General features: G+C 37.7%; 102 protein-coding genes, 9 tRNA genes, 1 other RNA gene and 1 riboswitch. Of the genes, 56 read left to right on the top strand and 56 right to left on the bottom strand.

The annotated features are described in order from the left end of the window. The coding region (locus D7V20_RS06150; protein WP_120383428.1) for a KAP family P-loop NTPase fold protein at positions 1–1,196 on the bottom strand (1,196 nt) is incomplete at its 3' end. Between the two features lie 60 nt (positions 1,197–1,256). Next, a complete protein-coding gene (locus tag D7V20_RS06145) occupies positions 1,257–2,021 on the bottom strand; it encodes a hypothetical protein (protein WP_120383427.1) in 765 nt (254 codons plus the stop codon). A 464-nt stretch (positions 2,022–2,485) separates the two neighbouring features. Between D7V20_RS06145 and D7V20_RS06140 the strand changes: the two genes are divergently transcribed. Continuing rightward, positions 2,486–2,923, top strand: coding sequence for a universal stress protein (locus D7V20_RS06140; protein WP_120383426.1), 438 nt, complete (start codon positions 2,486–2,488; stop codon positions 2,921–2,923). Positions 2,924–3,037: 114 nt separating this feature from the next. On the opposite strand, the gene D7V20_RS06135 is transcribed toward D7V20_RS06140, so the two are convergent. After that, on the bottom strand, positions 3,038–3,352 hold the full coding sequence (locus D7V20_RS06135; RefSeq protein WP_120383435.1) for an MGMT family protein: 315 nt from the start codon (positions 3,350–3,352) through the stop codon (positions 3,038–3,040). Positions 3,353–3,465: 113 nt separating this feature from the next. Between D7V20_RS06135 and D7V20_RS06130 the strand changes: the two genes are divergently transcribed. Beyond that, entirely contained in the window at positions 3,466–4,431 is a 966-nt protein-coding gene (locus tag D7V20_RS06130; protein WP_120383425.1) for an alpha/beta fold hydrolase, read from the top strand. 75 nt (positions 4,432–4,506) lie between these two features. Here D7V20_RS06130 and D7V20_RS06125 read toward each other — a convergent pair whose 3' ends face one another. The 3 genes from D7V20_RS06125 to D7V20_RS06115 form a co-directional block, all read right to left on the bottom strand. Then, entirely contained in the window at positions 4,507–6,006 is a 1,500-nt protein-coding gene (locus D7V20_RS06125; RefSeq protein WP_120383424.1) for a cation:proton antiporter, read from the bottom strand. Between the two features lie 263 nt (positions 6,007–6,269). Then, positions 6,270–7,160 (bottom strand): KPN_02809 family neutral zinc metallopeptidase, encoded by an 891-nt coding sequence (ypfJ, locus tag D7V20_RS06120; RefSeq protein WP_120383423.1) that lies wholly within the window; start codon positions 7,158–7,160, stop codon positions 6,270–6,272. Between the two features lie 41 nt (positions 7,161–7,201). Beyond that, positions 7,202–8,128, bottom strand: coding sequence for a DUF808 domain-containing protein (locus D7V20_RS06115; RefSeq protein WP_120383422.1), 927 nt, complete (start codon positions 8,126–8,128; stop codon positions 7,202–7,204). A gap of 197 nt (positions 8,129–8,325) precedes the next feature. On the opposite strand from D7V20_RS06115, the gene trpS reads away from it, so the two are divergent. The 3 genes from trpS (at position 8,326) to D7V20_RS06100 (ending at position 12,268) form a co-directional block, all read left to right on the top strand. Beyond that, positions 8,326–9,339, top strand: a complete 1,014-nt coding sequence (gene trpS, locus D7V20_RS06110; protein WP_120383421.1) for a tryptophan--tRNA ligase — start codon at positions 8,326–8,328, stop codon at positions 9,337–9,339. A gap of 538 nt (positions 9,340–9,877) precedes the next feature. Then, positions 9,878–10,522: a YqiJ family protein gene (locus tag D7V20_RS06105; RefSeq protein WP_120383420.1), complete on the top strand. Its 645-nt coding sequence runs from the start codon at positions 9,878–9,880 to the stop codon at positions 10,520–10,522. Positions 10,523–10,552: 30 nt separating this feature from the next. Beyond that, positions 10,553–12,268, top strand: a complete 1,716-nt coding sequence (locus tag D7V20_RS06100) for a flotillin family protein (protein ID WP_120383419.1) — start codon at positions 10,553–10,555, stop codon at positions 12,266–12,268. Positions 12,269–12,348: 80 nt separating this feature from the next. Here D7V20_RS06100 and glpD read toward each other — a convergent pair whose 3' ends face one another. Continuing rightward, positions 12,349–13,878: a glycerol-3-phosphate dehydrogenase gene (gene glpD / locus D7V20_RS06095; RefSeq protein ID WP_120383418.1), complete on the bottom strand. Its 1,530-nt coding sequence runs from the start codon at positions 13,876–13,878 to the stop codon at positions 12,349–12,351. A 247-nt stretch (positions 13,879–14,125) separates the two neighbouring features. Further along, entirely contained in the window at positions 14,126–14,887 is a 762-nt protein-coding gene (locus tag D7V20_RS06090) for a DeoR/GlpR family DNA-binding transcription regulator (protein WP_120383417.1), read from the bottom strand. A 443-nt stretch (positions 14,888–15,330) separates the two neighbouring features. On the opposite strand from D7V20_RS06090, the gene D7V20_RS06085 reads away from it, so the two are divergent. Then, positions 15,331–15,759 (top strand): hypothetical protein, encoded by a 429-nt coding sequence (locus D7V20_RS06085; RefSeq protein WP_120383416.1) that lies wholly within the window; start codon positions 15,331–15,333, stop codon positions 15,757–15,759. A 36-nt stretch (positions 15,760–15,795) separates the two neighbouring features. Here the strand turns inward: D7V20_RS06085 and D7V20_RS06080 are convergent, their stop codons facing one another. Both D7V20_RS06080 and folD read right to left on the bottom strand, forming a co-directional pair. Continuing rightward, positions 15,796–16,464 (bottom strand): class I SAM-dependent methyltransferase, encoded by a 669-nt coding sequence (locus D7V20_RS06080; protein WP_120383434.1) that lies wholly within the window; start codon positions 16,462–16,464, stop codon positions 15,796–15,798. 189 nt (positions 16,465–16,653) lie between these two features. Next, entirely contained in the window at positions 16,654–17,502 is an 849-nt protein-coding gene (gene folD, locus D7V20_RS06075) for a bifunctional methylenetetrahydrofolate dehydrogenase/methenyltetrahydrofolate cyclohydrolase FolD (protein ID WP_089604368.1), read from the bottom strand. Between the two features lie 152 nt (positions 17,503–17,654). On the opposite strand from folD, the gene D7V20_RS06070 reads away from it, so the two are divergent. The 3 genes from D7V20_RS06070 (at position 17,655) to D7V20_RS06060 (ending at position 18,874) form a co-directional block, all read left to right on the top strand. Next, a tRNA-Cys gene (locus D7V20_RS06070) sits at positions 17,655–17,728 on the top strand. A 10-nt stretch (positions 17,729–17,738) separates the two neighbouring features. Beyond that, positions 17,739–17,824, top strand: a tRNA-Leu gene (locus D7V20_RS06065). A 318-nt stretch (positions 17,825–18,142) separates the two neighbouring features. Beyond that, the gene (locus D7V20_RS06060) at positions 18,143–18,874 is read left to right on the top strand and encodes a hypothetical protein (protein ID WP_120383415.1); all 732 of its coding nucleotides are present in this window, start codon (positions 18,143–18,145) and stop codon (positions 18,872–18,874) included. Between the two features lie 77 nt (positions 18,875–18,951). Here D7V20_RS06060 and D7V20_RS06055 read toward each other — a convergent pair whose 3' ends face one another. Beyond that, positions 18,952–20,718, bottom strand: coding sequence for an alkaline phosphatase D family protein (locus D7V20_RS06055; protein WP_120383414.1), 1,767 nt, complete (start codon positions 20,716–20,718; stop codon positions 18,952–18,954). 208 nt (positions 20,719–20,926) lie between these two features. On the opposite strand from D7V20_RS06055, the gene D7V20_RS06050 reads away from it, so the two are divergent. Then, positions 20,927–21,012: transfer RNA gene (locus D7V20_RS06050), tRNA-Leu, on the top strand. Positions 21,013–21,501: 489 nt separating this feature from the next. On the opposite strand, the gene D7V20_RS06045 is transcribed toward D7V20_RS06050, so the two are convergent. The 4 genes from D7V20_RS06045 to coaD all read right to left on the bottom strand — a co-directional run bounded on the left by D7V20_RS06045 (position 21,502) and on the right by coaD (position 22,813). After that, positions 21,502–21,578 (bottom strand) — tRNA-Met (locus D7V20_RS06045). Between the two features lie 74 nt (positions 21,579–21,652). Next, positions 21,653–22,030, bottom strand: an RNA gene (gene rnpB, locus D7V20_RS06040) — RNase P RNA component class A. A gap of 20 nt (positions 22,031–22,050) precedes the next feature. Continuing rightward, positions 22,051–22,320, bottom strand: a complete 270-nt coding sequence (locus D7V20_RS06035) for a YfhL family 4Fe-4S dicluster ferredoxin (protein ID WP_120383413.1) — start codon at positions 22,318–22,320, stop codon at positions 22,051–22,053. Between the two features lies 1 nt (position 22,321). After that, positions 22,322–22,813, bottom strand: a complete 492-nt coding sequence (gene coaD / locus D7V20_RS06030) for a pantetheine-phosphate adenylyltransferase (RefSeq protein ID WP_120383433.1) — start codon at positions 22,811–22,813, stop codon at positions 22,322–22,324. Between the two features lie 161 nt (positions 22,814–22,974). On the opposite strand from coaD, the gene smpB reads away from it, so the two are divergent. Continuing rightward, positions 22,975–23,451 carry an SsrA-binding protein SmpB gene (smpB, locus tag D7V20_RS06025; protein ID WP_120383412.1) on the top strand — a complete coding sequence of 159 codons (477 nt, stop codon included), beginning with the start codon at positions 22,975–22,977 and terminating at the stop codon, positions 23,449–23,451. Between the two features lie 63 nt (positions 23,452–23,514). On the opposite strand, the gene D7V20_RS06020 is transcribed toward smpB, so the two are convergent. Genes D7V20_RS06020 through rluD form a run of 3 tightly spaced genes read right to left on the bottom strand, consistent with a single transcriptional unit; the run spans position 23,515 to position 25,937 of the window. Then, positions 23,515–24,066 carry a flavodoxin family protein gene (locus D7V20_RS06020; RefSeq protein ID WP_120383411.1) on the bottom strand — a complete coding sequence of 184 codons (552 nt, stop codon included), beginning with the start codon at positions 24,064–24,066 and terminating at the stop codon, positions 23,515–23,517. A 40-nt stretch (positions 24,067–24,106) separates the two neighbouring features. Further along, on the bottom strand, positions 24,107–24,847 hold the full coding sequence (gene pgeF, locus D7V20_RS06015; protein WP_120383410.1) for a peptidoglycan editing factor PgeF: 741 nt from the start codon (positions 24,845–24,847) through the stop codon (positions 24,107–24,109). A 37-nt stretch (positions 24,848–24,884) separates the two neighbouring features. Then, positions 24,885–25,937, bottom strand: a complete 1,053-nt coding sequence (gene rluD / locus D7V20_RS06010) for a 23S rRNA pseudouridine(1911/1915/1917) synthase RluD (protein WP_120383409.1) — start codon at positions 25,935–25,937, stop codon at positions 24,885–24,887. Between the two features lie 71 nt (positions 25,938–26,008). On the opposite strand from rluD, the gene D7V20_RS06005 reads away from it, so the two are divergent. Together D7V20_RS06005 and D7V20_RS06000 are read left to right on the top strand one after the other, a co-directional pair. After that, on the top strand, positions 26,009–27,025 hold the full coding sequence (locus D7V20_RS06005; protein ID WP_120383408.1) for an outer membrane protein assembly factor BamD: 1,017 nt from the start codon (positions 26,009–26,011) through the stop codon (positions 27,023–27,025). A gap of 124 nt (positions 27,026–27,149) precedes the next feature. Continuing rightward, positions 27,150–29,048 (top strand): DNA primase, encoded by a 1,899-nt coding sequence (locus D7V20_RS06000; protein ID WP_120383407.1) that lies wholly within the window; start codon positions 27,150–27,152, stop codon positions 29,046–29,048. 113 nt (positions 29,049–29,161) lie between these two features. On the opposite strand, the gene hemA is transcribed toward D7V20_RS06000, so the two are convergent. Beyond that, on the bottom strand, positions 29,162–30,451 hold the full coding sequence (hemA, locus tag D7V20_RS05995; RefSeq protein WP_120383406.1) for a glutamyl-tRNA reductase: 1,290 nt from the start codon (positions 30,449–30,451) through the stop codon (positions 29,162–29,164). 80 nt (positions 30,452–30,531) lie between these two features. On the opposite strand from hemA, the gene D7V20_RS05990 reads away from it, so the two are divergent. The 11 genes from D7V20_RS05990 to panD all read left to right on the top strand — a co-directional run bounded on the left by D7V20_RS05990 (position 30,532) and on the right by panD (position 36,691). Then, positions 30,532–32,244, top strand: coding sequence for a tetratricopeptide repeat protein (locus D7V20_RS05990; RefSeq protein WP_120383405.1), 1,713 nt, complete (start codon positions 30,532–30,534; stop codon positions 32,242–32,244). 9 nt (positions 32,245–32,253) lie between these two features. Further along, positions 32,254–32,868 (top strand): lipoprotein insertase outer membrane protein LolB, encoded by a 615-nt coding sequence (lolB, locus tag D7V20_RS05985; RefSeq protein WP_120383404.1) that lies wholly within the window; start codon positions 32,254–32,256, stop codon positions 32,866–32,868. 21 nt (positions 32,869–32,889) lie between these two features. Then, a complete protein-coding gene (gene ispE / locus D7V20_RS05980) occupies positions 32,890–33,717 on the top strand; it encodes a 4-(cytidine 5'-diphospho)-2-C-methyl-D-erythritol kinase (RefSeq protein ID WP_120383403.1) in 828 nt (275 codons plus the stop codon). Positions 33,718–33,721: 4 nt separating this feature from the next. Continuing rightward, positions 33,722–33,796, top strand: a tRNA-Gln gene (locus D7V20_RS05975). Positions 33,797–33,825: 29 nt separating this feature from the next. Further along, positions 33,826–33,900 (top strand) — tRNA-Gln (locus D7V20_RS05970). A 20-nt stretch (positions 33,901–33,920) separates the two neighbouring features. After that, positions 33,921–33,995, top strand: a tRNA-Gln gene (locus tag D7V20_RS05965). 103 nt (positions 33,996–34,098) lie between these two features. After that, positions 34,099–34,173, top strand: a tRNA-Gln gene (locus D7V20_RS05960). Positions 34,174–34,209: 36 nt separating this feature from the next. Then, on the top strand, positions 34,210–35,163 hold the full coding sequence (locus D7V20_RS05955; protein WP_004722497.1) for a ribose-phosphate pyrophosphokinase: 954 nt from the start codon (positions 34,210–34,212) through the stop codon (positions 35,161–35,163). A gap of 97 nt (positions 35,164–35,260) precedes the next feature. Further along, a complete protein-coding gene (gene rplY / locus D7V20_RS05950; protein ID WP_120383402.1) occupies positions 35,261–35,557 on the top strand; it encodes a 50S ribosomal protein L25 in 297 nt (98 codons plus the stop codon). Positions 35,558–35,577: 20 nt separating this feature from the next. Continuing rightward, positions 35,578–36,156 (top strand): aminoacyl-tRNA hydrolase, encoded by a 579-nt coding sequence (pth, locus tag D7V20_RS05945; RefSeq protein ID WP_120383401.1) that lies wholly within the window; start codon positions 35,578–35,580, stop codon positions 36,154–36,156. Positions 36,157–36,310: 154 nt separating this feature from the next. Further along, positions 36,311–36,691, top strand: coding sequence for an aspartate 1-decarboxylase (gene panD / locus D7V20_RS05940; protein ID WP_089603796.1), 381 nt, complete (start codon positions 36,311–36,313; stop codon positions 36,689–36,691). Between the two features lie 74 nt (positions 36,692–36,765). On the opposite strand, the gene D7V20_RS05935 is transcribed toward panD, so the two are convergent. Then, on the bottom strand, positions 36,766–37,374 hold the full coding sequence (locus tag D7V20_RS05935) for a GDYXXLXY domain-containing protein (protein WP_120383400.1): 609 nt from the start codon (positions 37,372–37,374) through the stop codon (positions 36,766–36,768). Continuing rightward, positions 37,371–39,173 carry a DUF2157 domain-containing protein gene (locus D7V20_RS05930; RefSeq protein WP_120383399.1) on the bottom strand — a complete coding sequence of 601 codons (1,803 nt, stop codon included), beginning with the start codon at positions 39,171–39,173 and terminating at the stop codon, positions 37,371–37,373. The genes D7V20_RS05935 and D7V20_RS05930 overlap by 4 nt, the downstream gene beginning before the upstream one ends. A gap of 242 nt (positions 39,174–39,415) precedes the next feature. After that, positions 39,416–39,588, top strand: a riboswitch (FMN riboswitch). A 108-nt stretch (positions 39,589–39,696) separates the two neighbouring features. Here D7V20_RS05930 and ribB point away from each other — a divergent pair. Then, complete coding sequence (gene ribB / locus D7V20_RS05925; protein ID WP_120383398.1) at positions 39,697–40,356, top strand: 3,4-dihydroxy-2-butanone-4-phosphate synthase; 660 nt, start codon at positions 39,697–39,699, stop codon at positions 40,354–40,356. Positions 40,357–40,411: 55 nt separating this feature from the next. Here the strand turns inward: ribB and D7V20_RS05920 are convergent, their stop codons facing one another. Further along, positions 40,412–40,942 carry an HPP family protein gene (locus D7V20_RS05920; RefSeq protein WP_120383397.1) on the bottom strand — a complete coding sequence of 177 codons (531 nt, stop codon included), beginning with the start codon at positions 40,940–40,942 and terminating at the stop codon, positions 40,412–40,414. Between the two features lie 98 nt (positions 40,943–41,040). Here D7V20_RS05920 and D7V20_RS05915 point away from each other — a divergent pair, with 98 nt between their 5' ends. After that, entirely contained in the window at positions 41,041–41,625 is a 585-nt protein-coding gene (locus D7V20_RS05915) for a TetR/AcrR family transcriptional regulator (protein WP_120383396.1), read from the top strand. 204 nt (positions 41,626–41,829) lie between these two features. Here the strand turns inward: D7V20_RS05915 and D7V20_RS05910 are convergent, their stop codons facing one another. Beyond that, positions 41,830–42,210, bottom strand: a complete 381-nt coding sequence (locus tag D7V20_RS05910; protein ID WP_171407770.1) for a DUF2750 domain-containing protein — start codon at positions 42,208–42,210, stop codon at positions 41,830–41,832. Between the two features lie 251 nt (positions 42,211–42,461). After that, complete coding sequence (locus D7V20_RS05905; protein ID WP_120383432.1) at positions 42,462–42,947, bottom strand: DUF1289 domain-containing protein; 486 nt, start codon at positions 42,945–42,947, stop codon at positions 42,462–42,464. Positions 42,948–43,184: 237 nt separating this feature from the next. On the opposite strand from D7V20_RS05905, the gene trhO reads away from it, so the two are divergent. The 4 genes from trhO (at position 43,185) to tmpT (ending at position 46,086) form a co-directional block, all read left to right on the top strand. After that, positions 43,185–44,117, top strand: a complete 933-nt coding sequence (gene trhO, locus D7V20_RS05900) for an oxygen-dependent tRNA uridine(34) hydroxylase TrhO (RefSeq protein WP_120383394.1) — start codon at positions 43,185–43,187, stop codon at positions 44,115–44,117. A gap of 270 nt (positions 44,118–44,387) precedes the next feature. After that, positions 44,388–44,693 (top strand): hypothetical protein, encoded by a 306-nt coding sequence (locus D7V20_RS05895; RefSeq protein WP_120383393.1) that lies wholly within the window; start codon positions 44,388–44,390, stop codon positions 44,691–44,693. Between the two features lie 109 nt (positions 44,694–44,802). Next, entirely contained in the window at positions 44,803–45,381 is a 579-nt protein-coding gene (locus tag D7V20_RS05890; RefSeq protein ID WP_120383431.1) for a DedA family protein, read from the top strand. A gap of 69 nt (positions 45,382–45,450) precedes the next feature. Continuing rightward, a complete protein-coding gene (gene tmpT / locus D7V20_RS05885) occupies positions 45,451–46,086 on the top strand; it encodes a thiopurine S-methyltransferase (RefSeq protein ID WP_120383392.1) in 636 nt (211 codons plus the stop codon). A 558-nt stretch (positions 46,087–46,644) separates the two neighbouring features. On the opposite strand, the gene D7V20_RS05880 is transcribed toward tmpT, so the two are convergent. After that, positions 46,645–47,529 carry a LysR family transcriptional regulator gene (locus tag D7V20_RS05880; RefSeq protein ID WP_120383391.1) on the bottom strand — a complete coding sequence of 295 codons (885 nt, stop codon included), beginning with the start codon at positions 47,527–47,529 and terminating at the stop codon, positions 46,645–46,647. A 103-nt stretch (positions 47,530–47,632) separates the two neighbouring features. Between D7V20_RS05880 and D7V20_RS05875 the strand changes: the two genes are divergently transcribed. Then, a complete protein-coding gene (locus D7V20_RS05875) occupies positions 47,633–48,235 on the top strand; it encodes a LysE family translocator (RefSeq protein ID WP_120383390.1) in 603 nt (200 codons plus the stop codon). Between the two features lie 138 nt (positions 48,236–48,373). Here the strand turns inward: D7V20_RS05875 and D7V20_RS05870 are convergent, their stop codons facing one another. Next, positions 48,374–48,901, bottom strand: coding sequence for a YecA/YgfB family protein (locus D7V20_RS05870; RefSeq protein ID WP_120383389.1), 528 nt, complete (start codon positions 48,899–48,901; stop codon positions 48,374–48,376). A gap of 67 nt (positions 48,902–48,968) precedes the next feature. After that, positions 48,969–49,178, bottom strand: coding sequence for a PA3496 family putative envelope integrity protein (locus tag D7V20_RS05865; RefSeq protein ID WP_010113136.1), 210 nt, complete (start codon positions 49,176–49,178; stop codon positions 48,969–48,971). Between the two features lie 388 nt (positions 49,179–49,566). On the opposite strand from D7V20_RS05865, the gene rpoD reads away from it, so the two are divergent. Together rpoD and D7V20_RS05855 are read left to right on the top strand one after the other, a co-directional pair. Beyond that, positions 49,567–51,456, top strand: coding sequence for an RNA polymerase sigma factor RpoD (gene rpoD / locus D7V20_RS05860; RefSeq protein ID WP_120383388.1), 1,890 nt, complete (start codon positions 49,567–49,569; stop codon positions 51,454–51,456). A 111-nt stretch (positions 51,457–51,567) separates the two neighbouring features. Further along, entirely contained in the window at positions 51,568–51,855 is a 288-nt protein-coding gene (locus tag D7V20_RS05855; RefSeq protein ID WP_120383387.1) for a YbeD family protein, read from the top strand. Between the two features lie 194 nt (positions 51,856–52,049). Here the strand turns inward: D7V20_RS05855 and D7V20_RS05850 are convergent, their stop codons facing one another. Beyond that, entirely contained in the window at positions 52,050–52,781 is a 732-nt protein-coding gene (locus D7V20_RS05850; RefSeq protein WP_235831601.1) for a CDGSH iron-sulfur domain-containing protein, read from the bottom strand. Positions 52,782–53,012: 231 nt separating this feature from the next. Between D7V20_RS05850 and lipB the strand changes: the two genes are divergently transcribed. From lipB to D7V20_RS05825, 4 genes are all read left to right on the top strand, one after another. Then, complete coding sequence (gene lipB / locus D7V20_RS05845; protein ID WP_120383430.1) at positions 53,013–53,672, top strand: lipoyl(octanoyl) transferase LipB; 660 nt, start codon at positions 53,013–53,015, stop codon at positions 53,670–53,672. A 76-nt stretch (positions 53,673–53,748) separates the two neighbouring features. Next, positions 53,749–54,282, top strand: a complete 534-nt coding sequence (locus D7V20_RS05840; protein ID WP_120383385.1) for a hypothetical protein — start codon at positions 53,749–53,751, stop codon at positions 54,280–54,282. A 3-nt stretch (positions 54,283–54,285) separates the two neighbouring features. Further along, positions 54,286–55,470: an iron-containing alcohol dehydrogenase gene (locus D7V20_RS05835; protein WP_120383384.1), complete on the top strand. Its 1,185-nt coding sequence runs from the start codon at positions 54,286–54,288 to the stop codon at positions 55,468–55,470. Positions 55,471–55,730: 260 nt separating this feature from the next. Further along, the gene (locus tag D7V20_RS05825; RefSeq protein ID WP_120383383.1) at positions 55,731–57,116 is read left to right on the top strand and encodes an APC family permease; all 1,386 of its coding nucleotides are present in this window, start codon (positions 55,731–55,733) and stop codon (positions 57,114–57,116) included. 76 nt (positions 57,117–57,192) lie between these two features. Here the strand turns inward: D7V20_RS05825 and D7V20_RS05820 are convergent, their stop codons facing one another. Both D7V20_RS05820 and D7V20_RS05815 read right to left on the bottom strand, forming a co-directional pair. Next, complete coding sequence (locus D7V20_RS05820) at positions 57,193–57,747, bottom strand: flavodoxin family protein (protein ID WP_120383382.1); 555 nt, start codon at positions 57,745–57,747, stop codon at positions 57,193–57,195. 46 nt (positions 57,748–57,793) lie between these two features. After that, on the bottom strand, positions 57,794–58,495 hold the full coding sequence (locus D7V20_RS05815) for an SDR family oxidoreductase (RefSeq protein ID WP_120383381.1): 702 nt from the start codon (positions 58,493–58,495) through the stop codon (positions 57,794–57,796). Positions 58,496–58,673: 178 nt separating this feature from the next. Between D7V20_RS05815 and D7V20_RS05810 the strand changes: the two genes are divergently transcribed. Continuing rightward, complete coding sequence (locus D7V20_RS05810; RefSeq protein ID WP_120383380.1) at positions 58,674–59,063, top strand: winged helix-turn-helix transcriptional regulator; 390 nt, start codon at positions 58,674–58,676, stop codon at positions 59,061–59,063. Positions 59,064–59,263: 200 nt separating this feature from the next. Here the strand turns inward: D7V20_RS05810 and D7V20_RS05805 are convergent, their stop codons facing one another. The 8 genes from D7V20_RS05805 to rplU form a co-directional block, all read right to left on the bottom strand. Then, a complete protein-coding gene (locus D7V20_RS05805; RefSeq protein WP_120383379.1) occupies positions 59,264–59,743 on the bottom strand; it encodes a tRNA (cytidine(34)-2'-O)-methyltransferase in 480 nt (159 codons plus the stop codon). A 65-nt stretch (positions 59,744–59,808) separates the two neighbouring features. Beyond that, entirely contained in the window at positions 59,809–61,200 is a 1,392-nt protein-coding gene (cysG, locus tag D7V20_RS05800; RefSeq protein WP_120383378.1) for a siroheme synthase CysG, read from the bottom strand. Positions 61,201–61,281: 81 nt separating this feature from the next. Continuing rightward, the gene (serS, locus tag D7V20_RS05795) at positions 61,282–62,553 is read right to left on the bottom strand and encodes a serine--tRNA ligase (RefSeq protein ID WP_120383377.1); all 1,272 of its coding nucleotides are present in this window, start codon (positions 62,551–62,553) and stop codon (positions 61,282–61,284) included. A gap of 106 nt (positions 62,554–62,659) precedes the next feature. Further along, positions 62,660–63,469 (bottom strand): RsiV family protein, encoded by an 810-nt coding sequence (locus D7V20_RS05790; protein WP_120383376.1) that lies wholly within the window; start codon positions 63,467–63,469, stop codon positions 62,660–62,662. 162 nt (positions 63,470–63,631) lie between these two features. Continuing rightward, positions 63,632–65,122 carry a carotenoid oxygenase family protein gene (locus tag D7V20_RS05785; RefSeq protein WP_120383375.1) on the bottom strand — a complete coding sequence of 497 codons (1,491 nt, stop codon included), beginning with the start codon at positions 65,120–65,122 and terminating at the stop codon, positions 63,632–63,634. Between the two features lie 185 nt (positions 65,123–65,307). Continuing rightward, positions 65,308–66,003 (bottom strand): outer membrane lipoprotein chaperone LolA, encoded by a 696-nt coding sequence (lolA, locus tag D7V20_RS05780; RefSeq protein ID WP_120383374.1) that lies wholly within the window; start codon positions 66,001–66,003, stop codon positions 65,308–65,310. Positions 66,004–66,213: 210 nt separating this feature from the next. Beyond that, positions 66,214–66,471, bottom strand: a complete 258-nt coding sequence (gene rpmA, locus D7V20_RS05775) for a 50S ribosomal protein L27 (RefSeq protein ID WP_120383373.1) — start codon at positions 66,469–66,471, stop codon at positions 66,214–66,216. Between the two features lie 19 nt (positions 66,472–66,490). Then, entirely contained in the window at positions 66,491–66,802 is a 312-nt protein-coding gene (rplU, locus tag D7V20_RS05770; RefSeq protein ID WP_010113102.1) for a 50S ribosomal protein L21, read from the bottom strand. A gap of 427 nt (positions 66,803–67,229) precedes the next feature. On the opposite strand from rplU, the gene sdsA reads away from it, so the two are divergent. The 9 genes from sdsA (at position 67,230) to D7V20_RS05725 (ending at position 79,120) form a co-directional block, all read left to right on the top strand. Beyond that, complete coding sequence (gene sdsA, locus D7V20_RS05765) at positions 67,230–68,213, top strand: All-trans-nonaprenyl-diphosphate synthase (RefSeq protein ID WP_120383372.1); 984 nt, start codon at positions 67,230–67,232, stop codon at positions 68,211–68,213. A gap of 15 nt (positions 68,214–68,228) precedes the next feature. Further along, positions 68,229–70,283: a site-specific recombinase gene (locus D7V20_RS05760; protein WP_171407769.1), complete on the top strand. Its 2,055-nt coding sequence runs from the start codon at positions 68,229–68,231 to the stop codon at positions 70,281–70,283. A 165-nt stretch (positions 70,284–70,448) separates the two neighbouring features. Continuing rightward, positions 70,449–71,087, top strand: coding sequence for a phosphatase PAP2 family protein (locus D7V20_RS05755; RefSeq protein ID WP_120383370.1), 639 nt, complete (start codon positions 70,449–70,451; stop codon positions 71,085–71,087). Next, positions 71,087–72,337: an efflux RND transporter periplasmic adaptor subunit gene (locus tag D7V20_RS05750; protein ID WP_120383369.1), complete on the top strand. Its 1,251-nt coding sequence runs from the start codon at positions 71,087–71,089 to the stop codon at positions 72,335–72,337. Before D7V20_RS05755 ends, D7V20_RS05750 begins: the two co-directional genes overlap by 1 nt. A 13-nt stretch (positions 72,338–72,350) precedes the next feature. Then, positions 72,351–75,527, top strand: a complete 3,177-nt coding sequence (locus D7V20_RS05745) for an efflux RND transporter permease subunit (protein ID WP_120383368.1) — start codon at positions 72,351–72,353, stop codon at positions 75,525–75,527. Continuing rightward, positions 75,527–76,987 (top strand): multidrug efflux RND transporter AdeIJK outer membrane channel subunit AdeK, encoded by a 1,461-nt coding sequence (gene adeK / locus D7V20_RS05740; RefSeq protein WP_120383367.1) that lies wholly within the window; start codon positions 75,527–75,529, stop codon positions 76,985–76,987. Before D7V20_RS05745 ends, adeK begins: the two co-directional genes overlap by 1 nt. Positions 76,988–77,149: 162 nt before the next feature. Further along, complete coding sequence (locus D7V20_RS05735) at positions 77,150–77,515, top strand: YbjQ family protein (RefSeq protein WP_120383366.1); 366 nt, start codon at positions 77,150–77,152, stop codon at positions 77,513–77,515. A 9-nt stretch (positions 77,516–77,524) separates the two neighbouring features. Then, positions 77,525–77,968 (top strand): YbjQ family protein, encoded by a 444-nt coding sequence (locus tag D7V20_RS05730; protein ID WP_120383365.1) that lies wholly within the window; start codon positions 77,525–77,527, stop codon positions 77,966–77,968. Positions 77,969–78,085: 117 nt separating this feature from the next. Beyond that, positions 78,086–79,120 carry an agmatine deiminase family protein gene (locus tag D7V20_RS05725; protein WP_120383429.1) on the top strand — a complete coding sequence of 345 codons (1,035 nt, stop codon included), beginning with the start codon at positions 78,086–78,088 and terminating at the stop codon, positions 79,118–79,120. A 130-nt stretch (positions 79,121–79,250) separates the two neighbouring features. Here the strand turns inward: D7V20_RS05725 and D7V20_RS05720 are convergent, their stop codons facing one another. Together D7V20_RS05720 and D7V20_RS05715 are read right to left on the bottom strand one after the other, a co-directional pair. Then, positions 79,251–80,048, bottom strand: a complete 798-nt coding sequence (locus D7V20_RS05720) for an SDR family NAD(P)-dependent oxidoreductase (protein WP_407923927.1) — start codon at positions 80,046–80,048, stop codon at positions 79,251–79,253. A 73-nt stretch (positions 80,049–80,121) separates the two neighbouring features. Then, a complete protein-coding gene (locus tag D7V20_RS05715) occupies positions 80,122–80,817 on the bottom strand; it encodes a hypothetical protein (RefSeq protein WP_120383363.1) in 696 nt (231 codons plus the stop codon). Between the two features lie 366 nt (positions 80,818–81,183). On the opposite strand from D7V20_RS05715, the gene D7V20_RS05710 reads away from it, so the two are divergent. Continuing rightward, positions 81,184–84,075, top strand: a complete 2,892-nt coding sequence (locus D7V20_RS05710; RefSeq protein ID WP_120383362.1) for a valine--tRNA ligase — start codon at positions 81,184–81,186, stop codon at positions 84,073–84,075. Between the two features lie 257 nt (positions 84,076–84,332). Here D7V20_RS05710 and D7V20_RS05705 read toward each other — a convergent pair whose 3' ends face one another. Then, positions 84,333–84,695: an endonuclease domain-containing protein gene (locus tag D7V20_RS05705; RefSeq protein ID WP_120383361.1), complete on the bottom strand. Its 363-nt coding sequence runs from the start codon at positions 84,693–84,695 to the stop codon at positions 84,333–84,335. Between the two features lie 291 nt (positions 84,696–84,986). Further along, positions 84,987–86,021 (bottom strand): molecular chaperone DnaJ, encoded by a 1,035-nt coding sequence (locus D7V20_RS05700; RefSeq protein ID WP_120383360.1) that lies wholly within the window; start codon positions 86,019–86,021, stop codon positions 84,987–84,989. Positions 86,022–86,619: 598 nt separating this feature from the next. Here D7V20_RS05700 and D7V20_RS05695 point away from each other — a divergent pair. After that, entirely contained in the window at positions 86,620–87,807 is a 1,188-nt protein-coding gene (locus D7V20_RS05695; protein ID WP_120383359.1) for an ammonium transporter, read from the top strand. 182 nt (positions 87,808–87,989) lie between these two features. Then, on the top strand, positions 87,990–88,664 hold the full coding sequence (locus D7V20_RS05690) for a phosphatase PAP2 family protein (protein ID WP_120383358.1): 675 nt from the start codon (positions 87,990–87,992) through the stop codon (positions 88,662–88,664). 46 nt (positions 88,665–88,710) lie between these two features. Here the strand turns inward: D7V20_RS05690 and D7V20_RS05685 are convergent, their stop codons facing one another. From D7V20_RS05685 to D7V20_RS05670, 4 genes are all read right to left on the bottom strand, one after another. After that, positions 88,711–90,048 carry an ATP-binding protein gene (locus D7V20_RS05685; RefSeq protein WP_120383357.1) on the bottom strand — a complete coding sequence of 446 codons (1,338 nt, stop codon included), beginning with the start codon at positions 90,046–90,048 and terminating at the stop codon, positions 88,711–88,713. A 1-nt stretch (position 90,049) separates the two neighbouring features. Further along, on the bottom strand, positions 90,050–90,742 hold the full coding sequence (locus tag D7V20_RS05680; RefSeq protein ID WP_120383356.1) for a response regulator transcription factor: 693 nt from the start codon (positions 90,740–90,742) through the stop codon (positions 90,050–90,052). A gap of 17 nt (positions 90,743–90,759) precedes the next feature. Beyond that, positions 90,760–92,421, bottom strand: a complete 1,662-nt coding sequence (locus tag D7V20_RS05675; RefSeq protein ID WP_120383355.1) for a phosphoethanolamine transferase — start codon at positions 92,419–92,421, stop codon at positions 90,760–90,762. Positions 92,422–92,721: 300 nt separating this feature from the next. Then, positions 92,722–93,975: an MFS transporter gene (locus tag D7V20_RS05670; protein ID WP_120383354.1), complete on the bottom strand. Its 1,254-nt coding sequence runs from the start codon at positions 93,973–93,975 to the stop codon at positions 92,722–92,724. A gap of 162 nt (positions 93,976–94,137) precedes the next feature. On the opposite strand from D7V20_RS05670, the gene D7V20_RS05665 reads away from it, so the two are divergent. The 4 genes from D7V20_RS05665 (at position 94,138) to D7V20_RS05650 (ending at position 97,195) form a co-directional block, all read left to right on the top strand. After that, entirely contained in the window at positions 94,138–94,764 is a 627-nt protein-coding gene (locus D7V20_RS05665) for a 1-acyl-sn-glycerol-3-phosphate acyltransferase (RefSeq protein WP_120383353.1), read from the top strand. 59 nt (positions 94,765–94,823) lie between these two features. Beyond that, positions 94,824–95,741 carry a patatin-like phospholipase family protein gene (locus D7V20_RS05660; RefSeq protein WP_120383352.1) on the top strand — a complete coding sequence of 306 codons (918 nt, stop codon included), beginning with the start codon at positions 94,824–94,826 and terminating at the stop codon, positions 95,739–95,741. Between the two features lie 111 nt (positions 95,742–95,852). Beyond that, positions 95,853–96,320, top strand: coding sequence for an NfeD family protein (locus D7V20_RS05655; RefSeq protein ID WP_120383351.1), 468 nt, complete (start codon positions 95,853–95,855; stop codon positions 96,318–96,320). Between the two features lie 20 nt (positions 96,321–96,340). After that, a complete protein-coding gene (locus D7V20_RS05650; protein ID WP_120383350.1) occupies positions 96,341–97,195 on the top strand; it encodes an SPFH domain-containing protein in 855 nt (284 codons plus the stop codon). A 148-nt stretch (positions 97,196–97,343) separates the two neighbouring features. On the opposite strand, the gene D7V20_RS05645 is transcribed toward D7V20_RS05650, so the two are convergent. From D7V20_RS05645 to prpF, 3 genes are all read right to left on the bottom strand, one after another. Then, complete coding sequence (locus D7V20_RS05645; RefSeq protein ID WP_120383349.1) at positions 97,344–98,255, bottom strand: polyprenyl synthetase family protein; 912 nt, start codon at positions 98,253–98,255, stop codon at positions 97,344–97,346. Positions 98,256–98,706: 451 nt separating this feature from the next. Further along, a complete protein-coding gene (locus tag D7V20_RS05640) occupies positions 98,707–99,657 on the bottom strand; it encodes a GGDEF domain-containing protein (protein ID WP_120383348.1) in 951 nt (316 codons plus the stop codon). Positions 99,658–100,221: 564 nt separating this feature from the next. Next, positions 100,222–101,409: a 2-methylaconitate cis-trans isomerase PrpF gene (prpF, locus tag D7V20_RS05635; protein ID WP_120383347.1), complete on the bottom strand. Its 1,188-nt coding sequence runs from the start codon at positions 101,407–101,409 to the stop codon at positions 100,222–100,224. A 316-nt stretch (positions 101,410–101,725) separates the two neighbouring features. Here prpF and D7V20_RS05630 point away from each other — a divergent pair, with 316 nt between their 5' ends. Then, positions 101,726–103,078 (top strand): amino acid permease, encoded by a 1,353-nt coding sequence (locus tag D7V20_RS05630; protein WP_120383346.1) that lies wholly within the window; start codon positions 101,726–101,728, stop codon positions 103,076–103,078. A 79-nt stretch (positions 103,079–103,157) separates the two neighbouring features. Next, positions 103,158–103,233 (top strand) — tRNA-Arg (locus D7V20_RS05625). A gap of 631 nt (positions 103,234–103,864) precedes the next feature. Here the strand turns inward: D7V20_RS05625 and D7V20_RS05620 are convergent. The 7 genes from D7V20_RS05620 to D7V20_RS05590 form a co-directional block, all read right to left on the bottom strand. Further along, the gene (locus D7V20_RS05620; protein ID WP_120383345.1) at positions 103,865–104,710 is read right to left on the bottom strand and encodes an HpcH/HpaI aldolase/citrate lyase family protein; all 846 of its coding nucleotides are present in this window, start codon (positions 104,708–104,710) and stop codon (positions 103,865–103,867) included. A 43-nt stretch (positions 104,711–104,753) separates the two neighbouring features. Next, on the bottom strand, positions 104,754–105,590 hold the full coding sequence (locus D7V20_RS05615; protein ID WP_120383344.1) for an FAS1-like dehydratase domain-containing protein: 837 nt from the start codon (positions 105,588–105,590) through the stop codon (positions 104,754–104,756). A gap of 9 nt (positions 105,591–105,599) precedes the next feature. After that, a complete protein-coding gene (locus D7V20_RS05610) occupies positions 105,600–106,745 on the bottom strand; it encodes a CaiB/BaiF CoA transferase family protein (RefSeq protein ID WP_120383343.1) in 1,146 nt (381 codons plus the stop codon). A 628-nt stretch (positions 106,746–107,373) separates the two neighbouring features. Beyond that, positions 107,374–108,684: an MFS transporter gene (locus D7V20_RS05605; RefSeq protein WP_120383342.1), complete on the bottom strand. Its 1,311-nt coding sequence runs from the start codon at positions 108,682–108,684 to the stop codon at positions 107,374–107,376. A gap of 222 nt (positions 108,685–108,906) precedes the next feature. Continuing rightward, the gene (locus D7V20_RS05600; protein ID WP_120383341.1) at positions 108,907–109,794 is read right to left on the bottom strand and encodes a LysR family transcriptional regulator; all 888 of its coding nucleotides are present in this window, start codon (positions 109,792–109,794) and stop codon (positions 108,907–108,909) included. A gap of 511 nt (positions 109,795–110,305) precedes the next feature. Then, entirely contained in the window at positions 110,306–111,295 is a 990-nt protein-coding gene (locus D7V20_RS05595) for a C45 family autoproteolytic acyltransferase/hydolase (protein WP_120383340.1), read from the bottom strand. A gap of 9 nt (positions 111,296–111,304) precedes the next feature. After that, the coding region (locus tag D7V20_RS05590; RefSeq protein ID WP_120383339.1) for a biotin carboxylase at positions 111,305–112,535 on the bottom strand (1,231 nt) is incomplete at its 5' end.

The raw sequence follows: 112,535 nt of genomic DNA, 5'->3' as shown, positions 1-112,535 counted from the left end.
CTCTTCCAAAGACTCAAATTATGCTTTCTAAAGAAATTAATTTTATCAACACATAAATAATCATTTAGCTTTTTTACTACCGTACTAATATAAATGTGGTAATTAGCATACGGCTCTTGCCCCATGACTAAACTAAGTAAAATTAGATTTTTATGTAAATTTTCAGTTCTTAATAAAGCAAAGGTATTAATTTTTTTACTCAGTTCTCTACTATTTAACTTTTTATCTAATTGCAATCCAAGTGCCCAATAAAACAACTCATTAGTATCTTCAAAAGAATTGAGTTCTCCTATTCGAAAGAGTTGAAATTTTATTACTTCTTCAAAATCACAAGCATCTTTACTAGTTGGTAAATGGACTGTGAAGTCAACAAATTTTTCTAAGTAATCGCCATTCATTTCTGAATCATAGCCATAAAAACTTTTAACTGATTGTAGCAATTGTGGTTTATTCATTACTAAAACAAATACAATTTTAGGAATATCAAAAAAGTGTTTAATACGCTCAATCAAACGAATTGCAAAATCAGGACGGCAACGATCCAATTCATCAATGATAAAAACCAAAGGTCTATCTAAACTTTCAGCCAACTTAGCAAGTGTTTCTTTAAAAGCATTTAAGGATTGTTTTTCTTCTTGATAATCATCAATTTTCTTTTGAATAGCTTCCGTAACTTTTTCACCAATATTGTCCGTTACCTTATCAACAATATTCTCATATTTATCTTTTAGAGAATCATTATCAATCTTTAAAAAAGGAATAATTCCACCTGTTAAAGCAAAACTAATCATTGAGGCAATAATTGTTGGAGCTTGAGTTAACAAACCTTGTTGCAAAACCGCTGCTGCCTTTTTAAACTTATGGACAAGTCTTTTATCAGCTGTTTGATCAAGTTTAGAAGCTATCTCAGAAGAAATGACTAAAAAAGGATCTTCCAAGTAATCATTTGCAAATGCATCCAAATAAATCACATTATGGTTTTCATCTTCTAAATGCTTTTTCCAATGCCTTACAAACCACGTTTTCCCCTCGCCCCAACGCGCATCTAAAGCAAGTACAGCACCACAGTTCAAACGATCTACATAATTGGTTAATTGAATACCTAGGCGTTTCCGATCCCAAAGATCGCCTTCCCAAGCTTGTTCAATATTATCTAAATTTGTACGTTGCCAATTTAATTGATTTTTTTCAGTCATTAACTATTCATTATCATCAGGTTACCTATAGTATGACCGAACTCCATCTACATTGAAAAGTCATTTATTCTTCTGCTCAAACGGCATCACCACTTCACGATGCTTTTCCACGACTTTACTCTTTTCGGGTTTAAAAGCCTCCCAAGTAAAGTCTGTATAATTCAAAGTCCATTGATAATATGGCTTGCCTACATCCTTGAATTGAATCGATAAACTTGAAGCACTTTCATCATGACAATGTGGTGAGGTCTGATAATCTTTTTCAGAAAAACAGGCTCGAATCATTTCATAAGAATAGAAAGGCACATTAGACAAAGCCAACTGATACTTGCCTTTCGGTTCTAACATCACAAAATCTGCAAACTGTTCACCTTTACCACCACCTGAATAACCAGTCCCCCAATGCTGAACGATAGCAATTGCAAACTTTTGCCGATTCAAAGGATAAAATGCAGGGAAAATTTCAACACCATAGTCACCCAACTCACCATCCTCAGAACTTTGATTATGATGCTGATAATTTTTAAAATTCCATGCATCAACAACTTTATAACGATTTTTATCTTTAACAAGTTCAATCAATTGAGGAGTGTTATCAATCAAATATACCTTGCCATCATTCGATGCTTTGTTTTTCCATAAAGCTGAGTCTTCCGAACACGTTAAATTCAAATCTGCGCAGATCTTTTTGAACTGTAATGATTCAGCTTTTAATTTAACCAAAGCAACTGCTTGAATCGTATCTACAGCAACAGCAGGTACTGAAAATACTATGAGCGATGAGAATAACACCGATTGGATAACCACATGTTTATGCATATTCATACTAAATAATCGCTCCAGCGTCCTATGAAATTAAGCCTTTCTTGCAAGATGAATGTGAATATTTCAAAAAAGATAAACTGTCTGATCGACAATACATATAAGATTATTAACAAGAACAATAATTTAACTTTTCAAATATAAATACCTGATGCCCCTCACAATTATGTATATTTTTTGTTCCTCACGATTTTAGTGATCTCATGATTTTAACTATTCCATAGCTAAATTATTTTATAAATCCCTTGTAATTCTATGATGTTTCACTAAATTTAAATATCTTGATTTTGATATTACACGCTATTGACTAATTAAAAATAAATTAAGTTATTTCAATAAATTAACCCTATGAAATTACTGGGTTTTATTCTTTTCATATTCACGTTATGATCAAAGTGTAAACTGATTTACGTGTTCAATTTTCATCATTCAATTCAGCATTTTTTATCAAAATAAGGAAATTACCTATGGCTTATCAAAATATCCTTGTCCCTGTCGATGGTTCAGAAACGTCTCTATCTGTGATTAAACATGCTGCTGAACTTGCTAAAGCATTTAACAGTAAAATCACAGTTGTTCAAGTGATGACTTTAGACCCGTATATTGCTTCGGAATACCTTGCTCATGGGCAAAGTAATATGTTGATTGAACGTGCTCGAGAATTTATCCAAGACAATATCAATGTTGCAAAGGAACAATTTCTTGCAGAAGGCGTGCAAGTTGAAACGCGTTTACTTGAAGGTGAAAATATTGCACGTACGATCAATCAAGCCACTACAGATTTAAAAATTGATTTGGTTATTCTTAGCTCTCATGGACGCACTGGCTTCCAAAAACTGATTATGGGTAGCGTTGCGCAAAGTCTTTTAACTGAGCTACAGATTCCTGTATTAGTGATTAAATAAGTATTGATTTTAATACTCTATTTCAAATATTGATTTTGAATAACCACATCGTAACAATTTAATATTTGAATACTAAAAGTCCTTATCATCACGCCATGATAGGGATTTTTAATTTTAAGGTACCCATTGGTATTTTTTTAAATTAATTTTGCCCTCAATCACCACAACATTTTCAGACAATAACAAGGCTGTTTGAATGCAATTGCCCTGTTCATCTAATTTGTTCAGGCTAATTTTACCTTGTGAATTTACCACTCTATGCCACGGAATCGCGTGACCTTGTTCAAGTTGTCCCAAAACTCGTCCCACCAAACGTGCATGCTTGGGTAGACCCGCTAATTTAGCGATCTGTCCATAACTGGCAACTTTGCCCTGTGGTATTTGCACAATCACATTGAGAATAAGTTGTGCAAGTTCATTATTTTGCATGATTACCATCGCCATTGACCAATAATGAGGAGTTTACTCTTTTTAGGCAAATGTATTCTGTTTGCGACTATTCTAATCTTAAAAAGATAATCTAAAACAACAAGAGTATATTTATGAAACGGATTTTATCTCGAATATTCCTTGCTTCGGCTATCGGTTTGGCATCCATTGAGGGGATATCGCAAACTCAAGCAGCACCTTCTATTGATATCCAAAGTGTCTTGCAGCAAGAACGCTCTTGGGCAAGTATGGAAACCAAGCGTATTAAAGTTGCTGATATCGACTGGGCGTATAGCGAAGGCGGTCAAGTGGGTAAGCCTACGCTGATGTTAGTTCACGGTTTAGCGGGGAGTCGTGATAACTGGAATCGCTTAGCACGTTATTTAACCCCTTATTATCATGTCATTATTCCCGATTTACCTGGTCAAGGTGACAGTAAAGTTCCCAATGATTTTGATTATTCACTTCCAAATCTGACTGAGAAATTACGTCGTTTTGCTGAAGCCATTAAAGTGGATAATGGTTTAAATATTGCAGGTCATAGTATGGGAGGATCGATTGCCCTACTCTATGTTGCACAATACCCTGTTGATACCAAGTCATTGTTTTTAATTGACAGTGCTGGTGTGTTTAAGTCGGCAAATACGCCTTATTTAAAAGATCCAACAACCTTGCGTAATATGCTGGTCAGTAAACCAGGTGATTTTGATCGTTTAATGAAAATCGCCATGAATACGCCACCGTTTATTCCAAAAGAACTCAAAGATGCGCAAGAAAAACTCATGATCAGTCAATCCGCCAATACTTCAAAACTGATCGAGCAATTGATTGTCATGTCGAAACTATTTACACCTGATTCATTTGCAATCGCAGCTCGCTCTATTGACCAACCTGTGCTGATCGCATGGGGCGATAAAGACCAAATCATTAATGTTGAAGCGGCAGCGGAACTAAAAGGCTTACTCAAAAATGCGCAAGAACCCGTTATTTTAAAAGGGATCGGTCATATGCCAATTTTGGAACAAGAACAGCTGTTGGTTAAACCTTATTTGGACTTTTTAGGCAAACATGCGAAATAAATGAATTGAGCCTAACCTCGAAACCTCTTGAAACTCCCTGCTTTGAAAAAGAAGGGAATGTCAAAGTATTGATTATTAAAAGTTTGCAGGATTTTCCAAACGCTTCACTTCTTGTGCCTTTTTAGGATGATGTACGGTTGCGACGCCATCGGCTGATTTTTTATCTATCAAAGCTTCTGGGTTATAAATTGTAATGGTTTCATGCCCTTCCGCATCTTCACCTACAATGTATTTAACCCCTTTGCGGTTCATTTTATTACACATCCGTTGGTACCACCCCTTAAAGCCAGTGATTTCTTCATTTGGATTATAATAAAAGGCATTCATAACAGCAGGTAATCCTAAACCACAGACTACACCTGAAAGTAATACACTTATAAAAGTATAACCAATCAAAATACTACTATAGTCACGTAGTTCTGGTACATTCGCAACCGCAAGAATCAAGGCCAAAGAAATCCCGCCGCGTACGCCACCCCAAGATAAGATTGCCAAACTACCGTTATAGCTTTTTTGTCTAAAACTAGGAAAAAATGCAAATGCCAAAAAGTTCGCTGCAAAACGTGAAATATGTAATGCAAAGAATGCAAAAATACCGCCAAGAATCAAACTGGTACTCAAATCTAGAATGAAGATCTCTAAACCAATTAAAGTGAATAAGAATGAATTGATAATTCCTTCAACTGTATGCCAAAAATGATTAACTTCACGAATTTCACGATCTTGTAAAATTTCTTTCCATTTATTTCCAACAATCAAACCACCAATAACGCAGGCAATCGGTGCTGAAGCATGTGCAAACAAAGCAACCAGATAAGAGCCACATGCCAATAAAGCCGTGGTTAGAATCAAAGATTCCATTTCATGTTTACCACGAAGTAAACGCAAAACACCTAGTCCAAAAGCCCAACCAATAATGACCGCAACAACAATTTCATAGAGGAAGGTTTGTAAGGTTGCAATTAAACTAAAATGCTCACCTTCTAATACATTTAATAAAGTCATGAATACCGCAATACACATGGCATCATTAAATAAAGATTCGCCCTCAAGTTTAACGATCAAATGATGTGGCGCACGAACTGAACTTAAAACACCTTTAATTCCAATAGGATCGGTTGCACCTAATGCAGAACCCAATAAAAGTAAAACTAAAATAGGGACAGGATTTCCAATCAAATATTGAAAGCCAAAAACGAGGCCAGCGAAAAATATTGCACAGAATAAAAGTGCAATTGTGGCCAAAATACTGATCGGCTTCCAATATACTTTCAGGTCTGAAACTTTAAATTTGAGTGCTGATGATGTCAAAATAAAGCAAATAACACCGTTCACCAAAAAATCATAGAAATCAATGTGACGCACGGCTTCTTCGATATTATGAATATTGATGGAAATAAATTGATTCCCATTCAATAAGCTCGCACCCCATTGTAAAATAAAGACAAAAATTGCAGAAACAATCGGAACACCAATTGCTTGAGGAAAGCCTAAAATACGTTTATTGAAAATGGTCGTTGCAATGGAAAGTGCAAAAACAACTGTGAAGACCTGTAGAAGAAAATAATTACCCATGCAACCTCTATTCTCTATTTTTTAATTAAAATCAATATCAAACACTCGATCATTCCCAAATAAATACAAAATAAAAGACCATTCAACAATCCTAATAATTTTACAAAAAAATGAGAAAGTTAAATTAAATATTTATAATTTTTAACATAAAACTATTGATGTAACATCTCACATCTTAAAAGCAAATTAGAAAAACAAAAGAAAGGATTTCCATCCTCTCTTTCAATTTATTCAATATTATTCAATACCAAATAGTATTTAAATTACTTGAAAGTGTCGCACTGATTTACATCACCAGATTTCAAACCTATATTAAACCATTGCATACGCTGTTGACTGGTTCCATGGGTAAAACTATCAGGCACAGCATAACCACGAGCTTGTTTTTGCAGATAATCATCACCGATCTTTTGAGCTGCATCCATTGCTTCTTCAACATCGCCTTGTTCTAAGAACTGAGTACGTTGTTGGGTATGATTGGCCCATACACCTGCAAAACAATCTGCTTGTAATTCTAAACGTACAGAAAGTTGATTGCCTTGCGCTTCACTTGATTGTTGGCGCGCCTTTTGTACTTGTGAGGAAATCCCCAAAAGGTTTTGTACATGGTGTCCAACCTCATGTGCAATCACATAAGCTTGTGCAAAATCACCCGCTTCATCTTTTGCAGAAAGCTCCGACTGATTTTGTTCACCTGAAATTCCCATTTGCTGACGCATGTCTTTAAAGAATTGGGTATCTATATAAACTTTTTGATCCGCTGGACAATAAAAAGGCCCCATTGCAGATTGTGCTGTTCCACAAGCTGAGTCTGTACGACCTGTAAAAAGTTTTAATTTAGGTGCTGTATATTGCGCACCTTGTTGTTGGAAAATGGTTGTCCACGTATCTTCCGTATCAGCCAACACAGTTCCAACAAAGTCTGAGACTTCTTTTTGTTGAGGTGTCAGCGAAGTCGGCGCAGTATTTTGCGTTTCTCCAGCAGATGTCACTTGTTTGGTTGCTTGATAAGCTTGTTGCGGATCTACGCCAAAAAATTTCCAAGCCACAAAAGCTACAATCAAACCGAGAATACTAATCCCACCTGCTTTTACACCACCTCCACCACGTCGATCTTCGACATTTTCACTGACACGACGTCCTTTCCAACGCATAGCCTTATCCTTCTTATTTTAAATTGAAAATCATTTATGAGTTAAGCTGTTGTCGATTTACCACGAATTTTTTGAATCAATCCAACCACAAGTACCACGATTAAACCTGCAACAATCCCCACCACCATATTGATTAAAGTCGGGGTAATTGCACCCATGATACTGCCAACTGTAGGAATATGTTGTGCATGATCAACGGCTTCTTCAGTCAAGTGATGTAGTGAAGAAACGGTATGAGTAATAATTCCACCACCAACGAGGAACATAGCTACTGTACCAACAATGGTCAATGTTTTCATAAGTTTAGGAGCGAAAGCTAATAAACCACGGCCAATCGCTTGTTTCATATTTGAAGCTTGTTGGGTAAGATACAAACCCAAATCATCAATTTTTACAATCATTGCGACAAAACCATAAACACCTACGGTCATTAAGATGGCAATCACAGATAGAACCATGACTTTGGTACCAAATGTCGCAGCTGCAACAGTGCCCAATGAAATGACAACAATTTCAGCAGAAAGAATGAAGTCGGTACGAACAGCGCCTTTAATCTTTTCTTTTTCAAAAGTCGCTAAATCTGTCTCAATCTGCTTCATTTCTTCATGCGCAGCTTCTTCTGTTTCGGCTTTTTTATGCTGTAAGCTATGAATAACTTTCTCTACGCCTTCATAGCAAAGGAATAAACCACCGATCATCAGTAAAGGGTTAATTAACCACGGCGCAACCACACTAATCAATAACGCTAATGGCACCAAAATTAACTTATTAACAAAAGAACCTTTGGCAACACTCCAAACCACTGGTAACTCTCGTTCTGAACGCACACCACTGACCTGTTGCGCATTTAATGCTAAGTCATCACCCAAAACACCTGCCGTTTTTTTGGCTGCCATTTTGCTCATCACTGCAACATCATCAAGAACAGTTGCAATATCATCTAGCAATATTAATAAACTACTCGCCATTTTTTATCCTAAATTTTAGTTATTTCACTATTTTAATTTGAAAATGGTTTTTTCTATAGAAAATTTTGTAGATTTTCACATTTATCCATAAAAAGCATCACATCACCAAATTTCACTGACATTAAAATAAATTATCTCGTACAATGGTGCGCATTCACAAAACATGACTGTCCTTTAATAAGACTTTGGAAGCGATAATGACGAATCAAGATAATCGTCCTGTGATTTTGACAGGCGACCGTCCTACTGGACAACTACATTTAGGGCATTTTGTAGGTTCTTTACGCTCAAGAGTAGGCTTACAAGATTCTCATCATCAACATTTACTTCTTGCAGATGCTCAAGCACTGACAGACAATGCGGATAATTTTGAAAAAGTACGACGTAACATTCTTGAAGTGGCTACAGATTACTTAGCTGTTGGTATTGACCCAACAAAAACTACCATTTGTGTTCAATCATGCTTACCTGCACTGAATGAACTCACCATGTTGTATTTAAACTTTGTGACTGTTTCTCGTTTGGAACGCAACCCAACCATTAAAACTGAAATCCAGTTACGTGGTTTTGAACGTGATATTCCAGCTGGTTTCTTATGCTATCCAGTTGCTCAAGCTGCTGACATTACAGCATTTAAAGCAACCGTTGTTCCTGTGGGTGAAGATCAGATTCCAATGATTGAACAGACCAATGAAATTGTTCGTCGTTTAAATCGTCAAATTGGGCACGAAATTTTGCCTGAATGTAAGGCACTTCTATCTAATATGAGCCGCTTACCTGGTTTTGATGGTAAGGCGAAAATGTCTAAATCTTTAGGTAATACCATTGTGTTAGATGCTTCTGATAAAGATATTAAAAAAGCAGTGAATGCAATGTATACCGACCCGAACCATCTTCGTATTGAAGACCCAGGTCAGGTTGAAGGTAATATTGTATTTACTTATTTAGATGCATTTGATCCAAACAAAGAAGAAGTTGAAGAGTTAAAAGCACATTATCGCCGTGGTGGTTTGGGTGATGGTACTGTGAAAAAACGTCTTGAAGGTGTGCTTAAAGAGTTGATCACACCGATTCGTGAGCGTCGTATGGAACTCGCAAAAGATCCTGATTACATCATGGATATTTTGAAAACTGGTACAGAAAAGTGCCGTATTATTACGCAAAACACGCTTGATGAAGTTAAAAATGGTTTAGGTGTATTTCATTTTTAAACATTAATTAAAAATTTTTAGTCAGCTAAAAAACAAAAAAGCCTTTCTTTTGAAAGGCTTTTTTGTTTGATGGTGTTCACATTTTAACCACATTTACGAGAGTTAACACTTATTTACGTGAATACCAATGAAATTACAGATGAGAACATCTACTATCTACTTAAGTTATGAATCTTCCCCAAAATTCATAACATTTCTCCTTGACCGAACTGTGAAAGCAGATTCGTTGTTCTACGCAATGATCACCCCAATCATTGCGTATTTTTTTGTCTTCAGTTCCACCTGTAAAACAGCTTCATTTATAAGCAATACGAGAACAAAAGACAAGCGCTACTTGATTATTACTTTTCTTTAATTATACCAAACACACTAAGATGCTGATTTTAATTATGATAAATTAACAATTTAATTGTAATCTGTAAATAAAACCGATAAGCTTGATCTATTAATCAAATTAATGGATGCAATCTTTTATTCATTCGTTAAAATTAAAACGTATTTTTATAAGAAAGTTAACCAATATATTGAGTACAACTATATGTGGGAACTCTTTACGCATTCATCTAATCTGCTCTTTAGCGTCAGCTTATGCCTCATGTTATTACTCGGTATTTTAGAATGCTTACTTTTAATTATTGGCTCAACCTCACAAGGCTTTTTAGATCAGTTCATTCCTGATCAACTTCTTGACTCACATCATCCAGATGTTGAACTCAATACTGACAGTAGTTTCTTTGTACAATTTTTAGATTGGTTATATTTGGGACGTATTCCAGTCTTGGTCTGGCTGATCATTTTTCTGACTGTATATGCATTATTTGGCTTTATTGTCCAAGCCACTTTCTACCACTTTACACAACATTATTTCCCACTTTGGATTATTGCTCCTGCAAGCCTTTTTCTATGTATGCCAATTGTTCGCACCTGCGCATTGGGCATTGCAAAAATCTTACCCAAAGACGAAACCACTGCCATTCATACTGATGAACTGATTGGGCGTAAAGCATACATTATTTTAGGTGAAGCCAAACTCAACTACCCTGCTCAAGCTAAAGTGGTTGACCAATTCGGACAAACCCATTACATACTCGTTGAGCCTGAAACAGATATTATATTTCAACAAGGTCAAGAAGTAATTTTAACACAAAGAACCAAGGTTGGTTTTCAAGCTATTACTGTTTAATTTTGAAAGAGCAAACTCAGAGATAATAAAATGCTAACTGAAAATTTATACGAAATACTGGTCTTAGCCGGAATAATACTTGTGGCACTGGTTGTCATTGGGATAATTATTGCGCGCCTCTATAAACGTTCAAGTAAAGAAGTATCTTTTGTACGTACTGGTTTTGGGGGCGAGAAAGTCATTTTGAATGGTGGGGCCATCGTACTCCCTGTTTTACATGAAGTTATTCCTGTAAATATGAACACATTGCGCCTTGAGGTCAGACGTGCAACGGATCAAGCCTTGATTACCCGTGATCGTATGCGCGTGGACGTGATGGCTGAATTCTATGTTCGAGTCAAACCAACTGCAGAATCGATTGCCACTGCTGCACAAACTTTGGGTAAAAAAACCATGTCACCGCAAGAGCTCAAAGACTTGGTGGAAGGGAAATTTGTCGATTCTTTACGCGCAGTTGCTGCTGAAATGGCAATGGAAGAATTACATGAAAAACGTGTCGATTTTGTTCAAAAAGTACAACAAGTCGTGTCTGAAGATTTATTTAAGAATGGCTTGGAATTAGAAACCGTTTCATTGACTGGTTTAGATCAAACCAGTTTTGAATATTTTAATCCGCAAAATGCCTTTGATGCTGAAGGTTTAACTAAACTGACTGAAACAATTGAAGACCGCCGTAAAAAGCGTAATGATATTGAACAAGACAATGACTTAGCCATCAAAGCAAAAAACTTATCGACTGAACAAGCTCGTTTACAAATTTTACGTGAAGAAGAATATGCAAAACTTCAACAAGAGCGTGAAATTGCTATTCGTAAAGCCGAACAAATGGCTGAAATTGCATCTCAAGAAGCAGCCAAAAAACGTGAGGCTGAAGAAGCTCGAATTGCTGCTGAACGTGAAATTGAATTAAAACGTATTGCATCTGCACGTGATGTTGAAAATGAAAATATTCAAAAAGCACAATTAATTCAAAAAGCACAAGTTGAACAAAAGAAAACGATTGAACTAGCAGAACAAGATCGTGCCATCGCCATTGCCGAAAAATCACGTGCTGAATCTGAAGCCAAAGCACTGGCTGATCAAGCACGTGCTCAAGCGGTAAAAGCTGAGGAAGAAGTCACGACTGTACGTGAAACTCAACGTGCTGAGCGTTTAAAAGCGGTTGAATTGGTTGCAGCAAAACAGGTTGCGGAAACGGATGCAATTGCCATTACGGTTGCAGCAGAGGCTTCTAAACAAGCGGCTGCTGACGATGCGGAAGCGGTACGTATTGCAGCACAAGCCGAAGCTGAAAAAGTACGCTTAAGAGCTAAAGGTGAAGCAGATGCAAAAATGCTACTCGCTGCTGCTCAAGAAAAACAATACCAAGTCGATGCTGATGGTACACGTGCTGTCAATGAAGCCAACAATATCCTTTCGACTGAACAAGTTGAAATGCAAATCCGCTTAGCACTCATGAAGTATTTACCTGAAATTATTCGTGAAAGTGTTAAACCGATGGAAAATATTGACGATATCAAAATCCTGCAAGTCAATGGCTTAGGCGGTATCAATAGTACAACTCACCCAGGTGAGGCTGCTGATCAAGGTCAAATTGCGCTCTCAGATCAGGTAGTAAACAGTGCTTTGCGTTACCGCTCTCAAGCACCATTGATTGATAGCTTAATGAATGAACTTGGTATTAAAGGTGGTGATATCAATGGTTTAACTCAATCCTTAAATCAAAAGCCTGAAAAAGAGTCATGATTTACTGAACAAAGCCCCTTTTGAGGGGCTTTACTTTATTACGGGAATCTATAACTTGCCTTCCCAATAGAATGGTTAAACTAAGCCACTTCTTTCTGTAAGCGACGTTGATGCAATTCCACTAAATATACATCTAAAGATTGAACATCATCCTGAGTGAATTCTAAATACAGTTTGGTACGACGTTTTAAAATATCAGTCGTTGTAATCGCCCATTCTGAATCAACCAAATAATCAACCTCTTGTGCATACAAACCATGTCCAAAATGTTGCCCTAGCTCATGAACCGATGTTGCATGATGAATAAAATTCCATATACGAGTACCGTATGCATGCGCCCAACGACTTGCTGTCTCTACATCAAGTCCCTTAACTTTATTTTGTAATTCAATCACTAATTCATCTACAGAAATTAGATTTTCAGCACCAGGTAACAATGCTTTTTCTGTCCATGGCTTGTTCATTTCTGGGAAAAACTTTTTCAAATGATCCATTGCCGATTCAGCGAGCTTTCTGTAAGTGGTTAACTTGCCACCAAATACAGATAATAAAGGTGCTTCATTTTCATCCTCTTGCGACAACACCAACGTATAATCACGCGTAATCGCTGCTGGATTATCTGACTCATCATCACACAATGGACGAACCCCTGAAAACGTCTGAATAATGTCAGATTGTTGCAATTGCTTTTTAAAATGATCATTCGATACATCTAAAAGATATTCTATCTCAGTTTGGGTAATTTCAACCTGATTTGGATCAGCAGTGTACTCGCGATCTGTAGTACCAATCATGGTATATTTATCTAAATACGGAATCGCAAAAACAATACGTTGATCATCATTTTGCATAATAAACGCTTTATCCCCTTCATAAATTTTAGGGACGATCATATGACTACCTTGTATCAAACGAATGCCATATTGAGATTTAAGCTGTAAATCTTGTTTGATAAATTGTGCAACCCATGGGCCCGCAGCATTCACCAGAACTTTGGCTTGAATTTGATAACGACCTTGCTCGTTTTCTAACTCAACTAACCAAAGCCCATTTGCTCTTTTTGCAGATACACAACGAGTTTGAGTCACAATTTTTGCGCCCTTTTCACGCGCTTGTAAGGCATTGAGAATCACTAAACGAGAGTCATCAACAGCACAATCAGAATATTCAAAACCACGAGTAATTTCTTCTTTTAATGGGCTTGTTTCAGCAACAAAATAAACTAAATTTGAACCCTCAAGCTTCTCGCGTTTTCCCAAATGATCATAAAAAAATAAGCCTGTTCGAATCAACCATGCAGGTCGTAAATGAGGCTGATGTGGCATGATAAAACGCATTGGTCGGATAATGTGTGGTGCTTTGGATAACAAAACCTCTCGTTCTGCTAAAGCCTCACGCACCAATCGAAATTCTTTATGTTCTAAATAACGCAAACCACCATGGATCAATTTACTGCTTGCAGATGAAGTGTGACTGGCTAAATCATCTTTCTCACATAAAAATACAGATAAGCCACGTCCAATTGCATCTGTGGCAATCCCAACACCATTTATTCCACCACCAATGACAGCGATGTCATAACAGGTTTGTTGCTCAAGACTTTGATTCATTTAGACCACCTATACAGCATAAATTTTCGTTTATTTTCATTTAAGAAAAATAATAAACACTTTAGCCTATACTGTCCATCAAAAACCGACCAAATTACATTCTTGTTTTTCGTTTTATTTCATTATTAACCAATACTAAAGCGCAATCGTTCAAATGCTTTCTTTATTAATACACAACGATTGAGCGTTTTAAATCCCTAATATCAGTGATTACCACATATTTATTTGAATGAAAATGTCTGCTGTTTTAAGCAATGACCAAGGTAACATCAGCTTCTTTAATTTTTTGTAGGAAAACGTCGGTTGGCTTTTCATTGGTAAAAAGACATTCAATATCTGTCAAACTGCCTAAACGCATCATGGCATGACGGCCAAATTTACTATGATCAGCTGCAAGAAAAACATGCCTTGCACCCGCAATAATCTCTTGAGAAACAGAAACTTCTTGAAAATCAAAATCTAGTAGTGTGCCATCTTCATCGATACCACTAATCCCGATTAATGCATAATCGACTTTAAACTGTTTGAAAAAGTCTGATGTCGCTTGACCAATTACACCACCATCTGGACGAACCTTGCCACTGGCAATCAGAATTTCAAAGTCTTCTTTCTTACTTAAAATATTGGCAACATTCAAATTATTGGTGATCACCTTTAAGCCTTGATGTTGCATTAATGCATGCGCAATCGCTTCTGTTGTCGTTCCAATATTAATAAAAATAGATGCATGATCTGGAACAGCATCTGCAATAGCACTTGCAATTCTTTGTTTTTCTTCAAAATTATGACCAATCCGCATACTATAGTCTGTATTGGATACGCTAGAATTAGAATCGATCGCTGCACCACCATGATAACGTCGTAACAACCCATCATCGGCCAATTGATTGATATCACGGCGTACTGTTTGCGGTGTGACAGAAAAATGTTGTGCTAACTCATCAATACTAATATAACCACGTTCTTTAACCAATTCTAAAGTCTGTTGTTGACGGATTGCTAAATTCATTGAATTAACCTTGTTGTTTTATTTTCGAAAACGAACATTAGATGAATAAAATATCATAATTTCAAAAGATTAAACCCATTATGATTTAAAAAGAATGGCATTTACTCAACTTATTTGTTCAATATTGCAACATTTGTTGCTTCTCGCCCCTATCCTATTGGAAACCTATATTTTCCAATGCCTGTATACTCTTTTTCTTAATTTTTGACTTAATTTCTATAACAATTTTCTGTATCGAATGACAGCATCACGATAAATCTTTGGTTTAGACTATCTACCCGCTTTAGTGCAATCTTGAAAAGCATATACCAATCAGCACAATATAAAAGCGATGATTTGAGCTGACTTTCAGTCAGCTTTCGCATTTATACACAAGACAATATTCGTGAATTGACTTGAGCTATGGCATACTTAAAACAACAACAACACCGAGATTTGCAAAAATGAAAAAGATCACTTTATTAGGATTAGGTTGTATTATTATAAGTTTAGCTGCGTGTCAAACAACTCCACGTCAGTATAACGGTGTTACAGGCTACCAAATAGAAAATCAAAGTTCAAACAATGCTACGCTTGCTTACACTTTATCTGGTCGTGCAGATCGTGATTTAGACGTAGATAAATTACAGCGTGCTTGTAAAAAAGTTTTGGGTGAAAATAAAGCTTATAAAATTTCTGTTTTAAGTGTGAATGAAATTATTAACCCGCAGGCAGGCAGTCATGATTCAAAAGGTGTTCAACTTGGTAACAGTCGTACATCGTTTGGACTTTCAAATACACCAAGTTTAAATAACAGTGAAGATTACGCAACACGTCAAGCTTTGGAAACTCGCCCTAGCACTTTACATGTCGTTCGTTATACTTGTTCTTAATTATAAATATGATTTAAATCAATTTATAAGACGCTTTTACAGCGTCTTATAAAAGCTTACATTTCTAAACTCTTTGGCTTCATCTAAATCTGGCCAAGTTGTTGCACTACGCTCATCTAGTTTTTGATAATGTGGATGACTAAAATTTTTCACACGACTGTCTGCAACCCAAACTTCGGGTGCGAACTTTAAAAACTCATCTAAAAAGAAACGATTACACTGATCATATAAAACATCGGCGGCCAGTAATACATCGACTGGCTCGGCTTTATATAAATCATCTAGATATTCCAACTCAACATTGTTCAATAATGCATTTTCACGACATGCATCTAAACTGACTTGATCTATATCGCAACAAATCACACGTTTAGCACCTGCCATTTTGGCAGCAATTGCAACCACACCAGAGCCTGCACCAAAATCTAAAACCACTTTGTCTTGAACATGATGTGGCTCGGCAAGTAACCATTGCGCCATTGCAAGTCCTGATGCCCAACAAAATATCCAATAAGGCGTATCATTCCAAATACGACGAATCACTTCATCATCTAATCGATCTGTTGGAAATACAGGAGGAATCAGCCACAGTGAGATGGGAGTCTCAGGCAATTGCTGCGCAATAAGCTCGCAATTTGGAATCACATCATGCAAAGCATCTAGCAAATGCTCAGGGGCTTTAGCCAATTGAAAAGTACAACTCATTTGATTTTTATTCATTTTACGGTTAAGCGTTTAATTGATAAAAACGCGATCTAAGCTTAAGGTCATAATGAAAACTCCCTCTCCTTCTAAAGGATGAGCGTTATTACGCACAAGAAGGCGAGGATTTATATGATAAATTTCCCTCATCCCAACCTTCTCCCTAAGGGAGAAGGAGTAATCACTACAATATTAACCCAATGCTTTTTCAGCGGCTTCAACTGTTTGACGAATTAATGTTGTAATCGTCATCGGCCCTACACCACCTGGAACTGGCGTATAAGCAGAAGCAACTTCTTCAATACCAACCAATTGGATATCGCCGACACCACCACCATCACGAGGATGGAAACCAGCATCGACCACCACTGCACCTTGTTTAATCCAATCTTTTTGAATCAGCTCAGCTTTACCGACAGCACCAACAACGATATCTGCTTGTTTAACCAATTCTGCAAGATTTTGGGTACGTGAATGACAAATCGTCACTGTCGCATTGGCTTGTAACAACATCATCGCCATTGGCTTACCAAGAATCGCAGAACGTCCAACAACAACCGCATGTTTACCTGCGATTTCAATATTGTATTCTTTAAGCGTAGTCATAATGCCCGCTGGTGTTGCAGAACCATATGCTGCTTCACCCATTGCCATACGACCAAAACCTAAGCAAGTCACGCCATCCACATCTTTTTCAAGCGAAATAGCATCAAAACAAGCACGTTCATCAATTTGCTCAGGAACTGGATGCTGTAACAAAATGCCGTGAACATCAGGATTGGCATTCAACTTCTCAATTTCAGCAAGTAATTGTTCAGTTGTGGTCTCTTTTCCAAGTTCTACTTTAAGAGAATCCATACCTACACGACGGCAAGCATTACCTTTCATACGTACATAAGTTGCAGATGCACCATCATCACCGACCAAAATAGTCGCTAAAATTGGGGTACGACCTGTTTTTGCTTTTAAAGCTTCAACACGAGTCAACAAGTCTGCTTCAATTTGTTTCGCTAATGCGCGACCATCTAATACCAATGCCACGGCACATCTCCAGAGTAGATATGAATCAATTTTGCAAATAATACATGATTATTTGGATATTTTTATTCTATATGCCGATTTTATGTGCATATGCATGAATTATAGTATTGTTTTTTTTTCAAAGGTTGCTAATATGTGCATCACCAAGACATGGCGGGGTGGCAGAGTGGTCATGCAGCGGACTGCAACTCCGTGTACGCCGGTTCGATTCCGACCTCCGCCTCCAATCTTGTAAAGCCCGAGTGGTGAAATCGGTAGACACAGGGGATTTAAAATCCCCCGCCCACAAAGCGTGCCAGTTCGAGTCTGGCCTCGGGCACCATTTTAATACTTCTTAAAATGGTGCAATAAAAATTCCAGCTTCTGCTGGTTTTTTTATGTCTAAAATTTATAAAGACATTTTATTCAAAATAAAACTATTCTATTTATCCAACACTTATATTTCTAGTAATCCCCTCCCTGCGCCAATCTCTGTTTACAATGATCACACTATTTAATTTTTTAGCATTTAAAACACACAGTATTTAGCTCAAATTCTTGCTCCCAATTCAAAATTAGCCTTACAATGATGCTACTTTTGATAATCGCAATAGTGTTCTGAGGCTTAATCTCTTCAGCCGACCAACCTTAAATGAGCAATATGATCAAATCTCAACAAGCCATGCTTTATCTTCAAGACTTGCAAAATAAATATCCTCAAGCGTTTAAACGCAATTTTTTATTTTATAGTCAAATGAAAACCAAAGGGCTTTTAGATGAAGCTAAGGAATTTATTCCTTGGGTTTTATCCATCATAATTTTTTGTAGTCTTTATTTTAGTTTAGGTCATTTTATTGAAAGTCATGTTCCGCAATTGAATGCCTTTCAAGCCAAAGGTACTGCAGCATTAGCCATCATGTTGTTTTTTATGTTGATTGTGCCTTTTATTATCAAACAAATTAAACATAGTTCTATTCACCTTTATAAGCAACTTAATAACACACCTTTCAAACTTGCCGTTTTGATCATTTTACAAGCACTGAATATTTACTTTATTGAGAGTATTTTATTACAAGGCGTTTTATTCTTTTTTGCCATGAGCTTTGGATTTGTCAAATTCTATAAAGAGAATCTGTTTAGAGACAGCACCAAAGACAATGAATACTATCAATTGCAACAAATTCGTAGAACTTGCTTTTGGGCTTATAAACAAGCCATTAAAGCAAGAACCAAGATGAAGTTTTATTCTAAAAATTCTAGAAAATTTAAAGTCCAACAACAGAAATTAACTCAATATTTAGAGCTTCATTTACAACTTTTAAAGTATGAAAATGAAATGTGTATGACCTACAAATACATAGATTTAGATGCATATATGGACAGTTTGATGTGATTTAACATACGAATATCATAAAGAAAAAACCAAGCAAATCATGCTTGGTTTTTTATATCTATCACGTTTAAAGAAACTTATGCGCTTTTCTGAATAGATTTCACATCCACCAAAGCACTATTCAATACCAATTGATGTCCACGAACCGCATCAACAACATAGCTCTTGTCTTTAATGGTACTCATAAAGACCCAATCAGCTTGAACTTGCTGTGCAGTAAAACTAACTTTTAAATAACCACGTTGATTTAAATTAGCGTAGTTCAATTCATCAATTAAAGTGGTAAATGCCATTTCAAATTGCTGTAATTGAGCCATAGGAATATTCAAATACTCTTCTAAACCAGGTGAAGACACTGAACTGGTTGCCAATTCCACACCAACAAAGTCACCTGCCTGCGAATGTAAGTTCGAAGACCACGCATTATGCGTATCCCCTGCAAGTACAACGACTTTTTTATTCAGTGCTTTTAAAGTGCCGTATAAGATTTCACGTTCCACATAATAACCATCCCATGCATCAAGGTTATAAGGTGCAACTGTCGTTACTCGCGCTTTTTCCGCAGCGGTTAAACTTGGATCACCCGCTTGCAAACGCATCTTCAATGTCACCAATTCAGTAATTTGTTGATTCATTTGAGCCAAAATTTCAGGTGTAACATTACCGCTGGTAATTGCAGAAAGTGGCAATAACAATTCAGCAGGAATCAACATTTTAGACATTAACACTTGCTGTCCAAGCACATTCCATCTTGCTGTAGATTGCGCTAATTTCTTTTGTAGCCAATCTCGTTGTGTATAGCCGACTAACGTACGCGTGGTACTGGCTAGATCCGCTTGGAAACGCGCTAGATCCATACCAGAAGCCGTCATATAGTCCACGTAATCCAGTTGCTTATCACGTGCCAAAATACGTGTATCAAGCATGGTTAACTGCACCAATGTTCCAAAATCAAATTGACGATAAATATTCAGATGATCCGTTTCAGATACTGGGCGAATTGGCATCCATTCAAAATAAGCTTGTAATGCTGCTAATTTACGATCTAAAAAAGCACCTTCACTACTTTGATGATTTCCAGCCCCATCTTTCCATGCATCGTTGGCTAACTCATGGTCATCCCAAATCACAATAAATGGATGGCGCTGATGTGCAGCTTGTAAGTCTACATCCATACGGTACAAAGCATAACGTTTACGATAATCATCCAATTTGATGATTTCATTTTCATTACCCGCTGCAAAAGTACGACCTAGCTTTGCTGCATCTGCTGTGGCATACCCCCCTTGCCCATATTCATAAATGTAGTCACCCAAATGAATAATCGCGTCAAGCTCTTGTTTTGCCATTTCTTTATAGACATGGAAATAACCCGCAGGATAATTTGCACATGAACATACTGCGAATTGAACCAAATTGGTGGTTTCAGGGAGTGTTTTGGTACGTCCAACAGGTGAAGTAACTGAACCAAATTTAAAACGGTAAAAATAAGTTTGTCCTGACTTTAATTTATCAGCATCAACTTTAATGGTGAAATCTTGTGCAGAAGCTGTTTGTACCTTGCCTGTATTGATGATTTGAGTAAATTTATCATCTGTCGCAATTTCCCAAACAACCTCTAGACGTAGCGATGTATCTTGCGGTGTGATACGTGTCCACAGAATAACTCTGTCTTTAAGTGGGTCGCCGCTGGCCACCCCATGTACAAATGTTGCTTTTGTTGTTGGTTTAATTGAACTATCGTTATCATCCCCACATGCAGTCAACCCGACTGGTAAAGATAATGCCCCAAAACCTGCTAATGACCTTTGAATAAGTGCACGGCGTGAAATTGAATTAGACATTGATTTTCCCTAAGTTTTTTTATCCAGTTAATTTAGAAGGTTTAGATTTCACTTTGATCTCAAATAAATGAAAAAATCGTGACAAAAAAGATTTTTTAATAAAAATTGGCTTATTTTCAAACATAAACACATGAATTGATTGAAAAGAAAGCAAATCGACTTAAATCTCCTTGCCAAGTGAAAATCTCTCCTTTATTATTGCGTCCATGCCCGAGTGGTGAAATCGGTAGACACAGGGGATTTAAAATCCCCCGCCCACAAAGCGTGCCAGTTCGAGTCTGGCCTCGGGCACCATTTTACAGATCTAAAATGGTGTAATAAAAATTCCAGCAATATGCTGGTTTTTTTATGCCTAAAATTTAGCATCTACATAAGCTAAAATAATATCGAATAGATTTTTTATCAAGAAAATTCCTACTGAAATTTCAACAAATTACAGTCGAATCTGCTGAATCATGCATCAACACAATCCTAGAATATTATTATAATAATCCAATATATCTCACACAAAATGAAGGAATACCTGAACAGCTAGACACTCACAGTGCTTTAATGGGTATTTAAAATGCAAATCTAGGGTACAGAAAACCTCACTGTAACAATGAATCAGTTTTAATTTAAGTTACGCAAGATCAAGTCATTGAACATAGACCAATAAATTTAATAGTTTTTCTGAGCTTAGATCAATTTGAAGATAAATAAGAGACAAATCAAATGAAAGTGTGAGTGAATATCGATTTATAGATAAAAAAAGACCACGTTTTGGAACGTGGTCTATAAAAATGGTGGCTATGACGAGACTTGAACTTGTGACCCCCGCATTATGAGTGCGGTGCTCTAACCAACTGAGCTACATAGCCGAAAAACTGTGGGCGCATTATGTGATGTTATCTTTAGTACGTCAAGTACTTAATGCGCTTAATTGATCAAAATTTGTTGAAGTGAGCCGATAAGCCGGGTTCTGTCGAGAACGATCATTCCTCTAGGCGTACAATCACTCATACGCTCCAGCAACCTACCCGGATCCAGCATGGGCCATGCTTAAAGGATCCCTATTTGGTCTTGCTTCCGGTGGGGTTTACCATGCCATGAACTGTTACCAGCCATGCGGTGCGCTCTTACCGCACCCTTTCACCCTTACCTTCCATTTCTCCGAAAAGAAACGATATTGAAGGCGGTCTACTCTCTGCTGCACTTTCCGTCGGTTCACACCGCCCAGGCGTTACCTGGCACCTTGCCCGTTGAAGCCCGGACTTTCCTCCCCTGCTTCAATCACGGAGATTTCCACAGCAGCGATCGTCTAGCTCACTTCGGGGCGTATCCTAACAAATTTTATTGCGAATTGCTTGTGCTTTTTTGAGCAATCAGTTTTTTATACTTTTCCATCAACTCATCTTGGCTTTCCACATGGTCAGGATCAAGCGGAATACAATCGACTGGACAGAATAAAGAGCACTGTGGCTGATCATGATGCCCAACACATTCCGTACATAGGTTTGGATTAATTTCATAAATCTCCTCCCCCATGTAAATGGCTTCATTTGGGCATACAGGCTCACACACATCACAATTGATGCATTCATCGGTAATAATTAAAGACACGCTACCAACCTTGTTGATGCTTACGATCAAAGGCTTCCACGACACATTGTGGAACAAATTTAGTCACATCACCTTTTAATCGTGCGATTTCCCGAACCATGGTTGAGGAAATAAATGAAAATTGTTCTGACGGTGTTAAAAATACTGTTTCAAAATGCTGGTCTAATTGACGATTCATATTGGCAAGCTGAAATTCGTATTCAAAATCAGAAACTGCTCTTAAACCACGCAACACGGCTGTTGCATTTTGCTCACGGGCAAAATTAACCAATAGTCCATCAAAGCCAACAAATTCAACATTCGGCAAATGTTTGAGCGAAATTTTTGCTAATTCAACACGCTCTTCCAAACTAAAGACTGGGTTTTTATGATGTCCAATCGCAATTGCGACTACAACCTCATCAAACATTCTAGCGGCACGAGCCACTAAATCGACATGACCATTGGTAATTGGATCAAAAGTCCCCGGGTAGATGACACGAGTTTTAGACATCCATTTATACTCTAGTTTATGAAGTAAGCGCATAGTTTAACAAAAACTGAAATATTAGCGAATAACCCCAACTCATTTACAATCAGGTTTTTAATGATGAAATGACTTCACCTTGACTCAAGTTTGAGGCAAAATAAGACCATTCTTGGAATATTTGTATTATGTCGAAAAACATTGTTGTTAAAAAAAATAATGGTGGAACAATTGCGCTAAATAAACGTGCACGCCACGATTATTTCATTGAAGAAAAATTTGAAGCTGGTCTATCGTTGCAAGGCTGGGAAGTGAAATCGTTACGTGCTGGGCGTATGACGATCACTGAAAGCTATATTACATTTAAAAATAATGAAGCTTTCCTGTTTGGAGCTCAAATTCAACCACTACTTTCTGCCTCTTCACATGTTGTACCAGAGGCAACACGTACGCGTAAATTATTACTCTCTCGCCGTGAACTTGAAAAGTTAATGGGCGCAATTAACCAAAAAGGTTATACCTGTGTTCCTTTAGCATGTTATTGGAAAGGCCCGCTTGCTAAGCTTGAAATTGCCTTGGTAAAAGGTAAACAGTTACATGATAAACGTGCAACAGAAAAAGACCGTGATTGGCAACGTGATAAAGCACGTATTATGCATAAGTAATCTTTAAAATAATCGATGTAAAAAACCTCCACTTGGAGGTTTTTTACAATTGAACACAATAGCTTACTTCATTCGATTGACTTGCAATGCCGTATATTCACCAAACCAGATCGCTGTTTCCAAATCACCTTTAGGCGGTGTGATCTCTACAGGCGCATTATCGGATTGAGTCATTAACCCTAAAAAGCTCGACATACGATTTAAATCATCAATTCCACGTCCTGTCGGCATCAATGGCAAACCACTCCACAACATACCATGTTGCATAGCAAAAAGATTGATTTGCTGAAGTACAGCCAGTTTATCGCCGCTTAAACCACCCCCGTTGGTAAAACCTGCAGCTAACTTACCTTGCCAAGCACGTGCTAACCATCGCTTAGATGACTGTTCCATAAATAATTTCAATGCTGAAGTTAGACTGCCCATATAAGTAGGACAACCAAAAATAATTGCATCAGCTTGGTCTAATACATCCCAATCTACATGCTCAACATTCATTGTATGGACCTTAGCACCGACCCGCCCTATACCTTGTGCAATATATTGAGCTACCTTTGCGGTATGTCCATATGGGCTGTGGTAAACAATTGCAATTGATTTAGAAGATAAAGACATAGCGACGAATAACAAACCATTTTAGTCAAGTTTAACAGCTTCAAGACATAAACACGAATGTTGCCATACGACCTGTTTTGGCATGACGTCGATAAGAATAGTAATCTTGTTCTTGACGATAAGAACATTGATCACCACCCAGAACTGTTGCTACACCATGTTGATTTAGAATAAAACGTGCAATCGCATACAGATCTGCATAATATTTACCTTCTTGCTCACCCGCTTGAAAAGCTGTAGCTAATGCAGCATATTTTGAACAAAAAGCATCTTTCACTTCTGCCCCGACCTCAAAACAAGGCTGACTAATTGCAGCGCCTAACCATGCCCATGTCGGTTTTGAACGCATTTCTGCAATGGTATTTTCAACAATACCACCTGCCAAACCACGCCACCCTGCATGCAAATTGGCAACTTCGCTACCATCCGCATTGCCTAAAACCACAGGTAAGCAATCCGCAGTCATCATCATTAACGCATGACCTTTTTTTTGTGTCACTAAACCATCACCAACCAGTGCTACTAAATGCATTGCTTCGTTGACGGTATGACAGATTGTACTATGGGTTTGCGTCATCCAAGTGATTTTAGTGACACCGAACTCTGCAAATTCATCTAATAAGGCCATACGATGACTTTGAACACGCTTCGGATCATCATTCACATGCAATGCCAAATTAAAACCATCAAGCTCAGATTGCTCCGAAGCCAAAGCTTTAGGATGCTGAATATGTGTCTGTCCGACAAATACACCTTGTGGTAATCCCTGAACAAATTGCATGTGCTTTGTGATCCTTTTATTCAATTCACTTTTTCAATTAATAGGCTTTATTTTCTGAACGTAAAACATCCAACAGTTCAATAAAGTCTTGTGGCCATGGGGCTTCAAACATCATTTCTTGCTTGGTTTGCGGATGAATCAAACCTAATTTTGATGCATGTAAGGCTTGACGTTTAAAACCACGCAAAGCACTGGCTAGTTTTTCAGAAGCACCAGCGGGTACTTTCACACGACTCACATAGACAGGATCACCCACCAAAGGAAACCCAATATAAGTGAAATGAACACGAATTTGATGCGTACGTCCAGTTTCAAGCTGTGCTTGAACACGAGTAAAGTGTTGAAAACGTTCTTTAACATTATAATGCGTTACCGCATCACGGCCACCCGGTAAGATGGCCATTTTTACACGATCTACAGGATGGCGTTTAATTGGCTCATCAATTTTACCGCCTGCAATCATCGTTCCATAACAAATCAAGTCATAGACCCGATAAACCGTTTTCTTGGCCAATTGCTTACTAAGTGAAAATTGTGCTTCTAAATTCTTCGCAACAACCAATAAGCCACTGGTATCTTTATCGATACGATGGACTAAACCTGCGCGTGTTAACTCGGCTGATTTTGGATAATGATAAAGCAATGCATTGACCAATGTACCATTCGGATTACCCGCGCCTGGATGAACAACCATACCAACAGGTTTATTAATCACCATGATATCTGCATCTTCATAGATGATATCTAAAGGAATATTTTCAGGTTGTGCCGAAGTTTGAGTTTCAAGTTCAACTTCAAGTGTCAGTATTTCATTGCCTTCACACTTATATTTGGGTTTGACAATGTTACCATTTACCAACAAATGGCCATCCTTCATCCACTGTTTAAGTTTTTCACGGGAAAACTCATTCCAAACTGTTGCTGCAACTTGATCTATACGTTGCCCTAAATAGCTGTCATCCAGTTGAAATTGCAACGATAAACGTGTTGCAGTCGGCGCAGAATTATGATTATCTGCATCCTCAGAATCTTCAAGTAAATTGAAATCATTTTCTGAGAGATTAGAATTAGAAGAGTGTGCTGAAGTCATTTGCTCATTCGGACAAAAGTGGTTTAATAGCGCAATTGTAGCCTATTGCCCGTATAAACAGAGGAATTTTTATGTCGCTACCACGTTATAAAGTCACAATGCTTGCTTTAACTGTAGGCTTAGCAACAGCTTTTGTAGGTTGTAGCAGCAATCCTAAGAAAGATGTTGTGGATACAGGACCGCAATCTAGCGAGCAAATTTATTACAAAAAAGCGATGAAATCCCTAGATAATGGACAATATGGCGACGCTGCAAAATCTTTAGAGGCGATTGATACTTATTATCCGACTGGTCAATATGCACAACAAGCTCAACTCGAACTCATTTATACAAAATTCAAGCAAAAAGATTATGAAGGCACAATTGCACTTGCTGATCGTTTTATTCGTTTAAACCCTCAACATCCAAACTTGGACTATGCCTACTATGTTCGTGGTGTCGCCAATATGGAACAAAACTATGATGGTTTATTACGTTATACATCATTAAAACAAGCACATCGTGATGTAGGCTATTTAAAAGTTGCTTATCAAAACTTTGTAGATTTGATTCGTCGCTATCCTTCGAGCCAATACTCTGTAGATGCAGCGCAACGAATGAAATTTATTGGTCAGGAATTGGCTGAAAGTGAAATGAATGCCGCGCGTTTCAATATTCAACGTAAAGCTTACTTGGCTGCGATTGAACGTTCTCAATGGGTTTTAGAACATTACCCACAAACACCTCAAATTCCTGAAGCTCTAGCAACGATTGCTTACGGTTATGACAAACTGGGCGATAATGCTACTTCTCAGCAATATATTGAAGTACTCAAGAAAAATTATCCTAATTTGGTTAAATCCAATGGTGAAGTAAATCTACGTGCTGCACGTAGAGAAGCAAGCTGGGTGAACCGAGCTACTTTAGGTATTTTTGGCCGTGGTGATAAAGCAGAAATTGCCAAAGAAGCGCCTACACAGGCAACCACTGAACAAGAAGCAAGTCTGTTAAATAAAGTAACTTTTGGTTTATTGGATCGTCCAAATCGTCCAGTTTCAAGTGAGCCAGCACGTGCAGATGAAAGCTTATATGATGGTCAACGCAAATAATCATATGTAAGTGAACGACAGATTAAGACGGGTTTTTGCCCGTCTTTTTTATGCATAGATATTTTTCAATTTCAAACTAAGGTACACTTTGCCTTTGTAATTATGTATTCATTTTGGCTTTTCTATGGCAATTCCTCAGCATACTATTGATCAAATTCTCGATCGCACCGACATTGTCGAGCTGATTGGTCAACGTGTGAAATTGAAAAAGACAGGTCGCACCTATTCAGGATGCTGTCCTTTTCATCAGGAAAAATCGCCTTCTTTTCACGTTTATCGTGATAAGCAGTACTACCACTGCTTCGGTTGCCAAGCCAATGGTAATGCTATTCGCTTTCTTATGGATATTGATAATCGTAACTTTATCGATGTGATGAAGGAGTTATCAAGCCATACAGGTGTGGAACTTCCCAAAGATAATCACGACAATAAAAAACTGTCTTATAAGCGTGAAGCCGTAAAACCACAGCCAAAAACTGAACTAAAAACAGCAGATTCACAAGCTGCTCAAATCCCTCATGAACCTGCTTCATCTATTGATATTGACCCATTTGAAGCATTTCAAAATTATTCAGACTTTGACAACTTTGATCCAGCTCAATTTGGTGATGAAGGCTTTCATCAAGCACCGATTGATGGCAACCTATATGATTTACTTGAAAATATTGCTCAATTTTATGAACGCCAACTGCCGAATAGTAAAACGGCTCAACAGTATTTTAGACACCGTGGATTAAGCACTGAAACCATTCAATATTGGCGTTTAGGTTATGCACCTGAAGATTGGCAACATTTAGAAAAAGCCTTTCCACAAGACGTTGAAGGCTTAAAACTGCTCGGATTGATTCGCACCAGCGATAGTGGTCGTGATTTTGATCTTTTAAGAGATCGGGTCATATTTCCGATTCGAGACAGCAAAGGTCGTGTCGTCGGTTTTGGTGGTCGTGCGCTCAATGATGAAATAAAGCCTAAATACATTAACTCACCTGACTCTGAAGTCTTTCATAAAAACCAACTGCTTTATGGTCTGTATGAAGGTCGTAAAGATCGAGCGCAAAATTGGCTCATGGTTGAAGGATATATGGATGTCATTGCCCTACAGCAAAACGGTATTTCAGGTGCTGTGGCGACACTGGGAACGGCCAGTAACGCAGATCATTTAAATATTCTGTTTAAACAGAATAGTCAAATTACCATTGCATTTGACGGTGATGCAGCGGGTCAAAAGGCAGCTCGCCGCACTTTAGAAATCGCCCTACCGTTACTCAATGATGGACGAGAACTCAAATTCTTTGTATTGCCTAAAGAACATGATCCAGATTCTTTGATTCGTAAAGAAGGTTTAGAAACATTCAACCGCTTATGGCAACAATCACCATTATTGTCAGATTTTGTATTTGCCTTACTCAGTCAAAATTACGAAATTGCTACGCCTGAAGGTAAAAGTCAGGTCATGGCTGAACTGAATCAATTGACTGAATTACTGCCAAAACAAGGTTCATATCGTTATTTATTGCGGCAATTTTTTAAGGAAAAACTTGGCTTTAATAAAAAATGGCAACCTCAAATCAGCTTGGATGCCACGCTGTCTTTTAAGCAAAATATGGGCAATGAAGAGTTTGCAATCGCTATTTTAATGCAACACCCTTTTTTGTATATCCATTTTGAAGTTTTACGCGCTTTTATCGATCCTAATGAGTTATTGGCACAAATTTTAGCGGTATTTGATCGTATTTTTGATGAATTACCCGATGATCAGGAATTGGCGACCTATTATATTTTAGGCGCATGCAGTGCCTATCATTTAGAATTGTCAGATATTATGCAACGTACCAATATTCAGGCATTTACCGAAGCACCTGAAATGGCAGATAAATTGGCTTCTGACTATTCATTAGCCCTTCAAGAAAAATATCTAAAACAGAAACTTAAATCACCCATTTCTTTAAGTGAATCACGTAATTTACGTAAGCAACTCAATGAACTTACTCGACAGATCAGTTTAAAACTCGTGCATAACTAATGTGCTTTTTTAAACTTTTACGATAAAGATGAGACGGTTATTATTTGAAGAATAGAAGTTTTACAGATTAACCGTGCCTCCCATAGAGACTTTAATCATAAAGACTTAAAATATTATTTTAAATTCTTTGGCTTTCTTTCTTGTTCAAAAATATCCTGAATTTTTTCTTTAAGCCATTCAAAATGTGAAGGATCATCTTCTTGAGCAGCTTGACGTAAAATAATGGACGTCGGATGTAATAATTTTTGCGTCAAACGATGTGAAAAGTCTTCCAAAACATGCTGAGCATCTTCACCTGCTTGAATCCGCTCCAAAGCATCAGCCAGTTCATGCTGACTTTGTATTTCGCCATGCTCTCTAAATTGCTGAATTGTGCTGCCTGCTTGGTGAATTCTTTGATGGGTAATCAATTGCGTAACCAATTGATTGACCATGACTTCAGCTTCAACAGCAGCTTGACGACGATGTGCTAAATTTTCATCAATCACACTTTGTAAATCATCAACACCGTACAGATACACCCCATCCAAACTTTCAACTTTTGGATCAATATCCCGAGGTACTGCCAAATCGACCATGAGCATCTGTTGATAACGACGCTTTTTTAATGCAGCTTTAACATCTTGATAAGCAATCACTTGATGCAAACTGCCTGTACAGCTTGAAATCACATCAGCACGATATAAATTTTCAGCAAGTTCTGCGAATGGAATAATTTCAACTTCAACACGATGTGCAATTTCTTGCGCCAAATGTTCAGCACGTTCAACACTTCGATTACAAATTAGAATCTTCGCAACGCCCATTTCTGCCAAATGCTTAGCAACCAAACTGTTCATTTCACCTGCAGCAACCACCATAACAGTCAGTTGGCTAGGTTTACTAAAGACTTGTAGCGCAAGCTGAGCAACGGCATAACCCATTGAAACCGCATGGCTACCCACTGCTGTTTCAGAGCGCACACGTTTGGCTGCGTAAAATGCATATTCAAAAATTTGACTTAAATTCTGAGAAACAATGTCAGCATCTTTGGCTAAAGCCAAGGCAGTTTTGACTTGTCCGAGAATTTGAGGCTCACCTAACATCAGTGAATCTAAACCACTCGCCACGCGCATAAGATGTGAAATCGCATCTGTATTTTCATAACGATATACATGATTTGACAATTGCTTTACATCAATACCGTTGGTTTCGGCGAGCCAATGCAATACCATATCAGCATTTTCAGCCATGGCATAAACTTCGGTACGATTACAGGTAGAAACCACCACCATGTCGTTTAAATTTTGTTGATTACTTTGTTGTGCAAGTAAATCTTTCAATCGCTCTGGATTAAAAGCAACATGTTCTCGCAACTCAACAGAAGCTGTTTGATGGTTGACACCCAATGCAAAGAAAGACATATCAGATCATCATTTCGCTAAATTTATGCTATTGTGCAATAACGGTGTCATAGAAAGCATTACTTGGATTCGGAAAAAAATTGCGTCAAATAAACAACCGCTTAAGCGGCTCGACAATTAAGCAATATTCTACCACATTCTTACTTGTAGGTAGCATGGCTTCTAGTGCTCATATTAGAGCATCTGGAGAATATTATCATACAAAATATAATACCAATGCATTAAAACAAAGCATTATTGCTGAATTTTCACTGGCTTATCATGATCGTGCAACCGCATTACACAACTACACTGTCCTTGCGATTCGCAGCAACTCAACCACGATTAAACAACGTGCGCTGAATGTTGCAATTGAACAAAATGATTTACAGGCAGCTTTGGATATTGCCACACACTGGGTGGTGCAAGAACCTGAGGATGTCCCAGCAAAATTTTATTTAGCGCATATTGCGCTTAAATCACATGAATATGAATTGGCTGCGGAAACATTAGATAGTATTTTAAATATTGACCAAAATGCTGATCTTGAAAAGATTTTAGAAGGTATTTCACCTGAGTCTGAAGAAGATCGTCAAAACTTGCTCAATACATTGAGAGCCAGTAAAGAAAAAGACAATCCCTCAGTTTTAATTCTAATCGCAGGTTTAGAAGCGCAAAACAATGAAATTGAACAGGCTTTAAAAACAGTCAATAAAGCCTTGCGTAAACGCCCTAAAGTTACTGGCTTCATCCTCATGAAAGCCAATTTACTTGAAGCTTTAGGCGATCAAGAAGCGACCTTAAATTGGTACGAACGTAGCAGTAAAAAGAACAAATATAATCTCGATATTCGTTTGGCTGAAGTGAAATATCTCATCAAAATACAACAGGATGAGTTGGCTTTAAGCAAGCTGGAAAAAATTATTGAAAATTGGCCTGATGCGGAAGAAGCCCTGTTTATTGCAGGATTAACTGCAATTGACTTAAAAAAACTTGATCAAGCTGAACAATATTTGGTTGAGTTACGCTATTCCTCTCGTTATCAAAATGAGGCCTATTTCTATCTCGCTGTAAATGCAGTGAAAAAACAAAATGAAGAAACTGCAAAAGCTTACTATCGCTTAGTCGACGGTAATTTATATACCGTATCACGCCGTAACTTGATTTCGATTTATGAACATCAAGGTAAAATGAACGATGCATTGCGTTTTTTAACTCAAGAACGTGTGAATTATCCGCAACATGCAAGTTTTTTATATCAAGCTCAAGCTGAAATTTTAAAACGTATGGGCAATAAAACAGCCGCTTTACGACTATTGAATGAGGCTGTGAAAAACCTGCCTGATGATCCTGAAATTTTATATTCAGAAGTATTGCTCTTAGATCCTTTTGAAGATCGTGATCGCTTAGACAAAGCCTTAAAACAATTGTTAATTTTGGAACCCAATAGTCCAACGTATTTGAATGCATACGCTTATACATTGGCGTTACAAAACCGACGCCTAAATGAAGCAAGATCTTATGCAGAGCATGCTTTAGAATTTGCACCCGAACAAGCTTCGATTTTAGATACGCTCGGCTACATCACATTTTTACAAAATGACTTTGAAACATCTTCGCAAATCTTAGCCAAAGCTTATCATTTGAGTCATAGCATTAATATTGGTGTGCGATACGCAAAATCGTTGTACATGCAAGGTTCTTTAGCGCAATTTAATGAAGTGTTACAACAACTCAAACAAAATCATCCAAATGATCCTCAATTAAATCAATTAGATTCATTAATATTACCGCAACATATTAAAAAGAGTTAATGACCCTTTATGCGCAATTTCAAACATATTGCTTTTCCCTTTATCGCAATCAGCAGTCTCGTTTTTACAGGTTGTCAACACGTGGTCAAACCCACACAAACGACACCAACCTTAGAAGCACCAAATACTGCGACAGCTGATATTGCAATAGAAAAACCCACAAACCAATTTAATTTAGAAGGGAAAATTGGCGTAAAAACACCTAAGCAATCTGGTAGCGCATTTTATACATGGGTACAAGATCAACAAGATTTTAATATTCAATTGAATGGTATTTTAGGTATTGGTAAAACCATTATTGAAGGTAAATCAGGCGAAGTGACGCTGAATAGTTCAAAGACGGGCTTAATTTCAGCAACAAGCCCTGAACAACTTTTAGAAAAAGCAACAGGTTGGGTTGCACCAATCACGCATATTGTCAGCTGGGTTCAAGCCGTACCTGCGACTGAAAATGCACAAATCCTTCGAGATGATACACAACGAATTTCCAAAATTATTGAAGATGGTTGGGCTGTTGATTTGAGTTATAATGATCAAGCTAAATTACCCAACAAGTTGATTTTAAAACAACAACTTGAAGCAGATCAGGAAAACCGTATTACAATGGTTATTCAAAATCGTTAATTTATTTAAGTTCTCAAGACTATGATTCGAGTTCCCTCGCCTGCTAAATTGAATCTATTTTTGCACATCACAGGCCGTCGTGAAAATGGCTACCATGAATTGCAAAGCATTTTTCAACTGATTGATTTGTTTGATTGGCTTGAATTCACTCAAACGGATGATTCTGCTATTCACATTGAAGGCTTAAATGAAGTTGATCAAGAACAGAATTTAATCTACAAAGCCATTCACATCTTAAAACCTTATGCGAAAAATATTTCAGGGTTAAATGTGCGCATTGAAAAAAATATTCCAATGGGTGCAGGCTTAGGAGGGGGGTCATCCAATGCTGCAACGACCCTGATTGTTGTTAATCAACTTTGGCAATGTGGTTTAAATACTGATCAACTGGCTGAACTTGGCGTAAAGTTAGGTGCAGATGTCCCTATTTTTGTTCATGGTCGTAATGCATGGGCAGAAGGGATTGGCGAACACTTAACATTCATAGACTTAGATCAAAAACAATACATTGTGTTAAAACCTGACTGTTTTATCAGCACTCAGCTACTTTTTTCGCAAAAAACATTGACAAGAGATACGAAGCCTACTAAATTTTGCGCCTATCAGCTAAAGCCATCTAATTTTGGAAATAACTTTGAGCCGCTGGCAAGAAGTTTATATCCGGAAGTCGATGAAGCCATGCAATACTTAGATCAGTTCGGTAAAGCAAAGCTTACAGGTACAGGTGCTTGTGTTTTTGTTGAAATCACTGAACAAATGAAGATTGATGATATTTTAAATCATTCACCCTGCAAAGCCTACATGGTCAGTAGTTTGAATGAATCACCACTCATTCATTTTAAAGTGTAATGATAGGGGCGTCGCCAAGTGGTAAGGCACCGGGTTTTGATCTCGGCATCCGTTGGTTCGAATCCAGCCGCCCCTGCCATCATTTTCATCTGTAGATCGTTGTATTTTAGGGGCGTCGCCAAGTGGTAAGGCACCGGGTTTTGATCTCGGCATCCGTTGGTTCGAATCCAGCCGCCCCTGCCATTAAATACAACATCAAATTTAGGGGCGTCGCCAAGTGGTAAGGCACCGGGTTTTGATCTCGGCATCCGTTGGTTCGAATCCAGCCGCCCCTGCCATTTTCAAGTTCAAAAGACAGAACAATTTATTGGTTATTCTAACTTGGTTTTTTATTAAAAACCTTGACAGATAACAGTAAAAATATTAAAGTTCTGCCGCATTAGGGGCGTCGCCAAGTGGTAAGGCACCGGGTTTTGATCTCGGCATCCGTTGGTTCGAATCCAGCCGCCCCTGCCATCTAATTTCAAATTTGCCAACCGCCAAGGGTGCTTCATGCCCAATCTTGTCGTTTTTAGTGGAACTGCACATCCACAATTCGCCCAAAAAGTCGTTAGCCATTTGCACATCCCATTGGGTGCTGCTGCTGTAGGTAAATTTTCTGATGGTGAAATCACTGTCGAAATTACTGAAAACGTGCGTGGTAAAGACGTATTTATCGTACAACCGACTTGTGCCCCAACGAATGATAACCTGATGGAAATCTTAGTTATGGCAGACGCTTTGCGTCGTGCAAGTGCGGGTCGTATTACAGCTGTGATTCCTTACTTCGGTTATGCACGCCAAGACCGTCGTCCTCGTTCAACTCGTGTTCCAATCACAGCTAAAGTTGTTGCAGACATGCTAACAACTGTTGGGATTGACCGTGTTGTCATGATCGACTTGCATGCAGACCAAATCCAAGGCTTCTTCGATATTCCTGTAGATAACATCTACGGTACACCTGCTTTACTTGCTGACTTGCGTCAACAACAACATCACAACCTGATGGTGGTTTCACCTGACGTTGGCGGTGTAGTTCGTGCACGTGCTGTTGCAAAACAGATGGGTGATATCGATCTTGCAATTATTGATAAACGCCGTCAAAAAGCGAATGAATCACAAGTGATGCATTTGATTGGTGATGTACGTGATCGTGACTGTGTCATTGTTGATGACATGGTGGATACTGCAGGTACTTTGTGTAAAGCTGCTGATGCATTGAAAACTTTCGGTGCTCGCAAAGTTGTTGCTTATGCAACACACCCAGTACTTTCAGGTAAAGCGCTTGAAAATTTAAGCAAATCTGTCATTGATGAGTTGGTTGTCACTGACACCATCCCATTATCAGATGAAGCTTTAAAACTTGGTAAGATTCGCCAAGTTTCTGTAGCAAGTATGGTTGCAGAAACAATTCGTCGTATTAACAACGAAGAATCTATTAGCGCGATGTTCGATTCTTATCTATAATAGCGCAAATTTTCAAAGCCCTACCCTTTGGTGGGGCTTTCTATCACTGGACTGGTCGAAAGTTCAGTTTAATTAAACTCAATGAGGAAATGTCATCATGGCAAACTTCGTATTAAATGCAGTAGCACGTGAAGAAGCAGTTCAAGGGAAAGGTTCGAGCCGCCGCCTTCGTCTGCAAAATAAAGTTCCAGCAATCATCTATGGTGGTGCTGCTGAGCCTGTAGCTGTAACTTTAGAGCTTCGTGAACTTGTTAAAGCTTTAGAAAGCAATGCTTTCTTTGAAGAAGTAATTGAAGTAAACATCGACGGTAAAGTTGAAAGCGTTAAAATCCAAGCTTTACAACGTCACCCAGCTAAAAACACACCATTGCACGCTGACTTCAAACGCGCATAAGTGTTTAATGGTGTAAATGAGTGAGTAAACTTTCACTGATTATTGGTTTGGGTAATCCCGGTTCGGAATATGCCCAAACCCGCCATAATGCAGGCTTTTGGTTCGTAGAACGCCTTGCAGAGCAATATGGCATTCATTTAAAAACTGATTCAAAATATAAAGGAATCAGTGGTCGTGGTAATATTGAAGGTCAAGACGTTCGTCTGTTGTTACCGACAACCTTCATGAACCTTTCTGGTCAAAGTGTTGTACCTTTTGCCAAATTCTATCAAATTAAACCTGAAGAAATGCTCATTGCCCATGACGAACTGGATATGGATCCAGGTGTTATTCGTCTGAAAACAGGTGGTGGACATGGTGGTCACAATGGTCTACGTGACATTGTCCCGCATATCGGTTCTAATTTTCACCGCTTACGCATAGGCATAGGGCATCCAGGCGCGAAAGAAAAAGTTTCTGGACATGTTTTAGGTAAAGCGCCAAGCAGTGAACAAAAATTGATGGATGATGCAATACATCATGCTTTGGGTAGAACAAAATTATTGATTAATGGCGAGATTCAACAAGCAATGAATCAAATCAATGCTTATAAGCCTTAATTTTGATCCGTAAAAAATATTCTTTGTTAAACAATTTTCCTTGCCATGATACATTTTTAAGAGCAAAATGCGCTTTCTAATGCATCCTCCTTATTGAAAATTGTTAGATAAACACCATATAACAATTGTAAGGGCTACTCTGGAGACGCTAATCATGCTATCTCGTTTATTAAAAGCAAAAATCCACCGTTGTGTTGTTACGCAAGCAGAATTACATTATGAAGGTTCTTGTGCAATTGACGGTACTCTTTTGGATTTAGCTGGTATCCGCGAATATGAAGAAATTCACATTTGGAACGTGACAAATGGTAAGCGCTTCACAACTTATGCAATTCGTGGCGAAGAAGGTTCTGGCATCATTTCTGTCAATGGTGGTGCTGCACATCAAGCGGATGTCGGCGATTTATTGATTATTGCGACATTTGGCGATTTCAGCAATGCTGAAGCTGATGCACATAAACCACGTTTGGTATATGCAAACCCGAACAATACAGTGAATCACACTGCAAACTGTATTCCTGTTCAAGTTGCTTAAATTGTAGATTGTACAGTCACAAAAAATCCGCTTAATGCGGATTTTTTTATAACAATAAATTTTTGAAATAACGTTTAAGCGTTTTTATTTGTAGAATGAAAGCTTTCAAACCAATCACGTTTCGCTTCACAGCCTAAATCTTGTAGCTGATCACCTTTCAATGCGGTGAGTATCGCATTCCCCTGTTCATCAACCTTAAATTCAGCATATTTGGCTTGTTGATAACAATCTGCTAAACCTTCTGCAAATAAAAAACTTTTCGATGCAGGATAGAGCATACTGTGACGATTATTTGGGTTTTGCAAGATCAATCGGTAAGTACGAACCTTCTGAGGTAACTCAAAATGAGTATGAATCACTCGCCTTTGCGCATCTAATTCAACATAAGCAACGATTGAAGACTTATTTTTGATGATTTCATCAAAATACAAGCCTGAAAAAATATGATCTTCTGAATTGATATTGGGTTGATTGGTCTTGTCGAGAGTCGAATTTTGCGGGGCAAAATACAATTGATAGTACAGCGCCATATAATCTCCCTGAAGAATCGAACGTGGATCTACAGGTTGCAAACGCACATAAATACTTTCGCTGTTTTTGAAGTGCAGTTCATTTCTAAAAATCATGCCTAAAAAAATAAGCATGCAGGATAATGCTAAACAAAGCGGAATCATCTTCTTCATGTGCTGAACTCCTGCTTATTTTTAAATTTACTCAAGCTAAACGTCAGTAGCAATAACATGATTCCAGATATAAAAATGCTGAAGCTTTTCATCAGGAATGAGACATCTAATGAATAATATATAAACCATAAAATTAAGCTGAAGCTAATAAGTGCAAAAGCATATATAAGCTTGTCTTGCCGCTGTAATGCCCAAGAAATAACTGCTAAACAAATAAAAATATCGAAATAACCGTAAAAAATGAGTAAAGCGGCAAAAGTAGCTAGAATCAATTTAGCCAATATATTGAACTGGTTTTGGATATGTAAAAAAATAAAAAGAATGAACCACAATATAGGTAAACCATAGGTGAATATAGCAATATGCTCTATTCTTACTAGTTCGTATTTGCCCAATAAGGTATAAAGCCCCATTGAATATAAAATAACCACTAGAACAGCAAGCAATAAACTACGTTGATATTCATCAGGCTTAATCAATTTAATCGCAAGGATTAAAAAATAGAAGACATAATTCCAAAGCACTAAATAGACAAAGTTTTCAATAAAACTTGTCCGACTCCAATATGAATGGATACCTAAAATATGAACAAAACCTGTTGCATATAGCCCCAGAATTTGAATAAAGACAAAAAACCAGTGTAATCGTAAAAAATAGCTTAAAATCAGCATTCCCAATTGAAATAATATAATAGGAAAAATTTGATCCATTAAATCAACAGTATGGAAAATTACGGCAATTTGCCCCGCAATCCATATACAGTAGGCAAGTTGTCTTAAGAATAAACTATACTGCATTTGATCTGAGCGTTTAAATTTTAAAACATAGGCAGCAATAATTACGAAAACTACGCCCATAATCAACGAAAAATTACCCCAAAATGTCAGCATGAGCGATGCAAAAAAAGCCCCTGAAATCCAAGCGCCAACAGCCAATGGGATCGCATTAAATCGACTGTGTGGAATAAATTTGATCAACAAATACGTAATTAAGGCAAACCATACAAAAACAATCAGTGCGATAAAAAATAATTCTAATATTTCATTATTTTTAAACAATGAACCTACAGATTTCACAATAATTAAGGTAAATGTAACCCCCAAAGCAACTGCGGATAAAGCACTACATAGGGTATCTTTATTTTTATAATAGTAACTCAGTGAAATACCGAGTAATAAAAAAGAGCAAATAAAATAAAGAATGCCTTGACCATCGTATAAAAACCTCACCATATGCCAAATAGAAAGTATGGCAAACCACACTAAAAATAAGTAACGTAATTTAGGATAATATTGGATGCAAAAATAGAATTGAATAAGTGCAAACAGGTGAATACAAACTAAAAATAATTCAGGATATTGATCACCCCAAAAGGTTTGTTTAAAAAACAGGAAAAGTGCAATCTGACTGACAATGCACAATAAAAGAAAAATCCCAATATTGTGACGATATAGCCACGGTAACAGCAAAACAGACCAAATTAGAAATAATAAATAACTGTCTGCACCTGTTTGGTAAATTTGCCCAATCACAGCTAGGCTTAAACCAATCATCAAACCACATATGGTATGTAAACATTGCACTAAGAAATCATGCTTTACGACCAGCAAACTACAAATTGCACTCAGCAATAATAAAACCTGAGGAATACCAAGTTGAACGGTTTGCGGCAACATAAACCAGTTGGCAGCAACTAAATACAACATGCTGACAGCAAGTAATGTAAAACCAAAAACCTGTAAATGTTTGATGAATAATTCTGCATTCCAAGAATAGTACTGTGCGGGTATTTTTATCAATCTTCATTCCTCTCTTGTTTTTATTTCAGTATACGAGTCCTTGACAATATCATGGACAGATCGTTTCTAATTTTGTCCCTTATAACAAGATAAATACTGACAACTGAACTCATAATAAGTCAGATCAATAAAAGATATTGTTTCTATTTGGCAAGTCTTTAGCAAAAATTGTTCTATACATAAAACTGATCATTCTATAAAACAGACTACTTTTCTGATTATTTAGGACTATAATCATATGACATCGCTTCAGGGCGGGGTGTAATTCCCCACCGGTGGTAAATTGGTCTGATTTTTAATTCTTTAAATCACGCACCAACAGCCCACGAGCTTATTGAGTTTCGAAAGATTTTCAATCAGCAGATTTGGTGAAATGCCAAAGCCGACGGTATAGTCCGGATGAAAGAAGACGACGTCACAGCTAAAGATTTCCAAAATGATTATTTTGGAAATGGTTTTGTAACGCCACTATTTCTCATGTCCTGAAATGTTCAACCGTATAATTTTTTACGAGAGCGTTTCAATGTCTAGTTTAATTCAACCCGAAATTTTCTTTTCTACCCTTTCCCCTGCGGATCAACGTATCGAACAAGCTTTAGAAGATATGCGCCAAGGCAAACCTGTTTTGGTCATGGACGATTTTGATCGTGAAAATGAAGCTGATTTGATTGTTGCCGCAGAAACTTTAAATGTCGAAACGATGGCACGAATGATTCGTGATGGTTCAGGTATTGTTTGTTTAACACTCAGTGCTGAACTTGCAGATCATTTAGAACTGCCCCCGATGGTGAATGACAACTCTAGCCAATTTAAAACTGCATTTACAGTGACGATCGAGGCTGCAGAAGGCGTAACCACTGGCGTATCTGCAAAAGATCGAACAACAACCATTCACACAGCCATTAAAGATGGGGCTGTAGCGAGCGACCTCAATCGCCCTGGTCATGTCTTTCCACTCCGTGGGCGAGATGGTGGTGTACTCACCCGTCGTGGTCATACAGAAGGTTCTATAGATTTGGCACGTATGGCAGGTTTAAAACCCGCTGGTGTTTTATGTGAAGTGACTAATCTTGATGGAACAATGGCTTCGGGCATACAAGTTTTAGCATATGCACAAACCCATCATTTAACCTTAATCACTATTGAAGAAATTGCACAATATCGTCTAAAACACAATATCTGATTCATTTTATTCGAAGTCTAATTAACGCCAGTTCAGACCACTGAACTGGCGTTTTTTAATTTTTACTGCGCCACAATGCCAAACCGTAATTTGGCCATTTTTGCGCAGCCTTCACATTATTCACCCAATACGCCACCATCACTAAAGCAATCGATCCTGTAAGCACCGGAAATAGTAAAAATGTCCAATCATAATGAATTGTATTCGCAGTCAATAAAATCACTAAGGGATTTGCCCCAGCAGGTGGATGTACACAACGGAAATACATCATCAATGCGATAGCTAAGCCCACTGAAACAGCAATACTCAAAATATGACTACCAAACCATTTCAATAGACATATTCCCACCAAAGCTGAAATAAAATGACCAAGAATCACATTTCTCGGCTGTGCCAATGGAGATTGCGAAACGGCATATAAAATCACACAGCTTGCACCAAACGGCGCCATAATCCATAAATTATGCGATAACTTACTCAATATTAATAAAATAAAAATACTCAGCGTACCTCCAATAAAACTTCTAATAATCTCCTGATTTCTCGCTCTTGGTGCGAGTTTTTCCTTTCCAGCAAATATTGACATAAAGATGCCCTCTCGATTGATTTATTGGGTTTAGCGCGCTAAAATTAAAATAGTACAGATCTGTACTATTTACAATAATCAATGTTGAGAATCAAGCAATGTCTAAATCAGCGATAAAAATTTTGACAACTGCGGAAGAACTTTTTAATAAGAATAGTTTTACCAGTGTCGGTGTAGATTTGATCCGCGATGAGTCAGGTTGCTCTAAAACAACGATGTATACGTATTTCAAAAATAAACATCAGCTGGTTGAGGAAGTTTTAAAACAACGTGATTTACGATTTAGACAAAGCTTGATGGAATATGTCGCAGATGCCCAAGGAATAGATGCACTTGAACAGATTTATGATTGGCATATGCTTTGGTTTCAGCAAGATCATTTTAAAGGCTGTCTATTCGTCCGTGCTGTTGCAGAATCTACCGCAGAAGATATTGAAATTACAAAAATTTCCATTGCACATAAAATTTGGTTACGGCAATTGATTCATCATTACGCTGTTCAAATCAATCAAGATCAATGCATCGCCGATCTTTTTTATAATTTGATTGAAGGTCTAATCAGTAGATTTTTAGTTGAAGGGTTTCATCCAGAAATTGCCCAACAACAAAAAAACATGATCATGCAGCTGATCCAAAATTCCCCCATACCTTTGACTGGTGTTGATCAGGTAAACATCATTTAGTTGTTAACCATCAAAGAATCTCCCCAACCTTCAGCCATATATGAAGCAACAAAAAAAGAGAACCATCGAAAATTTAAAATAATTTTAGATTCCTTGCACAGCGATGTTGCTCATTGCCCTTTTGATCATAGTGACAAGTAAAGCTTCACAAGGAGGAGAATATAAAAAGGCTCAAACAAGTTGTTTACCTTAAGATCATTCAAATCAAGAAGCTAATTTATTCTGTAATGTATTGGAAACTTCTTCAGCTGCAATTAAATGCCCTGAATCTTGCGGAAACTTAAACACGGAAAGTTGGATATTTGCTTGAGTTAATTCAGGTGCAAGTTCGCTGATTAACTGTTGCACGGTAAATGGCGTTGCTTTGAAATTTTCCCATTGTCCAACAGCATTTAACTCAGCAAAAGCTTTATCTGACCAAACAGGAAAGGCTTGAAGACCTTGTGTATCATCTAAAAATGAAGCCCAGCCCTCACCACATAATCCCCAAATTTCACCATTTTCTATAACTTGTTCGATAAAAAATGTGTACTTTTCTTCAGCTGTTAATTGTTTAATTACTTCTAATTCTTTCATTTCAATCATCATCATTCTCTTTTTACGAATATTTATTTGATATAAGTCACATTATATATAAATTTAAATAACCATTTCAAAGATATTTTTAAATTCAGTCCTACAATCCTATCTTCTATTCAGCACAACTACTTTAAATGCTTAACATTACAAATAAAACCCAACAAACTCACGATCTGACAATATGTACTGACCCGAATTTAAATCATTGATATATAAATATAATTAAATTCAAGTAAATAACTTAACTGTACTTTTGTCTAGTGACTTTCTTCTAAATGTAGAATACTTTGTCGAATGCCATCTGCTCTTAACCATGCAAAATCATAACTGGCATTTGCTAGTGCCAAAACTCTACGTTCAAACTCATCCCATAAAGGTTTAACTTGTTTTGAGTCAATACCTAACCCACTATCATGGGCTAAATTTCGATTCTTTTCACAGATTTTAAGCGCATGATAATACTTTCTGCCTTTTGAGGCTGAGTCCAAAACACGTACACGTTTGCTATGGATAAAACCTTCAACATGTTTTAAATCAGCCAAAGGTAATAAGGGTACAAGAATCTGATCCAGTTGTGCATCTAAACGCATCCACACAGCCAGTCGCTGCTCAGCTGAATAGGTATTCCACTGAATCACTTCATGGTTAAAACGACGACAACCACGACAAACTGAATCACCAAATACAGTAGAACAACGACCTGCACAAGGCGTTAATGAAGGGATACGACGTTGGCTATTCAAAATAATATCCTCAAACAAGCAATCAGACACACATTTTTAATGCTAAAACTTAATTCAGCCACACTATATATGGTATATAAAAAAGATTAAAGTACTAGATTTAGTATTTAAAACCATAAAATTTGTCTGCCTTAAAAAATCACTACAATATGTATGGATTTCTCGCATATTCCAATAAATCGCGCTAAAATATGCGCCTTAAAATTTTATCCTATTCTTATACATTTGGAGTTTTCCATGAACGCTACTGTAGAACAGCTTGCACCTGTAGAACAGCAAGCGACCTCTGGTTGGGTTGTTGCAGCGCTTTATCAATTCAAAGAAGTTCAAGATCCTAGCGATCTTCAACAACGTCTTCTAGACTTGGTAAAAACCATCAACCTTTGTGGGACTCTAATTGTAGCAGGTGAAGGCATTAACGGTACAGTTGCTGGTGACAGACAAGCAATTGATATAATTCACCAATTTCTTTTAGCTGAAGGTTTCAATGCGATGGAATATAAAGAATCGCATAGTGATGATAAACCTTTCCGTAAAATGAAAATTAAACTGAAAAGTGAAATTGTAACCTTAGGTGTTGAAGTCAAACCACGTGATCTGGTTGGACATTATCTAGACCCGAAAGAATGGAACGAACTGATTGCACGTGATGACGTGATTTTGATCGATACACGTAATGACTACGAATACAAAGCAGGTACGTTTAAAGGGGCAATTGATCCTAAAACAGAAACCTTCCGTGAATTTCCAGAATACGTAAAACAAAACCTAGAGCAACACAAAGACAAAAAAATTGCGATGTTCTGTACTGGTGGTATTCGTTGTGAGAAATCAACATCATTGTTACTTCAAGAAGGCTTCAATGAGGTTTATCACTTGAAAGGTGGTATTTTAAAATACCTCGAAGAAACCCCTGCTGAAGAAAGTATGTGGGAAGGTGAATGCTTTGTTTTTGATGGACGTACAGCGGTTACACATGGCGTCGAAGAAGGTCTAAATACCAAATGCCATGCTTGTGGATGGCCATTACTCCCAGAAGAAGTTGAATTAACCAGTTATGAACATGGCGTTTCATGTAAATACTGTATCGATAAAACTTCAGAAAAACAAAAAGCAGGCTTCCGTATGCGTCAATCACAAATTGTCGCGGCAAAACGTAAGCGTCTTTAATCGAAATCTGATGATTTCACCAGTAGATCATCTAACAAACAAAAAATATTTCAGCATTCATCTGCAATGATTCAAACCGTAGCCTAAAAACTACGGTTTTTTATTGCTAAATTTAAATCACAAAAAATAAACAAAGTTCACTATTCTCAGTGATTGCTTTTCACTAGAACATTGCTAATTTAATTATATAAATTTAAATAAAATCAGACTTTTAATGCACCAATAAACCGTGACACAAACATCAATTGCAATCATTTTAGGAGTACTGTTATGCAAAAAGTAACTTCAAAATATTCACCTCATTTGACGATGACACATCATCCCGCGGTATTGCATAATTTGAACATGTTACGCAAACGTGTTGATCCACTTAAACTTGAAAAATTATTGAATCAGCAACCGCACTTTCTAGTGTTGCTTTTAGGACTGGTGACAGGTTCAACCATTGCCCTCGCAATTGGCTTCACACTCAAAGCTGATTTAGAGACTTCTTTACTGCTCAGCCTTATTCCTATAGCGCTATGTTATCTGTTACGTAAGGTTTATATTTACACGCTATTGCATTATCAAGATTAATTTACTTTTTTAACTACAATTTCATACTGTTTTTTTATGCAGTAAAATCATAGGATGTTTATAACATCCTATTTTTATTTATAAAATGACCGATTGGATTATTTCTATCATGGAGCAATTGGGGTACTTCGGTATTGCTCTTCTTATGTTTTTGGACAATGTCTTTCCGCCCGTCCCATCCGAAATTATTATGCCTTCAGCGGGTTTTGCAGCATCACAAGGTCAGCTCAGCTTTATTGGTGTGATTGTTGCAGGAAGCCTAGGCTCATTAATCGCTGCTGCTGCGCTTTATTGGATCGGTCGCAAAATATCACATGAAGCACTTTTCAACTGGGTGGACCGTTATGGCAAATATCTCTTTATCAAATCTGGTGATGTTAAAAAAGCTTTAGATTGGTTTGAGCACTATGGTCATCGTGTGGTTTTTTTTGGACGTATGGTTCCTGCTGTTCGCTCATTGATCAGTATTCCTGCGGGTATGAGTCGTATGCCCTTTTGGAAGTTTATGAGTTATAGCGCATTAGGAACCATTATTTGGACCACATTTTTGGCATATGTTGGTTTTTATTTTGGCAATAATACTGAACTGATGCAGCAGATTTTTAGCCGTGTCGGTTATGTGATTATCGCAATATGCATTATTCTCAGTAGTATTTGGCTGTATAAAAAGTTTTATCAAACAAAATAGTATGCAAGATAAATAGGATACTCTAGAAATAAACAACATACTGAATGATCAATAAATTATAGGATTGATATGGAACACGAATTTTGGCATCAACGTTGGCAAGAAAATAGAATTGGTTTTCACCTACCTCAACCTAATCCATTATTACTCAACAATTTGCAATTCCTTGAGTTATCGAAAGACGCACGTATTTTTATTCCATTAAGTGGAAAATCTTTAGATATTGGATGGTTACTTGCTCAAGGATTCCGTATTGCCGCGATTGAATTGAGTCAAAAAGCTATTGATGCACTCATCGATGAATTACAGCTTGAATTTACACAGCATCAGGTTGGTGAATTGGTTCATTATCAACATGAAAGGATCGACTTATTTGTTGGCGATATTTTTCATCTCAGCAAAAATATACTAGGTCATATCGATGCAATTTATGATCGAGCAGCGTTGGTTGCATTACCTGAAAAGACACGTATTCAATATACAGCGCATCTGACTGAATTAGCTTATGTTCCTCAGTTAATCATCAGTTATGAATATGATCAAAATAGTTATGAAGGCCCTCCTTTTTCCGTAACTGAAGCTGAAATTCGTCAACATTATCAAGATGCTTATCAAATTAAGTTATTAGAACAAGTTGATTTATCGGACAGTTTTAAAGGACAAAATTCGATGGAAAAAGCTTGGTGTTTAAAACCTCGTGAATAATATTTTAGGTGTGTAATTTTTTGTTCAACATGATTGAACTTACCACAATATTTCTATTGAATTACGTATATCACAAGTATCAATACATATATAAAACAATTATTTAGAATAAGCATGGATGTACAACATGAATATCTATAACTATAAAATTAAAAACCGCTTTTGGATAAGTTTAGCCATTCTGCTTCTTTCTATGCCTGCATTATTATTTTTTTTATTGAGCATTCCTTTCGTTCTTGAACTTGCAATCAATTTTCTTGATGATACCGTTTTTCTAAGCATCATATTTTATCTCGCAGTTTGTTGTGGGATCGCCTCTTGGGGATTTTTAATCTATATGACAAAACATTGGATTTATAATCATAAATTAGGAAGAACTAAACCACTAATCGCTTCAATACTCACCACATGCTATCTGATATTTATATGTTTCGGTAATTTTGAGATCATCTTCTATCTTTTCCTTATCTGTAGCCCAAGTATTCTTTTTGCGAGCTATCTGGTTTGGTGGCATTCATCCAAAAAATACTTGTCTAAAAGCCACGATTTCTAGATATCTCAATGATTAGAAAGCGCAATAAGCTTGGATTGACTCACTCTCATTTCTTCTATAAGCCAGTCCTTAAAAATCATTTTATCTACATCATCCTCAAAAGGAGTCGCTGAAAGCAAATAGTAAGCAGAACCATCAGGGTCAATCGGTGTAAGCATTTCAAACAATTGAAAATTCAACTCTTTTTCAACCATATAACCTGACACGATAGTCGCCCCTAAACCCGCTAAACAGGCCTCTATACATAAATAGAAATGCTCTAAGGTCAATTTTTGGAAACCTTTAAACTGAGCTTTATATCGGTCCTTGAATTGCGTCCATAACTTGGGCCGTGAGCTAGAAACAAAAAGCTGTTGCGTTGAATATGAATTATTTTTTCGTGCAATACAAAGCACATATTCGTCTGCTATTTTTTCACTATAAACAGCGTTCCCCCAATCAAAATCATTGCGCCTTAAAGCCAAATCAATCGATTGCGTTTCAAAATCAACCTCTCCACCATCGGTTAATAAGCTGATCTCAATCTGTGGATGACGTTGCTTAAATTGAATTAATCGAGGAATAAGCCACTTCATCGCAATAGTCGGTTCACATGAAAGTGTCAGTGTTTTATGCGACTGAGATTGTGCTTTTAACTGCACCAAACACTGATCAATTTGTGGAAAGACCTGCTGACAACAATCAAACAAAAGCTCACCATCACCCGTCAGTTGTAATTTTTTACCTTCACGAATAAATAAGGTAAAACCTAGCGCCTCTTCGAGGTTCTTTAATTGCTTACTGACCGCGCCCTGTGTCACAAACAGCTTTTCCGCGGCGATTGTTACGCTGCCATAACGTGCCACATAATAAAAAAACTTGAGGGAATTCAATGATAATCGCTCAATCATTCCAAAAACTCATATTTAAATAAGAATTAAATTCGATTTTAACTATAGCAAATATATGAAAAATATATAAATCCTTTTATTCAATTCCAATAAGGTTAAATGAGTGAATGAAATAATAATGATTGCATCGGTCACCTTGCTGGCTGTGATCAGTCCTGGAGCTGACTTCGCATTGGTGAGTCGAAATAGCTATTTATATGGGCGTAAGCAAGGCATTTATACCGCCTATGGCATCGCTTGTGCAGTGTGGATTCACATTAGTTATAGTTTGATGGGGCTTAGTTTTTTACAACACCTGCTACCTAGCCTTTTGCATATTATTCAATATATTGGTGCGGGCTATTTGATGTACATCGGATACCAAACTTTCACTCAACAACAAGTGAATGACACACAAGGCAGCGGCTTTATCCACCCATGGCAAGCGTTTCGGCAAGGTGTACTCACCAATAGTTTTAACCCTAAAACCACTTTATTTGTAATGAGCATCTTTGCGCAATTGCTCACGGCAGAAAATCACCTGCTAAAACTGATTGGCTATGGCTGTTTTATATCTATAAGTCACTTGATTTGGTTTATAGCCATTTCTATATTTTGCTCTACTCCTACAATCAGAAATAAAATTCTACTCAAACAAGTCATCATCAATCGTATGATTGGCATTGTACTAAGCAGTCTAGGGCTTTGTTTGTTACTGACAAATTAAAAATCGATTTGTTGCAGATACAGTTGCATTACCAAAGCACAAAACATAAAAAAGCACCTTCGAAAGGTGCTTTTCAATTTCATTAAATGACTTTCTTGCTGTTTAATCCATGAGCCACAATTAACGGCTCAAGAATAATCATTTCGCTGGCGTATGATACATCAAATAAATTTCATTTAAATTGTCTGGAATTTCTTCCGCTATTTCATCCATCAATTGACCATTGCGACGGAAAGACTCCATTTGAGGGTCTTCATCATCGACACCACTAAACACCATCATTGGTAGTGTTAAATCAACAACTTGCTCTTCGTATTCTGGTGCAAACCAAGCATCTTCATTCAGGAACATTGCGTCTACAAAACCAACACTCCAGTCGCCTAGACTTGATTCAACATCTGCTTCTTCAATTTCAAAAGGAAACTCAATCCCTTCTTCATTGGCTAAGTTTTGACGAATCGCATCTAACCAAGCCTTAATTTGTGCAATGATTTCCGCAGGTACTTTCTTTTGATTATTGTCAAATAGCTCATCAAGCCATTTGTCAAAAGTTGGGCCTACAGCAGTCGCACATAAAAAACCATGAGTCGCAGCAAAATCTAGACCATATTCATTTTGGTCACCATCTAAATAGTCACTTAACAGATCTAAATCTAAAGCACTCATTTTATTTCCAGTTTAGTTTGTATCAGGGTGAAGCATAGCATTTTCCCACACTATGCCCAATGTATTTTTAATCTTCTTCGTCGTCGTCAAGATCGTCATCATCAAGATCATAATCAAAATCTTTTAACTCTCGTTCTAAACGACGTTGAGCAAGTAAGTCATCTATTAAACGACGCTTTTCTAAGGATTCTTTAGCGCTAATTTTGCTTGATGACTCATCAAAACTAACATCATCATCACCGTAGTTATCATCTAGTTCAAAATCTGTAGAAGACACTAAAACTACCTCATAATGAAAAAAAGTGAATGGGTCTAGGCGCTATTTATCCCGCTTCTAAAAACTTGTCAAGTTTTATTTGTTTTTTTTGCATTTAAATCGATTTTGGGGCTTTTTTTCTGACCATTTTTTTGGCATGATATAATCCACCCTGTATGTTTCTATTTTACTCTTGGTTCAAGATTGAAACACACATGGGATGAACTTGAAAATAACAATTTCACCCCCACCTATTGCACTGAATTTAAATTTTTTAAATATTTCATCAGACAGTTTTTTGACTGTTTTCACTGATGAAATAGGTAAGCTATTCACAAATTTATTCATATGAATTGTGCTATAATGCACGGTTTTTTACTGCCACTGATTCAACGAGAAGAGAGTAAAGATGAGCGAAATGCATTCCCCTACTTCACAAGTAGCGGCTCTTATTAGCCGAGGCAAAGAACAAGGTTACTTAACCTACGCTGAGGTTAACGATCATCTGCCAGACTCGATCACTGAAAGCGAACAGATTGAAGACATTATTCAAATGCTTCAAGACGTTGGTATTCCTGTACACGAACGTGCACCAGAATCTGATGATACGATGTTCGAAGGGAATAGCGAAGCTGCTGATGAAGTTGCGGAAGAAGAAGCTGCCGCCGTACTTGCTTCTGTAGAAAACGAACCTGGTCGTACCACGGACCCTGTACGTATGTATATGCGTGAAATGGGTACTGTTGAACTCTTAACACGTGAAGGCGAAATTAGCATTGCCAAACGTATCGAAGAAGGTATCCGTGACGTATTGCATTCAATTGCATATTGGCCAAATGCTGTCGAAGTGGTTTTACAAGAATATAAAGATTATGAAACAGGCGAACGTCGCCTTGCAGATATTTTATCGGGTTATTTAGATCCTGAGTCAGATGAAATCATTCCTGAAGTTTTAGAAGAAGAAGCTGAAGAGTTAGATGATGACGAAAGTGCATCAGCAAAACCAACCAAAGATGTAAAACTGGATGATGATGACGATGAAGAAGAATCTGAAGGTGATGATGATTCTGAAGGTGAATCAGGCCCAGACCCAGAGATTGCTAAAGCTCGTTTTGAAGAATTAGCATCGGTTTGGAATACTGCAAAAGAAACGCTTAATAAACACGGTCGCAATAGCCCTGAAGGCAAAGAAGCGATTGAATCGCTTGCAACTGTGTTTATGATGTTCAAATTTACACCTCGTTTATTCGATATCATTTCTGAAATGATTCGTGGCACACATGAGCAAATTCGTACTTCAGAACGTGAAGTTATGCGTTACGCAGTTCGCCGTGGTCGTATGAATCGTACGCAATTCCGTACATCTTTCCCAGGCCAAGAATCAAATCCAGCTTGGTTAGACGAGCAAATTGCAAAAGCACCTGCTGAATCAAAAGCATATTTAGAAAAAGTTCGTCCAGATGTATTGGCTTTCCAACAAAAGATTGCTGATATTGAAAAAGAACTGAATCTGAATGTGAAAGAAATTAAAGACATTTCTAAACGTATGGCGATTGGTGAAGCAAAAGCTCGTCGTGCAAAAAAAGAAATGGTTGAAGCGAACTTACGTTTGGTTATTTCGATTGCGAAAAAATATACCAACCGTGGTTTACAATTCCTTGATTTGATTCAAGAAGGTAACATCGGTTTGATGAAAGCCGTGGATAAGTTTGAATACCGTCGTGGTTATAAATTCTCAACTTATGCAACATGGTGGATTCGTCAAGCGATTACCCGTTCGATTGCAGACCAAGCACGTACTATTCGTATTCCAGTACACATGATCGAAACCATTAACAAGATCAACCGTGTATCTCGCCAATTGCTTCAAGAAATGGGTCGTGAACCAACACCTGAAGAACTAGGTGAACGTTTGGAAATGGACGAAGTTAAAGTTCGTAAAGTGCTTAAAATTGCCAAAGAACCGATTTCTATGGAAACGCCGATTGGTGATGATGAAGATTCGCATCTTGGTGACTTTATTGAAGATGGTAACATCACCTCTCCAGTCGATGCTGCGACTTCAGAAGGCTTAAAAGAAGCAACACGCGTAGTATTGGAAAACTTAACTGAACGTGAAGCCAAAGTATTGAAAATGCGTTTTGGTATTGATATGCCAACGGATCACACCTTGGAAGAAGTGGGTAAACAGTTTGACGTAACACGTGAACGTATTCGTCAGATTGAAGCGAAAGCCTTACGTAAGCTTCGCCATCCATCACGTTCAGAGCATTTGCGTTCTTTCTTAGAAAATGATTAATCTAAGATTACTTTAGGGACTTGAAAAACAATCGAGGATCCCCATTAAGTAATTAAGAGAAATACAAAGCCTGCATTCTCGCAGGCTTTGTTTATAAATTAGAGGTGAAACATGTTAGACCGCACTCCATCTCGTGAATTACAAGAAGATCTTTGGGTTTTTCCAATGGATTACCCAATTAAATTGATTGGTAATTCGGGTGAAGAACTCAAAGGTGCAGTTGTAGAAATTTTGGTAAAACATTTCCCAGAATTTGATGAAGCAACACTTGTTGTACAACCATCACGTACAGGCAAGTATCATTCAATTACTGCACAATTACGTTTTGATGAACTTGAACAAGTTCATGCCCTTTATGCTGATTTAGCTGCTTGCGAACATATTCGTACTGCGTTGTAATTTAGAAATGAATAAAAAAACACGTTAATTAACGTGTTTTTTTATTTCTAAGATTCGTATTCAATAAAAGCTACTTATCATTTTAAACGAACCTTTGCCCCACAGTACAATCACGATACTCAATAACCAAGACACTCAACTGGCTTTACTTGGATAATAGCTTGCTTTTCAAAAAGCAAAAATACGTGAAAACACTACTCAATCCCATCCTGATATTTCACCGAAGCATGTGCCCCATTACAAAATGGTTTATTGGATGATTTTCCACAACGGCATAATGCCTGACGGTTACGAATTTCATAAGATTGCCCATCTGCACTTTCTACACGCACTCCACCACGTACCATTAATGGGCCACTACACCCAATGCCAGGATCTTCAATGGGGTAAATACCTGCATCTTCGGCGATTTCTATCGGTTGTAACGTTTTTTTATCCCAAACCAGCAATCGTCCAGCAGCGCAATTATGTACCATAAATTCAGTTAGTTGCTCGTGTTGTTTACCTTGCATTTGGACTTCATTCCAGACACGATTACCATTGTCACAAAATCTTGAGAATGCACAATAATTTTCATTATCCGTCAAAATCTGAGTAGGTCCATCAATTTCTGAAGAGCCTTCGAGCAAAGGTGTAAAGTTTTTTGCTTCCGTTAAATCTTCACCGGCTTTTAAATGTGATCCATCACAAAATGGCGCTTTTTTACTATGTCCACATCTACACAAATACATTTTATCTTGGCTTTCAAATGTTTTACCTTCCCTATAGCGTCCCGAGTTCCCTGTCTCATTTTTTTCAATAAAAACTTGCAAGAGTTTAGGGCTTCCATGCACTAAATAGGGTCCATCTTTGGTGACTTGAATATAAATTGTTTCTGGTGCAGGGGTTGTACCTGTTTGAATAATATAACGTGGTTGTGTTGTCATTTTAATAGAGTCCATGTCGTTGTTATCACTCTATAGAATGCATCGAAATTGAAAATTTATATCAGCTTTTTTGTAATAGATAAAAAATATTCTCATTTCATTTTTGACTTTAATCTTTAAACAGATCAATAAACACTGAGGAAATATTGATATAATCGTTTTAGACTTCGCCATTCTTGAGTAAATTTCTTTATAATCGATTTTATTTGAATTTTTAAAGGACGCATGTCTGTGAATGATGCTGTTCTAAAACCTTCTCTCATTATCCGTCAATATTCCCAACTCACGCCTTATTCAGACCGCTTTCACGAAATGAAATCTTATACTGAACAGCGTGATGAACACTCCCCTGACCAACTTTGGATTTTGCAGCATCCTGATGTACTCACCCAAGGGCAAGCAGGAAAACCTGAGCATATTTTAGTCCCAAGCGATATTCCGATTGTGCAATCAGATCGTGGCGGACAAGTCACATGGCATGGTCCTGGTCAAATGGTCATTTACTTCATGTTTGATTTAAATCGCTTGAAATGGAATGTACGCACACTGGTCACTTATGCAGAAAACTTAATGATTAATCTGCTCAAAAAATACGATATCGAAGCCTATGCAAAACCTGATGCACCCGGTGTGTATGTGAATGATCAAAAAATTGGATCGCTTGGTTTTAAAATTCGAAAAGGCCGCAGTTATCACGGTTTAGCTTTGAATATTGATTGTCATTTAGATGGTTTTCACACCATTAACCCATGTGGATATGCTGGTTTAGAAATGGTTCGTATTTGTGATCTCGTTAAAAACTATCCTGATTACAAGCAATTATGCCATGATGTAATTGAATATTTACAACAGAGCGGTTACTTTAATGACGTTAAAGTCATTTCTGAATAAATGACTTTCTTTTTGCATCAAAACAAATTAGAGTAATTACTCTAAAACAGAAATACAATTCAAAAAGGACAAGCGTGTGATTGCAAGTAAATCTGTTAAACCCGCTTTAGAGCAAGCTTATGTCAAAGTCATGATGGATGTGATTGGCAGAGGCTTAGTTATGGCGAGTCAAGTTGATGACGAAATAAAACATGAAGTATCAGCTCTCCCTGTTGGTTTTACACTCTCAATGAAAGTTTTTCCAAATGGAGCTGCATTCATTGCCAAAGTAAATCAAAACCATCAGCTTGAACTGGTTAAATCTATGGACGGTAAACCTGACCTTTCAATAATATTTAAGCACGTCCATCATGCTTTTTTAGTATTTTCTTTCCAAGAAAGTACAGCTCAGGCTTTTGCCAATGATCGCATGATTGCAGATGGTGATGTGGCGAATGCTATTCGTTTGGTCCGTTGTTTAAATAAAATGGAAGCTTTAATTTTACCTAAACTGGTCGCTGAACTGGCAGTGAAAGAATACCCTACCGATTTATCGTTAAAAGAAAAACTAGCTGGTGCTGCAAATATTTATCTTAAAGTTGCACAATCATATTTAAAAGGGAGCGCATAAGTCATGGCTAAACCATATTACGAATTTTTTTGTCCTGTAAAAGTGATTGCTGGTCATGCTGCACTCGAACATATCCCTTTTGAATTGGCTGTTTTAGGCTCAAAACGCCCAATGATCATTACAGACAAAGGCGTGCGTACCAATAATCTATTAGCACCTATCGAAGCATCATTTGAATCAACCGATATCGAAATCGGCTTTATTTTTGATGATGTTCCACCTGATTCAAGCTTAGAAACAGTACGTGCAGCAGCTCAGGCTTATCGTGCAAATCACTGTGATGCTATCATTGCAGTGGGTGGTGGTTCAGTTATCGACACCTCTAAAGCTGCCAATATTCTTGTTTCTGAAGGCGGCGATGATCTGTTGAAATATTCAGGTGCGCATAACCTCCCTAAACCACTTAAGCCTTTTTTTGTGATTCCGACGACATCAGGTACAGGTTCTGAAGTTACCCTTGCTGCTGTTGTTTCTGATAATCAAAAAAATGTGAAATTGGCTTTTGCTTCAAACTATTTAATGCCACATGCTGCGATTTTAGACCCGCGCATGACACAAACATTGCCACCGCATTTAACGGCTATGACCGCTATGGATGCAATGACACATGCGATTGAAGCCTATACATGCATTGCTGCAAATCCTATTTCAGATGCCTATGCAACTGCCGCAATCAAAAAGATTAGCAATAACCTATTCAATGTTTTAGAAACCCCAACCGATGCACATGGTCGTCTTGAATTAGCTCAAGCGTCAACCATGGCTGGTATTGCTTTTTCTAATTCAATGGTTGGGATTGTCCATTCTCTAGGTCATGCCTTAGGCGCAGTTGCACATTTACCGCATGGTTTATGTATGAATTTGTTCCTTCCATACGTATTGGACTACAACAAAGAGGTGAATGGCGACAAAATTGCGGATTTATTGCTTCCTCTTGCAGGGCCTGATATTTATGCACAAACGCCTGCAAATGAACGTGCCAATAAAACCATCGCAACATTAAAAGAAATACGAGATCGTCTACACGCTGTAACCAAACTTCCTCGTACATTGAGTGAGACTGGTAAAATCACCAAAGAACAACTGGATGCTGTTGCAGAGAAAGCGTTAAATGATGGGTCAATCATTTTTAACCCGAAAGAAGCAACGCTCAAAGACTTAAGAGCGATTTTAGACAAAGCGTGGTAATCGATAAAACGATTGTTTAACGTTTTAAAAAGCCTAATGTTAGATCGACATTGGGCTTTTGTTATTTTGAACTTAAAGTCATCTATTTTTTAGACAAGTTGGTACATTTTCTGCTAAAAAAATAACAAAGTTACTGACAAAAGCCACCTTTTTAGAGTAGATTGGCGAACTTTTGTTTTATTTGTAGGGGGGATCGTTCGTCTCAAACGATCCTTATAAACATGACTGATCCTTGATCAACGATTAAGAGGACAACGCCGTTGACAAATATCTCTGGGACTCAATCGGCAGCTAAACTGCAAAAAACGCTTGGCTTTTGGCACATCATCATTATTGGTTTGGCATATATCCAACCCATGACCCTATTTGATACTTTTGGTTTAGTATCTGAAGAAAGTCATTATCACGTTCCAACGTCTTATATCATTGCGCTGATTGCAATTTTATTCACATCCATTAGTTATGGCCATATGATCCGTCGATATCCGTCGTCGGGTTCTGCATATACTTATGCACAAAAATCCATTCACCCGAATGTAGGCTTCATGGTAGGTTGGTCATCTTGGTTAGATTATTTACTCTCACCAATGGTCAATATCATTCTGGCTGTGATTTATTTGGAAGCACTGTTCCCTGAAGTCAACCATTGGGTTTGGGTCATCGGGCTTACTGCTGTAATGACGGCGGTGAATTTACGTGGTGCTAAATTCGTTGCAAACTTTAACAGTCTCATTGTATTTGTACAATTAGGGGTTATTGCTTACTTTACATGGATGGTTTACCAACTTTTAGCTGGTGGTGTAAATGCTGATGGTACTTTGGTCAATGCCAAATATCAGTTATGGAGCTTAGAACCATTTTGGAATGAGATGACCTCTCTAGGTGCATTAATCACAGGTGCGACTTTACTGTGCTTCTCATTCACAGGCTTTGACTCACTCAGTTCTCTTGCAGAAGAAACCAAAGATACTGAAAAGACATTACCACGTGCGATCTTTATGACTGCATTATTTGCTGGTGTGATCTTTATTATCAGTACTTACTTCATGCAGATTTATTTCCCGAATGACCCTAAAACCTACTTTGAAGATGTTGCTGCGACGCAACCTGATATTCTTCAAGCAGTCGGTGGTGTTGCATTTAAAACTGTTGTGCTTTATTTCGCAATCGTAACCGTTATGGCTTCAGGGATTTCTGCTCATGCGGGTGTATCACGCTTGATGTATGTAATGGGCCGTGATGGTGTGATCAATAAGAAAGTCTTTGGTCATATTAGTCCAAAAAGTTTTACCCCTTCATATAATATTTTGATCGTAGGTGCAGTTGCTTTAACAGCTGGCTTTATGGATCTTGATATTGTTATTTCAATGATCAGTTTTGGTGCTTTAACTGCATTTACATTTGTGAATTTATCGGTGATTTCACGCTATGCATTGCGTGATGGCCGTACCAAAACATTTAAAGATATTATAAGCTTTGTGATTATTCCTTTGCTTGGTTTTATTAGTATCTTTGCAATGTGGCTTGAAATTGAAGAAACTGCTTTAAAATTCGGTTTGTGGTGGGCGATGTTCGGTATCCTTTACTTAGGTTATAAAACCAAAGGTTTCCGTTACCCTGCTCCGCAACATAATGAACATGAATAAGCACTTGCTTACATGATTCAAAATCAACAAAAGGCGCATGATGCGCCTTTTGTTTTATGCTTAGACTCATTTCAAGTTAGGCTGAGAATTTATTCACAATGGCTTGAACACGTTTTGCATACAATTTCGTGGTTTCTAAATCACCTGAAGGGATTTCACTTACACTTGCATCTGCTGGAGACTGCACCAATAAACCGACAGAACCACCGAGGTTATTCACATCTGCACGAGTTGCAGCTTTGGTATTGGATGGTGCTAGACCTAAACTTACCCAAATACCACCATGTTGTGATGCCAGTGTTTGCAAGCTAATTAATGTCACTTGTTTATCACCATTCATACTCGCACTATTGGTAAAGCCTGCGAAAACTTTATCTTTCCAACCTTGAGTAAACCAAATTTTAGAGGTCGCATCAGCAAACTTTTTAAACTGCCAAGGCACACCTGCCATATACGTTGGCGCACCAAAAACGATACCTTTGGCAGCATTCAGCTTATCCCAAGCATCTTCAGGAACATTACCTTCTTGATCCACTTCAATCAATTGGGCATCAATTTCACGTGCAAATGTTTCTGCAACAACTTTGGTATGACCGTAACCTGAATAATAAACAACAGCGATATTTGACATTATGTATTCCTCATGAATAAATGTTTTGTGTTTAAAAAATTCTTTATTAAATTTTTACATAACTTGGGATAACAGCAGTGAGATCTTGTTTCAGTTTTTGAGTAGACTCCCCCACTAAAACCTCAAATGCATTTTGCTCAATTCCATCAAAAACCTGTTCAGCAACCGTCTTAGGTGAAATTTTTGGAATCTCCAAAGTTTGCGTTAAATCAGTGTCAATAAAACCAACATGTACACCCATCACATGCACATTCGACGGACTCAATGCTTGTCGAGTAGAATTGGTATAAGACCACGCTGCAGCTTTGGAAATAGCGTAACTGGCAAGAAATGTACTTGGTTCCCAAGAGACATCTGACAAAATATTGACGATATAACTTTCACTATTTTTTTGCAAAACAGGAGAAAAATGCTGAGTACTAGCGATCACACCATACAAATTGGTTTCTAAAACTTTGCGTGTTGTCGCCATTATTTCTGTATCGACTGGGCTTTGGTTTAGACGTGCAATACCTGCATTATTAATCAGTAGATTGACATCAGCACATTCTGCAACTGCTTTTTGAATTGATTCTGAATCTGTAACATCAATCTGAATTGGAATAATACCGTCTTGCTCAAAACCTGCTGTATTGCGCATACCTGCATAAACTTTTTTAGCGCCACGCTGCACAGCTTCTTGGGCTAATACCAGTCCTAATCCACGATTAGCACCTGTCACAAAAACCACTGCATCTGTTATTTTCATTGGACCATGCTCAAAATTAAAGCGTTTTTATTTCATATTGAAGATCATTCACAGAACTTCATTCATCTTCTCCACTTATGATATACTTTTGGAACCTAGTATCAATTAGTTACTAGCTGGTAACTGGTCTCTTTTATGTATGAATTACATTAAAATTTATGCTTGAGGTAAATTCAAAATGACTAATGCTTTCAATTTTAATATTTTTCATCCTAATTGCCCTGCTCGATCTTTTTTTGAAAAATTTGCAGACAAATGGATTTTGCTGATTATTTACCGCTTAGATCAGCAGTCTCAACATTTTAATGAGCTGAAAAAGAATCTTGTGGGAATTTCTCCCAAAGTCCTTTCACAAAAATTAAAAGTCTTAGAAAGAGATGGTTTTATCTCCCGTACGATTCACGAAAATAATGTTATTCGAGTTGAGTATGCACTCACAACTTTAGGCGCTGAATTTGCACAAACGGCATTATCGTTTAAAGTCTGGGCAGAAGGAAATATGCAACACGTGATTCGCGCACAAAGAAAATTTGATGCAGCTCAACTTGAGCTTGAGCAAAATGCTTAAATAGTGATAATAATTGAATAATCAATATGATAAATATCAATTGTGCCTAGTATCTACTGATTCAAGAGTATCAAAACTATTTTATTGAAAAATTAAGAACTAAGAAAAATTATAAAAGGTTTACTGTTATTGATTTAAGATGCCAAAGCAAGTTCAAACATAAACTTGCTTTGGATTTATCGGAATGTAAGTTCAAAGTTTTAAACCAATTCTTTAAACCCTTGCTGACGCCATGCTTCATATAAGATCACAGCAGTTGCATTGGATAAATTTAAACTACGAGAGTTTGGTGCCATCGGTAAACGAATCCAGTGTTGTTGCGGAAACATCATACGAACATCTTCTGGTAAACCACGCGTTTCAGGCCCCATTAACAACGCAATCGGACGATTTAAATCTGAGGTATGTGGTGTTTCAGTGCCTTTGGTCGTGAGCGGATAAATTGCGTTCTGGTCAATATCTTGCGCTTCTAAATGAGCCAAACATTCCGCAAAATTTTCCCAAACTTTCATATGCGCCCATTCATGATAATCCAAACCTGCACGACGCAATTTTTTATCATCTAATTCAAACCCCAATGGTTTGACCAAATGTAACTGCGCACCTGTATTGGCACATAAACGGATAATATTCCCAGTATTTGCAGGAATTTCAGGTTCAAATAAAACAACATGAATCACAAGATATCTCTACTTTAAAATCTCCCCGAACCCCACCTTATTAAAGAGAGGAACTATCCACCTTTTTAAATAGGGTTTGGGAGGAATTGCCATTGCAACTGTTCACGTAAACTCACGACTTCACCAATAATGGTCAAAGTAGGCGCTTGAATATGATTTTCTTCAACTTTTGAAGCAATATCGGCCAAAGTTCCAACCACCACTTTTTGGTCTGGGGTTGTGCCTTTGGAAATAAGTGCAACAGGCATACTTGGACGCTGACCATGTGCAATCAGTTGTTCACAAATTTTTTCCAAACCCACTAAGCCCATGTATAGAACAAGGGTTTGATTTTCATAAACCAATTCATTCCAAGGCAACTCAGGTGAACCTTCTTTCAAATGACCAGTCAGGAAACGTACGCTTTGTGCATAATCACGATGAGTCAGTGGAATACCCGCATAAGCTGAACAACCTGAAGCAGCCGTAATCCCGGGAACAACTTGGAAGCTTATCCCCGCTTGATAAAGCTCTTGAATTTCCTCACCGCCACGTCCAAAGATGAATGGATCACCGCCTTTCAAGCGGCAAACACGTTTACCTTCTGAGGCATATTGAACCAATAAAGCATTAATCCCATCCTGAGGAACAGAATGATTTGAACGTGCTTTACCTACATAAATCTTAGTTGCATCACGACGACACAATTCTAAAATCGGCGCGGAAACCAGGCGATCATAAATAACCACATCCGCTTGTTGCATCAATCTAAGTGCTTTTAACGTTAATAATTCTGGATCGCCCGGCCCTGCACCAATCAGATACACTTCACCTTTCGGTTTTTGCCATTCCGTCAAAGCTTGTTCAATTAAATGATCAGCCTCAATGATATTGTCATTAAATACGTGTTCTTTCAGTGGACTTGCATACAAGTTTTCCCAAAAAATACGACGCTCATCAGGATTGGCTATCTTTTCTTTAACAACCTTACGCCATTTGCCTGAAAAATCAGCAAGTTTCCCCATACCATGTGGGATAGCAGCTTCTAATTGGGTACGGATTTGACGGGATAAAACTGGAGATGCACCATTGGTGGCAATTGAAACAACCAATGGGGAACGATCAATAATCGCTGGTACCATAAAACGGCAATGTGGAGGATCATCAACACTATTGACCAGTACATTTAAATCTTCGCAAGCTTCAAAAACCGCTTGGTTAACTGCGCTATTATTGGTCGCAGCAATCACTAAGCGATAATGACTAAGGCTAATTTGATCATCAAATTCAACCTGATGGAATTGTCCTTGAGTTGCATGAACAATTTCCAACAAGCTTGGTTCAATTTCAGGTGCAATCACATGAATGATCGCACCTGCTTTTGCCAGCAAAACTGCTTTACGATAAGCAATATGCCCACCACCAACAATCAGACAAGGTTGCCCTTGTAGCTTTAACGAGATTGGGAAAATTTCCACAGTGTTCCTCAAAAGTTCAAATCTGATTGTACTAAGCAATTATTGTGCACAAAACTAAGTCATTTATCAGTTCATTTGAACTTAGTCGATATATGTTGCACCAGCCATGTACGGACGAAGTACTTCAGGCACTTCTATAGAGCCATCAGCACGTTGATAATTTTCCATCACTGCCAATAAAGTACGACCTACAGCCAAACCTGAACCATTTAAGGTATGTACCAGTTCAGTTTTCTTTTGATCTGCACGATAACGCGCCATCATGCGGCGTGCTTGGAAATCCCACATATTTGAGCATGAAGAAATTTCACGATAGGTATTTTGGCTTGGTACCCAAACTTCCAAATCGTAAGTTTTACATGCGCCAAAGCCCATATCACCAGCACACAAAAGTACTTTACGATAAGGCAGGCCTAAAACTTGCAAAATACCTTCTGCATGACCTGTCAATGCTTCTAAAGCATCCATAGAGTCTTCAGGTTTAACGATTTGTACCATTTCAACTTTGTCGAATTGGTGTTGACGAATCAAACCACGTGTATCTCGCCCATAAGAGCCTGCTTCACTACGGAAACACGGCGTATGTGCTGCGTATTTAAGTGGTAAACGTTCTGCATCAATGATTTCATCACGAACAAAATTGGTGACAGGCACTTCCGCTGTTGGGATGAGATAGTATTCTTTTTCACCTTGTAATTTGAATAAATCTTCTTCAAATTTAGGTAGTTGTCCTGTACCACGCAAAGAATCCGCATTCACCAAATAAGGCACATAAGCTTCGGTATAACCATTTTTAAGCGTATGTGTATCTAACATAAACTGTGTTAAAGCACGTTGTAAACGAGCCAATGGGCCTTTTAAAACGCTAAAACGCGTTCCTGTCAATTTAGTCGCAGTTTCAAACTCTAAGCCCCCCATCATTTCGCCAAGATCTGTATGATCTTTAATTTCGAAATCAAATTGACGCGGTGTGCCCCATTTTAAAACTTCAACGTTATCGCTTTCATCTTTACCTTCAGGTACAGAATCGTGTGGTAAATTTGGAATAGATAAAAGTTTTGCTTCAAGCTCAGCTTGAAGTTCATTCAATTCAACTTCCGCAGCTTTGATTTCATCACCAATCGCACTCATTCGTGCCATGATTTCAGAAGCATCGCCACCTGATTTTTTGATTTGACCCACTTGTTTTGCACCCGAATTACGCTCAGCTTGCAAGTTTTCAGTTCTAGACTGAATTTCTTTACGGCGAGCTTCGAGTGATGCCCATTCTTCAACGTTGAGTTGTACACCACGTTTCGCTAAGGCTAAATTTACAGCCTCAATATTATTTCTGAGTAATTTCGGGTCAATCATGGCCAATCTAAAGTAAGAAAAAACTGACTATAGTGTAAGCTCTTCACCAAAAAAAATACAGTGACAGAGCATTACACAGACATGAATTGTATGATTTGACAACAAATTATGGACTTACGGACTTTTCTACCACTGGTTCAACCTGAGGCAAACTTGGTAAATATTCCGCTTTAACCAAATCTTTCGCAACTTGATAAGGCAATTTAAGTTCTGGCATTCCATCTGCATAAGAGGTTAATTCATATAATGGATACACAAAAACAATGCCGTTTACACCGTAATAATAATTATCACTCAATTGTAATTTTTCACGAGTAATATCTTTTTGGATCAACCAATTGGCATTCGCATCATAAAGTTGCTCCGCAACCTTTGCTTCAACATTAGGTTTTAGAATATCTGTAAGTGCTAAACGCTTTTTGGTATTCAAATCAAAAGTCACATATTCATTATGATACATCCCATGTGCAGCCCCTGCAGCATAGCTATAAGTTTGAATCACAAAAGTGGCTAAATTATTTTGTTGCGAAATAAAACGCACATAAATTGAATTTTGACTTAAACCTTTTAATGCAGACTGCTGTGCTTCATGCTCAGTTTGAGCATTCGCGTGTCCTTGTTCAAAAGCATTTGGTACATCTTTTTTAATACGAGTCATAAAATAGTCGTCAATCCAAGCGACATTTGACTTCACTGTTTGTAAATCGTATTGGATACACCCGCCTTCATCGCAGAATTGCTTTTTAGGAATTTCAACACGTTCAATTTTAGCTTGAATGAGTGGCGTCACTTCAGATTGGCTTTGAACCGCCTTTTGTTCAGCTTGCGGAGCTGGCTTTTCCTGACATGCAGTAAGCATAAACATCGTCGATAACAGAGATGAAAAAATCAGACCACTTTTAAAATTTACTTTCATTTCTATATCTTTAAAGCATATTAAGTAATAAGACTATCATAAAACCAGAACCTGAGAATTAATATTCATAATTGTTAATTATTGATATTTTGTTGTTTAAATCTCGATATATCTCTTTCATTTTGATCATTTTCCAACATCATCATTTTATTGAAAGCGTATTCAAAGTAGCATTTCACTCGACGCAACCCAATTACAATGAAAGCCTAATGGAACATGCACAGCCAAATCAATTTCAGCTTGCTGCTGAATATCTAACCCAGCCACTTTGAGAATCACTGCTTTGGCTGCCTCACCTTCAATGTGATGTAAATATCCCATCAAATAGCCATGACCTTCTGGGCTATGTTCATTTTCAGCAACAAATGTCAACTCGCCTATTGCCCACTGTGCCCCAAAATCATAAGACACATGTGTTGCCATTTCCAAATCATGAATATATAGACAATTGAATAAATTCGTTTGCGCAAAGCCTAAAGTATACAAATATCGATATTGCATCCCTATAAATCTTTCATCAATTTTAGGAAATTCCTGAGTTCGATCATCTAAACATATTCGCTGAATGGTTTGTAAATTTGAATTAACAATCCAACGCTCTAACTTGGCATGTTGCAACTCATAAGCAGCATGTTGTGCATGTTCGAAATCCTCTTGATGCACGACCACATCTAAAATAATTCTATTTTGATGATCACGATAAGCATTGGCTGCATGAAAGACAAAACAAGGTTCTAGATGAATCCATTGAATTTGTGATGCCTCGGCATATTTAGGCAATATTCCAATACGTGCTTGATGCTGTTTATTCCATTGATATGGAACACTTGCACCTTGTAATAACCGCTTCTTAGAAAAAGTGATTGGAAAATCAAAAACTAACACGTCTTGCTGTGTAATCAAACAATCATGAATCATCGGCCCATGTTGTAATAAAATTTGAGTCACATGGATTAACTCACCCTGTTCATCAATGACTTGATAATAGGCATTTTTAGCATCTAAGGCATCATAACTAATGGCATGTAAATGCCCTGTTTTAGGGTCTTTTCGAGGATGTGCTGTAAAGGGTAAATCAGCATCACTATTGAAAAGCTGGTAACGTTCAGCTTGTAATTGATCATTTAAACAAATCGGAAATGCGCCAGCTTCGATCACAGCCCAAAGCTTGCCTGCATGTTGAAAAATATTGGTATTGACCACATCATGCGCACCACGACGAAAACCTTGAATCAATGGTTTTTGCTTCAATCGCTGTACCCGATCCGTTGCAAGCATCGTGCTTTTATAGCAAACAGCTTTACCCTGTTGCAATTTTAGCGCATGAATCATTCCATCCCCCAAATACCATTCGAATAATGAAGGCTGTGAAGTATAAATAGGATTAGAACCAATTCTCAGCAATAAACCATTTAAATGAGGTGGAATGACACCTAAAACTTTTAGTGCAGTAATAGTTGTTTCTTTTACTGGCTGATAAAGCTTTTTATGATAAAGGCTTGTCTCTTTATCTCGATGATTTCTTCTTAGATGATTTCGTCTTAAAAACCGCCCAATAACCTCGATTAACTTTTGTCTAAGCACATTCCAAAACGACTTTTGAGCTGTCATTCGTGGATATCGTTTGAATTCTAATGTTTTTTTGCGATACATAAAGCATCTCAATTTTTATATTCAAGCTATTATTTGAGAATAGAATAAACCCAAATTGAATACCACTTTAATTTCTCAGACTAGATTGCTTTTTCAAAAAGTCAGCAATTGATTGATTCGGTGGTTTGGATAAATAGGTATAAAAAAAGCAACCCGAAGGTTGCTCATTCAACAGATCAAACAGCTTATTGATCAATAATATCTGTACCTTTAGGTGGTACAAAGTTAAAGGTTGATGCAGGAATTTTTGCATTAACCTGAACATTGTTAAAGCGTACTGTGGTCGTTTGCCCCAATGAATCTTGCAAAATCATTAAAGTTGGTGCATTTTTCGCTCCAAAACTAATGGTCAAGCTTTGGAAAGCACTGTCTTTTTGTTTTGGATACAAGGTGTAATAAGTTTTCCCTGCATTAGGCTGGGTAATACGGTAGGCTTTTTGAATCTGTTGTGTATTACCACTCAATAACAATGCAGGTGTATTGGCAACTTGTTCATCTAAACTTTGACGCACAGCTTGTTGTAAATCAGGATCATAAATCCAAACTGTTTTACCTGAAGTCACAATGGTTTGTTTTGCTGGTGTTGTCGTCTGCCAATAGAATTTACCAGGACGTTCAACTTTCATCACACCTTTAAAGGTCTGATTCATATGTTGTGCCGTCAGGCCTTTCTTCTGAGCGACTTTACTTGACTGAGTAATTTTCGTGCTTTGCTCAAAATCTGCTGTAAAGCTTTTTACACCACTTAATTGGCGTACTAAATTTGCAGTCGCTTGTTGCTCCGACGCAGCAGATGCTGCAAAAACTGTTGTGCTCATTACAGGTGCAAGCATCGTCGCACTGATTGCTACTGCACCCATCGTTTTACGAAGCATATTCATAAATTCACCTTTTATATATTTGCGTCATCGCAATTTGTAAGATGGTTCATCATAAACTAAATTTTAGCGCTAATATTAGAGAAAATAAGAGGTTTTGTATTGTTATTGGTGCAAAATGTAGAAAAACATTCATCATGATGGAGAGATATCTTTCAACTTTACGACATAAAAAAACCCGCAATGAAGCGGGTTTTTTCTAACCATCAAAACTTATACAGTTTCAACAGACACGTAGCGACGGCCGAATTGACCTTTCACTTCGAATTTAATTACGCCGTCAGCAGTAGCGAATAAAGTATGGTCACGACCCATACCTACGTTAGCGCCTGGGTGGAATTCTGTACCACGTTGACGAACGATAATGTTACCAGCAGCCACAGCTTGGCCACCGTACATTTTAACGCCTAACATTTTAGGGTTCGAGTCACGACCGTTTTTAGTCGAACCACCGGCTTTTTTAGTTGCCATGTCTATTTACTCCTAGTGATTAGCCTGCGATCGCAGTAATTTTCAACTCGGTAAACCATTGACGGTGACCTTGTTGTTTACGGTAATGTTTACGACGACGCATTTTAACAATACGGATTTTGTCGTGACGACCATGACCAACCACTTCTGCAGTTACTTTTGCGCCAGCAACAACTGGAGCACCGATTTGAATGCTTTCGCCATTCACAACCATTAATACATCGTCAAATGTAATCGTTGCGCCAGTTTCAGCTTTCAACAATTCAACTTTAAGGGTTTCACCCTCAACAACACGGTGCTGTTTACCACCGCTTTGGATTACTGCGTACATATCGTACTCCAACTTACCCGTGTCGTCGTGCCGATAAAGGAATATATCGATCTTAATACGAACGCCACTGGGGGTATATAAGGGCAAAGATTTTAAGTGATAATGAATTAAACAACAAGTCATTTTCATCAAATAATCGTATTGCATGCTAAATAATCAAGTGCGAAACCTGATTTTAAGACTCGCCCATTGAATATATAGAATTTTTTTAGAGTATTACAAAAATTGAAATAGATTTTTAAAACAAATCCGCTACTATGTAGCACAAAAGAATGACTGATTAAATGCATGTTACTTTACCTATGACTTGGACATTTAAAGAACAAATCATTACTATTCAGCACAATGACTGTTTTCTATAGCAACATTTATTGATGTTAATTGTTACACTCACAACTTAAACGCATTTGCATGAGGCTCCCTCTCTATGACCATTGACTTTAAGCAAGATATTCTCGCTCCTGTTGCAACCGACTTTGCAGCAATGGACAAGTTTATTAATGAAGGGATTACTTCAAAAGTTGCATTGGTTATGGCAGTCAGTAAGCATGTAGTTGAAGCTGGTGGAAAGCGCATGCGTCCAATTATGTGCCTACTGGCAGCAAAAGCTTGTGGTGTCGCAGATACAGAAATGGATGCTTACCGCAAACTTGCTGCAATTATTGAAATGCTACATACAGCGACTCTCGTACATGACGATGTGGTCGATGAATCAGGTTTACGCCGTGGCCGACCAACAGCGAATGCGACTTGGAACAATCAGACTGCAGTTTTAGTTGGTGATTTTTTAATTTCTCGTGCTTTTGATTTGTTAGTTGACCTCGACAATATGACTTTGCTCAAAGACTTTTCTACAGGAACCTGTGAAATTGCTGAAGGTGAAGTATTACAACTACAAGCACAGCATCAACCTGAAACAACTGAACAAACTTACTTAGATATTATTCACGGGAAAACATCACGTTTATTTGAGCTAGCAACTGAAGGTGCTGCAATTCTTGCCGCTAAGCCAGAGTACCGTGAACCTTTACGTTTATTTGCTGGCCACTTTGGCAATGCTTTCCAAATTATTGACGATATTTTAGATTACACTTCAGACGCTGAAACATTAGGTAAAAATATTGGTGATGATTTGATGGAAGGTAAACCGACTTTACCTTTAATCTCTGCCCTAGCAAATACACAAGGCGAAGAGCACGAAATTATTAGAAAGAGTATTGCTACAGGGGGAACAGCAGATTTAGCACGTGTTATTCAAATCGTACAAACATCTGGTGCTTTAGATTATTGTAGTCGCCGTGCGACTGAAGAAACTGAAGCAGCGATTCAAGCTTTGACATTTTTACCTGAGTCTGAATACCGCCAAGCACTCTATAATTTAGCGCAACTTGCCTTACATCGAATTCAATAAAATTTCCCAAGGCTTATGCAGATACAATTCAATGATCTTTTTATCCTCATGCAGGAACAGCTTGATAATCTAAAAGCTGTTCCAGACCCGCATGTTTTAATTACACTGATCGATCGTATCAGACCAGAAGACAGCCATAATTTAGAAGAAACGCATAATAAATTTGATGCCTTAACTCGAGCCTTACTCATCACACCCAATGCGGCATCGGCATTGCAAGGTTACTTACTTAAACTGATTAACCACTATAAACAAACCAGTTTGTACGCAGACAGTGGTATTTTATCTTTAGATGGCTTTTGGAATCAGCTTGGGCAACGCTTAGGTGCTCATTTTCTACCCTTATTGGTTGATGGTGCGGAACTCAAAGATTTAGTCGGTAAAGTATTTCATCAACGTAGTGATAAATATTGGCTTGAAAATATTGAACCTGAACAATGGCATTTGTTATTTCAACTGCTCAACCAAGGGCATCGCTATAAAAGTGCCAAACTTGGCATCAAAAGAGAAATTGTCAAAGCCATAACCGTTCTTTCATATCGAATCAGTGGTATCGGGTTATATCCAGAATTTATCAATGCTCATCCTGAGTTACAGGAATATGAGTCCCCTTTTCTCGTACAAAACCGCGAAATTATTGAATTTATAGAATCCTATAAAAAATTACACCGCAATCAAGGTGAACAGGCTGTTAGCGTTCCACCAGATGCAGATCAAGCATTGGTGATGATTGAACAATGCCGTGATGTGGTATTAAAAATTCGCCGTGCGACCAAAAGAACGGGAGTCAGCTTAAGTCTGACTTATCTCGTATCTTTATTAGAACAATGCTTAGATCGTATTGAACTACTATTAAACCTGATTGTTGAAGAAGACCACGTTCGCTATCAAATCTATGGTGAATTACTGATAGACCTAGTCCAAGCACATTATAGTGAAACCAGTGTTCGCGACTTACTCAAAACCAATAGTGAGCTGATCGCCCTACAAGTTACAGAAAATGCCAGTAAAACGGGTGAACATTATGTAAGTACCGATAAAAAAGGCTTTTGGGGCATGTACAATGCAGCCGCAGGCGCAGGTGTGATCATTGCCATTATGGCAACAATTAAGATCTTAACTGCACGGTTGGTACTTGCACCTTTTGTACAAGCCTTTTTATTCAGTATGAATTATTCACTTGGTTTCATTCTTATTCATGTATTGCACTTTACTGTTGCCACCAAACAACCTGCAATGACCGCTGCAGCTTTAGCAGCTACAGTACAGCATCGCAAAGGTTCTAAAACTGCACAAATTGCTGAACTTGCTGGTTTAATTATCAATATTATACGAACTCAATTTATTGCTATTCTCGGTAATATTTCAATCGCGATTCCAACGGCTGCCTTAATTACTTTCCTATGGCAATGGATGATGCATGAGCCTTTATTAAATCATGCCAAAGCAACTACTTTACTACATAGCTTAAACCCTTTTACTTCACTTGCCATTCCTCATGCCGCAATTGCAGGAGTTTGTTTATTTTTATCGGGATTAATCGCGGGATATTTTGACAATATGGCAATTTATCGCAAAGTTGGTCCCCGTTTGAAAGCACATATCAAGTTAAGAAACTTAATGGGGCAAGAAAGACTAGATAAATTGGCAGCTTATATTGAAAGAAACTTAGGTGCTTTAGCCGGAAACTTTCTCTTTGGAGTGATGCTTGGAAGTATGGGAACTATTGGTTTTATCCTCGGTTTACCACTCGATATTCGGCATATTGCCTTTGCCTCTGCAAACTTCATTCAAGGTTTAATGACGGTCAATGGTTCTCCTGATCTTGGGGTAATTATTGTCTCTTTCTTTGGCGTATTGTGCATTGGTCTTACTAACCTTTTCGTGAGCTTTACACTAACCATTATTGTCGCATTAAGAGCAAGACAAGTTCGTTTTGAACAATGGAAACCCCTCGCAAAGCTTGTTTTTACTCACTTTTTTACCCGTCCTCTCGATTTCTTTTGGCCTCCTAAACAACCTTTGCAAGTTGAAGAACAAAACAACACTCAAAACAAAACAAATCACTAAAGATTTTGTTATTTTTTTGTTCAAATTGTTATTTTTTTTTGCAAAAAGAAATTAGTATAAATTAACTAATCCTACTTACTTGAAAAAAAGTGTACTGACTAGTACACTTCGGCGCATTAGTTAAACTCAATGAGTAGGATTCATAATAATACTCTAGGTCATCTTATGCCTTATGTACTTATCTTGATTGGCTGTATAGGTTTACTTTTTAGTAGTATTAGTTTAAATATTAATGAGATACAACAACTTGATTTATCAAGTGTTGAATGGATGAGCTTGCATCGTTCTGGCATGATGAATGGTCTTGCGATCACGCTTTCTTATTTGGGTGGTTTACCACCAATGATTGTGGTTGTAATAATAGGTAGTTTGTATTTTTTGCGGCTAAAACAATATGCAAACATATTTATGCTCACAATTGGATTGCTCGGTGCAACAACGATTGGCTGGATAGTAAAATATGCAATCAACCGTCCACGACCAGATGATGTGTATCAAATGGTGCAAACCTACGGTGCCTCATTTCCAAGTGCTCACAGTATTTATGCTGCTCTTTTAAGTTGCTCAATTGTTTTTATCTTTCGTAAACATAGGCGAGCTAAGCTGATTTGCTTAGTGTGCGGCTTTTGGTTTTTAAGCATGGGAATTTCTCGAGTTTATCTAGGTGCACACTTCCCAACAGATGTACTTGCTGGCTGGAGTATAGGCTTTATATGGGCTGCTATTATTTGGCTCATGTTGTCATCTAATACGTTGAGTAAAAACAAATTATTTTTAAATAAAAATCTAAACGAGGTGGAATAATGATGTCGGCAAAGCTTTGGGCTCCTGCCCTTACTGCTTGTGCTCTCGCAACAAGTATTGCACTTGTGGGTTGTAGCAAAGACTCTAAACAAGCTGAGCAAGCTGCAGCTGCCCAAAAAATGCCACCGACTGAAGTTGGTGTTATTGTTGCTCAACCACAAAGTGTTGAACAAACTGTTGAACTTTCAGGTCGTACAGCTGCGTATGAAATCTCTGATGTTCGCCCACAAACAAATGGTGTAATTTTAAAACGTTTGTTTACTGAAGGTAGTTTTGTTCGTGAAGGTCAACCGTTGTATGAGATTGATTCAAGTACAAATCGTGCCAACCTAGAGAGTGCTAAAGCAGCGTTAGTTCGTCAACAAGCAAACTTAAATGCATTGCAAGTTAAAGCAAACCGTTATCGTCAATTGGTTGGAATCAATGCTGTTTCTAAACAAGAATATGATGATTTGCTTGCACAAATTAAACTTGCAGAAGCAGATATTGCGGCTTCAAATGCTGCCGTTAAAAATGCGCAAATTGACTTAGGTTACTCTACCGTTCGTTCACCTATTTCAGGTCAATCTGGGCGTTCGTCTGTAACAGCGGGTGCTTTAGTGACAGCAAGTCAAGCAAATGCATTGGTTACAATTCAACAACTTGATCCAATTTATGTTGATATTAATCAATCTAGTGCTGAATTGTTACGTCTGCGTCAACAGTTGAGCCAAGGCAGTATTGATCGTAGTAACAATACAAAAGTTCGCTTAAAACTTGAAGATGGTAGTACTTATCCGATTGAAGGCAATCTTGCTTTCTCTGATGCAAGTGTAAACCCAGATACAGGCTCTGTGACTTTACGTGCTGTATTCTCTAATCCGAATCATTTGTTACTCCCAGGTATGTTTGCCAATGCGCAAATTGTTCAAGGTGTGATTCCAAATGCTTACCTCATTCCACAAGCTGCAATTACACGTACCCCTACGGGTCAAGCAATTGCAATGCTCGTGAATGCAAAAGGTCAAGTGGAACCTCGTCCAGTAACAACGTCTGGTATTCAAGGTGCTGACTGGATTGTCACTCAGGGTTTACAAACAGGTGATAAAGTCATTGTAGACGGTATTGCCAAAGTAAAACCTGAACAAGCTGTAGTTGCTAAACCTTATCAGCCTCAAGCGGCAGCACCACAAGCGGGTGCTAAGCAAGGTTCAACACAACCGGCTCAACAAAATAAGTCTAGTGAACAAAAAGCTACTTCAAATACATAAGGGGTAGACGAATATGGCTCAATTTTTTATTCATCGCCCTATTTTTGCCTGGGTGATTGCGCTGGTCATTATGTTGGCGGGTATTCTTACGCTCACACAAATGCCAGTTGCTCAATATCCGACAATTGCTCCACCTGTGGTGACAATTTCTGCAACTTATCCTGGTGCTTCTGCACAAACTGTTGAAAATACGGTAACCCAGATCATTGAACAACAAATGAATGGTCTCGATGGTTTACGTTATATTTCATCTAACAGTGCGGGGAACGGTCAGGCGTCAATCAACTTGAACTTTGAACAAGGGGTTGATCCTGATATTGCTCAAGTACAAGTACAAAACAAATTGCAATCTGCAACAGCGCTTTTACCTGAAGATGTTCAACGTCAAGGGGTGAAAGTCACCAAGTCTGGCGCGAGCTTTATGCAAGTCCTTGCATTCTACTCTCCAGATGAAAGTCTTTCAGGGGCAGACATTAAAGACTATGTAAACTCAAATATTTCTGAACCGCTTAGTCGTGTTGCAGGTGTAGGTGAGCTTCAAGTTTTTGGTGGTCAATATGCAATGCGTATTTGGCTTGATCCTGCAAAAATGACCAGTTTACAAGTCACTCCAAGTGATGTTGCCGCAGCAATTCGTGCACAAAACTCACAAGTGGCTGTAGGTCAACTGGGTGGTGCACCTGCTGTACAGGGTCAGGTTCTAAATGCGACTGTCAATGCGCAAAGCATGTTGCAAACACCTGAACAATTTAAGAATATCTTCCTAAAAAATACAGCTTCTGGTGCTCAAGTTCGTTTGAGTGACGTCGCTCGTGTAGAACTAGGTTCAGACTCTTATCAGTTTGATTCTAAGTTTATGGGTAAACCAGCAGGTGGTGTTGCAATTAAACTAGCAACGGGTGCAAATGCACTAGATACCGCAGCTGCTGTAGAAAAGCGTCTTAGCGAACTTCGTAAGAACTACCCAGAAGGCTTAAAAGACCAACTTGCTTATGACACAACACCATTTATTCGCCTTTCGATTGAAAGTGTAGTACATACGCTCGTTGAAGCTGTAATTTTAGTATTTATCGTCATGTTCTTGTTCTTACAAAACTGGCGTGCAACGATTATTCCAACACTCGCAGTTCCTGTTGTTGTGCTTGGAACATTCACTGTTATTAATATTTTTGGCTTTTCAATCAACACATTAACCATGTTCGCCATGGTCTTGGCGATTGGTTTGTTAGTCGATGATGCCATTGTTGTTGTAGAAAATGTCGAACGGGTGATGCAAGAAGAACATGCTGGTCCTGTAGAAGCCACAGAAAAGTCAATGCAACAGATCTCTGGTGCGTTGGTGGGTATTACCAGTGTATTAACAGCGGTATTTGTACCAATGGCTTTCTTTGGTGGTACAACAGGTGTGATTTACCGCCAATTCTCTATCACGCTGGTTACAGCAATGATTTTATCACTCATTATTGCTTTAACTTTCACCCCTGCACTCTGCGCAACATTGTTAAAACAACACGATGCGAATAAGCCTGAAAGTAATAATATTTTTGCGCGCTTCTTCCGTTGGTTTAACCGTAGTTTTGATCAGTTAGCAGAGAAATACCAAGGTGGTGTCAATCGTATGACTCACCATAAACTATTCTCTGGCGTAGTTTATATTGCTGTGATTGCTGTCCTAGTCGGGCTGTACAAAATGCTCCCCTCTTCATTCTTGCCAGAAGAAGACCAAGGCGTGGTCATGACACTCGTTCAATTACCACCAAGTGCTTCTCTTGAGCGAACAGATAAAGTCATCACAACCATGACGGATTACTTCCTGAATAAAGAGAAAGCCAATGTAGAGTCTATCTTTACTGTTTCTGGTTTCTCATTTACAGGAGTTGGTCAAAATGCGGGTCTTGCCTTTATTAAACTGAAAGATTGGAGCGAGCGTACTACACCTGAGTCACAAATTGGTGCCATCATTCAACGTGGTATGTCATTAAACATGATTAAAGATGCATCTTACATCATGCCATTGCAATTACCTGCAATGCCAGAATTAGGTGTTTCATCAGGTTTTGATATTCAGCTCAAAGATGCCAGCGGTCAAGGGCATGAAAAGTTGATTGCAGCACGTAATGCGATTTTAGGAATGGCTGCTCAAGATAAACGTCTTGCAGGCGTGCGTCCAAATGGTCAGGAAGATACGCCGCAGTACCAAATCAACATTGATCAAGCGCAAGCGGGTGCAATGGGAGTAAGTATTGCTGATATTAACTCGACTATGAGCATGGCTTGGGGTGGTTCTTATATCAATGACTTCGTTGACCGTGGTCGTGTGAAAAAAGTTTATGTTCAAGGTGACTCGAGTAGTCGTATGATGCCTGAAGACTTAAACAAATGGTACGTACGTAATAGTAGTGGCACGATGGTTCCTTTCTCTGCATTTGCAACAGGTGAATGGAAATATGGTTCACCTCGTCTAGAGCGTTATAACGGTGTTGCTTCGGCTAACATTCAAGGTACTCCTGCGCCGGGCGTGAGTTCAGGTGATGCAATGCTCGCCATGGAAGAAATTATTGGTAAGTTACCATCGATGGGCTTAACAGGTTTCGACTATGAATGGACAGGTTTATCTTTAGAAGAGCGTGAGTCAGGTAGCCAAACAGGTCCATTATTGATTCTGTCGTTGTTAATCGTATTCCTTTGCCTTTCAGCACTATATGAAAGCTGGTCAATCCCTGTTTCAGTATTGCTTGTAGTACCATTAGGTATTGTAGGTGCATTTGCGTTAACATGGCTTGGAATGACAATTAAAGGTGATCCAAACCTATCCTTTAACATCTATTTCCAAGTGGCAATTGTTGCTGTAATTGGTCTTTCTGCGAAGAATGCAATTCTAATTGTAGAATTTGCTAAAGAGCTACAGGAGCAAGGTCAAGAACTGTTTGAAGCTACACTACACGCAGCAAGAATGCGTTTACGTCCAATTATCATGACGACACTTGCATTTGGTTTCGGTGTACTTCCGCTTGCATTGTCAACTGGTGCGGGTGCAGGTAGCCAACACTCGGTTGGTTATGGTGTACTTGGTGGTGTACTCAGCTCAACACTTTTAGGTATTTTCTTCATTCCTGTATTTTTTGTATGGATTCGTAGTATCTTTAAGTACAAACCTAAAAATCAAAATATTCAGGAGCATAAATCGTGATGCAAAAAGTATGGTCTATTTCAGGTCGTAGCATTGCGGTATCTGCACTTGCGCTTGCTTTGACAGCTTGTCAAAGCATGCGTGGCCCAGAACCGGTAGCACAGGCAAATTTACCAACAAGTTATCTTTCAAATGCGTCTGGTACTTCTATTGCTGAACAAGGCTATAAAGACTTTTTTGCTGATCAACGCTTACTTCAAGTTATTGATCTTGCATTAACCAATAATCGTGACTTACGTACTGCTACTTTGAACATTCAACGTGCTCAACAGCAGTACCAAATTGCAGAAAACAACCAACTTCCAACCATTGGTGCGAGTGGTGGTATTCTTCGTCAAGATACATTAAGTACGAATAAACCAATCACTTCATACAATGTTGGCTTAGGTGTTACGGCTTATGAGCTCGATTTTTGGGGTCGTGTAAAAAGTTTGAAAGACAATGCGCTTGATAGCTATTTAGCAACTGCGAGTGCTCGTGATGCAACACAAATTAGTTTGATTGGGCAAGTGGCTCAGGCATGGTTAAATTATTCATTTGCCACTGCGCAATTGAAACTTGCCGATCAAACACTGAAAGCACAACTTGATTCTTATAATCTCAACAAAAAACGTTTTGATGTCGGTATCGACAGTGAAGTTCCTGTTCGTCAGGCGCAAGTCTCTGTAGAAACTGCACGAAACGATGTTGCAAATTATAAGACCCAAATTGCTCAAGCTCAAAACTTACTCAACCTACTTGTTGGTCAACAAGTGCCAGATAACCTATTGCCTAAACAACGTGTTACACGTATTAGCAATAGTTCTGCATTTGCATCAGGCTTACCAAGTGACTTGTTGAATAACCGTCCAGATGTAAAAGCTGCTGAATATAAACTTTCAGCTGCTGGCGCAAATATTGGTGCAGCGAAAGCTCGTTTATTCCCAACGATCAGTTTGACTGGTTCTGCGGGTTATGCATCGACTGATCTAAGTGACCTATTTAAATCAGGTGCTTTTGTTTGGTCTCTTGGCCCAAGTCTCGATATTCCGTTATGGGATTGGGGAACACGTAAAGCAAATGTTAAGATTTCAGAAACAGATCAACAAATTGCGTTGTCTGATTATGAAAAATCAATTCAATCTGCTTTCCGTGAAGTGAACGATGCATTGGCTACTCGTCAGAATATTGGCGACCGCCTTGCTGCTCAAAAACGTTTAGTTGATGCAACCAATACAACGTATAAACTTTCAAATGCCCGCTTCCGCGCAGGTATTGATAGCTTCTTATCAGTATTAGATGCACAACGTTCTTCTTATGCGGCTGAACAAGGTTTATTGCTTTTAGAGCAAGCGAACTTGAACAACCAAGTAGAAGTATATAAAACACTGGGTGGTGGTATTAAAGCCAACTCATCAGATCAAATTGTACAACCACCATCATCATCTGAATTGAAATATCATGCAAATGATCAAAAATAAGATCGATTGATGGCAAATCATGAAAAGCTCACTTCGGTGAGCTTTTTTATTGTCATTTAAGGCATAATTTCTACTGTTTCTTTAAAATTTGCTTGGTTTTAAACTACAACACAAAGCATTTATGAAATATGATCAACCCTCAACCTAACTGAAACAAATACAATGAAATTAAGTAATTTAGAAAGCGTACCTGCACATCAGATTATTCAACAATTGGATGTGGTTTATGGCAGTACTGTACGCAGTAAACATGCAGGACGTGACCTTTTGGCAGGATTAAAAAATATTGTTGGTGGTGAACTTACCGCCTATACAGAACTCTTAGAAGAATCTCGCCAAGAAGCCATGAATCGAATGATTGAAAAAGCGCGAGGCTTAGGGGCTAATGCGATAGTGGGAATTCGTTTTTCGACATCTAATATTGCGCAAGGTGCTTCTGAAATTTTTGTTTATGGGACGGCGGTGATCATTGAGCCAAACTCAATTGTAACAAACCCAGTGAAACTACCCGACCCTTTTTCAAACTAGGCGAACAAAATGGATGGCTTCATTTTAAAAATTAGCATTACACTGGTTCTGTTCTGTATCGGCTGGGGCTTCGGACGTTTTATCGAACAAAAACATTTAAGAGAATTAGATGAAAAGGAACAACTTTTATCGCATATCTCTATCGATACCAATAAATTTCAAACTTCTGACCATCAAGGACAATTGATTAGCAGCAATGTGGTGATTTCACATGATTATTTTAAATACATCATTGCACAAATCCAGAATTTCTTTGGTGGTCGCTTAACCACCTATGAAAGTGTCGTTGAGCGTGCACGTCGTGAAGCCATTGTCAGGCTAAAACAGGAGGCTGAGAAAGTAGGTGCAAAACAGATCATGGGATTACGTTTAAGCACGACAGAACTAGGCATGCAAGGTGGCATGGTCGAAGTCTTTGCTTATGGTACAGCTATTTCTACTGCTTCCTTATAACGGCATCTTTGTTTATATCATTTGACATGACGATGCATAGCGTATTAACAATAGTTCACTAAACGGTTTTTAGTAGAAAAGGTAATATCGTATATTCATAAATAGGTTATATATATGATGAAATCCTTAGCACTAAAAACAAGTATGGCTTTAATCTCAATACTTCCATTTACAGCAAAAGCAGAACTGATTGTATTGGCATCCCCTCAAAGTGATGATGCTTACTATGCAGAAATGATTGATGACATTTTTGAATTTCATGTCGATTATGCAAAGAAAATTATTAAAAATGGCGATAAGGTCGTTATTTTAACCGATAAAGAACTTTACCCTGATTATGTTAAAGAATTAGGCGAAGATCATGTGGCAATTGCACCTATGCAAGATATTTGGATGCGTGATTTTACCAGTGCCAACCCTGCTCAACCTGTTCTATTCCGTTATACCGCTGCTGGACAAGGAGGGTCTAAAAAGGGCCAGTCAATTTCAGATGAAGTACAAGCAGAGTTTAAATACTACGGCAAAAAAGCAGGTTTACAATACAGAACTACTCCGTTATTAAATGATGGTGGTAACTGGGTTGAGGATGGCTATGGCAATGTGGTGGTAAGTACTAAATTTTTAGCGGACAACCGCCTAACAGAAAGTGAAGCTCGACAAAAGTTAAAGACTTTAACTGGCGCCAAAAATATTGCCTTTATCGAAGCTGATGAGCAAGGCGGCTTGGAACATGCCGATGGTGTTGTAAGTTTTGTCGATCAGAATACCTTAGTGATTAACTCATATCCTGAAGATCCTGATTATGCCAAGCAATTAAAAGCCGATTTGAAACGTGGACTTCCCAATGTCAAAATTCGTGAAATCATAACACCTTATGATGGCAGTCAAATTTATGACGCAAAATTTGGCTCTGCATGTGGCTTATATACCAATATGCTGGTAACCCCTGAACGCATTTATTTCCCACAATTTGGCATAAAAGAAGATGCAGTTGCATTACAACAAATTCGTAGCGCAACAAAACGCACTGTAGTTCCTGTGCAGTCTGCAAGTGTTTGCCATATGGGGGGTGGTGTTCGGTGCATGTCATGGCAAATACGTGGGAAAAATGCTGAATTATTTTTAGATTATCTCGATAAAATAAGTGAATAATTTTTAAAACAATTTTTATTATTCCAGTTTGATTTTTTGTATTTATATGTGCTGAATAATATGAAAAGTACTTATCATTTTATCAATGATAAGTACTTCATCATGATCTTAAGATTTATAAACTTTTCAATTATTTCACTTTCATCTTACGAATCATTTTATAAAGTGTTGTAGGCGAAAGCCGTGATACCAATACACCCAATTTTTCTTTTCGACCACCAATAACAATATACTCATCACCTTTGATTAAGGCTGAAACTGTCTGTTGTGCAAATGCATCTGCATCCAAACCAGTTTCAATCGCATCATCTTGATGAGCTTGTGGTTTACCTGCGCCATTCAAAGCATTAAACGATACGTTGGTTTTTACAAAACCAGGGAAAATGACCGAAACTTTGACACCCTCTTGCGCAACTTCTGCACGTAAGCTATTCGCCCACATGTGAATTGCAGCTTTAGCAGCGGAATAGGTCGCACGATACTGAGTCCCCAATAACCCCGCAACACTAGAAACAAATGCAATACGTCCTGATTTTTGTGCTAAGAATGTTGGTAAAACCAATTTAGTTAAAAAAACCTGCGAGAAATAATCAATTTCCATAATTGCACGCTCGGTTTGCATAGTTGTGTCTGCAATCAAAGCACGTTGGCTTAAACCTGCATTATTAATTAACCAATCGATTCGACCTTTTTCTTTTAAAACTTGTTCGTAAGCATGACGAACTTGGCTTTCATCTGTAATGTCCATCGCAACTGAAATATGTCGCTCTGAATTTTGCAAACTGTTGCGTACCTTTTCCAACTCATCTAAGCGTCTAGCACTCAAAACCACTTGAGCACCTTTCAAAGCACATTCAGCCGCTAAGGCTTTACCAATACCTGAAGATGCTCCAGTAATCCAAACCACTTTATTGTCTAAATGCTCCATGCCATTCATGCTCTTGAATAAGATGCCTCAAGATTACACGATGTGATAAGTCAAATAAATTATGATTACACTCTTAAGCTTCAACTAAAAACTTTTTAAAATGTTGTGCGTAGTATTGTGCTTTTTCAACATGATTTGGATTATATTCTTCAGCCGCTTTGTCTAAGCGTTTATAGCCTGAACTGGTCACCATATTGATGACACCATCCAAAGTTTTGTTCACAACAAAGTTGAATTTTAATAAATTTTTTGGATCACGGATAAATTCTGAAACCCCTAAGTCGATAATGGTGATTAAATTTTTAATGGTAATCGCTAAAATACTGGTATCACCATCAAGCAGTTTTTGTAGGTTTTTAGCAGATTCTTCACCCAAACTGCGCTCCAACTTATAATACATGATGACTTGACTTGCATCTGAATCTTCAAATTTTTCAAGCATATAATTTGCAACTGGCTTTAAACGATCATTACTAAAAAATGATATCGACCATGGCATATATTTTTTTAAAGCACTTTCAATCTGATCAAAAACTTGCTCTGCCTCTTTTAACTTTTTCTGACCATTTGCATCTAAATGATTATTCGAACGTTGTTCTTCAAGTAACTCACCAAAGACTTGATCTAAAACCTGACACGATATTTCTGTAAATATTGTTCCTAACTGTTTAGCAAGGTCTTGTTTCTCCCCATTGTTTAAACTTTTCGTGATTTGTTTTAATTCTTGATACGTTTTTTGTTGAATCAATAAATCAATTTGATACGGCATTAGTATTTGTCCTGTTTTTGTTTTGTACAAATTTACGGAACGCTATCTTATCAAAGCGATATGACAGTCACATTGTCTTTTCTTACCGCGCTATAGAATATTTACTCTAATTAAACCAATTATAAATCAGTCATATATTCTTCTTCATTGTAATTTTGACTTGATGCGAATCAACAACACGCCCTCATTTGATTACTTTTTAAACAATGACATACAGCAACTTTTAGCCTTTGACTCAAACTTCCGAATGACACATTTAAATGTACAAAATTTGCTTAGGTGAACACTGAAACGGAATCAACCATAGCATTAAAATCTTTGCTACAATGGATGCAATTTTTTACTTACTTTTGATCTGTTTTTACTATGACTGATTCAGCGCAAAATATTGCTACGACCTACGATCCAACTGAGATCGAAAAAAAATGGTACAAGACTTGGGAAGAGAATGGTTACTTCAAACCTTCTGGTAAAGGTGACTCATTCTGTATCATGATTCCGCCACCAAATGTCACTGGTAGCTTGCACATGGGTCATGGTTTTAACAATACCATTATGGATGCTTTAACACGTTATAACCGTATGTCAGGTAAAAATACGTTGTGGCAACCTGGAACTGACCATGCGGGTATTGCGACGCAAATGGTGGTTGAACGTCAATTGGCAGCTCAAGACATTAGCCGTCATGACTTAGGTCGTGAAAAATTTATTGAAAAAATTTGGGAATGGAAAGAGCAATCTGGCGGAACCATTACACGTCAAATCCGTCGTTTAGGTTCGTCTGTAGATTGGTCACGTGAACGCTTTACCATGGATGATGGTTTATCCAATGCAGTGAAAGAAGTCTTTGTAAAACTACATGAGCAAGGCTTGATTTACCGTGGTAAACGCTTGGTCAACTGGGATCCTAAACTACAAACTGCTCTTTCTGACTTAGAAGTTGAATCTGTTGAAGAAAAAGGTTCATTGTGGCATTTCAAATATTTCTTTGAAGATAAAGCACTTCGTACACAAGATGGTCACGACTATTTAGTTGTTGCGACGACTCGTCCTGAAACTTTATTGGGTGACTCTGCTGTTGCTGTGCATCCTGAAGATGAACGTTATGCACATCTGATTGGTAAAAACATTATCCTTCCGATTACGGGTCGTCTTGTTCCAGTTGTTGCCGATGAATATGTAGAAAAAGAGTTCGGTACAGGCTGTGTAAAAATTACTCCTGCGCATGACTTCAATGACTACGATGTTGGTAAACGCCATGATTTACCGATTATCAATATTTTCAACAAAAATGCTGAAGTTTTAGCGGAGTTTGAATTTATTGCGAAAGCAGGCGAACAGATTTCTAAAACTATTCCTGCACCAGCAGACTATGTTGGTTTAGAGCGTTTTGCTGCACGTAAAAAATTAGTTGAGCAAGCTGAAGCTGAAGGCTGGCTCGATCAAATCCAACCTTATGACCTAAAAGCACCACGTGGTGACCGTTCAGGCGTGATTGTTGAACCATTATTAACAGATCAATGGTATGTAAAAATTGCACCACTTGCTAAACCAGCGATCAAAGCGGTTCAAGATGGTGAAATTAAATTCGTTCCTGAACAATACAGCAATATGTACATGGCTTGGATGAATAACATTCAAGACTGGTGTATTTCGCGTCAATTGTGGTGGGGTCATCGTATCCCTGCTTGGTATGATGCTGAAGGCAACATCTATGTGGGTCGTTCTGAGCAAGAAGTACGTGAAAAGAATGGCATCCCTGCTGATGTTCAACTAGATCAAGATGAAGATGTACTCGATACATGGTTCTCTTCAGGTCTTTGGACATTCTCTACATTGGGTTGGACAGGTGATGAAGCGAAAGATAAAGAAAACTATTTCTTAAATACTTTCCACCCGACTGATGTACTGGTAACAGGTTTTGACATCATCTTCTTCTGGGTTGCACGTATGATTATGCTTACGATGCACTTTATGAAAAATGAAGATGGTACACCGCAAGTTCCATTTAAAACCGTATATGTGCATGGTTTGGTCCGTGATGGTGAAGGTCAGAAAATGTCTAAGTCGAAGGGTAATGTACTTGACCCATTAGACTTGATTGATGGTGTAGATATTGAAACCTTAGTTCAAAAACGTACGACAGGTTTAATGAACCCGAAACAAGCGGCGAAGATTGAAAAATCAACACGCAAAGAATTCCCAGAAGGCATTCAAGCGTATGGTACTGACGCTGTTCGTTTTACCTTCTGCGCACTTGCCAATACAGGTCGTGACATTAAGTTCGATATGAAGCGTGTTGAAGGTTATCGTAACTTTGCCAATAAGATTTGGAATGCAACGCGTTTTGTCATGATGAACTGCGAAGAACAGCCGATTGGTACTGAAGTTCGCCAAGATCTGTGGGAACTTCCTGAACAATGGATCGTAAGCCGTTTACAAAAAGCTGAAGCTGCTGTTCAACAAGCGTTTGCAACTTACCGCTTAGACTTAGCTGCGCAAGCCATTTACGAGTTCATTTGGAATGAATACTGTGACTGGTATGTAGAATTAACCAAGCCTGTTCTCAATGATGAAAATGTATCGACTGAGCGTAAAGCAGAAGTGCGTCGTGTTCTGCTTTCTGTGATGGAAGCGTCATTACGCCTTGCACATCCGCTTATGCCGTATTTGACTGAAGAAATTTGGCAAAAACTTGCACCAATGGTGGGTATCTCTGGTGAAAGTATCATGCTTGCGCAATATCCTATTTCAAACCCTGAGCGTGTGAATGAACAAGCTGAAGCTGATATGCAATGGCTACAAGGTTTGATTGGTGCTGTACGTAACATCCGTGGTGAAATGGGCTTAGGTAATGCACGTCTATTGCCTGTATTGCTTCAAAATACGACAGATGCGGAAAAAGCGCAGATTGCACGGATTGAACCATTGTTTAAAGCTTTGGCTAAAGTTGAAAGTATTACGTTCTTAGCGAATGGTGAACAACCACCACTGTCTTCTTCATCTGTTGTCGGTCATGCGTCTGTATTTGTTCCAATGAAAGGTTTGATTGACCCGAAAGCGGAATTAGGTCGTTTGCAAAAAGACTTTGATAAAGTTCAAAAGCAACATGACCAAATTGCAACCAAGCTTGGTAATGAAGGTTTTGTAGCGAAAGCACCTGCTGCTGTGGTTGAAGGTGAGAAAGTGAAGCTTGCTGAATTTGCTGCTCAGTTAGAGAAGATTAAAGCGAATATGGATCAGATTGCGGCGCTTTAAGGCTGTAGTTTGATTTAAGAATCCCCTCGAATGAGGGGATTCTTATTTATAATTCAAACAATTAAGGAAAATATAGTATTAATAAAATGATTTCAAAAATTCACGAATTTCTACTATAAACTCTAATAAATAATCAATTCGTAATGAAATTCCCTCTCCTACAAGGAGAGGGTTAGGGAGAGGTGTTTTTAAAGATTTGCATTATAAATCCCCCTCTCCCTAAGCCATATATGGCGTAAGAGAAGGAGCTTCCATGACTAATCATCTTTCAGTTTTAAGCAGATACACAGCAAATCCTCCAAAACCACATCCATATTTCTCAACACATCATGATTCCAATACCTCACTACTTTTAAACCCAAAGCCTCTAAAAACTTGGTTCGTTCAGCATCATATTCAATCGCATCATCAGTGCCATGCTGACCACCATCTAACTCAATCACCAAACCAAGTTCATGGCAATAAAAATCCACAATATACGGTTCAATAATATGCTGACGCCGAAATTTTAGATTCATAAAACGCTTTGCACGCAGTAAATGCCACATCAAACTTTCAGCATCTGTAGCATTACTTCGCATAGTTTTGGCGAATATTAATAATTGTGGGTCTAGTTTCATTTCTTGTTTTCCATTTCAATCACCCTCACCCCAACCCTCTCCCAAAGGGAGAGGGAGTAGTGAATTAACTTGCTGTTCGATACGTAATTAAGTTCCCTCTCCTTCGAGGAGAGGGCTAGGGAGAGGTGCTTCAAAAATTCTCATCATAAATTCCCCATCCCCCTTCTCCCAAAGGAAGAGCGAGTAGTGAATTAACTTGCTGTTCGATACGCAATGATGTTCCCTCTCCTGAGCAAGTTTTAAAGCACTGCTTTAAAGCGAAGCGCAAGTGAGGATTGAGGTGAGGGAAAATCAAAGTACTCCACTCCCCAACAACATCTCTACCCCTTTCACTCTCTCCATATACTTCAAACGTTCTTTCTCAGCTTTTAACTGCTGTTTTAACGCAACACAATCTGCATCAATTGCTTTATAAACATCACCAAGATGCACATTTTCCAATTTCACTTTATTGTCTAAACGAAAAGAATCAAAAATTTCAATCATTTGACTTTCAAGCTTCTGACTTTGCGCTTCCAAAGCAATTTTATAAAACTTCACTTGCTCCGCAGTTAAGTCTTTAGTGGTCTGTCCATTGCCCTGTTCTAAATCTAATTGTAATTTCAGCAAATAAAACAAATCCTGCGCTGTATAAGCCGTATTCACGGTTTGCAATAACTCAGTTTTTTCTAACTTTTTCACTTCATCAGGTTCACGGTCTGGGTGAATCATTGCCGTGATTTTTAAATACACCGTTTTAAGCGACTGCTCTGCCATTTTAGCTGCTTGCTCACGCTTTTCTTGTTGTTTCAAGTGCTTGGCACGTTCTCGTTCCGCTTCATATTGGACTGAATCATATTCATAATTTTCCCAATCTATCTCAATTTCCTGCTCTATGTCTTGTTCTATGGTTTCGGACAAATCATTTTGTTGTCTTAACGTTGTTTTGGTTTTTTTAGCTTTTAAATGTGCTGCATGTTGCAAATAAAAAGTATTAATTTTCTCAACTTGCTCTTTTTGTTGTGTATTGAGCATTTGTGATTTTTTCAGCATTACGGCCAAAGCCGCGATTTTACTGTCGATTTGTACTAAATCTGCTTTAGAAAATGCATCACTGGCTAAATGGTTCCACAATGTATTCAACTGCTCAAATAAAACTGCATGCAATTCGTCATAAATCGGTAAAAGTTTACTTCGAGTATAATTTTGGATGCCTATTCGTGCATTTTCCCAACTGGCAAGATCTCGCTTTTGCTGTTCAATTTTATCGATCAGACGCTTTAACTTTTTCTGCTGTGGCGTGAGCAATCTTGTTTGCTGAACACTGATTTTTAAATCAAAAGACATAATCAATCAAAAATATAAAGAAATACCATCGCCATACTACTATGACTGATATGGTGAAACCATGTGCAAATAAGCAACTGTTTAAGTCGTAGCGATATTAAAAGGAAAAGATAAATTTGAGTGCATTATTTTTTCTACATTATATTTTTTATCAAAAGTAAGTTCATCCTGCATTATTTTGAAGTAATACATATTAAAAAGGATCCAAAATGCTACTTTATTGATCATTTATAATTAAAAATGCCTTTTAATTGGTAGTTTATCTAAAAAATTTTTCCGCAAATTGAAAAAATTACAAAAATATTTTCAAGCTTATTCTGTAGTAGATATTCAATAAATATATGAATCAGCCAAATGTACAATTATTAAAAATTATTTTAATATTAAATATCAATTAGTTATAAAAGACCAGTTAATTTAAAGTGCATCAACAAGGTGCAAAAAATCCATATTAGTGCACTATTTTGCCTTATATCGAGTCTTGATAATATTTTGAATTGTTTAATCAATTTTTCCAAACGCTTCACCTCTTTTACTGCGCAATTGTATCGCTATACTGGCTTAATTGTGATTAATAGCACCAAAATAGAACCAGATTATGCAAAATACAGATCTTCTCTTTCTACTACTGGGCGCAGTACTTGTATTAGCAATGCATGCAGGTTTTGCCTTTTTAGAATTAGGCACAGTTCGTCATAAAAACCAAGTCAATGCATTGAGTAAAATCATCACCGATTTTTCTATTTCTGCAATTGCTTATTTTTTTGTAGGTTACTACATCGCTTATGGACAGCATTTTTTCCATACAGCAACAACCTTGTCCGCAGAACATGGTTATAACCTGATGCGCTGTTTCTTCTTGCTGACTTTTGCTGCTGCAATACCGGCCATCATTTCAGGTGGTATTGCTGAAAGAGCCAAAATGCGTTCCCAAGCGCTTGCAACATTATTTCTCGTTGCTTTGGTTTATCCTTTCTTTGAAGGGATGGTATGGAATGGGAATTTTGGCTTACAAAAATGGCTAGAAATGACTTTTGGTGCAAGTTTTCATGACTTTGCAGGCTCAGTTGTGGTACATGCAATGGGGGGCTGGATCGCTTTAGTTGCCGTGCTATTACTGGGTGCACGACATGGTCGTTATAAAAAAGATGGGCGTGTCAGTGCCCACCCTCCTTCTTCCATTCCATTTTTAGCACTTGGCTCATGGATCTTAATTGTAGGTTGGTTTGGCTTTAACGTGATGAGTGCGCAACGCTTAGATGCTATTTCAGGTCTAGTGGCCATAAACTCACTTATGGCAATGGTTGGTGGTACACTTTCTGCAAACTTTTTTGGTAAAGAAGATCCAGGATTCTTACACAATGGTCCACTAGCAGGTTTGGTTGCAATCTGTGCTGGCTCAGACATTGTTCATCCAATTGGTGCATTATTTATTGGGATCTGTGCAGGTTTCTTCTTTGTGAAATTGTTTACGTATACCCAGAATAAATTGAAAATAGATGATGTATTAGGTGTTTGGCCACTACACGGTGTTTGTGGTGCATTTGGTGGAATTGCAGTTGGTGTTTTTGGTCAACAATGGTTAGGTGGTTTAGGTGGCGTCTCACTGATGTCGCAAATCATTGGTACATTACTGGCTATTGTTATTGCTCTAGTAGGTGGCGCTGTTGTTTATGGTGTACTTAAAATGACAATGGGGATTCGCTTATCTCAAGAAGATGAGTTTCGTGGTGCTGACTTATCGATTCATAAAATCTCTGCCAACTCAGAAGATGCTATGTTTTGATTTTAAAAGTCCGAAATTTTGACAATTGTATAGCGGTTTGAAAGAACCGCTTTTTTTCAAAAACAATCTAAGCGATTAATGATTCACACTTAATTGATTTCTATATGATTAAATTAAGTGCGTTTTAAGTTTAATTATTTTTAATACAGAGCATTCAAAACAATCAATTCTGTGGCAGATTTATGCAAAATTCCGAATCAAATAAATTCTTTATAAAAAACAGTTTATTGTTAGGGGTTTTATTCTTAATCTTATGGTGGGTTTTCCCCGTTGGTGGTGCCATCGATATGTATTTTATCCAACCTTGGATAGATTCAACTGGGCATTTCCCACTCAAAAACAACTGGTATCTAGTTGAAATTAATCACAAAATATTAAAACACATTGTGATTGCTTTTTATGTTTGTGTACTCATCACTTGGATTACTTCATTTAAATCTGAGAAATTAAAGGCTTATCGTTGGCAATTGGGCTATCTGTTTTGGGTCAGTATATTATCTACAGCCGTGGTGGGTTTACTCAAAGCACATTCAGCACATGCCTGCCCTTGGTCGATGACCGAACAAACAGTTGCAGGCTATATTTGGAATTTTTCTGCACGCAATGGACATTGTTTTCCTGGTGGTCATGCCAGCACGGGTTTCTCACTACTCTCAGGCTTTTTTGTGTTTAGAAAATCAAACATTAAAATTGCCTATTTTTTCTTATTTATCGGTCTCGTTCTTGGCTTTACAATGGGTTGGGGACAAATGATGCGTGGTGCACATTTCCTCAGCCATAACTTATGGACAGGTTGGGTCATTTTTGCATTTAATTTGATCTTGTATCGTATCTTCTATAAGAAACTGACAACATAACTTTTGCAATATTCTCAAGTTTAAGACGGTGAATGAAATCTGAGTATTATTCAGATTTCATCGTTAATTGCATCGGGATTTTCACCAATACGCTCAAGCCACCCAATTCCTCACTCCGTGACAACGTTAGTGTACCACCTAAATGTTGAATCGCTTTATCCACAATAGATAGACCTAAACCACTGCCTACTTCTAAATGGTGATGCACACGATAAAAGCGTTTTAATACCTTATCGTACATTTCAGGGTCAATCCCCAATCCACTATCTTCAATTAAAATATATGCAAAATCATGGATATCTGAGAAAACTGAAATATTGATCATGCCTGAAACAGGCGTGTATTTAATCGCATTATCAATTAAATTAAAAATAATAGAATGAAGACTATGCTCTACACTTTTTAAAATAACGTCATCATTACGAATAAAGCCGAGATCAATCTCTTTTTCCATGGCCAAATTCACAAGTTGCTCAACACAATTCAGTGCAACATCATTCAGTTTAAATTGTGTCACTTGTACTTCATGTTTTAGTGTTGAATCTTGTTTCGCCAAAGCTAAAAGTTGCGTGACCAAATGCTGCATTCGAGCCAAACCTTTACTCAGGTTCTGTAAATTTTCTTCTTCAGGGAACTGACTCATCAAAATTTTAGTTTGTAAATTCAATGCAGTAATCGGTGTTCGTAACTCATGTGCAGCATCAGCCACAAATTGCCGCTGTTCTTGCTGTGCGAGTGAAATACGTTCAAATAAATGATTCATTTCATCAATGGTTGGAATAAGCTCTTCAGGATAATTTCCATTTTGAATGGCTTTTAGTGAGTTTGGATCACGTTTTGCCAATTCACATTTAAAATCATCCAGTGGCTTCAAACTCCTTCCAATAATATAAATCAGTCCTAATAAAGCAAAAGGAATAATCAACAAATACGGGATAAACATGCTCCCAGCAAGTTCAAGTGCTAAGTGTTGTCTAACCTTTTCTTGTTGGCTAATTTGAATTTGGTAATCTTGTGTTGGAACAACATAAGTAATCCATGTTCCACTTGGCGATTCTTGTTGGTAGAAACCAGCTTTCTTTTTGGGACCAACCAATAAATGATGTGGATGTAATTCTTGAATACGATTTGCATCTGAATACGACCAAATATCAATAAACAAATCTTCTTCGTGGTAACGCTTATGTATATCAAATTCACTTTGTATCGGCTGCGGATTTAGGGCAACACGCTCAGCCAAATACACCATTTGCGCATCGAGAATTTCATCAATTTCTTCCAGTGAAATTTTATATGCAGAAAATACCAATACACAGCCCAGTAGAACACTGAAAATGGAGGTGTAACGAATTAAACGCTTTTTTAATGAATATTGCGTTGCCATATTATTCTGCTTTCTGTGCTTGCCCTAAGCGATAACCTAAACCACGTATTGTACGGATAATATCTTTACCCAGTTTTGAACGAATATGATGCACATAGACTTCAATGGTATTACTGTTGATTTCACTATCAAATGCATACAATTTATCTTCTAAATTTGATTTAGAAAATATCTTATTCGGATGTGTCATTAAAGGAATCAATATTGCCCATTCACGATTAGACAACTCAACGGTATTGCCTTTTAAAGTCGCAATATGCTGTTCTACATCTAAAGTCACCTCACCATTTTTTAGAATTGCAGATTCTTGAGAGGTGATTTGTGAATTTAAACTACCACTACGTCTTAACAAGGCCTGAATACGTGCGACTAACTCATCGAACTCATAAGGTTTAATGAGGTAATCATCTGCACCTTGGTTTAAACCATCCACACGGTTTTGCAACTGGTCTCGTGCTGAAATGATTAAAACAGGCAAACCTGAACGCTGTCGAATTTGCTTTAAAACTTGCATACCATCCATCATCGGCAAACCGAGATCCAATAAAACCAAATCAAAGGATTGTTGGCTGAGTAGTTTTAACCCATCTAAACCATTGTTTACCCATTCAACATCATAACCATGAAACTTCAACAGCGTTTGCGATGATTCGGCAATCATAAAATCATCTTCAATCATCAAGATTTTAATCACGGGCAATATCCTTTCAATCAACTACGAGCAGCACATTGTTGCAACATATCATTTTTTGGATCAATCACTTGGGTTTTTACATTTAATAAACTTAATAAACTTGGAAATAAATTATCTTGGCTTAATGTTGCACCTTTTTGCTGAGTTAAACAATTCACTTGTTTCGCTGCAATCGATTTCCATGCATCTGAAAACCACATGACCATTGGAACATGCGTTTGCTGACTTGGTGCAATTGCATAAGGAGCACCATGTAAATACATACCATGTTCTCCTGTAGACTCACCATGATCTGATAAATACCAAAACGCAGTACGGTAATTTTGTTGCTGTTTTAAAGTTTCAATCACTTGATTCAAAATATGATCTGTATACAAAATCGTATTGTCATAACTATTGATCAATTCAGTTTGTGAACAGCCCTGAATCGCATTGGTTGCACAAACTGGCTGGAATTTTTGGAACTCAGCAGGCGCACGCTTATAGTATGCAGGACCATGGCTTCCCATTTGATGCAAAACAACTAAACGAGGTTGTTGATCACCTTTTGGAATTTGACGAAGATACTGTTGCAAGCTATCAACTAGAATTCCATCCTCACACTCACCCTCTTTACACCATTTTTGCTTTAACTCGTCTGAAATAACAAATTTTTCAACACGATCACATGCGCCTTTACAGCCTGAATTATTATCAATCCAAGTCACGTTATAACCTGCACGTTGTGCAATATCGAGTAAACCTTCACGATGGCTAGCCAACTGTTCATCATAATTTATACGTGGCATGCCTGAAAACATACATGGAACAGATACTGCTGTTGCTGTACCACACGAACTCACTTGAGCGAAATTAATCAGGTTGGTTTGTTTTGACAATTCTGGATTGGTATTTTTTGTATAGCCATTCAGAGAAAAACTCTCAGCACGTGCGGTTTCACCTACAACCAAAACCATCAATTTAGGTAAATGTTTGAGAGCAACCTCTTCAACCAAATGTGCATCTTCACCATAACGAATTAAAGGTAGATTTTGTTTAGGTGCTTTTTTTCGAAAATAGGAAATCGTTGAAGCAATCGTATTTTGCGGTGATATCATCCCTTTCAAATCACGGTGTTCGCGGAAAATTGCAGCATAATCAACATAAAATACAAATAATAAACTTGCAATAACAGCAAAAGAGCCGACGATATTCAACCCTTTAAACATCAACATTTTGCCGATCTTTTCAGGTTTTATTTTGATCCAAAGCACCAAAAAGATCGGAAGGATAACAAAGAAAAATGCCCATACAAAATATTGAATAGACAGTAAATCAAAGGCTTCAGCAGGATCTGTTTGGGCAATATTTTGAATTTGGTCAGGCGAAATCACTGCACCCAAAGAGTTCACAAAATATGAACTAAAACCGCCGATAAAAACCAAAATAACTGCAAAAAATTTTGCTGTCCATTTCCAGTCTAAGATGTTCAGCAATAAGTTATATAAAGCGATTAAAACAATACCTGTCGCTACAATAAACAGCTGTGCCTTGATCCCTTGATAAGGTGTAAATGACTGAACTTTGGTTAAAAATCCTAAATTCAGACAAACACCTAACCAAACGGCCAAAATTAAATTAAATGTAGTTAGAGAAATCGAAATTTCACGTTGTTTTATTCGTTGTATTAAATTAGACATCACTTTGACAGAAGTTCTCTAAGATGGGCTTAATTTAAAAAATGAAACTTAAATCCAACTTAAAATATAACTCTCAAGCTTAAAGCATTATTTTTATTTTATTATTCTCTTTATTTTCTCATTAAATAAAATACATTGAATGCTGAAATAGACATAAAACCAGAAATGATAAAGTATTATCTCATTTTAAAATAATTATTTATTTTCAATTACTAATAACTCAACCAAGGAAATATACGATTTAATAACACTATTAAATCGTGTATTCAACATAAAACGATAATATAGTGATTATAATTATCATTTAAAATAATACATCCAACGATAAATAGGCACTAAACACATTAATCCAATCATGAATATTAACTGCATAAAGTTTAAATACCCTAAATAATCCCCAATCACACCACTTATGCTATAAAGCACTCCACTCACACACGCCATGATAGATACTTGAAAAGTGAAGTCTGTTCCAGCATGCTCACTACGGCTATAGTGCATTACTAAGGTTAAAATAATGACCAATAACATTGCCGATGAAAGATCTTCTAAGGCATTGATCGCATAAATCAACCACGGTGGAACTGGTAACAGTTGCTCATGCATCGCAGCTAACCAAACAAAGCCAGATAAACTCATCAACTTCAATATAGCAAATACCAGTAAAGCTCGATCACGCTTTATTTTTTTTAATAAAAAACCTGCAAAACCAGCACCACATAAAGCTGCAAAAGCCCCTAACATGGTGATATAAATCCCAATTTGTGAAAGGCTTAAACCCAAGTCCACCAATAAAGGTTTAGTAATTGGCCCAGATAAACCATCGATTATTTTGATGCTACATAAGACCCAAAACCATGTTCGCATTTGTTCATTTTTAAAGAAATAATCTAAGTATGATTTAAATTTTTCAACAATGCCGATTTCAGTTTGAACGATGCTTTGAACTTGATTAATGACCATGCTTTTTTGATGTATAGGTTCTTTATAGCGCCAAATCGGAATGGTATTTAAAGCAACGATTGCGGCTAAAATTAAAAAAGTACTTTGCCAATCTAACCAATCCATAGCCCATAAAATTGCGCCACCACCCACAATAAAACCTAAGCGAGAGCCGATCACTTGGAACATATTTCCAAGGTGTTGTTGCTCACTTTTGAGAATCGTTACAGCTAAACCATCTGTTGCAATATCCTGTGTCGCACCAATGCTATTCATGCAAAGTAAAGCAATAAAAAAAGAAAATAAATATATCGGTTGATTGAGTGACTGAATTGGTAGAAAAGATAAAATGATCAGGATGAGAATCGTCAAAAACTGTGTTGGTAAAATCCAGCTACGATAATGCCCCAAATGTGTATGCCCAAATTTATCAATAAAAGGCGCCCAAAGCACTTTGATTGCCCAAGGTGCCATTAGTAACCCAAAGCCTCCGATATGTGCCAATGAAACGCCTTGAGAACGTAAAATGACAGGTAAAGCATGCGTCATGAAACCAACGGGTAAACCTTGTGCCCAATACAATGAGAACAACAGTAAATACATTTTAGACATTCGGTTTGATCCAAAATCATGCGAGAGCCGCGCTATTATATTGCTTTAATAACAAATTTTTGTAATATTCATCGTCTGCTGATCACGTTAAAATTGATAAAATTTAAAAACTGATTACCCACCAAATATCATTAAAACTTGAAAACTTGTCATTCTAAAAATATGTCAGATAAATTTCCAGTACTGCCTGAGCACGTTCCACAACGTGGCAGTCATATTAGTCGTAATCTTTTTAAAAGGCTCTATTTAGTGCAAGGTTGGCGCTTTGTTGGAGAATTCCCCAATTTACCCAAAACTGTTGTCTTTATTGCACCGCACACCTCAAATTTCGATGGGCTATATGCATTTCTGGCGATGCTCGGGATTGGACTAAAGATCACGATTTTTGGTAAAGATAGCTTGTTTAATACGCCATTGAAAGGTCTGTTTGAATGGATAGGGGTCATTCCTGTGAACAGAGCGGTTCCTCATGGTCTCACCCAAGAAATTGTCGAGATTATCAAACAACAAGACAAAATTTGGATTGCAATTGCACCTGAGGGAACGCGTAAAAAAGCTGATAAAATTAAAAGTGGTTTTTACCATATTGCCATGGGAGCCAATATTCCTATTGCGATTTTCTCCTTTGATTATGATCACAAAACTATTCATTGCTTAGGTATATTAGAACCTACAGGCGACTATGAAAAAGATTTAGATGACATTTTGAATCGTTTTAAAGGGAAGTTCTCAGCTAAAAAACCAAGCTGGTTATCCAAACCATTACAAAAACTTTTGAAAAATGGCTAGAAAAAAATCATGTAATCTGTTGAGATGTGCCCATATTTTCTGATCAAAAGTAATACAGTATGCGTTTTAAACAACTTGGATTTATAGGCTTATTGGGTCTAGCCCTAGTTGGTTGTGACAAGACCACAAAAACTCCGACTCAAACAACTGCCATTAAGGCACGTGAACCTGTTGTTGCAATTGCATTAGGCGGTGGTGGTGCTAAAGGTTTTGCACATATTGGCGTGCTTAAAGTTTTAGAATCACACGGGATTAAACCTAAAATTGTCACAGGTACCAGTGCAGGTAGTTTCGTTGGTAGTATTTATGCGAGTGGAAAGTCGCCTTATCAAATGCAGCAAATTGCACAACAACTGAAAGAGTCTGATTTACGTGATTTAACCTTAAACAGTCAAGGCATTGTTTTAGGTCAGAAACTGCAAGACTTTATCAATCGTAATGTTGCCAATAAATCCATTGAACAATTCCCTATTCGTTTTGCTGCTGTAGCAACTCGTTTAGACAATGGCAAAAAAGCTGAATTTATCAAAGGAAATGCAGGTCAGGCAGTACGTGCATCTTGTAGTATTCCCAATGTTTTTGTGCCTACGACGATTGGAAAAACCAAATATGTAGATGGTGGTTTAGTCAGTCCAATTCCAGTGCAAACCGCACGTGATATGGGCGCAGACATTGTGATTGCAGTCGATATTTCTGCCCGCCCAAGTGGTAATCAACCTATGAATATGTGGGGTTTATTAGATCAAACCATTAACATTATGGGGCAACAAAGTATCAATCAAGAGTTGAGTCAAGCAAATGTCGTGATTCAGCCTAAAGTCGGGAATTTAGGTACTTTAGATTTGAAGTCTAGCAATCAAGCCATTTTAGAAGGTGAAAAAGCAGCTCAACTCAAAATTACTGCAATTCAAGCAGCGATTACAAACTTTAAAAAATCGCCTGCGGCTTTAAAACCAGCGCCTCGAGCTAAATTCTAAACGCGGTTTAAATAAGAATAATCAAGTTTTTATATGCAGTTTTAAAATGATCTGCTACATTGATGTAGATGATGCGTCATCTATATCAATGATAATCACTAGAGTAGATGTATGAACTTTGTTTTTGAACCGTGGCATTGGTTTGTCTTAGGCATTTTGCTGATCTTATCTGAACTAATTTTACCTGCATTTGCTGCATTATGGTTTGGCATAGCCGCTGTCGTGGTCAGCATTTTATTGTGGCTTTTTCCAAGCATGAGTTTCACCTTACAAATCATCAGTTGGATTATTCTTTCGATCATTTGTACTGTGGCTTGGTTTAAATTCATCAAACCATTGTCTGTTGATAAAACCAAAGCGGGTTTACCTCGTGAAGCGACCATTGGACAAACTGGGATGGTCATTCAAATCGGACTGTCGCACGATCAGATTCGCGTTCGCTTTCCTATGCCTGTTTTGGGTTCCGATGAGTGGAATTGCCGTACATTATCACCTGTACAAGTTGGTGATCGAGTAAGAGTGACTGATATTTTGGGTAATGACCTCGTTGTACAGCCTTATTCATCAATATCATCATAAAGAACAAAGAGGAAAAATAAATGGGATTTGGTTCTATTGTTGTTTTAGCAATTTTTGCATTTGTTGCTGTCACGATTTTCAAAGGCGTTCGCATTGTTCCGCAAGGTTATAAATGGATCGTACAACGTCTTGGTAAATACCATTCAACACTCAATCCAGGACTTAACTTTGTTATTCCTTATGTAGACGAAGTTGCATATAAAGTTACGACCAAAGATATTGTATTGGATATACCTTCTCAAGAAGTCATTACTCGTGATAATGCTGTTTTGGTTATGAATGCTGTGGCATATATTAACTTAACGACGCCTGAAAAAGCAGTCTATGGTATTGAAAACTATACTTGGGCAATCCAAAATCTAGTGCAAACTTCACTGCGTTCGATTGTCGGTGAAATGGATCTAGATGATGCATTGTCCTCTCGTGACCACATTAAAGCCAAGCTAAAAGCGGCTATTTCGGATGATATTTCTGACTGGGGAATTACCCTTAAAACTGTTGAAATTCAAGATATTCAACCCTCAAGTACAATGCAAGCAGCGATGGAAGCTCAAGCTGCAGCTGAACGTCAGCGTCGCGCAACTGTGACTAGAGCAGATGGTGAAAAGCAAGCCGCTATTTTAGAAGCTGATGGTCGCTTAGAAGCTTCACGTCGTGATGCAGAAGCACAGGTTGTACTTGCAGAAGCTTCACAAAAAGCCATTGAAATGGTCACAGCAGCTGTTGGAGATAAAGAAGTCCCTGTTGCTTACTTACTTGGTGAGCAATATGTCAAGGCTATGCAGGATATGTCTAAATCGAATAATGCAAAAACAGTGGTTCTTCCAGCAGATATCATGAACACTATTCGTGGGGTGATGGGTAGAAATAACTAACCTAATTGTTCATTTTCATATGAATTAGGCAACTTTTGAGTTGCCTATTTTTTGACTTCAACTTTTCTACTGACACTTTAGCATCTCAAGATTTCTAAACCAAACAACAACTGTCCAATTGATTTAAAAACTAAAAGTCATGGTCTGATTAATTTTGACGAGCCAATAAAAACTGCGAGATCTGATTTAACTCTTGAGCATGATCACCAAAATATTCCAAAGCACTAAACGCTTGATCATGCAATTCTTGCGCATAAATTTTGGCATTCTCTAAACCCATCAACGCAGGATAAGTAGACTTGTCTACTTGTTCATCTTTACCCGCAGTTTTACCTAAAGACTCAGTGTCTGAAATCACATCCAAAATATCATCTTGAACTTGGAAAGCAAGGCCGATTGCTTGCCCATATTGTCTCAATTGGGGAATCGCTTGATCAGTCCCCGCAAAAATCGTTACTGCAGCCATCATGATGGCAGCCTGAATGAGCGCACCTGTTTTATTACGGTGAATATTTTCCAAGTGTTCTTGGTCAACATGCTTCCCTTCGGCTTGTAAATCTAGAACTTGACCACATACCATTTTAGAGCTTGCGGTTGCCAAAATCTGCATTTGTTTTAATATAACCGCTTGATCAACAGATTGCCCTTGATCAAATAGGCGACTACCTAAAACTTCAAAGGCCATTGACTGAAGAATATCACCCGCGAGTAATGCAGTATCTTCGCCATATGCAACATGACAGGTTGGTTGTCCACGGCGCAATAAGTCATTATCCATACACGGTAAATCATCATGTGCTAGTGAATAACAATGAATAAACTCAATAGCCACAGCAGCTCGACGTACTGCTGCAAAATTTGGATTATCGTTTTTTAAATGTGAAGTGGCGTAACATAAAGCAGGTCGAACTCGTTTACCTCCCAGCATCACCGTATGATGAACAGCAGATTTCAAAGGTTCTGGTAATGAAAAGGCATCCAAAGCTGTTTGTAAATCTTGCTGAATTTGCTGTTGAGCACGTTTTAAAATTTCTGCGTTTACATTTGGAATAGAAGTCACATCCGCCTCGATTTGTACGAATTTCTAGCATCCAATGAAAAATGAATTCTAGATAAATTGGTATATTTGATGAGTGTGAACATTCTACTATGAGTCATCATAATTCACACCCCTTAATTCCAAAGCAACAGCAATGCTTCACTCTACTCAATGTAAATCAAGGTATCCATTTTAAAATTTTTATTAGACAATTTAGAAGGACTTTCAAGTTGGCTCGAATTAAACCAACAACTCATTTAACCATGCCATCCAGATCTCTAACTGATGTGTATACTTTAATAATTGAATGTGAAAGAAAATAAAGTAAAAGCGAGAACCATTTAGCCACTGGCTTTTTTAAACATGAATTAATTCAATTCTTTATGAGCAGAGGGAATCTCTTGATAAACATATAATAAAAAGTAATGTATTTATTGCCTATCTATTCAATATAATTGAGTTGGATCATGACTTAATCTTTTAATACATACAGTCCGTTCTTACCCTGTTCTTTCGCAGAGCGTACCGCTTCATCCAGTTTTTGTAAAATATCAAAGCTAACTACATTATCCAATTGATTTAAATGATAAATCCCGATTGATGCTGTTAAATACTCATCAGCTTTTCCAAATATAATTTGCTGATCTGCAATGGTAAATTTTAATCTTTCCGCAAGTGTGATTGCTGCCCACTCTGTAAGACTAGTGATCACAACAACAAAACTTGCTGAATTTAATCGAAAAATTTTAGCTTCTGTATAAGCAATCGTTTCATTGAATAGTTCCCCCAATTGCGAAAGTACTTGATCTCCACTGGTATAACTATGTAACTGATTGAAGCGCTTGAAATCATCCAAATCAATTTTTAAAAAAGAATAATGTTCTTTATTTTTTTTCTGAAATAACTCATTAATATAATGATCAAACGCCATTTTATTTTGTAATCCAGTCACAAAATCCAAATACAGATGATCATGTAACTTTTTATTGTTGAATAACAAAACATTTTCACGACGTTTTAATCGAGTAACATCTGAACAGACCAACATCACCATTTCTACATGATTGTTTTGATCACGCATCGGTTTAAAATAGGAAAGATAGAACTTTCCTTTAACATAAAAAACCTGTTCAGAATAACTCTCATTCTGTTCAAAGGCAGCTAATGCTTCTTGAAATTGAGCATGTACAACAGAAGAAAATGTATTTAATAATTTGTCAAAAAGGTACAAAGCATCACTTTCATAAATATCTGAAAATTTTTGATTTACACCTAAAAAGCGAGCATTTTTATCAAAAATAGCAATCGGCAACGGAAATTGGGAAATAAAAGAAACCAAATACAATTTGTCTGATTGCTTTAAAAAATCAATCACATCCATATTATCAATAGCTTGTTTGATTTTTATATATTCCGCTTCCATAGACTACCTCAAACTCATAACACTTTGAACCTAATCCATCTTTCAGATTGAATGATCAATGAACTCAATAATTAAAAATTAACCCTGGGTTAACATTTTTATTCTAATAAAGTTAAATTTAAAATCAGTATAGCAGGATGCAGATTTTAGAATAGGACTTAATATCTTAAACCATTGATATTAAAAATTATTATCCAAAAATAAGGCATCAATTACGTGCTTAATGAAATGACAGGTCAAATTGAGCTCAGAAGCATTTTTAGGCTTTTAAACTTGAAATGACTGACTTATCAACGATTCAACCGTAAATTTGAACGCATTCTGCCATACATTAAGCAAAAATAATACATAACATGATGAAATTCACATTAATTTAAACCTTTCAAATGCAAAGCTTAAATTTTCTAAGAATGTGTACTTCAATACGAACGACAATTGGTAATACATCTTTATTTACAACAACAACAGTTTTCAGCGAACAGCAAAGCTGAAACTTTGTTTTTAATAGATAACATACCGCTTCTTAATCATTGAAAAATTTCAAAATACTCAATGTGATAACGACTAGAAACTATCTGCCGGAACCCGAATCCAACCTTCCATAAGAACTCTTGCACTACGACTCATAATGGCTTTTTTAACCACCCATTGACCATTTTCATTCAAGGCCTGTGCACCCACTCTTAATGTCCCTGATGGATGTCCAAATCGTACCGCTTCTCGTTCTCCGCCACCTGCTGCAAGGTTGACCAAAGTATTTGGAATCGCTGCTGCAGTACCAATTGCAACGGCCGCTGTTCCCATCATGGCATGATGCAATTTACCCATTGATAATGCTCGAACCAATAAATCAGCATCATTCTCATTCACTAATTTACCACTTGAAGACGTATATGCTTTCGGTTTTGCTACAAATGCAATTTTAGGGGTATGTTGGCGATTCGCTGCTTCACTTATGTCTTGAATCAGTCCCATTTTTACAGCACCGTAAGCACGAATTTTTTCAAAACGTGCCAGTGCAGCATTATCATTATTTATATCATCTTGTAATTCAGTACCTTGGTAACCAATATCTTCTGCATTTAAGAAAATTGTAGGAATACCTGCATTGATCAATGTCACTTGAAAACTTCCAATTTCAGGCACATCAAGTGTGTCAGTAACATGACCTGTTGGGAAGATTGCCCCACCGTCTTCACCATCATCAGCAGGATCTAAAAACTCAATTTGAACTTCAGCGGCAGGAAAAGTTACACCATCTAATTCAAAATCACCTGTTTCTTGTACTTGCCCATTGGTTATTGGAACATGTGCAATGATGGTTTTTTTAATATTAGCTTGCCAAATTCGAACAGTGCAAAGACCATTTTCAGGAATACGGTCTTGAGCAACCAACCCATTGCTAATCGCAAATGATCCCACCGCTGCGGTTAAATTGCCGCAATTACCACTCCAATCTACAAATGCTTTATCAATTGAAACTTGTCCAAAAAGATAATCGACATCATGGTTTGGTTGAGTACTTTTGGCCAAAAGAACAGTTTTACTGGTACTTGAAGTTGCACCACCCATCCCATCAATTTGCTTCCCATAAGGATCTGGACTACCAATCACACGAAGCAATAATTGATCTCTCGCAACACCTGCAATTTGTGCACGTTCTGGTAAGTCATCTATTTTAAAAAAGACACCTTTACTTGTACCACCGCGCATATACGTTGCAGGGATTTTGATCTGTGGTGCAAAACTCATCTTATACATTCCTTTCGTTTATCATTGTTGCAACCAAATAATGAACCATCATTCAGTTTTATACTACCCTTTTTTTCAACAAAAATATCGATTGATGCACTTAAGTCTTAAATATTTTTATATTGAGGCTAAATATTGTTCAGTTTGATTTAAAATTTAAACAATAATAAATAATTTATTTTATTGAAAATGAAATAGATTATTCAATAATCTTTTTTTTGACTTTACAGTTCGCTTACATAAATCTCTCGTCTACTAGGTTTACTGTTACCAATCAATTACAATGATTAAATTCGAATAAATAGAGCTGGAAAAATTGAGCAACGAGTCTACACAATTACATCGTGGACTTAAAAATAGACACATTCAATTGATAGCCATGGGTGGCGCGATTGGTACAGGATTATTTTTAGGTTCAGCACAGGTCATACAATCTGCAGGTCCATCTATTATTTTAGGTTATGCGATTGGCGGTTTAATTGCTTTCTTAATTATGCGTCAATTGGGTGAAATGATTGTTGAAGAGCCTGTTGCAGGTTCATTTAGCCATTTTGCCAATAAATATTGGGGGAAATTTCCCGGATTTTTGGCAGGTTGGAATTACTGGATTTTGTATATCTTGGTGGCAATGACAGAGTTAACAGCTGTCGCTAAATATATTAATTATTGGTGGCCTCATATTCCAGCATGGGCTTCAGTACTATTTTTCTTTGTGATTGTCACTGTAGTTAATTTAGCCAATGTTAAATTTTATGGTGAATCAGAATTTTGGTTATCTATAATCAAAGTTGCAGCCGTTGTTTCAATGATTGTTTTTGGCTTATATCTATTATTAACAGCCGACGCAGGTTCAACAGCATCGTTTAGCAACCTTTGGACACAGGGTGGATTTTTCCCACATGGCTTTGATGGGCTGTTTTACATGCTTGCATTTTTAATGTTTGCTTTTGGCGGCATTGAATTGATTGGTATGGCAGCAGCTGAAGCGGAGAATCCAGAGAAAACTATTCCTAAAGCAATCAACCAAGTTGTTTTCCGAATTTTAATTTTCTATGTGGGATCATTAACAATTCTATTGTCACTTGTGCCTTGGAATCAATTACACCTCGGTGGCTTGGATAAAAGTCCATTTGTTATGATTTTCAGTCAATTGGGAATTGGTTGGGCAGCACATTTACTCAATTTCATTATCTTAACAGCAGCGCTTTCTGTATATAACAGTGGTATGTATGCCAATAGCCGTATGTTATTTGGTTTAGCTCAACAAGGTAATGCGCCTAAAATATTCAGTAAAACCAATAAGAATGGTGTACCGATTCCAGCAGTTTTGTTTTCGGCATTGCTAATTTTTGGCTGTGTACTTTTAAACTATTTCGTGCCAGAAGATGCACTCAGCAACTTAATTTACATTGTTGTTGGTGCTTTGGTATTGAACTGGGCCATGATCAGCTTAACCCATCTTCAATTTATGAAGGCGATGAAAGGCAAAGCGAAAACACCATTATTCCCTGCACTTTGGTCACCTTTTAGTAACTATCTGGTTCTTGGATTTATTGCTGTAGTGCTTTACATCATGTGGACACAGGGTCTGAGCGGTGCTGTAATCATGATTCCAATCTGGATCGTATTAATGTTCGTTCTATACAAGATTCTGTATAGAAAAGCATAAAAGAGTTATTGTTAAATAGTTATTGTTTCGACAATAACTATTTTTTTTGAATAAAATCAGCTACATTAGCTCCACTTTTGCGCCCTTAGCTTAACTGGATAGAGCAGTTGCCTCCTAAGCGACCGACGTGGGTTCGAGTCCCGCAGGGCACACCATTTTATGGTTTATTTTGATCTCAAATATTCCAGAACAATACATAAAATTATTAAAATTCAGTATATTAATAAAATAAAAATCCAAACAAGTCTATAAAAATCTAACTTGATGCCTATTTTTTGCGGTAAGAAGTTTTACTGTAAAAATGCCAAAAATCGTTAAAGAACAGTGTAAAACAAATCGCTCTAACCAATACTAAGATTGTGACTACTCTAGTTATCTTGGAATAAAAACCGCTTAATCCCAAATAAAAGGAAATACCTCTAAATTCAGATTGCAATCAAATAATTTTTACTGCAAATAACTCACCTTCGCATTATTTTGATATATGAGTAGATACTGATATTTCAATCTATTCTATTTATTTTTTGTAAATTATTTCAATAGTTTATGCAATAAATTAAGTTGTATGTTGTATAAAGTGACACAAAATCAAACTTTAGAAAGGGAATTTATTGAGCTTATATGTTGACAGCTAGAGATATAGGTTCTTTTAATCAATATTAATCTCTTCACAAATAACACTTTGGGTGATTAGCTTAGGCTTTATATCCAAAACAATGACTCATTTGAAAGCATTTATGAAACTGTTAAAAAACCGCCATGTATAAAAACATGACGGTTTTAATATTAGTCAAATAAATGACCAAATCTCTCGAGCAATTGTTGTGCTCGCCGAGCAACTGGTAGGTCAACCATTTTCCCATCAACTGCAATCGCGCCTTTAGATTCATTTTGCGCAGCTGAAAACTCTTTTACAATCCGTCTAGCCAATTCAATCTCTGTACCAGAAGGAGTAAACACTTCATTTAATATCGCAACTTGTGCAGGATGAATGGCAAAACCACCTAAAAAACCAAGTGGAGCAGAACGTTCCACCGAAAGTTTGAATCGATCTAGCTCACGAAATTCAGCTATACTTCCAATATAACCAATACAAAGAATGCCCGCAGCCTTACAGGCTATATTTACTTGCATACTTGAAACATAAAGGCTATCCCAACATGGCTGCATTTGCATTTCAAATGATAAATCCTCACTGCCTATACTCAGTGCAACAAGATTTTTATGTGATTGGGCAATCAAAGGAGCATTCAATACACCTATTGGACTTTCAATCAAACCAATGATACGAGTATCAAAACCTTTCATTTGATCAACAACATATTGAATTTGGCTAGGGCTCTCTACCTTAGGGAGAATCAGATAGTCTGGTACACAAGTTCGTAATACTTCAAGATCCTGATCCAATAGCTCCTTAGGTCCATTGACTCGCACTGCGATCAATTTATTTTGAGCTTTCAATAATTCAACATGATGGATCAACTGGCTGCGAGCAACAGGCTTATCTGCTGTTAAAACAGCATCTTCAAAATCAATTACGATAGCATCAGCACTACCATTACTTGCTTTTTTGACTAAATCACTCTTGTTACCAGGCACATATAACCAAGATCTAGGTAGCAACACATTCATCTTTTAAGCTCTCATGCATTAAATAAGTTGTAGCAGTTTTCCATTAGGAGAAAACGGCTTGTGCCTTCATAGCTAACGCACCATCATGGCGTCGGGCCCATAAATGCATCACATTACCTTCCCGAACCCCTTCAATTTTGAAATCATGATTTGCAGTAATCGGTGCTAATCCTTTAAATGAAAACTCGCTTGGCTGGCGACCAAATGTTCTGGTCGCTAAGTCGACAAGTAAGGTTGCTGTTAATGGTCCATGAAAAACTAACCCTTCATAGCCTTCAACATCTCTAGCATAGTCCACATCATAGTGAATTCGATGCCCATTAAAAGTTAATGCTGAATAACGATATAGTAGAACTTGGTTTGGTGAGATTGTCTCAGAAAACTCTGCATGATCAGGGGCTGCTAAAGGTTCAGGTTGTTGCACATTGGGTTGAGGATCTTCTCGATAAACAATATCTTGTTCCTCAGTCAGGGCCAATACATCATTAACATAGAATTCATGAAGTACTGTTACAAAACATAACTCACCTGTACGACCATGCTTATAAGAAATATCTTTGATTGATGAAACTTTTTTTACTTCACTTCCTAGAGGAATAGGTGCAATAAATGAAAATCGCCCACCTGCCCACATACGGCGCGGTAAACTTACAGGAGGTAGGAAGCCTCCTTTTTTAGGATGACCGTCACGACCAAGTTGACTTGCAGGTTTGGCCTCTAAGAAATAAATCCAATGCCAAAGTGCAGGAAGCCTATCACCTAGTTTTAGACTAGGGTCTTGATCTAAAGTTGCTTGCATAAAGTGTGCGGGTTGTAAGCGAAGCGTATCCTCTAAAGTCTCTTTACGTCCAAGCCAGTCCATAACATTTAGTGTATTCATACTTTTTCCTTAAGCCTCTAACTCACAGTTGAACTCTTTTTTAATTTTTTGAGTATGTTCACCAAGCTGAGGAGCTTGTTGTTCATTCACTCTATTTTTTTCCTCTTCTAACCAACGAATTGGTAATCGAGGAATGCTGACTTCATCGCCAGTTTCATTTCGAACACGACGACGAACCAATGCAGGATGTTTTGCTAAATCCTCTACACTATTCACTGCTCCAAAAGCAATGTCAGCAGCGGCTAAACGTTGTTTGAGAACCTCTTGTGTCAAACCTTGAGTTATAGAAGTGATAAGCTGCTCGAGTACTTCTCGGTTTTGAACTCGCAGGTTATTCGATGAAAAACGATGATCAATCGCAATATTTCGATCACCTAAAACAATTTCACAGAATCGTACCCATTCGCGTTCATTTTGCACTGAGATTAAAGTTAAAGCATGATCAGAACTTGGGAAAGCCCCGTATGGCGCCATGCTTGGATGTTTTAATCCAACACGTTTAGGTGCGCCATTTCCATACTCTTGATGCATGAGTGGCACACTCATCCAATCTGCAGCAACATCAAATAATGAAATTGCCAATGCGGAACCTTGTCCCGTTCTTGAACGCTTTATCAGTGCTTCAAGTACTGCTGCATGAGCTGTCATACCCGCACCAATATCACAAATCGAGACACCTATACGTCCCATTTCATTTTCGCCACCACTAATTCCAGTTAGGCCAGATTCAGCTTGAATCAGAAAATCATATGCTTTAAGGTGCTTTACCGACTCACTTTCACCATAGCCTGAAATATCAACAGTAATTAACTTTGGGTAATCTTTACGTAATCGGTCAGATCCAAATCCAGCACGACTCATTGCACCCGGTGCGAGGTTTTGAATAAAAACATCTGCTTGTGAGATCAGGCTTTCGAGAATGGCAGCATCCTCATCTTCTCTAAAATTAAGAACGACAGATTCTTTGCCTTGATTTGTCCAAGTGAAATATGAACTTGCACCTTTTGCAGCCTCATCATAGCCCCGTGCAAAATCGCCCTCTTTGCGTTCAACTTTAATCACTCTTGCACCTGCATCAGCCAATCGTGATGTACATAATGGTGCTGCTAAAGCTTGTTCTATCGCAACAATTAATAATCCTTCTAATGGTTTCACATCCTTATCCTCGCCTATTCTAAAGAGTAATCTCTTAACTTTTGGAAAGACCCATTATGTAAACAAGATGATTAGAAAAAAAATTGATTATTTTTTTATAAAATAGAAAAAAAAACTTAACAGAGATATTTCTCAATCATTATCTAAATAACTTCACCCACAATTTTTGAATATTGGAAAACTCATATCGTCTAACGCACAATAAATTTAAAAGCGTGGCATGAACTTTTGGGCTCGATAATCAAATACATAGATCACAATGATAAATGTCTAAAAATCAACCCTGGGAAAACAATGCTTTTGATTACCGCACAATAAACTACACAGTAAAGCTGAGTTAAGAGCTTGTTTAGCATAAGGTGCATGCATAACGATGACTCTATTGACATATTGAAGAATGATGGCAATAACTGAATACTGATTTGAGAATTATTAATTTGAGAGTCACTAATTTGAGAATAACGTAATTTTGGGTATCATAAATTTCTAGCTTACACGCCATTCAAGTGAATCATGATATGGTTGAAAAATGCATAAAAAAATTAGTTGTGCAGTAATACATATTTATTGATGTTAGAAATAGCAGCAAAACCATCACAAATGTCATGGTTTTGCTTAATTTATTATATTAATCTTCAAGAATACGACTATGTTTTTGTTGATCTTTCATTCGAATAAAATAGATCAAACAAACTGCGCAGAGTACAGTTACATAAATGAAGTAGAAGTTTTCATGGCCGATGTTTTTGAACTGTAATGCAACCAATTCAGAAGTTCCACCAAAAATAGTATTTGCTATTGCATAAGGTAATGCAACACCCAACGCTCGGATATGCGAAGGAAACATTTCAGACTTAATCACAGCACTGGTTGAAGTGTATCCTGACAAAAATATCATGCCAAATAATATTAATAGTCCTGCAATAATTGGACTTGTCGTGCTAGCCACAGTCGTGAATATCGGATAAGTAAATAATACTCCCCCAATACCAAAGAAAATCATCACAGCTTTACGTCCTATTTTATCGGATATTGCCCCCATTACAGGCTGCATACACATAAAAATAAAGATTGTTATAGCAGATACAATTGAAGCTACTTCTTTGGAAAATCCAGTTGTATTGACCATAAACTTCTGCATATATGACGTATAGGCATAAAATGAAATTGTTCCTCCAGCAGTTAACAATAGGACTGCTAAAGCTTCTTTAGGATGATGTTTAAATAAGGCAAAAGCGCTTGACTTCACTTCTTGAGTCGCATTTTTAAAAGATTGTGTTTCAACCATTCCACGTCGAATGATAAAGACAGATAAGGCTAAAATTGCACCGACAAAAAATGGAATACGCCATCCCCAGTCATACAGCTGAGAATCTGTAAGTATCGTTTGCAACAAAATTAAGGTGGCTAAGGCAAGTAACTGACCTGCTAGGATTGTCATGTATTGAAAACTAGAGAAAAATCCACGACGATTTTTGCCTGCCATTTCACTGAGATATGTTGCACTTGCGCCATACTCACCTCCAATACTCAAACCTTGAATAAGCCGTGCAATAATTAAGATAATTGGTGCAAATACACCGATCTGTTGATAGGTTGGTGCGATAGCAATCAATATTGAACCGATACACATCAACGTAACAGAAAGTGTGAGGCCAGCTTTACGACCTCTCCGATCAGCAAAAATTCCCATTAACCATGCACCAATCGGCCTCATTAAAAAGCCAATCGCAAATACAGCTGCAGCTTGTAATAATTCTGCTGTCTGATTACCTGCTGGAAAAAAAGATTTAGCAAAATATAATGTAAACATACTGTAGGCAAACCAGTCATACCATTCGACTAAATTGCCTGCTGAACCACCTAAAATTGATTTAATGCGTGTTTTTTGATCTATATTTGCATTGAGTTTTTTGCCAATATTCTGATCCGTGCTCATTAGGCTTCTCCTTAGCCGATCCTATTTTTAACATTCTTAAAAACAGCATCTCCTTAGCTTGTTGAAAATACCCACTTGTCACCTATTGACGGGCATCATGTTCTCATTTTCAAACACACTAAAGACCAGTTGCTACTTTTTAAGTAAGGCTCATTATGTAAGGAAGAAGATAGAAAAATAAATTGATTAATTTTTTAGAAAATGAATAAAAAAACTTAACAGTTAATTTTTACTAATACTTAATGAAGTGATCCAATCTACAAAGTTCGATACTCTACTCCATCGCTCTTTGTATGGTGGAATACTTAAATAATAGTGAGGTAAGGGAGGAATACTTTCTTTATCAATTTCAAATGGGACACACAATTTTTCTGATGCAATCATATCTTGTGCATTAATTAAATTACCTAATGCTACCCCAAGACCTAACTCAGCTGCATCAAAAGCTTGTAATGAATATCCAACGGATAAATATCGTTGTTGATTAACCCAAGGATAATGCGCTAAAAGTGATCGCCAGGAATTCAATCTCCGTTCAGTTTCAATCAAAGTTAAACCTTCCAATTTATCCATCGTAAATAAATGATGCTGCTTGACAAATGTAGGGCTCGCCAATGCAACAATTTGATCATCAAAAAGTTGCTGTGTGGAAAAATGAGCGATCTCTTCAAAACGATATTCTATGGCGACATCTATACTTTGTTCTTCAAGATCTAATGTCATACGGTCAACTAATCTGACATCATATTCTGGAAATAATTCAAAAAACTGAGTTAAGCGTGGTAACAACCATTTACTTATTAGTGTTGGTGGAGCTGAAATGGTCAAAGTTTCACGTGTATTATCTTTACTTGCTACGAGTGTTGCTCGGCTAATGGCTTGTAAAGTAGGACGAATTTCTGTCAAATAATTACATGCAGTCTCAGTCAAAAGGAGTGTACGGCCTCTCCTGATAAACAATGCTTGCCCCAAATGTTCTTCTAATTTAGCAATTTGATGACTGATTGCTGGAGGCGTTACACATAATTCATCAGCTGCTCGACGTACGCTTCCCAGCCGAGCAACAGCTTCAAAAACCCTGAGTGCATTTAAAGGTGGTAATCGATACATAACATTTTTACTTCATTTTTAAATCATAAACATACAAACATATCCACGAAGAATAGGCTACTCTCATTCAACAATCTTTCATATCATATCGCAATAATCAAATCATGAAGTACCACATCAGTCAGTCGCATTTGATTGAAAATATTGAGAATGTAAACAAGAAAATAATATGCTTTGTGGTGAAATTAAAATGATTCATTCCGCTAAACTTGGAATATGATGTATTTTCGATTTGAAAAATGTAAAAGAGCACTGTGTATTGATCAGCAAATTTTGTCGAACCCCATAACATAATTGTTTAGCGTGAACACGCTATAAAAACCAAGATAGCTAGATATAACCTAGAAAGCTATCACTACAATAAATTTATAATAATCAGATCTTCACACCCTCAGTCACAGGGACCACCAATGCTTAATATTGACAGACAGAGGCATCCTTGTGTCTAAGGTTGAACAGCAAAAATACGCTTTATTAATCGATAACCAACTTTCTTGATTTGCTTCTAACATTAATACGCAGATAAAGAAATTGTCCTATTGGCTTCTTCAAAGTTTTGTATCGTTTGTCGCCATGATTGTTGTGGCCATAAAAGTTCAACACTCCTCGATAATGGTCGATACACGGCAGAATATAACGTACCGTACCCCCGTAACCATGCCTCCTGATACAGCGGTTTACAAAGCATCGCTTGTATTGCCTCATGTGAATGAGATGCATATTCAAGGTTTTGCTGCAACACTTCTAAACGCTCAATCGCATGGGTTGCTTTTGCATGTTGTTGCCATTCAACCGTATGCTGAAAGTTAGTCACAGCACGTTGATGAACCACCTCAGGCGCTCTGTCTGGGCTAACAAAAACCGTTGCCCACTCTCCTGCTTGATCAAGCAAGGTAATACTATAAGTCATATGAACGGGGATACGTTTAAGAATACTGACTGCTTGAGCTGTATTTTGAGCAGTTTCTAAAATATATCTAAGCACGAGGGGAACCCCGAACCCCGTACCTGACACTGTCCGTCCACCAAAAGATAATGATATCGATAAACCCGCCTCATTCAGACCGTCCAATGCTCCCCACAAACAATCACTCATTGCCAGTACACGCTGTCCAAGCCAGCGTGTACTTATCCAGTTGCCTTCTAGCAAGACTGGAGCAAAATCATAATTGCGTAATAACATCGGTTCTTCATAGCCATGAGGATCTAACCAAACACCTTGAGAACAACCCGCAATATACGGTGGTGGACACCATAAAGATAAAAACCGTGACTCGACATCTCCACCACCCGCAAGTTCAACCAGTCTTTCCCAAATAGGGATCAACTCAGGCATGTATGTCCGCAAGGCCTTCCTACATTCCAAATAGGTTGGTCTACCTACAGTACCACTCCGCAAAAACCATGCTCGATAACCTGGCCAGTATTGGTTAAATACCTTTTGCCATTGTTGATCAGGCATGTCTTCCTTCCATGCTTGGAACTGAAGTTCAATTGACATGATCCATTCCTATAGTATTTTAAAAGCCCCAGGCTCAGGTATAGATTCATGATGTGTCGTAACGATCGGTTTACCCGCATAGTAGCTTTTTATGCCTCGAATCCAATCACGTGCTCTCAGGTTCAATTTAAAATTATCATCCATTGAACGACCACGTGTAATTAAAATACCGAGATCAGCACCTTCATAACGGAAATCACCCGGTCCTGTGATACGTAAGAAGAATGCCTCTTGTTCAGTATCAATCGCCTTACGGTTATAATCAAAACGCTGATAAGAGACACTACCATCTTGAGCCATTCGATAAATACCTGTCGGTGGCGCATGTGTCACTTGATCGACTTTATTTTCAGTAAATTTAATAACAACCTGTGACCAAGAATCAATAAAATGTGGCTGTGCCCAGCGCTCATTGATTTCTTTGACATTTAAATCAAATGGTACGCCTGAAAATTCAAGTAAATGGAATAAGAATAATGGTGCATCTGCATAAGCAAATGCCGCATGATTCGTCATCGGGCTTGCACCACAAATACGTGGGTTTAATTCACCTAGATAGACTTCATCTGTATCAATATCAATTAAAAAGTCTAAATCGAAATAGCCTCGATAACCTTCATTCAACAATTGATTACCAAATTTTTCTGCCATGTCTCGGGCTTTCGTGCGAACACTTTCGGAAAATGCACCAGGGAAAATTTCATTCCCACACCAACCACCTTTATAAGGTGTCAGCTCAGTTGCACCAACGACTTCTGTCAGCAATGGACCAACCAATGTTCCAGACTGTGTTGCACAAGCTTCTAATGTCGCACCACGGCAATTGATGCGCTTCATGACTTTGACTTCAGGGTCTTTAATAATATCTTCTTTATGTTTATTAAACTCTTCTTCATTGGAAATGAAAAAGGTGGTGTGGCCTGAATCACCAAATGCTGTTTGCACAACCAAATCATGACCTAAACCATGTTCAGCCGCCAGTTGTTGTAAATGTGCATAACTATCTACTTTGACCAATGCGTTTGGAACAGAATAAACACCAGCCTTATTACCAATACGTACCGTTTCCATTTTATTATCACAACGTTGTCTTAACGCTGCTGGTGGGAACCATATATCTAAACCGATTTCTTTAGCCAATTCTTCCGTTTTTTCATCAAACATTAGAAATGTACCAACTGGATTCCCTCCCCTACGTTCAATCAAATCAATGACATCTTTATGTTGCAGTAAATAATTG

Source organism: Acinetobacter rongchengensis (assembly GCF_003611475.1).
Taxonomy (GTDB): domain Bacteria; phylum Pseudomonadota; class Gammaproteobacteria; order Pseudomonadales; family Moraxellaceae; genus Acinetobacter; species Acinetobacter rongchengensis.
Note: the sequence above shows the minus strand (reverse complement) of the source record. Positions and strands in the feature narration are given on the sequence as shown.

Bases quoted from the DNA above. Each gene is read 5' to 3' on its own strand.
- D7V20_RS06145 (WP_120383427.1), bottom strand. From the start codon at position 2,021: ATGAATATGCATAAACATGTGGTTATCCAATCGGTGTTATTCTCATCG.
- D7V20_RS06140 (WP_120383426.1), top strand. From the start codon at position 2,486: ATGGCTTATCAAAATATCCTTGTCCCTGTCGATGGTTCAGAAACGTCT.
- D7V20_RS06135 (WP_120383435.1), bottom strand. From the start codon at position 3,352: ATGCAAAATAATGAACTTGCACAACTTATTCTCAATGTGATTGTGCAA.
- D7V20_RS06130 (WP_120383425.1), top strand. From the start codon at position 3,466: ATGAAACGGATTTTATCTCGAATATTCCTTGCTTCGGCTATCGGTTTG.
- D7V20_RS06125 (WP_120383424.1), bottom strand. From the start codon at position 6,006: ATGGGTAATTATTTTCTTCTACAGGTCTTCACAGTTGTTTTTGCACTT.
- ypfJ (WP_120383423.1), bottom strand. From the start codon at position 7,160: ATGCGTTGGAAAGGACGTCGTGTCAGTGAAAATGTCGAAGATCGACGT.
- D7V20_RS06115 (WP_120383422.1), bottom strand. From the start codon at position 8,128: ATGGCGAGTAGTTTATTAATATTGCTAGATGATATTGCAACTGTTCTT.
- trpS (WP_120383421.1), top strand. From the start codon at position 8,326: ATGACGAATCAAGATAATCGTCCTGTGATTTTGACAGGCGACCGTCCT.
- D7V20_RS06105 (WP_120383420.1), top strand. From the start codon at position 9,878: ATGTGGGAACTCTTTACGCATTCATCTAATCTGCTCTTTAGCGTCAGC.
- D7V20_RS06100 (WP_120383419.1), top strand. From the start codon at position 10,553: ATGCTAACTGAAAATTTATACGAAATACTGGTCTTAGCCGGAATAATA.
- glpD (WP_120383418.1), bottom strand. From the start codon at position 13,878: ATGAATCAAAGTCTTGAGCAACAAACCTGTTATGACATCGCTGTCATT.
- D7V20_RS06090 (WP_120383417.1), bottom strand. From the start codon at position 14,887: ATGAATTTAGCAATCCGTCAACAACAGACTTTAGAATTGGTTAAAGAA.
- D7V20_RS06085 (WP_120383416.1), top strand. From the start codon at position 15,331: ATGAAAAAGATCACTTTATTAGGATTAGGTTGTATTATTATAAGTTTA.
- D7V20_RS06080 (WP_120383434.1), bottom strand. From the start codon at position 16,464: ATGAGTTGTACTTTTCAATTGGCTAAAGCCCCTGAGCATTTGCTAGAT.
- D7V20_RS06060 (WP_120383415.1), top strand. From the start codon at position 18,143: ATGATCAAATCTCAACAAGCCATGCTTTATCTTCAAGACTTGCAAAAT.
- D7V20_RS06055 (WP_120383414.1), bottom strand. From the start codon at position 20,718: ATGTCTAATTCAATTTCACGCCGTGCACTTATTCAAAGGTCATTAGCA.
- coaD (WP_120383433.1), bottom strand. From the start codon at position 22,813: ATGTCTAAAACTCGTGTCATCTACCCGGGGACTTTTGATCCAATTACC.
- smpB (WP_120383412.1), top strand. From the start codon at position 22,975: ATGTCGAAAAACATTGTTGTTAAAAAAAATAATGGTGGAACAATTGCG.
- D7V20_RS06020 (WP_120383411.1), bottom strand. From the start codon at position 24,066: ATGTCTTTATCTTCTAAATCAATTGCAATTGTTTACCACAGCCCATAT.
- pgeF (WP_120383410.1), bottom strand. From the start codon at position 24,847: ATGCAATTTGTTCAGGGATTACCACAAGGTGTATTTGTCGGACAGACA.
- rluD (WP_120383409.1), bottom strand. From the start codon at position 25,937: ATGACTTCAGCACACTCTTCTAATTCTAATCTCTCAGAAAATGATTTC.
- D7V20_RS06005 (WP_120383408.1), top strand. From the start codon at position 26,009: ATGTCGCTACCACGTTATAAAGTCACAATGCTTGCTTTAACTGTAGGC.
- D7V20_RS06000 (WP_120383407.1), top strand. From the start codon at position 27,150: ATGGCAATTCCTCAGCATACTATTGATCAAATTCTCGATCGCACCGAC.
- hemA (WP_120383406.1), bottom strand. From the start codon at position 30,451: ATGTCTTTCTTTGCATTGGGTGTCAACCATCAAACAGCTTCTGTTGAG.
- lolB (WP_120383404.1), top strand. From the start codon at position 32,254: ATGCGCAATTTCAAACATATTGCTTTTCCCTTTATCGCAATCAGCAGT.
- ispE (WP_120383403.1), top strand. From the start codon at position 32,890: ATGATTCGAGTTCCCTCGCCTGCTAAATTGAATCTATTTTTGCACATC.
- D7V20_RS05955 (WP_004722497.1), top strand. From the start codon at position 34,210: ATGCCCAATCTTGTCGTTTTTAGTGGAACTGCACATCCACAATTCGCC.
- rplY (WP_120383402.1), top strand. From the start codon at position 35,261: ATGGCAAACTTCGTATTAAATGCAGTAGCACGTGAAGAAGCAGTTCAA.
- panD (WP_089603796.1), top strand. From the start codon at position 36,311: ATGCTATCTCGTTTATTAAAAGCAAAAATCCACCGTTGTGTTGTTACG.
- D7V20_RS05935 (WP_120383400.1), bottom strand. From the start codon at position 37,374: ATGAAGAAGATGATTCCGCTTTGTTTAGCATTATCCTGCATGCTTATT.
- ribB (WP_120383398.1), top strand. From the start codon at position 39,697: ATGTCTAGTTTAATTCAACCCGAAATTTTCTTTTCTACCCTTTCCCCT.
- D7V20_RS05920 (WP_120383397.1), bottom strand. From the start codon at position 40,942: ATGTCAATATTTGCTGGAAAGGAAAAACTCGCACCAAGAGCGAGAAAT.
- D7V20_RS05915 (WP_120383396.1), top strand. From the start codon at position 41,041: ATGTCTAAATCAGCGATAAAAATTTTGACAACTGCGGAAGAACTTTTT.
- D7V20_RS05910 (WP_171407770.1), bottom strand. From the start codon at position 42,210: ATGATTGAAATGAAAGAATTAGAAGTAATTAAACAATTAACAGCTGAA.
- trhO (WP_120383394.1), top strand. From the start codon at position 43,185: ATGAACGCTACTGTAGAACAGCTTGCACCTGTAGAACAGCAAGCGACC.
- D7V20_RS05895 (WP_120383393.1), top strand. From the start codon at position 44,388: ATGCAAAAAGTAACTTCAAAATATTCACCTCATTTGACGATGACACAT.
- D7V20_RS05890 (WP_120383431.1), top strand. From the start codon at position 44,803: ATGGAGCAATTGGGGTACTTCGGTATTGCTCTTCTTATGTTTTTGGAC.
- tmpT (WP_120383392.1), top strand. From the start codon at position 45,451: ATGGAACACGAATTTTGGCATCAACGTTGGCAAGAAAATAGAATTGGT.
- D7V20_RS05880 (WP_120383391.1), bottom strand. From the start codon at position 47,529: ATGATTGAGCGATTATCATTGAATTCCCTCAAGTTTTTTTATTATGTG.
- D7V20_RS05870 (WP_120383389.1), bottom strand. From the start codon at position 48,901: ATGAGTGCTTTAGATTTAGATCTGTTAAGTGACTATTTAGATGGTGAC.
- rpoD (WP_120383388.1), top strand. From the start codon at position 49,567: ATGAGCGAAATGCATTCCCCTACTTCACAAGTAGCGGCTCTTATTAGC.
- D7V20_RS05855 (WP_120383387.1), top strand. From the start codon at position 51,568: ATGTTAGACCGCACTCCATCTCGTGAATTACAAGAAGATCTTTGGGTT.
- D7V20_RS05850 (WP_235831601.1), bottom strand. From the start codon at position 52,781: ATGACAACACAACCACGTTATATTATTCAAACAGGTACAACCCCTGCA.
- D7V20_RS05835 (WP_120383384.1), top strand. From the start codon at position 54,286: ATGGCTAAACCATATTACGAATTTTTTTGTCCTGTAAAAGTGATTGCT.
- D7V20_RS05820 (WP_120383382.1), bottom strand. From the start codon at position 57,747: ATGTCAAATATCGCTGTTGTTTATTATTCAGGTTACGGTCATACCAAA.
- D7V20_RS05815 (WP_120383381.1), bottom strand. From the start codon at position 58,495: ATGAAAATAACAGATGCAGTGGTTTTTGTGACAGGTGCTAATCGTGGA.
- D7V20_RS05810 (WP_120383380.1), top strand. From the start codon at position 58,674: ATGACTAATGCTTTCAATTTTAATATTTTTCATCCTAATTGCCCTGCT.
- serS (WP_120383377.1), bottom strand. From the start codon at position 62,553: ATGATTGACCCGAAATTACTCAGAAATAATATTGAGGCTGTAAATTTA.
- D7V20_RS05790 (WP_120383376.1), bottom strand. From the start codon at position 63,469: ATGAAAGTAAATTTTAAAAGTGGTCTGATTTTTTCATCTCTGTTATCG.
- D7V20_RS05785 (WP_120383375.1), bottom strand. From the start codon at position 65,122: ATGTATCGCAAAAAAACATTAGAATTCAAACGATATCCACGAATGACA.
- lolA (WP_120383374.1), bottom strand. From the start codon at position 66,003: ATGAATATGCTTCGTAAAACGATGGGTGCAGTAGCAATCAGTGCGACG.
- rpmA (WP_120383373.1), bottom strand. From the start codon at position 66,471: ATGGCAACTAAAAAAGCCGGTGGTTCGACTAAAAACGGTCGTGACTCG.
- rplU (WP_010113102.1), bottom strand. From the start codon at position 66,802: ATGTACGCAGTAATCCAAAGCGGTGGTAAACAGCACCGTGTTGTTGAG.
- sdsA (WP_120383372.1), top strand. From the start codon at position 67,230: ATGACCATTGACTTTAAGCAAGATATTCTCGCTCCTGTTGCAACCGAC.
- D7V20_RS05760 (WP_171407769.1), top strand. From the start codon at position 68,229: ATGCAGATACAATTCAATGATCTTTTTATCCTCATGCAGGAACAGCTT.
- D7V20_RS05755 (WP_120383370.1), top strand. From the start codon at position 70,449: ATGCCTTATGTACTTATCTTGATTGGCTGTATAGGTTTACTTTTTAGT.
- D7V20_RS05750 (WP_120383369.1), top strand. From the start codon at position 71,087: ATGATGTCGGCAAAGCTTTGGGCTCCTGCCCTTACTGCTTGTGCTCTC.
- D7V20_RS05745 (WP_120383368.1), top strand. From the start codon at position 72,351: ATGGCTCAATTTTTTATTCATCGCCCTATTTTTGCCTGGGTGATTGCG.
- adeK (WP_120383367.1), top strand. From the start codon at position 75,527: ATGCAAAAAGTATGGTCTATTTCAGGTCGTAGCATTGCGGTATCTGCA.
- D7V20_RS05735 (WP_120383366.1), top strand. From the start codon at position 77,150: ATGAAATTAAGTAATTTAGAAAGCGTACCTGCACATCAGATTATTCAA.
- D7V20_RS05730 (WP_120383365.1), top strand. From the start codon at position 77,525: ATGGATGGCTTCATTTTAAAAATTAGCATTACACTGGTTCTGTTCTGT.
- D7V20_RS05725 (WP_120383429.1), top strand. From the start codon at position 78,086: ATGAAATCCTTAGCACTAAAAACAAGTATGGCTTTAATCTCAATACTT.
- D7V20_RS05720 (WP_407923927.1), bottom strand. From the start codon at position 80,048: ATGGAGCATTTAGACAATAAAGTGGTTTGGATTACTGGAGCATCTTCA.
- D7V20_RS05715 (WP_120383363.1), bottom strand. From the start codon at position 80,817: ATGCCGTATCAAATTGATTTATTGATTCAACAAAAAACGTATCAAGAA.
- D7V20_RS05710 (WP_120383362.1), top strand. From the start codon at position 81,184: ATGACTGATTCAGCGCAAAATATTGCTACGACCTACGATCCAACTGAG.
- D7V20_RS05705 (WP_120383361.1), bottom strand. From the start codon at position 84,695: ATGAAACTAGACCCACAATTATTAATATTCGCCAAAACTATGCGAAGT.
- D7V20_RS05700 (WP_120383360.1), bottom strand. From the start codon at position 86,021: ATGTCTTTTGATTTAAAAATCAGTGTTCAGCAAACAAGATTGCTCACG.
- D7V20_RS05695 (WP_120383359.1), top strand. From the start codon at position 86,620: ATGCAAAATACAGATCTTCTCTTTCTACTACTGGGCGCAGTACTTGTA.
- D7V20_RS05690 (WP_120383358.1), top strand. From the start codon at position 87,990: ATGCAAAATTCCGAATCAAATAAATTCTTTATAAAAAACAGTTTATTG.
- D7V20_RS05685 (WP_120383357.1), bottom strand. From the start codon at position 90,048: ATGGCAACGCAATATTCATTAAAAAAGCGTTTAATTCGTTACACCTCC.
- D7V20_RS05675 (WP_120383355.1), bottom strand. From the start codon at position 92,421: ATGTCTAATTTAATACAACGAATAAAACAACGTGAAATTTCGATTTCT.
- D7V20_RS05670 (WP_120383354.1), bottom strand. From the start codon at position 93,975: ATGTCTAAAATGTATTTACTGTTGTTCTCATTGTATTGGGCACAAGGT.
- D7V20_RS05665 (WP_120383353.1), top strand. From the start codon at position 94,138: ATGTCAGATAAATTTCCAGTACTGCCTGAGCACGTTCCACAACGTGGC.
- D7V20_RS05660 (WP_120383352.1), top strand. From the start codon at position 94,824: ATGCGTTTTAAACAACTTGGATTTATAGGCTTATTGGGTCTAGCCCTA.
- D7V20_RS05655 (WP_120383351.1), top strand. From the start codon at position 95,853: ATGAACTTTGTTTTTGAACCGTGGCATTGGTTTGTCTTAGGCATTTTG.
- D7V20_RS05650 (WP_120383350.1), top strand. From the start codon at position 96,341: ATGGGATTTGGTTCTATTGTTGTTTTAGCAATTTTTGCATTTGTTGCT.
- D7V20_RS05640 (WP_120383348.1), bottom strand. From the start codon at position 99,657: ATGGAAGCGGAATATATAAAAATCAAACAAGCTATTGATAATATGGAT.
- prpF (WP_120383347.1), bottom strand. From the start codon at position 101,409: ATGAGTTTTGCACCACAGATCAAAATCCCTGCAACGTATATGCGCGGT.
- D7V20_RS05620 (WP_120383345.1), bottom strand. From the start codon at position 104,710: ATGAATGTGTTGCTACCTAGATCTTGGTTATATGTGCCTGGTAACAAG.
- D7V20_RS05615 (WP_120383344.1), bottom strand. From the start codon at position 105,590: ATGAATACACTAAATGTTATGGACTGGCTTGGACGTAAAGAGACTTTA.
- D7V20_RS05605 (WP_120383342.1), bottom strand. From the start codon at position 108,684: ATGAGCACGGATCAGAATATTGGCAAAAAACTCAATGCAAATATAGAT.
- D7V20_RS05600 (WP_120383341.1), bottom strand. From the start codon at position 109,794: ATGTATCGATTACCACCTTTAAATGCACTCAGGGTTTTTGAAGCTGTT.
- D7V20_RS05595 (WP_120383340.1), bottom strand. From the start codon at position 111,295: ATGTCAATTGAACTTCAGTTCCAAGCATGGAAGGAAGACATGCCTGAT.